We start from the raw sequence: 113,976 nt of genomic DNA, 5'->3' as shown, positions 1-113,976 counted from the left end.
AGCTCGCCGATTGCGGCGTCCGCCGCATCAACGTCTCTCTCGACACGCTCGACCCGCGAAAGTTTCGCGAGATCACCCGCTGGGGCGAGATCGACAAGGTGCTGGAAGGCATCGAGGCCGCGCGCGCCGCGGGCCTCGCCGTGAAGATCAACGCCGTGGCCCTGAAGAACCTCAACGAGGAAGAGCTGCCCGAACTGATGCGCTGGGCCCACGGCAAGGGCATGGGCCTGACGCTCATCGAGGTCATGCCGATGGGCGAGATCGGCTCGGGCCGCATCGACCAGTATCTGCCGCTGTCGCTGGTGCGCGCGCGCCTCGCCCAGCAATTCACGTTGACGGACTTAAGCGAGACCACCGGCGGGCCGGCGCGCTATGTCAGCGTCGCCGAGACCGGCGGCAAGCTCGGCTTCATCACGCCGATGACCCACAATTTCTGCGAATCCTGCAACCGGGTGCGGATCACCTGCACGGGCACGCTGCACACCTGCCTCGGCCACGAGGACGCGTCCGATCTGCGCAAACCTCTGCGTGCATCCGATGACAATACGCTGCTTGCGGATGCGATCGACCGCGCCATTGGGCTGAAGCCGAAGGGCCACGATTTCATCATCGACCGCCGCCACGACCGCCCCAGCGTCTCCAGGCACATGAGCGTCACCGGCGGCTAGCGTCAACTTGTCTCTTCCGGGCGATTTCCCTTAACAATCAACAAACTTCCAATTGACGGACGGCACGCCCGCTGGTTTTGTGCGGCGGCCTCATGCCTGCGCGGCGAGACAAGCCGACGCGCCCAAGTCGGCGCAGACAAGACGGCCGGGGCATAAGCGGGGAGGACCTATCTTGACAGCGCTCCTGAAACTGAGCGGCGGCATCGACGCGTTTACACGCTGGACGGGCAAGCGCCTGGCCTGGTTGATTTTGGTCGCCGTGATCATCTCGGCGGTCAATGCGATCGTGCGCAAGACCTTCGACACGTCTTCGAATTCATGGCTCGAGTTGCAATGGGTGCTGTTCAGCATCGTCTTCCTGCTGTGCTCGTCCTGGACGCTGCTGGACAACGAGCACATCCGGATCGACATCGTCAACGCCATGCTGCCGAAGCAGATGCGCAACGTCATCGACCTGGTCGGGCACCTGTTCTTCCTGATACCGCTGACCGTCGTCATGATCATCACCGGCGTACCGTTCTTCCTGCGTTCGTTCCAGATCAACGAGCAATCAGGCAATGCCGGCGGCTTGCCGCAATGGCCGGCCAAGTCACTCATCATGATCGGCTTCGCGATGCTGCTCGTTCAGGCCATCTCCGAGTTGATCAAGCGGATCGCCATCATGCGCGGCATGATTCCGGATCCTCACGAGTCGCAGGTTTCGGCGCTGGAGGCCGAGGTCGAGCATCTCGTTGAAGCGATCGAAAAGAAGTAATCGGCGAGCGGCCTTCGTAGGGGGATTCAATGACCGCGTTTATTATCGCCAATATGGCGCCGATCATGTTTGCGTCGCTGGTGGTCGTGCTGCTGCTCGGCTACCCGGCGGCATTTTCGCTCGGCGCCGTGGGGCTGTTCTTCGCCGTGATCGGCATCCAGCTCGGCGAATTCCATCCGGATTTCCTGCAGGCCCTGCCTGAGCGCGTCTACGGCGTGATGAACAACGACACGCTGCTTGCCATTCCATTCTTCACTTTCATGGGACTGGTGCTCGAGCGCTCCGGCATGGCCGAGGATTTGCTCGACACCATCGGCCAGTTGTTCGGCACCATCCGCGGCGGCCTTGCCTATGCCGTCGTCTTCGTCGGCGCGCTGCTCGCGGCAACCACCGGCGTGGTCGCGGCATCGGTGATCTCCATGGGGCTGATCTCCCTCCCGATCATGCTGCGCTACGGCTACGACCGCCGCGTGGCGACCGGCATCATCGCCGCGTCCGGCACGCTGGCCCAGATCATTCCGCCCTCGCTCGTTCTCATCGTGATGGCCGATCAGCTCGGCAAGTCGGTCGGAGACATGTACGAGGGCGCGTTCATACCGGGCCTCGTGCTCGCCGGCCTGTACGCGGGATATGCCTTTCTGGTCAGCCTGATCTTCCCGAAAGCGGTGCCGGGCCTGCCGAAGGAAGCGATCGGCTTCCGCGAGGAAAACGGCAGCCGTGGCCTGCCTTCGCTCGGCGTGCTGTTTCTCGCAAGCTGCGTGTTCGGATGGCTCATGATGCGAAATTCGGACACGCATGGCGCCGATTTCGTGGTGCTGAGCATGTTCTTCGGCATCCTGTTCGCGTTCGCCGTCGCAGTCGTGAACTGGATCGTCGACAAGCTCACCGGCTTCCGCTTCCTCTCGAAGATGGCGCAGCAGACGACATTCGTGATGGTGCCGCCGCTGTTCCTGATCTTCCTGGTGCTGGGGACGATCTTCATCGGCGTCGCCACTCCGACGGAAGGCGGCGCGATGGGCGCAGCCGGCGCCCTCATACTCGGCGCCATGAAGCGGCGGCTGACCTGGGACCTGGTTCGCCAGGCCACCGAATCGACGGCAAAGCTTTCGGCCTTCGTCGTTTTCATCCTGGTCGGCGCCCGCGTGTTCTCGCTGACTTTCTACGGTGTCAACGGCCATGTCTGGGTCGAGCATCTCCTGACCTCGCTGCCCGGCGGCCAGATCGGCTTCCTCATCTTCGTCAACGCCTTCGTCTTCGTGCTGGCCTTCTTCCTCGATTTCTTCGAGCTCGCCTTCATCGTGATTCCGCTGCTCGGGCCGGCTGCCGAGCATCTCGGCATCGACCTGATCTGGTTCGGCGTCATCCTCGGCGTCAACATGCAGACCTCGTTCATGCATCCGCCATTCGGCTTTGCGTTGTTCTACCTGCGCTCGGTCGCGCCGAAGGAGCGCTACACCGACCGCGTCACCGGCAAGAGGATGGAGCCGGTCACGACGGGACAGATCTACTGGGGCGCGGTACCGTTCGTCGTCATCCAGGTCGTCATGGTACTGCTCGTGATCATGTTCCCGTCGATGGTGATGCACTACAAGGGCGTGCAGTCCACCGTCGATCCCAACACCATCAAGATCGAAATTCCGCAGATCGACCTGCCGCCGCTCGATTTCGGCCAGCCGAAGCAGTAGCTGGCGCGGTTCCCGCCTAGCCCTCCCCCACAAGGCAGGGCTATCGCATATGATAGCGGGAGGTTTCCGAAAGAGCTCGGCCTGCATGGTTCGAGACGCCCGCTTTGGCGGGCTCCTCACCATTAGGGTCTGATATCTCACCGCAAAACGCGACCTCATCCTGAGGGCCCGCCGTAGGCGGGCGTCTCGAAGGATGGGCCGCAGGCAAGCTGCCCGCCACGCTTTTCTTCATATGCGATAGCCCTACCCCACAAGGGGAGAGGGTGCAGCGTCAGTGCTGCGCCAGTCCTTTCCAGCGACCTTTGCTGCCTCCGCCAGCCTGAACCGCAGCGTGAACTCCGCGCCGCCGCCGGGAAGATTCTCCACCACAACCGTCGCCGCATGATCGTCCGCCACGCCGCGCACGATCGAGAGCCCGAGGCCGGCGCCGTCGCTGCGCTGACGGTCGGCGCGCCAGAAACGCTGGAAGATCAGATCGCGCTCGGCCTCCGCGATGCCGGGGCCGCAATCGCGCACGCGCACCGCACCGTCCTCGCACACCTCGACGTCGACGGAAGTGTCCTTTGCCGTGAACTTGATGGCGTTTTCCGCGAGGTTGAAGATCGCGCGCTGCAGCATCACGGAATTGCCGTGGATCAGCACCGGCGCGTCGGTGCCCCTCAGTGCGATGTCCTTGTGCTGCGCGATCGCAAACGGCGCGATCGAACCGACCACCTCGGTGCAGACCGCGCGCAGGTCGGCGGTCTCGCCGGGATCGAGCACCAGCGTGTCGAGCTCGGCGATCTCCAGCAGTTGGGCGACGATGCGGCTCATGGCTTCGATGTCGGCATGCAGCGCCTCTCTTGCCGCGCCGTCGCCGAGCGTCTCGATCCGCGTGCGCAGGATCGCGAGCGGCGTGCGCAACTGATGCGCGGCGTCCGCCGTGAACTGCCGCTGAACCCGAAAGCCGTCCTCGAGGCGGTCGAGCGCCTGGTTGACGGCAGTGACCAGCGGCATGATCTCGCGCGGGATCTGCTCGGTCGGCAGGCGAACGTGGGTTCGCGACGGGCCGATATTGCTGGCCTCCTCGGAGGCCTTCCACAGCGGGGCGACCGCGCGGCGGAAGATGATGATGTCGGTGGCGAGCAGGATCAGCAGGATCGGAATGGTGGTCCACCCGACGCGCCTGAAGAAATTCGAGACGATGTCGTCGATGATGACGTCGCGATGCGCGAGATCCTCGGCAACCCGGATGCGCACGGTCTTGCCGTCGATGGTCCGGGTGACGCCGGCGCCGGAGATCGTATCCGACAGACGCGGCGGCGCGGCGCCGGCCTTGCGGCGCGAGGAGAACAGCAAATGACCCTCGGCATCGCGAATGTCGTACTGGTAGCGGCCATAGGCTTCGGAATAGAGCCCCCTGAGGCTGTCCGGGAGATTGAACGTCAGCAGGCCGTCCGGCTGGGCGACGATGCGCTCGGCCAGCACCTCGGCCTGCGCGCGCATGGCATCGCGGTGCAGCTGGTCGATCTCCGAATTGAGCAGCCAGAACAGCAGCAGCGGCAGGAAGATCGCGACCACCGCAACCGCCACGATGTGCAGGAACACGATGCGCCAGATCAGCGATTTGAACGTCGGCGATCTGGCAGAGATCATGGCGCGGAATCCGGCGAGGGATCCGATCTGGACCACGCTATTTCTCCTCGGCCATGAGATAGCCGACGCCGCGGATGGTGTGGATCACGACCTTGGCGCCGTGCTCGGTGAGCTGCTTGCGCAGCCGCGAGACGTAGACCTCGACCGCGTTGGAGGCGACCTCGCCTTCGAGCCCGAAGATGTGGTCCTCGACGTTCTTCTTCGGCACCACCCGCCCCTGCCGGCGCAGCAGGATCTCGAGCACCGATGTCTCGCGCGCGGAGATGATCCGCGGCTGGTCGTCGACGAAGATCTGGCGGCTTTCGGTGTCGTAGACGAGGTTGGCGAGACTGAGCGAGCGGCCGAGCAGCTGGCCCGGCCGGCGCAGGATCGCCTCCAGCCGCGCCACCAGTTCCTCCATCGCAAACGGCTTTGCGAGATAGTCGTCGGCACCGCTGCGCAGGCCGTTGACGCGGTCCTGCAGGCCGCCGCGCGCAGTCAGCACCAGCACCGGCAGCGGCTCCATCTGCCGGCGCAGCTCGCGCAGCACCGACAGGCCGTCGCCGTCGGGAAGGCCCAGGTCGAGGATCATCGCCGCATAGCTGACGCTGCTCACCGCCTCGCGCGCTTCGGCCGCGCTGCCGACGATGTCGCTCTCGTAGCCGGCCGCCGCCAGCCCGCCGGCAACGAGCCGTGACAGCTCGGCATTGTCTTCGACGATCAGAAGCCGCATCGCATGTCCGCCGGATTTTGCGGGTCTCGCCGCGCGGCTCGCGCCGCTTGTCCGATCTCTTCCACCATTCCGGCCGCCTCGGCCAGCGAAAAAGCACCAGTCGGCCCGGTCGACCTGTTCCTGTCAGCTTTGTGTAAGAACCGCGCTCGAGGAATGGAGGGTCTTGCTTCGTCGGTCGAAGCTCATCGCCCCCCCTCGGGGTCGATGCAAAGGTCGAAAATTTCGGATTATACGATTATCACCGTTTGCCACTGTTTTGCCCGACGAGTCAAACGGCTTCGTTGCTGGCAAGATGGAATAGCGGCATGCCGCCGACGGCGACGGCGGAAGCGAAACCCTTCGCTCGGCCGGTTTCCGACCACGACGGTCTTCGTGCGCTTGATCCGGCCCCCGAATGCGGAGTTGCCCCCGATTGCGCGTCGATCATGCCTTTCCGCCGACCATCCCCGACGCATCAAGCCGTTAGCCGCCCTCACGGCGTTCGATGCCCTCGCCTCCGTCTACTGTGCATGGGGTTGTTTTCCAGATTTCTTGTGAGCCCCCGAGCGCGGTCGCAAAACCAAAGGCCCCGGGCTTTCGCTCCGGGGCCTTGCATGCGCGATGGGACGCGATCAGCTCTGCGAGTTGCGCGCCATGAAATTGTCGTAGCCGACCTCGGCGACCTGGAACCACTGGTAGCCGTTGTTCGAGAAGGACGTCAGCGAATCGTACACCTTCTTGAAGTCCGCGTTGGTCGACGAGACCTCGGTGTGCAACTCCTTTGCCGCCTTGAAGCAGGCCTGCATGATCTCGGGCGAGAACGGATGCAGCTTGGCGCCGGCGGCGAGCAAGCGGCGCAGCGCGGGCGGGTTGGACTGATCGTACTTCGCCATCATCCAGTTGTTGGCAAAGTGCCCCGCCTGCTCGAGGACGCTCTGATAGTGCTTTGGCAGCGCATTCCATTTGTCCTGGTTGACGAACGCGAGCAGCATCGGCCCGCCTTCCCACCAGCCCGGGAAGTAGTACTGCGGCGCCACCTTGACGAAACCGAGCTTCTCGTCGTCGTACGGTCCGACCCATTCGGCAGCGTCGATGGTGCCCTTCTCGAGCGCCGGGTAGATGTCGCCGCCGGCGATCTGCTGCGGCACCGCGCCGAGCTTCTGCAGCACGCGCCCCGCAAAGCCGCCGATGCGAAACTTCAGGCCGTTGAAGTCCTGAGGTACTTTGACTTCCTTGCGAAACCAGCCGCCCATCTGACAGCCGGTGTTGCCGGCGAGCAGCGAGACGACGTTGTACTTCTTGTAGAACTCGTTGAGGATTTCCCTGCCGCCTCCCAACATGTACCAGGCCTGATTGATGCGCATGTTCGGTCCGAACGGCACGGCCGAGCCGAAAGTAAAAGTCGGATCCTTGCCGAAATAATAATAGGACGCGGTGTGACCGATTTCGCAGGTGCCGTTCTGCACGGCATCGAGCACCTGGAGGCCCGGCACGATTTCACCGCCGGCGAAGGTCTGAATTTGAAATTTGTTGTCGGTCGCTTCCGCCACCATCTTGGCCATCATCTCGGCACCGCCATAGAGCGTGTCGAGCGATTTCGGCCAGCTCGTCGGCATGCGCCATTTGATCTCCGGCATCGACTGCGCGATTGCCGGCGCGGCAAACGTCGCGGCGCCAGCCGCACCAAGTCCCGTGACTTTAATGAAGTCTCTTCTTTTCATGATGTCCTACCCTGATGGATTGCGATTTGGGCCTTCTTGTCGAGGCCTGGGGTCCAGCATGGAACATTGCGTTGCCGATTTCCATCGTGATCGCACTGCGGCAAAGAAAAAGCCCGGCCTCCTGAGGAGGTCGGGCTTTGCCATTCTCGACTTTGGTCTAAGGGCGATCAGCCGCGGGTGCGCGAGCGGATCATGAAGCTGTCGTAGGTGTATTCGGCGACCTGCCACCACAGATACTCGTCGGAGCGGTAGGCCTGCATGGCGTCGATCGACTTCTTGAAGTCGGGGTTCTTGGCCGAGATCTCGCCCCACAATTCGTTGGTCGCCTTGAGGCAGGCTTCGAGCACTTCGTTGGTGAAGGGACGAAGCTGGGTGCCGCCGGCCACCAGACGCTTGAGCGCCGCGGGGTTCACCATGTCGTAGCGCGCGGCCATCCAGGTGTTGGTGTTGACGGTCGCGTTGGTGAGAATCGCCTGGTAGCTCTTCGGCAGCTCGTTCCACTTGTCGATGTTGGCGAAGGCGTGGACGGTCGGACCGCCCTCCCAGAAACCGGGATAATAGTAGTACTTGGCGACCTTGGCGAAGCCGAGCTTCTCGTCATCGTAGGGGCCGACCCATTCGGCGGCGTCGATGGTGCCCTTCTCGAGCGAGGGATAGATGTCGCCGCCCGCGAGCTGCTGCGGCACCACGCCGACCTTCTGGAGGACCTGGCCGGCAATGCCGCCGATGCGCATCTTCAGGCCGGAGAGATCGGCAACGGTCTTGATCTCCTTGCGAAACCAGCCGCCCATCTGGGTGCCGGTGTTGCCGCAGGGGAACCCGACGACGTTCGATTTCTTGAAGAACTCGTTGGCGAGCTCGTTGCCGCCGCCCTGATAAAGCCAGGAATTCTGCTGACGCGCGTTGAGGCCGAAGGGCACCGACGCGAAGATCGCGAACGTCGGGTCCTTGCCGACGTAGTAGTATGACACGGTGTGGCACATCTCGACCGTGCCCTTCTGCGTCGCATCCAGCGCCTGCAAACCGGGAACGATTTCACCCGCCTGGAAGACCTGGATCTGGAACTTGTTGTCGGTCATCTCGGCGACGTACTTCGCCAATTGCTCGGCGCCGCCATAGATCGTGTCGAGCGACTTCGGGAAGCTCGACGTCAGGCGCCACTTCACCTCGGGCGAGGACTGCGCGATCGCCGGCGAGGCCACCGCGGCGGTCGCCGCCGCGCCTGCTGCCGACACTTTCAGGAAATCACGACGCTTCATCTTCAGGTCTCTCCTTGTTGGGGCGTTCCCCTAACTTCCTCTTTGCCGCCGCTCATTCCGGCGACGCGTTTGGGCCGCGTCGAACCGAAGGGGCTTGACTGCGGTGGGCCTTTAACACGGACGCCCCGCTTTCGAAACGCGACATTGGCATGACGGGGCTCTACGAAAGTCGCATGTCTCCAACGGATGGCCGGAGCCGCCGGCTCAGGCCGCGGCGATGACGCCCTTGAGCTGGTCCCGGACCTGTCCCGCAATGGCGCGATAGATCGCCGCATGGGGACCGTCCGGCTCGCTGTCGACGACGGGGGTGCCGGCATCCGAGGTGGCGCGAATCGCCATATGCAGGGGGATCTCGCCGAGGAAAGGTACCCCAAGCTTTTCGGCCTCGTGGTGCGCGCCGCCATGGCCGAAAATATCCGATTTCGTGCCGCAATGCGGGCACTGGAAGTAGCTCATGTTCTCGACGATGCCGAGCACGGGGACGTTGACCTTCTTGAACATGGCAAGCCCCCGCCTTGCATCGATCAGGGACAGGTCCTGCGGGGTCGAGACGATCACGGCGCCCTTCAGGGGCACGTTCTGCGCCAGCGTGAGCTGGGCATCGCCGGTGCCCGGCGGCATGTCCACCACCAGCACATCGAGCTGGCCCCATTCGACGTCGCGCAGCATCTGCGTCACCGCCGACATCACCATCGGACCGCGCCAGATCATCGCGGTCTCTTCCTCCACCAGGAAGCCGATCGACATGATGGCGAGGCCGAAACGGCGGAGCGGAATCATCTTGCGCTCGGCGTTCAGCTCCGGCTTGGCGTGCAGGCCGGTCAGCCGCGGCACCGACGGGCCGTAGATGTCGGCATCGAGCAGCCCGACCTTGAGGCCGAGGTCGCGCAGGCCCAGCGCCAGATTGAGCGCGGTGGTCGACTTGCCGACGCCACCCTTGCCCGAGGCGACCGCGATGACCGCGGCGACGCCCGGAATCTCGGACTGGCGCGCCATCGGCGACCCGCCGCCCTGCGGCGGTTTGTGGGCATGGACCGGCTGCACGCCCGGCGTGCCCCGGCTTGGCGTTGGCGGCGGTAGTGGCGCGGCGCCGACCTTACGCTCGGCGGTCAGCGCCACCATCACGGTGGTGACGCCGGGAATGGCGCGCACCGCGGCCTCGGCTTCGGCCCGGACCGATTCCCAGGCCCGCGCCTCGGCGGCATCGACATTGATCGAGAAGAACACCTTGCCGTCGGCGGCGCTGATCGCGCTCAGCACATTGGCGTTGGCGAGCGCGACCCCGCGGGGCGACTTGATCCTGGCGAGGCTGTCGAGAACCTGTTGCTGCGTCACGCTCAAAGCGCATCTCCTGAACAGAGCATGATCCGGAAAAGTGTGGAGCGGTTTTCCGACCAGATCATGCTCAAGGCTTTAGGATGCCCCATTAGAGCGGAAACGGCCAAAAGGCTACTGCCTGCCGATATCGTCAGCCATCTCGGCGGGCGCCCCGCCCTGCTCCCGGGCTGCCTCATAGTTGAGCTCGATCATGACCCCGTTGGGGTCGTGGACGAAGATCTGCCAGAGGTCGCCGCCGGGCACCTGGCGCGAGTCGAACTTCATGCCCTTGGAGGCCAGACGCTGCTTCATCCCGTCGAAGCCGCGGCTGACGAAGGCGACATGGTGGACAACGCCGGAATCCGGCTTTTGTGGCTCGGCGGTCGGCGAAATATCGACGAGGTGCACCACCGGCTTGCCCTCGCTGTACATCCAGGCGCCCGGGAAGGCGAAATTCGGCCGGGCGCCTTTTTCCAGCCCCAGCACGTCCTCGTAGAAGCGGACGGTCTCGGCCAGATTCCGGGTCCGGATGTTGAAATGATCGAGCACGCCGACGCTCACGCCGCCCAAACCCTTGCCCATGCTTTCGCTCCCTTTTTTGAAGTCCTTGGGTCCGTCATCCTAGCACAGGGGGCCCTTCAACGAAGCCGTTGCCCTCCGGGCTCAAGCGTTTATGGTGCGCCCGATCCGCCCCGTGGCGGAACCCCAAAAGATACCGCCTGGCGCCTCTCGCCCGGCCAAAACCGTAAAACCCAAACTACGGACAAGGTACCACACATGGCTAAAGTCGCTTTCCTCGGTCTCGGCGTGATGGGCTTCCCCATGGCCGGACACCTCGTGAAAAAAGGGGGCCATGAGGTCACCGTCTACAACCGCACCGCGGCCAAGGCGAAGGAATGGGCGGACAAGTTCGGCGGCAAGACCGCGGCGACCCCGAAGGCCGCCGCCGAGGGCCAGGATTTCGTGATGTGCTGCGTCGGCAACGACAACGATCTGCGCGCCGTCACGATCGGCGCCGACGGTGCGTTCGCCGGCATGAAGAAGGGTGCGACCTTCGTCGACCACACCACCGCGTCCGCCGAGGTCGCTCGCGAACTCGATGCAGCCGCGGCCAAGGCCGGCTTCAAGTTCATAGACGCCCCGGTCTCCGGCGGCCAGGCCGGCGCCGAGAACGGCGTGCTGACGGTGATGTGCGGCGGTGCGCAGGACGCCTATGCCGGCGCCGAGCCGATCATCACAGGCGCCTATGCGCGGATGTGCAAATTGCTCGGACCCGCGGGCTCCGGCCAGCTGACCAAGATGGTCAACCAGATCTGCATCGCCGGCCTCGTGCAGGGCCTGTCCGAGGGTATTCACTTCGCCAAGAGGAGTGGCCTCGACGTCGCGGCCGTGATCGAAACCATCTCAAAGGGCGCCGCGCAGTCCTGGCAGATGGAGAACCGCTACAAGACCATGAACGAGGACAAGTACGATTTCGGCTTCGCCGTCGAATGGATGCGCAAGGATCTCTCGATCTCGCTGGCCGAAGCCCGTCGCAACGGCGCCAATCTGCCGGTGACCGCGCTGGTCGACCAGTTCTACGCCGAGGTCGAAAAGATGGGCGGCAAGCGCTGGGATACGTCGAGCCTGCTCGCGCGCCTTAATCGCTGACCCCTGACGATTTGGCCCTGCCTTGTTGATCGCGATCGCCGCCATTTTCGTCCTCGCCTATGCGGCGATCGCGCTCGAGCACCCGATCGGGGTCAACAAGAGCGCGTCCGCACTGCTCGGTGCGGGCCTGCTCTGGAGTGTCTACGCGATCGCGACCGGCGACCACGCCCTGGTCGGCCGCCAACTCGACGAGTCCGTCGGCTCCACCGCGCAGATCGTGTTCTTCCTGATCGGCGCCATGACCATCGTCGAGGTGATCGACGCCCATGACGGTTTCGAGGTCATCACCTCGCTGATTCGCACCACCAGCCAGGTGGCGCTGATCTGGCTGATCGGCTTCGTGACGTTCTTCCTGAGCGCGATCCTGGACAATCTGACGACCACCATCGTCATGATCTCGCTGATCCAGAAGCTGATCGCCCGCCGCGACGACCGCCTGCTGTTCGCCTCCCTCATCGTCATCGCCGCCAATGCGGGCGGCGCGTGGACCGTGATCGGCGACGTCACCACGACCATGCTGTGGATCGGCGGGCAGATCTCGCCGGTGAAGATCATGGGCGCGGTATTCCTGCCCTCGCTTCTCAACCTGCTCGTGCCGCTCGTGTTCGTCAGTTTTTCGCTCAGGGGCAAGACCATCGCGCCGCCGACGAAGGACACCGGACTGCTCGCCGTCGATCGGTTCGAGCGCAATTTGATGTTCTATCTCGGGCTCGGCACGCTGATCGCGGTGCCGGCGTTCAAGGCGGTCACGCATCTGGCGCCGTTCATGGGTATCCTGTTCGGGCTCGGCGTGCTCTGGCTGGTCGGCGAGATCGTGCACCGGCACAAGGAGGAGCATGTGCGCCAGCCCCTCACGCTCGTGCACGCGCTGGCACGGATCGACATGAGCTCGGTCGTGTTCTTCGTCGGCATCCTGCTCGCGGTCGCCTGCCTCGAGCATGCCGGCCTGCTGTCCATGCTGGCCAAATGGCTCGACGCCACGCTCGGCCGCCAGGACATCATCGTCATCGTGCTCGGCCTGCTCAGCGCTATCATCGACAACGTGCCACTGGTCGCCGCGACCATGGGCATGTACGACCTCGCGCATTATCCGCCCGACAGCTTCATCTGGGAGTTCATCGCCTATTGCGCCGGCACCGGTGGTTCGATCCTGATCATCGGCTCGGCCGCCGGCGTCGCCGCCATGGGACTCGAGCGCATCGAGTTCCTCTGGTACGCCCGCCGCATCGCCGTTCCCGCGCTCGCCGGCTATCTGGCGGGAGCCGTGGTGTACATCGCGCAGCACGCGGCGCTGCATTGAACGGCGCTGGCCGGCCCCAAATTAACGCCGGGTTAACGTAATTCTTTAGCTCCTTAAGTCACCTCTTAAGGATTTCTTGCCAGAGATAGACAATGCAGAAGGCCCGCGTCCGGCGTGGGCAGGAATCGTGTTGCTTGATGAGTAACCCCGCTGAAAAGCCTGAGGTAGTGCAGCTTCCGGCCGAGCCGATAAGCGCTCCATCGGCGAGCAGCCGAAGGGCTGCGGCGCAACGGGTGCGCGAGGCCCGCGACAAGTTAACGTCGACCAGCGGAACCCGGCCGGCCTTCGACGCCGATATGCTGCGCCAATACGCCCAGACGCGGCTGTCGGCCTCCTACGTCGTGATGCTGCTGGTGGTTGCCACCGGCGTGCTGTTCGGGCTGTGGATGCAGCCGATCCCGGCCGCGGCCTGGACCGCCGGCATGCTCTGCATCCACGCCGCGATGATCCGCAGCTGCCACCGCTTTCTGGCCGAGCCCGCCTCGCCCGCGGCAACGCGCGCATGGCGGACGCGCTTCGTCGTGCTCGACCTGCTCTATGGCCTGTGCTGGATGGCCATCCTGATCCATCCCGTGCTCGACATGGTCACGGAAACGCTGATGATGTTCCTGATGCTGCTGGTGATCGCGGTATCGAGCATGCTGGCCGCCAATCTTCCGATCGCGGCCCTCGCCGCCACTGCGCCGGTGGCGGTCGCGATGGCCCTCAGCTTCCTGATGACCGGTTCGCTGGACAATTACATCCTGGCGGCGCTCGCGCTCGCGGCTGAAGGCTATTTCGTGCTGCTGGCGCACCGCCTGCATTCCTCGACCTTCGCCACGCTCGAGGCGCGCGCCGAGAAGGACGCATTGATCGGCGAACTCGAACAGGCCAAGGCGATCTCGGACGAAGCGCGTCACCGTGCCGAATCCGCCAACGTCGCCAAATCGCGCTTCCTCGCGCAGATGAGCCACGAGTTGCGCACGCCGCTGAACGCGATCCTCGGTTTCTCCGAGGTGATGAAAAGCGAGATTTTTGGCGCACATGCAGTGCCGGTCTACAAGGAGTACTCGGCGGACATCCACAATTCCGGCGTGCACCTGCTCAACCTCATCAACGAGATCCTCGATCTTTCAAGGATCGAGGCCGGCCGTTACGAACTCAACGAGGAAGCGGTGTCGCTGGTCGGCATCGTCGCTGACTGCCATCATTTGATGAAGCTGCGCGCATCGAGCCGCGGCATCACCATCCACGAGGTGTTCGAGCAGGCCATGCCGCGGCTCTGGGCCGACGAGCGCGCGATCCGACAGGTCGTGCTCAACCTCCTCTCCAACTCGATCAAGTTCACCCCGCAGGGCGGCGAGATCTGGCTCAAGGCCGGCTGGACCGCCTCAGGCGGACAATATCTGTCGGTGAAGGATTCCGGCTCCGGCATCCCCGAGGATGAAATCCCGGTCGTGCTCGCCTCGTTCGGCCAGGGCTCCAACTCGATCAAATCGGCCGAACAGGGCGCAGGCCTGGGTCTGCCGATCGCAAAGAACCTGATCGACCTGCATGGCGGCACGTTCACGCTGAAATCGAAGCTGCGCATCGGCACCGAAGTGATCGTCACCTTCCCGCCGGAGCGCGTGATGAGCGCGCTGGCGCCGATGTCGGATGATTCTCCACCGCTCCAGCCGGAGAGTTCCGCGGTAGCCGACGAGAAGCGACGGCCGCGCCATCGGCCGATCATGAGCGCAGGTACGGGCTCTTAAACACATGCTTGCAGACATGCCCGACGATCCTTCACTATGTCCAAATGAGCAAAGAAACGCCGTGCGTCGCCGTCTGCATGATCGATCCCAAGACCAGGCTGTGCTTCGGTTGCGGCCGGACCTTGCCGGAGATCGCGCGCTGGCACGCCATGGAAAGCGCGGAACGGCTGGCGCTCATGGCGCTGTTGCCGGCGCGCATGACGGACGCCGGACTTGCGCCGATCGTGGGATTGCCGAAGCGCGCCTGACCGACCTGCGTGACTTCGGAGGCGTTCGATGATCCGCTTCCTGCTCGTTCTCATCATGCTCGCCTGCACGGCAGGTGCCGTCGTCGCCTATGGCGATCCCGATCAGATCGCGCGCGCGAGCAACAAGGTCTCGCACCTGTTTCGCGCGCAAATCGCTTCCCCGGCCCCAGCCGTGCAGATCCAGCGCGGCCAAGGCGGCGAGTTCGCGCTGCGTGCGAAAATCAACGGCGTCGCCGCACCGATGGTGATCGACACCGGTGCGACCTCCGTGGTGCTGACCTGGGAGACCGCGAAAGCGATCGGACTGCCGCTCGAGATGCTCGAATACGACGTCGATCTCGAAACGGCGGGCGGCCACACCAAGGCGGCCCGCCTGACGCTCGACCGTCTCTCCGTCGGCCATCTCGTCGAGAAATCCGTGCCGGCCCTTGTCGTGCAGCGCGGGCAGATGAAGACCAATCTGCTCGGCATGAGCTTTCTCGACCGCCTCGAGAGCTGGGGCGTGCGCGCCGACAAGCTGATGCTCACAGGCTATCCGGAACTCCAAGGCAGCCGCCGCCGCTCGCGCATCGCGGTCGACTAATCCGTCACGAGGACTCGATCCTGCCTCCAGGCATCGGGCAGTGCGCTGCGAAAGCAAGCAAGTGTGGCATTCGCGCTATTTACAAACCGTCTAGTCGGTTTATAACGGGCGTATTCCCGGATCAGGGTTGGATGAGTGCTGCTCCCTTGAGGATGCGGCCGAGTGGGAGATCGAGAAATATGATTGCGAGAGCCGCCTTACGCCGCACGATCTGCGCCCTGCCGTTTGCGACGGCGTTCGCCGCAGGCAGCGCCTGCGCTGCGGACCTGTCACCGCGCTATGCAGCGCCATCCGCCTCCTACACTGCGCCGCAGCCGGTCTATTCCTGGACAGGTCTCTATGCGGGCCTCAACGCCGGCTATGCCGAGAGCGGCGACGACGCCTTCAACAATCTCGTCGGCACCAGCGGCGGCAAGGTCAAGGGCGCCGTGGGCGGCGTGCAGATCGGCTACAACTACCAGTTCTCGCCGATGTTTGTGGTCGGCATCGAGAACGACTTCGAGGGCGGAGACATCAAGAACCACGACGCGCTCAACAGCGCCGCGGTCAGCCTGCCCTGGTACATGACCGGCCGCGCCCGCGCCGGCATTGCGACGATGGATTCACGCCTGTTGTTGTTCGGGACCGCGGGTCTTGCCACCGGTGAATTGAAGGACGGCCCGATCAACAAGATGAAGATGGGCTGGACCGCGGGCGGCGGCGTCGAATGGGCGTTCCTGCCGAAATGGTCGGCCAAGGCCGAGTATCTCTACACCGCGTTCAAGCACGACGATTTGCCGGACTGGAACGCCGCCAAATTCCACAGCTTCCGCGTCGGAGTGAACTATCACTTCGACCTGTTCCGCTGAGACGGATCGCGAAGAGCCGGATTTCTATCCGACTCTTCACGTGATTGCGGCTAGGCCGCGGCCTCAGCCGGCGCACGCGCACCGACACGCGAGATCGCATCGCGAAGCACCTCGAGGCCGGCGCCCGGCTTCACCCCCTGCTCGGCAAGATGGCGGCGAAAGGCGCGCGCGCCCGGCACGGCGTGGAATGCGCCGACGAAATGGCGCGTCACGGAGTGCAGCCGCGTGCCGCGGGCGAGCTGTTGCTCGATATAGGGCATCATCGCCTCGAGCGCGTCTTGCATGCTCGCATGCGGTGCCGCCTCGCCGAAGATGTCTTGATCCACGGAGAGAAGACGCCATGGCTCCTGATAGGCGGCGCGGCCGAGCATCACGCCGTCGACATGCTCGAGATGCGCTTTGGCCTCGTCGATGCCCGGGATACCACCGTTGATGATGACAGGAACCCCGGGCATCGTGCGCTTGAGGCGATACACGCGATCGTAGTCCAGCGGCGGGATGTCGCGGTTCTCCTTCGGCGACAGGCCGTTGAGCCACGCTTTCCGTGCATGGACGATCAGCGCGTCGCAGCCGGAGGCGACCACCGCGCGCGCAAGCGTATCGAGCGCGACTTCCGGATCCTGGTCGTCGATGCCAATGCGGCACTTCACGGTGACGGGCACGGCAACCGTACGTTTCATCGCCTCGACGCACCTCGCCACGAGATCAGGCTCCGCCATGAGACAAGCGCCGAAGCGGCCATCCTTCACACGATCGGAGGGGCAGCCGACATTGAGATTGATCTCGTCATAGCCACAGGCCTCGCCGATCCGCGAGGCCTCAGCGAGATCGCGTGGATCCGAGCCGCCGAGCTGCAGCGCGACCGGATGCTCCGTCGCGTCGAAGCCAAGCAGCCGCTCCCGGTCGCCGTGGAGAATGGCGCCCGTCGTCAGCATCTCCGTATAGAGCAGCGCCCGCCGCGTCAGATGACGATGGAACACCCGACAATGCCGGTCGGTCCAATCCATCATGGGCGCCACGGAAAAGAGATAGTCTTTTGATTTCAATTATTTAACCTTATATCCTCAATAGGATCAACCCGAAACATGTGCACTCCAAACTAGCCGAAATTGCACACGTTTAGTACTTCGTGTTTCAGAACAAGTTCGTCAGCCTCGCCAGCCTTTGTGCGGACCTGCATGCCGAGATCGTGGACGCCCCTCCCTACGAACGCCTAGCTTTTTCTGCTGACGGCGAAGACGTCGGGCCGCTCGAAGCCGCCTGGGGATGGGACGTGGTGAGAAGCCAACAGTTCCTCCGCAAGCCTAGATGCTGCGATAATACTCGATACATGAAAGATCAGGCATTATTCCGAGCTCCCGTGTCTGGTCCAATTCAACCGTGCCTCCGCTCACATTGGTGATCGGGCCACAAAACAGATCGCGCAACGGTTCATTATTCGCATCACCTTCCAGCCAGCCCTCTCCTCCCACGCCGGCCAGCAGATGCGCAGTCGGTTCCGCGATCGGTGGTGAGGCGGAACCGCTTGCGACCGACGTCGGACGGGCACGAACAGCAATTCGATCCCGCCACGATGCTCGATGTGGTGGAGACGGCGCGCCTAGTCCGCGTCGTTGTAACTGCCGATGATGCCGTGAAGCCGTAACGTTCACGATGTTCGCCCGCAATTGACCTGGCGCTCGCCTACCGGACCGTCGCCGACACCTCCTTCGACGTCACAAGTATGACCTCGCCATCCAGGATGGGCTTGGCGATCCCGAAGAAGGTCGCGACGACGGCCGAGCCGTTGTGGCGATCCATCGCGGCCTTGTCGGCGAAGCGTTCATAGGTCGTGAAAACGCACGGGTCTTCCTCGCTCTGCGAGATAAAGAAACCGATCGTCTCCGGCTCGTTGGCGGCGACATGCGTCGCGACGGCGACAAGCGCATCGCGCATCACGACGTCATGTCCGGACTTTGCCCTGATGACGGCAGTGATCGTGATCATCAGAATTTCTTCCAGTCGCCATCGGCTTCAAACGCGCTCGCCGCCTGATAGATGGTTGCCTCGTCGTAATCCTTCGCAATCAGCATCAAGCCGACCGGCAGGCCATCCGAAAGGCCGCAGGGGATGCTCATCGCCGGATGGCCGGTGACATCGAACGGACTGGTCGTGGCCGTCATCTCGAAGGCGCGCTGGACGATCTCGGCGAGCGGCGCGCCCTTGGCCGGAATCGGTGTCGCAACACACGGCAGGGTCGGCATCAGCAACAGATCGTAGGATCCGAACACGGCGTCATAGGCAGCCTTGGCGGCGATCGCGATGTTGCGCGACTTGGCGTAATAGCGGCCGCGATAATGGCTGACGCCCCACTGCCCGACCAGCATGGTGAGCTTGAGCGTCTCCGACAGATCGTCGGCGCGGTTGCGCCAGCTGGAATGGGCGTCGAGCAGACCGACGTCATAGAGCCCCTTCCAATTGAAGCCCATGCCGTTGCCGATCATCATCTGGACCAGGAAACCTTCCAGCGTGATCGGGTTCCAGGCGGCGAGCGCGTGCAAATGCTCCGGTATCGAAACCTCCGACACGCTCGCGCCGAGCTTGGCGAATCGTTCTGCGCCCGCCTTGACCTTCTCGACGACGCCCTCCTGCATGTTCGACACGGCGAAGCCCTCCTTGAGGATACCGATCTTCATGCCCTTGACGCCCTTGCGGAGCATTTCCGTGTAGCTCGTGACTTTCGGCGCATACTGGCGCGGGTCAAATCCGTCGGGCCCGGCGAGCACCTCCAGCAGCAGCGCATTGTCGGCGACGTTGGCCGTCATCGGACCAGTGTGGTCGATGGTGGACTCGATCGGCATCACGCCCGTATAGGGCACGAGTCCGTGCGTCGCCTTCATACCGTAAATGCCGCAATAGGACGCGGGGATGCGGATCGAGCCGCCCTGGTCGCCGCCGATCGACATGTCGACCTCGCCGGCCGCGACCAGTGCAGCGCTTCCCGAGGACGAACCGCCCGCCGAATAACCCATCTTGAGTGGGTTGTGGACCGGTGCAGGATGGGAGGTATGGCTGCCGCCCGACAGGCAGAAATGCTCACATACGGCCTTGCCGACGATGGTGCCGCCGGCGTCGAGAATGCGGGTGACGATGGTCGCGTCGGCGACGGGAATGAAGCCTTCCAATGTCGTCGAACCGTTCATCATGGGGACGCCGGCCAGCGCGACGTTGTCCTTCAGCACGACGGTTCGGCCAGCGAGCTTGCCGCTCGACGCGCCCTTGACCTCGGTCTTGATCGCCCAGGCGTTGTACTTGTTGTCCTTCGGCATCGGCTTGGCGCCCGGCGTGCGCGGATATTTGACCGGCGGCAGCGGGTTAGGCAGCTCGTCGACGACGTCATAGGCGTCGAACATTCCACCCATCAGTGACAGATATTCTCCGGCCTCCTCGACCGACATGTTCATGTGCAGGCTCGCAGCGAGCTCGGCGACGTCTTCGGCATTCGGGCGTTTGATGGACATGAGTCATCCTTTCTTGTGAGGACAAGCTGGTGGCAACAGAAATCAGCGATCGCGACGGCGCGGCGTAACCGCGTCGGAATTTGAACCTAGGTTGGATGCATGGCGGCGTCCCGTGCCAAAAGGCTTTCCCGGTCGAGCTCTTCTGTGATGCGTCCCTTCTGGATATTGAGGACACGGTCAGACAGCGACGTGATGAATTCGAGATTCTGCTCGACCACGATCAGCGACATGTTCCAGCGCTTCTTCAGCGCGAGCAGGGTCTCGATAATCTCTTCGATGATCGATGGCTGGATGCCCTCGGTCGGTTCGTCCAGAAGGATCAGCCGGGGCTTCGTGCACAGGCAGCGTGCCAACGCCAGCAATTGCTGCTCACCGCCCGACAGGGCGCCGCCGCGCCGGTCGAGCAGCCGCACCAGGCGCGGAAAGTCTTGCAGCACGGTATCGATCACCGAGCGGTCCTCCTTCGGAGCCGCCGCGAGGCCCATCCGAAGGTTCTCGTGGACGCTCAGGTCTGGAAAGATCTCCCTGCCCTGTGGCACAAGTCCGATTCCAAGCCGGGAACGCTCGTGCGGCTTGAGATGGGTGATTGTCTTGCCGGCGAAGACGACCGAGCCGCCGGTCGTCGGCAGATGCCCCATCAGCGCACGCAAGGTCGTGGTCTTGCCCATGCCATTGTGGCCGAGAATACCGAGATACTCGCCGTCCCGCACCGTCATGTCGATGCCGAACAGGATCGGAATACGGCCGTACCCGGATCGCAAGTCCTTGACCTCGAGGAGCGGGCTCATGCCGCCACCTTCTTGCCGAGATAGACGTCGCGCACGCGCTGATCCGCCATAACCTTGTCCACGGTGTCTTCGACCAGCACACGCCCTTGATGAAACACCGTCACCTTCTTGGCGATCTGCCTGATGAACTCCATGTCGTGCTCGACAACGATGATTGCCCGCGTCTGATTGATCTCGCGAATGATTGCGGCAGTGTGGCCGGTCTCTTCGTCGGTCATGCCGGCGGCAGGTTCATCGAGCAGGATCAATTCCGGCTCGGCCGCAAGCACCATGCCGATCTCCACCCACTGACGCTGGCCATGCGACAGCGTCGCAGCGATGCGGTCGGCATGATCGGTCAGTCGTATCATCTCCAGTACGGCATCGACCGCGGGCCCTTGGGCGCGCGGCGTCGCCTTGCGACGGACGGCAAGCCAGATGTTCTCTCGAACCGAGAGACCGTTAAAGACATTGGGCACCTGTGTCTTGATACCGATCCCCATGCGGGCGATCTCGTGCGGCAGCTTGCCGGCGATCGGATGCCCACGGAACGCAATCGCGCCCGAAGTCGGAACGAGCTGTCCGGTCAGAGTCTTGAAGAAGGTGCTCTTGCCGGCGCCGTTCGGGCCAATCAGGCAACGCAGCTCCATCTCCTCCAACGTGAAGGTGATGTCATCATTGGCGACCACGCCACCAAAACGCATGGTGAGGTGCTCGGCCTTGAGCAGAGGGACAAGGTCCGCCATGGTCATTCCGCTCCTGCCATGTGCGACGCCGCCGCCGATGGCGGCACACGCTCCTCTGCAAGCTGCGCCTTCGGTCCTGGCGCGGGCACAAGCCGCATCAGAAGATCGCGCGCCGTCGGCACCAGGCCCTTGGGCAGCAGCAGCACGAACACGATCAACACGGCGCCGAGCACGAGGTTCGAATTCATGGCTTGCTGCGAACCGATATAAGCGACGATGTATTCGATCAGAACACAGCCGACGACAGGCCCGAGCAAGGTGCCGAGCCCGCCTACCGTGATCCAGATGATGATCTCGGCCGACAGCGACAGGCTGAAGATGGTCGGTCCGACAAACGCGCCCCAGTTGACGTAGAGCGCGCCGGCGAGTCCGGCAATCGCACCGCTCAGAATGAAGGTGAGCAGCTTGACCTTGCGCGGGTCATAGCCGAGCAACGATGCACGAACCTCGTTCTCGCGCACGGCCACCACGATGCGGCCGGCCGGGAGAGACAGCAGAAGGCGCAGCAGCAGGAAGACCCCAAGCAATGCCCCGCCCGTCACCCACCAGGATTGTTCCGGCGACAGCACCTGGTCCGGATAGAACGGCACGTTGAAAGTCGGCACCGCCGGCATGCCGTTGAAGCCGCCGAGCAGCGCCTTGCCGATCCTGTACTCGTCGCCGGAGGTCGAGTTGACGCAATTGAACAGGATCAGCGTCACGGTCAGTGTGATCACGCCGAGATAGACGTCGGAGATGCGGCCGAAGAAGATGAAATAGCCGAGGATCGCGGCGAACACCGACGGAACGACGATGGCGAGCAGGATCGACGGCGTCGAGTCCTGGAAATTGACCGCGGCGATCGCGTAGGCATAGCCGCCGAGGCCGAAGAAAGCGGTCTGGCCGAACGATAGAATTCCGCCAAAGCCCCAGATAAAAGCAAGGCTGAGCGCCAGCACCGCCATCGCGGCAAACAGCGTCAGCTGCATCATCGCGAACAGCTCGATCGTGCTGGGAATCAGCGCGATCGCAACGATCGCGAGAACGACGGCAACCGCCTGAGCCGCGAGGCGAAAGCGGATCGGCATTACAAATTCCCCTTGAAGAAGCGGCCCGAGATGCCTTGCGGAAGGAGCCGGATCAAGACGATCGCCGCCGTGAACACGAGAACCTCGCCGTAGACCGGCGTCGTGAAATAAGCGCCGACCTGATTGACGGCGCCGAACAGGCTCGCTGCCGACATCGTGCCCGACAGGATGGCGGCGCCGCCGCCGACGACAGTCATGAAGGCTTTCGCGACGTAGGCACCGCCCATGCCGGGCGTGATGCCGGAAACCGGCGCCAGCAGGCCACCGGCGAGACCGGTGACCGCGGCGCCCACCGCGAACGTGCTCATATAGACTCGCGCCGGATTTACGCCGAGCGTGGCAGCCATCGCCGGATTCTGCATCGTGGCGCGGGCGATCAGGCCGAGGCGCGTGTAGCTCATAACGCCGTAGACCAGCGCCATCGTCACGATGGCCATGCCGGCCAGGAACAGCGTATAGTAGCTCGACTGATAGGAGCCGATCGAGAAGCCGCCGAGTGGCGTCGGAACGCCTTGTTGGGTATTGCCGTAGATCGTTGTGACGATGCCGATGATCAGGAGGCTCAACCCCCAGGTCGCCAGCATCGAATCCACCAGACGCCCGTAGAGAAAGCGGATGAGGCAGCGCTCGATGACCAGCCCGACGATACCGACGAAAAGCGGCGCGACGACCAGCATCGCGATCCAGATATTGACGCCGGCATTGGCCGATATGACAGTCGCGTAGGCGCCGAGCATGATGAACTCGCCATGGGCGAGATTGATGATCTTCATCATGCCGAAGATGATCGCAAGTCCGAGGCACAACAGAAACAGCGACGCTATTCCGTTCAGGACGTCCAGCGCGACGATTAGGTAGATCGCCATTCTTCAGATTCTCTCAGGCCGTCGATGCAGTGGGCCCCGCCCGTAGGCGGAGCCCGGTCTACGTCAGAGATTGATGATGTACTGCTTGGTATCGGCCGGATTCTTGACGAGATCGCACACACTGGCCGTATCGGCCGGCTTGACGTCGGAGTAGCTCTCCAGCACCGACCATTTGCGGTCCTTCACTTCCGCAAGGAACGCGTTGCGGGTCGTGTGATGCGTCGCCTTGTCGAGCGAGACCTTGCCGCTCGGCCCGTCGAACGCGATGGAGTCTTCCAGCGCTGCAACCACTTTCATGCGGTCAATGCTGGCAGCTTTCTTGACGCCCGCGGCCCAGAGCATGACGCCCTCGTAGGTGCAGGCGGCGAGCTCACTGATGTAGGGCGAGTCCGGATGCGCCTTCTTGATCTTCTCGACAAAGCTCTTCGAAGCCGGCGTGGTCAGCTCCTCGAAATAGCCGTATGCGCCGAGAATGGCGTCGCTCTCCGCGGCATCCAGCGTGCTCGGTTCGTTGACGAGGCCGAAGGTCGTCGACGCGATCGGAATCTTTCCCTTCATGCCGGCCGCGGTCCACTGACGGTAGAAGGCGGTATGATTGCCGCCAACGAGCGCCGAAAGAATAAGGTCGGGCTTCGCCGCCTGGATCTTCGAGATGGTCGTGCCAAAATTGGTGACGTCGAGCGGGAAGAAGTCGGTCGACAGCACCTCGCCGCCATTGTCCTTGACGTATTTCGTCATCCACTTCGCGGTGATCTGACCGTAATTGTAATCGGCGGCGATGATGTAGGCCTTCTTGCCTGCCTTCTTCATCGCGCTCGGCACCAGCTTCTCCACGGTCTGCGCGGGCGTGGTGCCGGTGCAGAAAGTATTGCGATCGCAGACGCCGCCTTCGTAAAGCACGTTGTAGAAGTACAGCACCTTGAAGCGATCGAAGGTTGGACGCACCGCCTCGCGCGAGGCCGAGGTGATGCCGCCGTGAACGACGTCGACCTTGTCCTTCACCGCGAGCTGCTGAGCGAACTGCGAATACATCTGGATGTTGGACTGGGTGTCATAGTGGATGACCTTCAGCGGACGGCCGAGAAGTCCGCCGCCGGCGTTGATCTCATCCACGGCAAGTTGCAGCGCGTAGACCATGGGCGTGCCGGAGGCCGCGATCGGACCGGACTGGTCGTGCAGGCTGCCGACGACAATCGGATTTTCAGCGCCGAACGCACCGGAGCGGAAGACAGCCGGCGCTGCGATCAGCGTCGTCGTAGCTAGGGCCGAGTGCCGCAGGAAGCGGCGACGGGAGAAAGACATAGACGTCCCCATAGGTTTATTGATACGGAAAATATTAAGAATACAATATTTGAAAAAGCAAGCTATTTATCGACGCTCGATGATCGAGAAGTCGTAGCCGTCGACTTGGGCGAGATAGATGGGGTGCCGGCCTCCCACCACGGATTGGGCTTGATCGCCTCGCGCGGTACGCCGCTGGAATGTTCGGCCGTAAAGGCGCGTCAACTTGCGCGCATCGAGGCTCGCGGCTTCCTCAATAAGGGCTGCGAGCGAATAGATGCCCTCGTAGCAGGATTGACCAAAGGCATTCACGGGCGGCGGACTATCGCCGAACGCCGTATGGTAACGCTCCAGGAAGGCGCCATTGTTGCGCGAGCGGATCGACGCATAATAGCTTGAGGCGGCGTAGAGGTTTTCGGTCTCGTTCACATCAAGTCCGTACGCGACGGTCTCGTCGATCGCCGAGGAAAAACGCAGCACGCGCGAACTCAATCCCGCAGCGCAGAAGGCCCGACTGAATGCGATGCAGTCGCCCCCGAGGAAATAGGGAAGGACGACGTCCGAACGCGAGACTTTGATCCGGTCCAGCATCTCGTCGAAGTCATGCTGGCCGACAGGTAGATAGCTCTCGCCAGTCACGGTTCCGCCAAAGCGGGTGATCAATGCTCGTGCAATCTGAAGGGATGAGCGCGGCCATATGTAGTCATTGCCGCAGAGGAAATAGCGGCGCGCCCGCCTTGATTCCGAAAGCCATTGGATCGCCGGAACCAGAAGCTCTTCGGCGGTTTCGCCAGTCGCGATGACGTCGGGGGTCGAGCGGCCCTCGAACTGCGGGGTGTATATGAATGGAACGCGGCCGCGGGCGGCGCGCGCCACGAAGTCGCGCGCAAAACTGGGTAACATCCCGACGATGCCGTCGACGCCGTCAATTTCGATCGCGTCACGCGCCGCCCGGTCGGCGGTCGCGCCTGTTTCTCCGGCGTTCACGATGCACAGTTCAACCGGACGGCGCAGGATGCCGTAAATCCGATTGATTTCCTCGACAGCCAAGCGGCCGCAGGCCTCAGCTGAGGGGGCCCATAGTCCCGCCGCGCCACTCTGCGGGATGAGCAGGCATATTCGAATACTACGCAACGGTGGTGTCTCCGCACTTCCAGACGGACCACTCACGAATCGTGCCAACGGCGATCCCGGTCCCGGCAAGGTCCGTTTGCGGCAAAACCGCTCAGTCCGGCCGGCAGGTTGCCGTTTTTTCTGGCGCCGGTCGCCCGATCAGCCCCTTCATTGGGCAATTTGGAACGAATTCGTTTTCTCCTTGCTCCATTTTATATTCCAAGGCAAAGGTTGAAATATCAAGTAATCTCGCCGGGGGGCCAACAAGGTGCATCTGCCCGACCTCATCCGAGGCGTGAACCGCCGACTCGAGCAGACGCTCGACGCGCAGCTCAAGCCCAGGGGCATGTCTCTTCACCAGTATCGTGTGCTCGAGGCCCTGACTGAACGGAACGGATTGCCGATGGGCGAACTGGCCATTCGCCTCTTTGTCGACGGCCCAACACTCACAAAGATTATCGACAGGATGGTTGAATCGGCCGAGGTCTATCGTGGCCCTGATCCGAATGACCGACGCAGGGTTCTGATCTTCGTCTCGCGCAGAGGAGCAGCACATTTCGATGACATTGCTCCCCTGATCTCGTCCATCGAGCGGGACATCCTGGACAGGCTGGGCGCATCAGATGCTGCAGCTTTGACAACCCTGCTCTCGGAATTGCTCGGTGACCCCACCTCTTCGCATCCACTTTCGTCTCACCGTCGGGAAACCCTGAATTGCAAATGACAGCGGCGGCTTTGGAATGAGCGGTACGACACCGCAAGGCCGCAACTACATCAATCTTGCGCCGTGACCATGCGCCACAACGTCTCCGCCAGCACGGCATAGCCCTTGTCGAGCGCATCTGGTGCCGTGAATTCACGCGGATTGTGGCTGAGACCTCCCTGGCTCGGCACAAATATAAGCGAAGCCGGAATACGCTTTTGGATCGCCAGTGCGTCGTGGCCGGTGATGGTTTTGAAGGTCGTGACTTTGAGGCCGAGATCCCTCGCCGCGGAACGGACCAATTCGGCTCCGTGCGGATCCAGCGAAGGCGCGGATCTCTTCTCGTCGGCGGCGATCGAGATGCCGACTCCGATCTCGCGAGCCTCGCGGTCGATCCGCTTCAGAAAGCGGTCGGTGATGGCGACAACCATGGCTTCGTCTTCATGTCGGATCTCGAACCAGACTCTGACACGGCCTGCCACCACATTCGGTGAATTCGGGTAAACACTGATGCGCGCCGCGGACGCGTGCGCGCCGGCGTTTTCGCGCGCGACTTCGACGTAGAGGGCTTCGATCGCGCGAGCCGCCGCGCGCAACGCGTCGCGGCGCAGAGGCATCGGCATCGGTCCCGTATGCGAGTAATCTCCCTCGAAGACGACCGATATCTTGCGAGTCATCCAGGCACCGGAAACTGCGGCAATGTCCCCTGCGACCTGCTCGAGCCGATCGCCCTGCTCGACGTGCAGTTCCACATAACGTGCTGGGCGGTATTCCAGCGGCGTCACACCGCAATAGCCGATCGCGGCCAGCGCCGCGCCGAGCGTAACGCCGTCGCCGTCCGCGCAGGCATAGGCATCCTGCAAGCTCAAGCTACCGGCGAAAACGGAGCTGCCGCTCAGGCTGGGCTGAAAACGGGCTCCTTCCTCGTTGGTCCAGTTCGCGACCGCCAGGTTGCGTCGTGCAGTACCGGGGTTGGCAAGACAGCGCTCGCGAACCGCTTCAACCGCAAGGAGTCCCGCCAACACCCCATAGGCCCCATCGTATCGGCCGCCCGTCGGCTGAGAATCGAGGTGCGAGCCGGTGATCACAACGTCGTCCGACGCAGGTGCAAGAATTGCGACGCCGAACATGTTACCGATCGCATCGATCCTCGGGACGAGGGCGCGGTTACCTATCTCGCGCAAAAAGAGGTCTCGCGCCTCCTTGTCGAGCACCGTTGCCGCAAGCCTGCAAACGCCGCCGTCGTCAGTGGCGCCAATCGCCGCGAAACTTGCGATGAGATCGTGCAAGACGGTCATGTTCCGAGATCGCCGCGAATGGCTGCAAGTGTCAGTCGCTCGAAGTCCGCTTCGGTCAACTGCCGGGGATTGGCGCCCGCGGTCGGATCCTTCACCGCATCGGAGGCAATTGTCCGGGCGTCGCTCTCCTTCACACCGAGCTCGGCCAAGGTATGCGGCACGCCAAGCTTCTTTCGCAAGCCCAGGATCCAGGACAGCACCGCGTCGAAATCATGGCTTGGCAGATTTAGCGCGCGAGCAATTTGCGGAATCTTGTCGGCGATCGCATCCTTGTTGCAAACGACGACGTAGGGAAAGACCACGCCATTCGTCAGCCCATGATGAGTGTCGTAGCGCGCACCGACCGGATGGGACACGGAATGGATCGCGCCCAGTCCCTTCTGGAACGCGGTAGCTCCCATCGACGCCGCCGCGAACATGTAGGATCGGGCTTCGAGATCCCGACCATTCTCGACCGCGCGCGGCAGGTAGACGTCGACGATCTTCATCCCCTCAAGGGCAATGCCGTCGGCGAGCGGATGAAATGCCCTGACACAATAGGCCTCGAAGCAGTGGGACAGCGCATCCATGCCGGTCGCCATCGTGAGAAATGGCGGGAGGCCAACCGCAAGCTCGGGATCCTCGATCGCCATCTTCGGCATCATCATGGGATGGAAGATGATCTTCTTCTCATGGGTGTCTTCGCGCGTGATCACGCCGGCGCGGCCAACTTCGGACCCCGTGCCGGCGGTCGTCGGCACCGCGATGATCGGCGCAATGCCGTCCGTGTTGGCGCGGGTCCACCAATCGCCGACATCCTCGAAATCCCACACCGGCCGAGTTTGCGCAACCATGAGCGCCACACATTTTCCGACGTCCAGCGCCGAGCCTCCTCCGACCGCAATCACGCTGTCGTGGCCGCCGGCCTTGAACGCGCTCACCCCTGCGGTGAGGTTCGCTTCGGTCGGATTTGTCTTCACGTCGGAAAATACGCCGAGTGGTATGCCCGCCTCGCGAACGCGATTGATGATGCCGGCGATGAGATCGGTCTTGGCGAGACCGTGGTCAGTGACCAGCAAAGGCCGGACAAGACCGTAGGTTCGGCAGGCCTCGGGAAGTTCGGCGATGCGGCCCGGACCGGTGATGACGCGCGTCGGAAAGTTCCAGGCTCCGGTGATTTTAACGTCCATGTGCAGCTTTCAATGCTCGATGCGAAGGTGGAATGATTTCGGCCGGGTCAGCGCCTCGAAGCCGAAGCGCGACATGCCGGCGCCGCGTCCGGTGTCCTTGACGCCGGTCCAAGCGAGCGAGGGATCGACATAGTCGCAGCGGTTCATGAACACGGTGCCCGTGGCGATGGCATCGCCGATGAGTTCGGTTGCGACGGCATCTTCGGTCCAAATCGACGCTGTCAGCCCGTAGGGGCTGTCGTTCATGAGCGAGACGGCCTCCTGGTCGGACGAAACCCTCATGATGCCGACCACAGGCCCGAAGCTCTCTTCCATCATCACCCGCATGGAATGATCGACATCGATGAGAACTTGGGGCATCAGATACGCCGTCCCTGTCCTGTCGGCGGAGAATTGCTTCGGATCGATCAGCGGGCGGGCATTCCTGGAGATGGCCTCGTCGATGTGCGCGCGAACTGTGTCGGCGAAACGTATTGCCGCCATGGGACCGAGTGTCGTCTCCTGCGACAGCGGATTGCCGAGCTGATAGCGGGAGGTCAGATCCGCAAAGGCGTCGACGAAGCGACCGTAGATCTGTTCGTGCACATAAACGCGCTCGATGCCGCAACAGCATTGGCCGGAATTGTAAAAGGCGCCGTCCACGAGTTGCTCGACCGAAAAATCAAAGTCGGCGTCGGGGCGCACATAGGCGGGGTCCTTCCCGCCCAATTCCAGCCCGAGACTGACAAAGGTCCCCGCCGCCGCCCGTTCGACCGCCCGCCCGCCGCCAACCGATCCCGTGAAGTTCACATGATTGACCGAACGGGATGAAATCAGCCTTTCGGTCGCAGCATGGTCGAGAGTCAATGTCCTGAACAGTCCGGTCGGCAAGCCGATCCGATCCATGGCCGACTGGAAGCGTTCGCCGACGAGCAAGGTCTGCGCGGCATGCTTCAAGATCACAGCGTTGCCGGCCAGCAGCGCCGGGACGATCGCGTTGACAGCCGTCAGGTAAGGATAGTTCCAGGGTGCGATCACCAGCACAATGCCCGCGGGCACCCGCTTGACCATGCGACGAAAGCCGGAGCGCTCGGTCGGCACGACCGGCGCTAGCGCGTCGTCGCTGAGTTCTACCAGCCCGCGAACGCGCTCCTCAAGGCTGCGCAGCTCGCCGCCGTAGCGTACAGGGCGCCCCATCTGCATGGCGAGTTCCGGGACGACCTCGCCGTTCTGCAGTCGCATCACGTCAAGGAAGGCAAGCATCTTGGCCTTACGCTCCGCGAGCGGGACCGTCGACCATTCCTGCTGGGCCTGTCGCGCCTGTTCGAGGACCGTCACAATCTCCGCGTCAGTTGCGATGGGGCGCCGGGCAACCTCGCTGCCGTCAACCGGTGAAATGCACACAATGTCGTTCACGGGATGTCACTCATTTGAGAGAAGGAACAACGGGATCAGATGATCTCGAAATAGCGAGCAAGTTCCCAATCGGTGATGGCCTTGCGGAACTCGCGCTCCTCCCACTGCCGCGTCATGGCGTAGTGATCGACGAAGGCGTCGCCAAACAGGTTGCGGGCCGCCTGCGAAGCAATCAACCGCTCGGCAGCTTCCGATAGCGTGCGCGGAAACGCACGCTCGGGTGCGTGCGTTCGCTCATAGGCATTTCCGGTGATCGGTTCGCTCGGTTCGATCTTGTTCTCGATTCCCCACAGCCCCGATCCCAGTGCTGCCGCGATCGCAAGGTACGGATTGATATCGGCGGCAGCGACCCGGTATTCCACACGCTGGCTCGCTGGCTTGCCGGGGATGACCCGCAGCGCACAGGTGCGATTCTCGATTCCCCAAGTCGCATCGGTCGGCGCCCAGAAGCCCGGCACCAGACGCGAATAGCTGTTCACGGTTGACGCGACCATCGCGAGCAGCTCCGGCAGCAATGCCTGCTGGCCGCCGACAAACCAGCGCATGGTGTCGGACATGTCGCCAGGACGCCCGGCCTCGTAAAATACCGGCTTGCCGTCCTCGTCTCGCAGCGAAAGATGCAGATGCCCGGATTGGCCGGGATACGCGTTCGACCATTTGGCCATGAAGGTGAGCATCTTGCCCTGACGCTCGGCCCAGACCTTTGAAAACGTCTTGAACAGCACCGCGCGATCGGCAGCTGCGAGCGCATCGGTGTACTGGATCGCCGCCTCCAGGACGCCGGGGCCCGTCTCGGTATGCAGGCCCTCGATCGGCATATCCATCTCGCTGCACAGCTTGAGGAGCGAGCGATGGAAGTCCGATTCCACGGAGGCGCGCAGCATGGAATAGCCGAACCAGCCCGGCGTGAGATTCTTCAGCTCGCGATAACCCTTTTCCCGCACGCTGTGAGGGGTTTCGTCGAACACGAAGAATTCGAACTCGGCAGCGACTGATGGGGCAAAGCCCATATTTTCAGCGCGATCGATCACCCTGCGAAGTAACCGCCGCGGGCACAGCTTTTCCGCCTCGCCCTCGAACTCGCCGAGGAAGAACAGCATGTTCCCTTCCATCGGGATATCGCGACAGGTCGCAGGATCGATGCGAGCAATGGCGTCCGGAAAGGCCGTGTGCCACCCGGTAAACTTGCCGGCATCGTACATCTGGTCGTTGGAGTCCCAACCGAAGACGATGTCGCAGAAGCTGAGGCCGCTCTCCAGTGCGCCAAAGAACTTGTCACGCGCGAGATATTTTCCACGAATGACACCATCGAGATCGACGACCCCGAGCTTGATGTGGGACAGACCCCGTTCTTCGACCAGAGCTTTGGCATCGGCGGCGGTTTTTACGTTTCTTGCATCCATGAACTTTGAACGAGCCCCTCAGGCCAGCGAGATCGCGCGCAACTCTTCGTCGCAGGCGGTGATGAACATATCCGCGTGATCCGTGCCGAAACACAGCGGTGGACGAATCTTGAGCGTGCTGCCGAATGGCCCGGCAGCACCGATCAGGAAGCCGCGCTGGCGCAGGCGGTTGATCAGCATGATTGCGTGCTCCGGTGCCGGCTCCTTGCTGTCGCGATCAAGCACAAGCTCGAGGCCGATGAACAGACCGGCGCCGCGAACGTCCCCGATCTGGATGTGGCGATTGCCGATCTCGCGCAATCCGTCCATCAGATGACGTCCGACCTCGCGCGCATTCTGCAACAGGCCCTCATCCTTGATCACGTCAAGCACCGCAAGCCCAGCTGCGGCCGCGACTGGATTGCCGCCGAACGTGTTGAAGTACTTCACTTCCGCCGCAAAACTGTCGAGCAGCGGCGCACGCAGAGCGACGCCTCCCATAGGAAACCCATTGCCCATGGGCTTGCCCATGGTCACGATGTCAGGGACAACACCATGGCGCGCGAAGCCCCACATGGCTGCACCGGTGCGTCCGAAACCGGGCTGCACCTCGTCGGCGATGAACAACCCCCGGCGTTCGCGGACGAGCCTTATGGTCGGTGCCAGAAAGCCGGCCGGTTCGGCAAAGACGCCGTCGCTCGAAAAGATCGTGTCCACCAGCAGCCCTGCAAACCCGACACCACTTCGCTCGAGATCGGCAATTGCCGCAGCAACACCGTCGGCGAAACGCCGACCGGGATCGCCGACAGGATTGCGGAACATCTCGGGTGCCGGCACCACCCGCACATGGGATGGCAATGGTTGACCGGGACGTGACGACGGCGATACGTCGGTCACGGCCGCAGTGTTGCCGTGATACGCCGCCTCCGTGACGATGAAGCCGGCCCGGCCGGTCGCGACCTTCGCGATCCGCAGCGCCAGATCGTTAGCCTCGCTACCGGTGCACGTCAGCACCAGATGATCGATCTCGGGCGGGAATGTCTCCAGAAGGCGCTCGGCATAGGCATCCACCACGTCGTTGAGGTAGCGCGTGTGGGTGTTGAGCACGCCGACCTGGCTACGGACGGCCTCGACGACGCGAGGGTGTGAATGCCCGATCGACGGGACGTTGTTATAGAGATCGAGATATCGGCGGCCCTCGACGTCGAACATGTAGACGCCTTCGGCCCGCTCCATTCGGATCGGCTCCTGGTAAAACAGGACCGAAGCCTTGCCGAAGGACCGCAGGCGTCGTTGCACCGACTCCCCGAGTTCGGCGTCCATCGCGGACGCACGGCTCTGGTCGAAGGCGTTCAACGCCAGAATTTCTCTTTCCCGCTGCACCACACGCCTCTCTGACCGCGCCTTGCACAAATCAAAGCGATCGCCGAGGCGATCGCGCCGCAGCCATTCCACGATCAGCTTGGAGAAATGTGCGAATTCCCACAACGACAAGCTGGCAGGAGGCAAAAGAGATCAGAGCCTGAGACACACAACGCCGCATTCCAGAAATTACTATACTAATATCAATGGTTTAGATAAATGAGGATCGTCACTTGCAGAGATACTGGGCACCAGGCTGCCCAAAATTTGAGGGACTTGCCACATAATTAGTGTATCTTTCCACGTCTCCGTGAGAAAGACTTCCTTGTCCCGACGGCTGACGCAGGTGAGGACACGTCAATGACGAGCAAGCCGCTACACACCAGCGACGCCTCCGTGGCCGACAAGCGGCCACGAAAGACCGATGGCGATCGCTTCTCGAAGCTGGCGCGGCACAAGCACATCATCGCACAACTCACCGCCGCTCCTACCCTGCGAGCCTCCGAGATTGCGGCAGCACTTGGTGTATCCGGTGAGACCATACGCCGAGACCTCGTCGAGCTTCAGGAACAGAAGCTCATCAACCGAACCTATGGGGGCGCTTCCCGCCCGTTTGCGCTCGAACCGGCTCTCACTGATCGCAAGGCGCTCATGATCGCCGAACGCGAGGCGATCGCCGCCGTGATCGCCGACCTCGTTCTACCAAACGAAGTTCTGATGCTGGCCGCCGGCGCCACGACGTTTCACATCGCGAGACGATTGGCTTCGCGCGCGCGCGACATCACTGTCATCACGCACGACTATGCGATTGCGGAGGCGCTCGCGGTCAACTCATCCATCAGGGTTCTGTGCTGCCCGGGCCGCTATCACCCGACCGAAGGCTACGTGTTCGGTACGCAGACAATCGCCAGCATCAACAGCTACGAGGCCAATCGCGCCATCGTGAGTGCGACAGGCATCAGCGCCCGGGGCGCGAACGATGCGGATGACGAAGCCGGCGCGATCTATGGCGCGATGGTGAAGCGCGCTGCGGAAGCGATCCTTGTCGCCGATCACAGCAAGTTCGACCAGCGCGCTCTGACCGTGTTTGCGCAATGGACCGATATCGACCGTCTGGTTACCGACCGGCAACCGGAAGGATCTCTCGCGACGGCACTCCGCGAAGCCGGTACGGAGTTGATTGTTGCCCAACCCTGAGAAAGACCCAACCATGGCAAGCCTCACATCTCTTGCGTCTCGCGAGGAGTTTACCGGCCTTGATGGTGATGGAGACAAGGGTCCTGCACTGCATCACCGAACCAGGATCGGACGCCTGGACCTCGAACTTGTCGAGCCGCATCGAGCGTTCAGCTGCAGTTGCAAACGTATCTCCAGCATCCACGACGCTTCCTACGTGCTTGTATTTCCTCTTGGGGGATGTGTGGCGTTCAGCCAGGACGGCCGCGTTGGTACTGCCCGAGCCGGCGAATATGTCCTGCTCAGCGAACTCGCCTTCTACGAATTGTCGTCCGACAAGACCGCGCGCTTTCTGGTGCTTCGGATCCCGGCCGCGGAGTTGCGTGGACGTCTCGTCTCGATCGAAGATCACGTCAGCCGACGTTTCAAGCCGAACGAGCAGATGACCCGCCTGCTGGCCGGAATGATCGGAAACGTGGCTGAGCTGTTCATTGAGTCCCCGCCGCCGAATCCAGAGGCGCTCGCGACCGAAGTCGTCAGCTTCGTGGTGCTCACGATCGGCTCGGAAGACCGGGGCGCCGCCACGGATGTCCGCAATTCGCGCTATCATCTGCGCCGCCGGATCGTTGATTTCATTGAAAGCCATCTCGGCGACCAGTCCCTGTCACCGAAGAAGATTGCGGCCAGCAGCAGGATCTCGCTGAGCTATCTCTACAGTCTCTTCACCGACAACGAGACGACGGTCAGCCAGTTCGTCCAGACGAAGCGGTTGCAGCGGGCCTACGAAATTCTGGTTGCCGACCCGAAAGGCCATCGTACCGTGTCCGAGGTTGCCTACGAAGTCGGTTTCAAGAACGTCTCGCATTTCTCGCGCTGCTTCAGCCGCCATTTCAAGGTGGCACCGCGCGACGTTCGTCAGGCCCGGGCAGCCGCAGCGCAACCAGGCACAGGCGTCCGCCCTACGCAGGTGAAGGGATCGCCCTCGCCCCGACTGGCCCCCTCGCGCAAAGCCTTTGGTTCGCCCTATTGGGACGTCCACAAGCAAGAGCTTCGCGAGACGGTTTAGAGCCGAATTCCCAAGGCCGGTCGTTGCGCCGTTCATGCACGACGTGCTTTCCCCTGGAGCAAGCATTGGACGACATTCAAGACAAGATTTCTGCGAACGAACTCGCTTCTTTCTTCCATGAGCTCGCCGACGTGGCCGGCCGGATCGCGTTGACGTACTTCCGTTCAAGCACCGATTTCGAACGCAAGCAGGATCTGACGCCGGTAACGATTGCTGATCGCACTATCGAGGTCGAATTGCGGCGCTTGATCAGCGCGCGTTTCCCCGATCACGGCATCCTCGGAGAGGAGATGGGATCAACCCTCGGCGATCGTTACACCTGGTATCTCGATCCGATCGACGGAACGAAGAGCTTCATTTCCGGAATGCCGTTGTTCGGCACGCTTGTCGCACTCACCGACGAGCGGAAAAATACGGTGGTCGCCGGCATGATCGACATGCCGGCCCTGGCTGAACGATGGTACGGGACGCCGCGCGGAGTCACGTTCAACGGAGAGCCCGCCAGGGTGAGCCGCACGGCAAAATTGGAAGACGCACAGATCTATACATCCTCGCCGGACTTCTTTACATCGCAGGATTGGGCTCGCTACGACGTGTTGAGCAGGAAGGCCATGTTCCGACGATTTGGAGGCGATTGCTATCAGTATGGGCTGCTGGCATCCGGCCACTGCGATCTCGTCGTAGAGACGTCGCTCAAGTCGTTCGACTTCATGGCATTGATTCCCGTGGTCGAGGGCGCCGGCGGAATTATTCGCGACTGGGACGGGCAGCCGCTCACACCGGACTCCGACGGACGCGTGATCGCCGCGGCGAACGAAAGCCTGCTCGAGCAGGCCCTGGCCATCCTGAAACAGTAGTCGCGAGAGGCAGCCGGCTCACACCAGCCGCAACCAGCTATCCCAGCGTGGGTCGTACATCACGTCGTGCGCACGCATGTACTTCCAGACACCATACTTCTGGTAGTCGAAATCCCAGCTATTGAGCTTGCGGTTGACGACCGCCCATGAGGCCCATTTCATATCCGCGAGCGCACGGTTGAGAATGACGCGTGCGGTCATCTGCGGACGAACCTCGCCCAGATATTGCTCGATGAGAGTTTCTGTCAGTTTTTCATCAAAGAACATCTCGGCAAACAGCACGCCGAGTTCGTAGCTGCGCTCATTGTTGGACGCAAATTCGTAGTCGATCAGCTTCATCGGCCTGGGGGCGCCGGTCTCGGCCGGAATGAGGAAATTTCCTGGCATGGGGTCGTTGAAACACGGCACGAGATCGAGGCCCGACGCCAGGAAGGCTGACTTGGCCTGATTGTAGCGGTGCATCAGCCAGGGCATGTCCTGCGGGAAATGCGCCCCCAGTTCCTTGCCCTGCGCGATATGTTCCTCGATCATGTCGAAGATCGTCTTGGTCTGGCCGAGCTTGGGGCCGCCATGCAGACGGCGATAGAGATCGAGAACGTCGGACTGGATGGCGGAATCGCCGAAATCCGCGTTGGTGCAGGCGCGATAGCCCTCCAGAAATTCACTGATCTCCAGCCCGTCCGCCGCGTCGAAGAAGATGACCTCCGGCCCGACACCCATGGCATGGGCATTGCGCGCGGCCTCGTTGGCGGTGACGCGGTTGATGAACATTTCCGAGCCCTCGCCCGGCACCTTGACGAAATAGCGGCGCCCGTCGCCGGAAATCTCGACCAGCCAGTTCTGGTTCGACAAGCCGCCGACCAACGGCGCATAGGCGCCCTCCTTGCCGCGCCATTGCGGGACGCGAGCGATCGCAGCTTCGACGTTGCGTTCGTGAAGCGTGGTCGCCTCACCAACTTTTCTGCGAACGGTCATGCGATCCTCCGAAGCATCTCGCCAAAGCGGGGCTCCCGGACCGCCATGCGGCAACGCACGAAGCGCCAACTGGCAAATTTGTAGAACTCCAGCGTATTGCGCGCCGATTTGGCGGCGAGCAGCGCGCCGATCAATCCCCAGCGCAGATCATCCGCCACGCCATAGATGCGCGCCCGGTTGAATGCACCCTCCTCGAACGTCCCCGTGCTGCGGGTGAAAGCGTCGCGCGCCTCAGGCTCCTGCGCAAAGGCCTCGACGAGGAAGCTGCCAATGTCCTCCAACGGGTCGGCCGTCGTCGCGCGATCCCAGTCGATCAGACGAACCTCGCCTGCGTCGCTGATCAGGATGTTCGAGACATTGCCGTCACCGTGGATCGGCACCGCTTTGATATCCAGCTGCCGAAAGGCGTCGGCTGCAAAGCGCAGCTCCTTGACCAGCCATTCGGCATCCTGCGGCAACTGGGCTTTCGCGGCCGCCGCCGCGGCATAGAAATGCTCGATCTCATCGAAGACACTTTTGCGGCGTGGCAACGGTGGTCCGGATTGAAACAGGCGCATCGCCGCAATGACGGCATCGACGATGTCGGGTTCGAGCATCCGCTCCAATGTGCCGACCCGCCAGCCCTGGTTGAGATCCTTCATCACCAGCAGGCCTGCCTGCGGGTCGGCCTTGAGCACCTTCGGGCCGATGCCGAGATCAGATGCACGCTGCGCCGCCTCGAAGGCACACGCCACGTCGATATAGAGCTCCGCATCGCGATCCATATTCTTGATGAAGATGCTCTCGCCACCGCCCTTCCTGGTGGCGCGCCAGGGAAAGCCGTCGACGCCGCGCCAGCTTGGCGACGCCAGGATCGGGATAGCAGGTTCGATCACGATGTCGCCGGACCCCCATCCGGGGAGCTCGGCAACGCAATTGCGGATGGTGGCCAGTTCCGTTCCAGATTGACGCGTTCCAGATTGACTCATGGCGACTTCTGATCTCTTGCGGTTGCCGTTCAGCCGACCTTCATGTCCGCCAAATTTGATCAAGACAGATTTTGATCAGGACAGATGCAAAAGGGATGCCTCGCGCTCCACCAAATCATGCCGTTGGAGCAGCGGCTCTACCCCAACGCTGGCTATTTTCGCTATCCGGACAGTGATCCGGGACGCCACCCATCGAGGCCCACCATGTCAGCTGCAGAATCGATCGGGATGAGCCTTGCCGAGTTGACGGAGGCCTACGCCTCGCGCGCGCTATCGCCGGTGGACGTGCTGCGAGCCACGCTCAGCCATTCCGAGAGCGTCAATGGCGCCATCAACGCCCTGTTCTGCTTCCGTCCGGAGCAGGCCATGGCTGGCGCGCAACGCTCGGAAGCGCGATGGAAGGCCGGAGCTGCGCTGGGTCCGCTCGACGGCGTGCCGATGACCGTCAAGGACAGCGTCGCCATGGTCGGCTGGCCTTACCTTCACGGCATCGGGGCCAACCGCGGCCTGCCGCCGTCAAATTACGACTCACCGCCGGCAATCGCGCTGCGGGAAGCCGGTGCGGTGATCTTTGCAAAAACCACGATGCCGGATTGCGGCCTGATGGCGTCAGGCATCAGCTCGCTGCACGGCATTACCCGCAACCCGTGGGGGCTCGCCTGGAACACCGGCGGCTCCTCGGCCGGCGCCGGCGCTTCCGTTGCGGCCGGCGCCGGATATGTCTCGGTCGGCACGGACATCGCGGGCTCCGTCCGCCTTCCGGCCGCACATTGCGGCCTCGCCGGACTGAAGCCCACCCACGGACGCGTGCCGCATCTGCCTGCCGATACCATGCGCATGGCCGGCCCCATGGGCCGCAGCGTCGATGACATCGCCCGCCTGCTGACCGTGCTGACGCGGCAGGACGAGCGCGACACCTGGAGCCTGCCCGCCGACGGCGTGCGCTATCACGAGCGCCTCCAGCGGGATATGAAGGGATTGAAGATCGGCGTCCTCACCGACATGGGCTTTGGCATGAAGCCCGAGGCGGTCGTGCGCGAGACCGTCGAGGCCGCCGGAAAGCTGCTCGCCGGAGCCGGCGCCATTGTCGAACCGTTCGTCTCGCCGCTCGACCACGACGCCTACGAAGCGATCGACCTGTTCCTGCAGGTCCGCGGCTATCTCGAATACACGTCCCTGCCGCAACACAGCGACGCTCCAAGCGACATCAATCCCTATGTTCGCGCGTGGAGCCTGGGGGGAGCCAGGCACTCAGGCGCCGACCTCTATCGGGCCCTGGGCCGGATCGCCAAGATGAAAGCGGCGCTGCTGGGAGCATTCGAAGGCTGGGACTATGTCATCTCACCGGTGTTGCCGGTGGTGAACTTTCCGGCGGAAGAACCGGGTGTCTCCCGTGAGATGCCACTCGAGCACACGCTGTTCACCGCCATGTTCAACCAGACCTGCCAGCCCGCCTCAACGGTCAACATGGCTTTCGATTCCCGGCGTCTGCCGATCGGCGTCCAGGTCATCGGCCATCGCTTCGACGATCTCGGCGTGCTGCAGGTGACCAAGGCGCTGGAAGATCTGCGGGCCGTCAAGATGGACTGGCCGTTCAAGCCAAGGCCCTGAGGCTTCCACGGCCGGACAACAAAAACATCGAAAACAACCCCATGCACAGTAGAAATCTCAACGCGCCCTACGGATTTTACGAAATCGATTTGACGCGTCGGGCAAAACACTAGTAGAGTACCATCATCACAGTTTTAAATTTCGTTTGGTGGGAATGTTCACCCATGCTCCTTGCTGGCGAGCAAGTAGTGCGGTGACCATAGGCTGCCGGGAGGTCACGCCATGGCGCATCGACCGGAGCGCCCGAACGATGCCATTCACACGCGGCGATCATTGACCCGCCGACGCCACGAGGCTTGTTCGGCAGCATCGGCCGTATGGCCGTCGCGCACGATTTGAGGCTGCTGTTTCAGAGATTGAATCACGGCTTCTGCAGCATCTACAAACTTTTGGTGGTGCGCGGCGGCGTCTCTAGCGCTCTGAATTCATATCCGCTTTCCGTGCAATAACGGACATGGCCAGACTTGCCTCCGGTTCGCCCCGGTCGCGAATGACCCACAACGGACATCGTTATCGATTCTTGTCTGTTGAATAACGCTCCGAATTCACGGCAAAATGTGACCGTGGGGCAGTTGCCCGGGCGCATGTTAAAAGCATTGCAGTGAGTGGAGGCATGACAGAGGCTTACCAGTGTGCGCCCAGTATGACCGACGTTGCCGCATTCGTCGACGAGCAGCCGATTGGCAGCTTTCAAATTCGGCTGTTGCTCGCCTGCGCCGCCGTGCTTCTACTCGACGGCTTCGACACACAGGGGATCGGCTATGTCGCACCGGAGCTTGCCCACGACTGGAACCTCGCGCGCGGCGGACTAGGCCCAGTCTTCAGCGCTGGCCTCGTGGGGAATATGGTCGGCGCACTTCTCTTTGGTCCACTCGCCGACCGCATCGGGCGCAAGCGCATCATCGTCCTCAGCACCGCCGTCTTCGGCCTAGGCACGCTTGCCACAGTCTTCGCTCAGGACATCGCCGGCCTTCTCCTCATCCGCTTTCTCACCGGTCTTGGCCTTGGCGCCGCCCTACCAAACGCGATCGCGCTCGTTTCGGAATTCAGCCCAGATCGCCGGCGCGCGACTATGGTCATGGCAATGTTCGTCGGATTTTCTGTTGGTTCTGCGCTCAGCGGGCTAATCGCAGCGGCGCTGATCCCGATCTTCGGCTGGCGATCCGTCTTTTTGATCGGCGGTATTGCGCCGCTTCTCATGGTTCCGTTCCTTGCCGCCCGCCTGCCCGAGTCCGTCCGTTTCCTCGCGCTCTCCGGCCGAGCAGACGTGCGCGTTGCCGAGCTCCTAACGCAGGTCGCGCCATCCGTGCGCTTCCCGTCCGCGATGCGCTTTAGAGTCCGTGAGGCGACGCTCGTGGGCCTGCCCATCGCCTATCTCTTCAACGGGGGGCGCGCCTTGGCGACGCTCGTGTTGTGGGCAGTTTTCTTTATGAGCCTGCTTGACCTCTATCTATTGTTGAACTGGCTTCCCACTGTGCTGAACGATCTCGGGGCCTCAGTCTCGGTGGCCGCGGTCGTCGGCGCCATGCTGCAAGTGGGCGGCATAGTTGGTACTTTGACGCTCGGGCGATTCATCGACCGCTTCTCGTTCCGCGCGCTCTCGCTTGCGTTTCTTATCGCGGCCATCGCGATAGCGATAGTGGGCTTTTGCGGTCAATCGATAGCGTTCGCAATCTTCGCGATCTCATGTGCAGGGTTCTTTTTAGTCGGCGGCCATATCGCTGCGATTGCGCTGGCTGCGACCTATTATCCGACCATGGCGCGCTCAACCGGAGTCGGCTGGGCAATCGGCTTTGGCCGGATCGGATCGATCGTGGGGCCGTTAATCGGTGGTATCATGCTCGCCCGCGGCGTGGACGCGCAATCGCTGTTCATCGCGGCGGCGGTGCCGGCGTTGGTGGCGAGCGTCGCCGCGCTCGTGCTCGCTCGTATGGCGCGGAGCACATCCGCAACGGTTTCAAGCACGCAGCCGGTGGCTGCAGCGCCGCCAGCAGACGCCGGGGCAATCTTCAACAAAAGAAGCGGCCTACGCTTTTGACCACCTTTGGTGATCCGAGACTACGGCTCAACTTCAACGATGTACCGCCGTATCGTTTTCGCAGTCTTCTCCCCCTCGGGCGCAAGGTCCTTCCAGGCTTTGGATTGGAAAAATGCCCTGGCGGCGTCTGCACTGTCCCACTCAGTCATGGCTACGCTAACGGGGGGCGGCTCGCCCTCTGCGTGGAAGATCCTCCCTTTCAAGGTGCCCATGGAGCGTCCACCGGCGTCGGCCAGCGCCTTCCTGGCAGCAGCGAGGTAGCTCGGCGACACTGTCGCACCGCCAATCGGGACGATCTCACCAATACTATAGGCTTTCAGCCTGGCTTGCGCCTGCAGCCCTTGGACCGACAAGCCACCGATTGCGACACCGGCGAGCAGCGCCAGTACGACCGTATATCGAGTTCTCATATTGTCCTCCCGCCAGCGCCTGCCTCGATCACCGCCGTGTGCGGAGCGTCGAATGACACGAGCCTAGTAGCGCCCCGGCAGGCTCGCTTCACATCCGGCTCACATTTTCCTCACCAACGGCTGGTTTTTGCTAGACTGGACAAGGGCAACCGTAAGCCAATCCGGGGAGCGCCACTATGCGCTATCTCTTTGAGAACTACAGCCTGGATACGGACGGCCGCGAGCTACGGCGCGGGGCTGACGTTCTGCCCACTGCGCCGCAGGCGTTCGACCTTCTCGTCTACTTGATCCGCAACCGAGATCGCGTCGTCAGCAGCGATGATCTGATCGCCGCCATTTGGGGCGGCCGCATCGTCTCCGAAAACGCGGTGACCACCCGTCTGAACGTGGTCCGGGATGCAATCGGCGACAACGGAAGGGAGCAGCGTCTCCTGAAGACGTTCCCGCGCAAGGGTTTCCGGTTCGTAGGTTCGGTGCGGGAGGAGCGTGGACATTCCGGCGCGCCGACCCCCGACATCTCTCACGAGGCGCCGGCATTGGCGGGAGACTTTTCCGGTCGACCCTCAATCATCGTCTTGCCCTTCGACAACCTGTCCGGCGACCCCAGCCTTAAAATTTTCGGCGAAGGCTTCACCGAGGATGTGCTGACCGAACTGTCGAAGTTTCGTGAGCTCGTCCTGATTGCAAGCGAGCCCCGGTCGGCTGCCTCCGAAACACGCGATGCGCGGGAGATCGGCCGCGCGCTTGGCGCGCGCTACGTGCTGGATGGTAGCGTGCGCGCGGCGGGATTTCGCGTGCGTGTCACCGGGCGGCTGATTGACACAACGACGGCCGCGCAAATCTGGGGCCAGCATTACGACCTCGATCGCGGCCGTGATCCGGCTTTCCATGACGAGCTTGCGGAGGCCGTCGTCTCAGCGATTTTGCCGGCAATCCGCCACGCCGACCTGAAGCGCTCCCAACACAAGTCATCCGAACAGCTTGAGGTTTGGGAGGCTTACCAGCGTGGCCTCTGGCATATGTCAAAATCCGATGCTGCCAACAACGCGTTGGCCCGGTCGCTCTTTCAGCGTGCCGTCGATCTCGACCCAAATTTTGGCAGGGGCTATGGCGCCATCGCCTTCACATACACGGCCGCCTCATCGGCCTTCAGCGAAATGTCCATTGCCGAGAGTTGCGAGTTGGCCGCCCCCCTGGTCCGCAAGGCCATCGGGCTCGACGAGAACGATACGGATGCGCGCTCGCGCCTGGCGCTACTCGCCCTGCTAAAGGGCGATCTGGAAGGTGCTATCCGGGAGGCGGATATGATACTCTCCGTACGCGAGAGTTGCCCAGACGCCTGGGGAGTCAAGGGTGCAGCTCTGGGATATGCCGGGCGTCGGCAGCAAGGCCGCGACGCGATCAAGCGGTATTTCAGCCTGAACCCCTTTGATATCGCGCGTCCGATCCGGCTTACGCAGATCGCATCATCGCTTTATATCGACGGCGGCTACGAGGAAGCGGCGCTTACCGCGCGACAAGTCATACGGCACTATCCGAGCCACCCATTTGCCTATCGCTGGCTGGCGGCATCTTTGGGCCAGCTCGGCAGTGCAGGCGAAGCGCAGAAGGTACTGCAAACCTTGCAGGCGATATCGCCGTCCTCGTTCGAAATGTATGTTAGGCAGCGACCGCCACAATTCTGCAGCGCAGAATACTCGCCTTTGCTGGAGGGGCTGCGTAAGGCCGGCTGGAAGGAGTAGATCCTTCCTGATCAACTCATTGCAGCTTACTTTCAAGATGCTCCAGGTCGGATAATCAATCTCCGCCTTTTTGTTTCGGGACTCCCCAAGAGGGCCGTGCGCCGTTACTCATACGCGCTGACAAGGTCATCGAATAACACTTCATGTCCGCTCATGGGCCCCTCTGAGACATGCGCGACTATCCTGAGAATGTCCGTTCACTCGGGCAGACCGGAAGTCGCCCAAGGTCCGGCCAACCAACGCGAATGACCCTAAGCGGCCATCCTTGATTTAGGTCAACCCGGACGAACTGCTGCTCTGTTTCTGTAAGTACTCAGTATCCGTCTAAGGACCAAACGGCCTCGATGCCGCGCGAACTCAGCACGCTGCCGGACCGGGGGACCAACGCCGTAAGGAGTGCACCCTTGTTTACGAAACGCGAAATCTTACGCAGCGCGGCATTTACCGGCGTCTCAATTGCGACGACGTCGCTCCCGGTATGGGCGCAGACAACTGCCGACCGCCCCGGCTTCCTGAAAGCAAAGGAGGTTGCCGAGGCGGGCTTCATATATGGCCTGCCTATCGTGATGAACTACGCCGTCATGTACGAGTACGCAGTTGATCGCAATTCCGGGCAGTTCAAGGCGCCCTTCAATCAGCTCAAGAACGAACCCAACGTGTTCACCTACAAGGACACGGCCATTCCTACGCCGAACAGCGACACGCCCTATTCGTTCGTCTGGATGGACTTGCGGGCGGAGCCGATCATCCTTTCCGTCCCTGCGGTGGACCCTAAGCGCTACTACTCGGTCATGCTCTGCGACGGTAACACCTACAACTATGGCTATATCGGTACTCGGGCAACGGGCAGCGAGGCCGGCGATTACATGGTCGTCGGCCCCGACTGGAAAGGCGCTACCCCGCACGGGATCAAGAAAGTCTTCCGATCGGGCACGCAGTTTTCGGTGGCGGGATATCGTACCCAACTTTTCAGCCCCGACGACCTCGATAACGTCAAGAAGGTTCAGGCCGGCTACACCGTGCAGACACTCTCCGGCTATCTGAAGCAGGCGCCGCCGCCCGCCGCGCCGGCCATCGATTTCCCAAAAATCGACAAGGAACTCGTGAAGACGAATTTCTTCGATTTCCTCGACTTTGCTCTGCAGTTCGCACCCGCGGAAGCAAACGAGAAAGAGATGCGCGCCCAGCTCGCGCGTATCGGCATCGGGCCAGGCAAATCGCTCAACTTCAAGGACCTCTCGATCGAGGACAAGCTGGAGATCGGCTTGGGCATGAAAGAAGGCGAACGAAAAGTCGATGAGGCGGTGGCCAATGCCGGCAAGGCGATCAATGGCTGGAGGGTGAGTGGGCTTCCGGGTGACAGCGCCCATTACAACGGCGATTGGTTGAAGCGCGCCGCCGCCGCCAAGGCTGGCATATACGGCAACGACCCGGTGGAGGCGATGTATCCTTTGACCCGCTCCGACAGCGAGGGTCAAACGCTCGATGGCAGCAAACACAATTACACGCTGACATTCCCGCCGGGTCAGCAGCCGCCGGTAAATGCCTTCTGGTCTCTTACGATGTATGACGGCAAGACGCAGTTACTGATCGAAAATCCGATCAACCGGTATTTGGTCAACTCACCGATGCTGCCGGCCATGAAAGCAAACCCGGATGGGTCGCTGACGCTATTCGTCCAGAACAAATCACCGGGGGCCGACAAGGAAGCCAATTGGCTGCCGGCTCCGAACGGTCCGATCTATCTGGTGATGCGACTCTACTGGCCGAAAACAACGCCGCCTTCTATCCTTCCGGCAGGCGAAGGCACTTGGCAGCCGCCGGGTGTGAAGCGAGTTTGATACAATACCGGACGCTCGGATCTCTGCAGGATGGCGACTTCTGCTGCGATTGGCCCATAGCGTCGTTTCGCTGCCACGCAACAATAAGTCAGCTATCGGAGCATAGCCGGCACTGACAAGCTGCCATCCAGTGGGTTTATGCAGCTCACGGCCTCATCTCTACGCCGCCGCCTGCGCCTGATCGCCATCGAGAAGATGGCAGGCGGCGAAACGTCCGGGCGAATGCTCGACGAGCGCCGGCGTCTCCATCCGGCAACGGCCGAACGCCTTCGGACAGCGCGACGCAAAGCTGCAACCGGCCGGGATGTCGATCGGACTGGGCGGCTCGCCCTCCAGCAGGAAATCGGAGGGATCGAACGGCTTCTGCTCCAGCGTCGGGGCCGCCGACAGCAACGCCTTGGTATAGGGATGCTGCGGATCGAAGAAGAGATCGTGGTTGTCGGCAATCTCCACCATCTCGCCGAGATACATCACGGCGATCCGCGTGCAGACCTTCCGCACCATCGCCAGATCATGCGAGATGAAGACGTAGGTGAGATCGTTCTTTTCCTGCAATTTCGAGAACAGCTCGATCAGCCTGCCCTGCTCGCGCTGGTCCAGCGCCGACAAGGTCTCGTCGAGGATCAGGAGCTTGGGATCGAGAATCAGCGCTCGCGCGATCGAAATGCGCTGCCGCTCGCCGGTCGAAAGCGCGTTGGGCAGCTGGTCGTAAAGCTCGGCGGCGAGACCGACTTCGGCCATCTCCGCGATCACCCGCGTTCGCAAATCGGCGCGCTTGATACTCCCGCGGATCAGGAGGCTCTCCTCGATCATGCGGCCGACCGTGGTACGCGGCGGCAAGGCATTGTAGGGATCCTGCAAGAGAAGCTGGAACTCGTTGCGTTTGCGGATCAGCTCCCGCGATGACAGCGCGCCCAGCGAAGTCCCGTTCAAGACGATGCTGCCGCTGTCGGGGGTCTCCAGCCAGGCCAGCAGCCGGGTCAGGGTCGACTTGCCGCAGCCGGATTCACCGACAATGCCGAAATTCTCGCGCGGCATGATGTCGAGCGTGACGCCGCGCACCGCTTGTATGTTGCTGTGGCTGTTGAACGTCCCGCGCTTGCGGGCGCGGTAGGTGCGATGGACGTTCTCCACCTTCATCAAAGGGGCCTCGCCTTGAGCCTGACGGCGGGCAAGCGGCCCCTCCGCCGTCTCCCACATTCGCGGCACGCTCGCGATCGCCTTGCGCGTGTAATCGGATTGCGGCGAAGCCAATAGCTCGTCGAATGGCTGTTGCTCGACGAAGCGGCCCTGGTACAGCACGGCCGTTCGATCTCCGAACTGGCCAAGTGTCGGTAAGGAGGAGGACAGGTAGATCGTCGCCATCTTGTGGCGCGTACAGAGGTCATGGAGCAAAGCCACGATCTGCGCGGCAATGGTCACATCGAGCGGCTGGGTCACATTGTCTGCGATCAGCACGGCGGGCTCGGCGCAAATGGCATCCACGATCATCGCGCGCTGCATCATGCCGCCGGAAAATTTCGACGGGTAGTCCCAGTAGCGCTCCTTTGGCGAGGGAATTCGGACCTCGCCGAGGAGCTGCATGACTCGGTCGCGGCATTCGCGGCCATTCCATTCAGGCCTGACGCTGTGCAGCTTCTCCGCGATCTGGACGCCAACCGGCACGGTCGGATCAAGCGCGCTCTGCGGCTTGGAGCCGATATAGGCGATATCGCGTCCGACCCGGACCTCCCGCGCTCCGGCGCCGAGGATGTCATGACCGGCGAAGGCGACCCGTCCGGCCCGATACTGCAGGCTTTCCGGCAACCAGTTCGCCAGCGCGCGGCTGAGCACCGTCTTGCCCGCACCGCTCTCGCCGTAGATACCGAAGATCTCCGACGTGCTGAGGCGGAAGCTGATGTGATCGAGAATCGGAGCCGCCCCCGGTGTCGTGGCACCGACCGTCAGATCGTCGATTTCGAGAATGAGCGAGAGATCCATCTCAGAGACCTCCATAGATGCGGTTGCGCGCCTTTTCCAGCGCCGAGCCCATGAGATTGATCGAGGTGAGCGCGACGGCAAGGAAGATTCCCGGGACGGTTCCGATCCACCAGGCGTTGAGCAGATATTTGCGGGAATCGGCGATGATGCTGCCAAAGCTTGGGGTCGGCGGCTGAATGCCGAGCCCAAGGAAACCCAGGATCGCTTCGAAGATCATCATGCGGGCGACATCGAGCACCGCGACGAACGCGATCGGGGGCAGGATGTTGGGCGCCGCGAACAGCAACAGGATCCGCCAGTCCCCGGCCCCAAGCACGCGCAGACCGCGCACATATTCCTTGCCGCGCTCAGCGACTGCGGCACTACGGGCCACTCGCGCGTAGAGCGGCCAGCCGGACAGCGCCAGCACGATGATGATCGTCGGGACGGTCGGCCGCGACACGCCGAGAATGGTGATCGCCAGGATGATCATTGGAATCGACAGCTGAGCGTCGGTAATCCGCATGATGATGGTGTCCCACCACTTGCCCTTGAAGCCTGCGAACAGGCCGAGACCGCAACCGATGACGAAGATCAGGAGCACCGTGACGATGCCGACCAGCAGCGAATACCGCAGCCCGATCAGGCTGCGCATCAGGATGTCGCGGCCGAGCTGATCCGTGCCCAGCACGTGATCCCAGGTCCACTTGTCGCCCAGATAGACCGGCGCCAGGAACTTGTCCTTCACCACCATCTTGGTCGCGCTGACCGAGGACACTTCGGGATAGATCGCGGACGCGAGCAGCAGCGCGATGAAGACGAAGAAGCCGATCTTGAAGCTCGACATGCCCCAGGCCGCGGCCAGGATTCGCCGGTTGACCGACCGGATACGGGCCAATCGAGGTTCAAGCTCAGCAGCGATGACCGTGGTCGCCGTCATGGTCAGATCTCCACGCGAGGATCGATGAGATAGGCGACCAGATCCACGATGATATTGATGAAGACAAACACCGCGCTGGTCGTGATGGCGATGCCTTGGATGACCGGGAAATCACGCCCGACCACGGAGACGACGGTCAGATTGCCGAGGCCCGGATAATCGAAGATGTATTCGATCACCAGCACGCCGCCGATCAGGGTCGAAAGCTGGATGCCGAGCAAATTGACCAGCGGCACCGCGGCATTGCGCAGCGCATGGGAATAGACGATGCGGCGGCGCGACAGGCCGCGAACCCGGGCTTCGTCGATGAACGGCGCCTGCATCACCTCGCCGAGCGACGTCGTCAGCGTCCTGATGATGAAGGGCGCGATCTCCACCGCCAGCACCAGGGCCGGCAGAATGACATAGGAGAAGCCCTGGTAGCCGAGCGCCGGAAGCAGCTTCAGCTTGATCGACAGAAACAGGATCAGAACGATCGCAAGCCAGAAATTCGGGATCGACACGAACAGCGACTGCATGCCGAACGCCAGGGCGTTCTGCCATCGATGCTGATGCAGACCGCCGGCAATTCCGACCGGAAACGAGATCAGCAGCGCGAACAACAAGGCCATACCGCCCAATTGCAGCGTGAACGGCAAGCGTTCGAGAATGAGGTCGGTCACCAGCGCCATGTCCGACTTGGTCGGATCGACATATTGCCCACCGGCCGCAATCATGCCGCTACGCGGCCGAAGATAGGATTGTCCGAGATCGCCCTGGAGCAGACCGCTCATATAGCGGCCATATTGAACGATGATGGGGTCGCGCAGCCCCATCTTGGTCGCCACTTTTTCGACCACATCGGGCGGCGCCATTCCGCCGACGATCAGACGGACAGGATCGCCTGGAACCACGCGCAGCAGCGTAAAGATGATCAACGAGGTGATGAAGACGATCAGGAGACCCTGCGCGATCCGCTTGACCAGGAATTCCAGAATCAACATCGGGAAGAGCTACCCTTGCATTCGTCGGGAGTTCCGGCAGGCCGGGTTGTCTGGCCTGCCGCCGACCCGAGAAGACCGGCAGGCCGGACAAGTCCGACCTGCACCTGACCTCAGAAAACAGGCAGATCGGACAAGTCCGACCTGCTTGAGCAATCATCATGCCAGCGTGGCTTTGGTCATGTCCTGCATGCCGTTCGGATAGATGTAGAGGCCGTCCAGCTTCTTGCTGTAGGCGTGGATGAAGACCGACGTGAACAACGCGAGTGCCGGCGCCTTCTTGGCGATGGTCGGCAGTGTCTCGGTCTGGATGATCTTCTTGCGCTCTTCGATGGAGGTGGCATTGCGCTCCTTGTCGAGCACCGCGTCGATGTCCTTGTCGACGATGCCGGTAATGCGCTTCGACGACGAGTGGAAGTGGGTGCGCAGCACCAGATCCGGCTCGGGCGACCCCGTGCACCAGCCGCAGTCAATCATGTTGCCTTCGCCGCCGCCGGGCTTGTCATAGAGCAAGTTGCCCCAGGCCGCGACTTCGAGGGTCTGGAGATTGACCTTGAAGCCCTGCTCCTGGAGCATGCCGGTGATCAGTTCGGCATATTCCTTGGTCTTCGGATAGAACCCGACCGAGGTGTAATAGGTGAGTTCGGGAAGGCCCTGGCCCTTCGGGAAGCCGGCTTCCGCCAGCAGCTTCTGGGCCCTGGCCGGATCGAACTCCGGATATTCGGCGACCTCCGCATAGCCGAACTTCACCGGCGAAATATGCGCCTTGGAATAGGTCCCCGAGACGCCAAGCACCTCCAGCACCTGCTTGCGGTCGATGGAGTGGCAGGCCGCCAGCCGGATGCGCGGATCGTCGAACGGCTTCTTGGAGCAGCGAAAGAACAGATATTTGTTCTCGACCGAGACCGCCTTGTGGATGTTGAAGCGAGCATCCTTGGAGATCGTCTCGACCTGCTCCTGCTCCAGCCGCTCGATGATGTCCGCCGAACCATTCAGCAACGACAGCGTGCGGGTCGTGGTGTCGCCGACGAAATGATACTCGACGCCGGGAATCTTCGGCGCGCCGAGGAAGAAGTCGGCATTGGCGGTGAGAACGGTCGTGTCGCCCTTCTGCTCGACGTATTTGTACGGCCCGGTGCCGTTCATGCGAGCCGACAACTGCGCCTTGTTGGCGACGTCCTTGGCAGACATGATCGGCAGGAACGAGGAGAGATAATAGTAGAGCGCCGCCGGATAGCCGTGCGCCTTGGTATTGATGCGGCAGGTGAAATCGTCGACGACGTCGATGGTGACGAGACCCGGATACCACTGCGCCGGCCGGTCGGGCTGACAGCCATACTCGTAGGTCGCCTTGACGTCGGCTGCCGTAAACGGCGTGCCGTCATGAAACTTGACGCCCTTCCGAAGCTTGACCTCCATCGTGGAAGCATCGATCGGCGTCATGGACTCGGCCAGCTCGAAGATCAGCTCGTCCGGCTTGTCCGGCCGCATCGGCGCCCGCGTCAGATAGCCGAAGACGAATCCCTCGACGATCAACTGACCCAGATTGGTGTGCGTGGTCGGATCCCAATTGCCGGACAGTGCTTCGGCGCCGAGAAAACGCAGCGCCTTGCCCTCGGCCGCAAAAGCGGAATTTACCAGGAAGTCCGGATTGACCCGTCCGAAGCCGAACGCTGCGGCACCGGCAAGCCCCCCTAACATCACGTCTCTACGGTTGATCATGTCCTATCCCTCGATGATTTTGGCAACGCTGAAACTGCTGCCGAGGGCGCGGGGCACTCAGCCGTTTCGATCGTCTCGCGTAACTTGCAAAGCGTAGACCAAAGGCCACGCTTGCCCGATTCCTGCTGCTCCACGATTCCGTTGCTGACACTCCCGGATGCGCCGATTGCGCGCTCGACTCCAGACCGCCAGAGCATGCCGCCCAACTCCGAGGCAGCCGCGCCTCTCCGCTGTGCAGGACAGGAATGATGGACGCTCGGAACAACGTTTCGGAGACGATGGGCCTATATTTCCCGTGTTTCGAAACGAGCGGAATCGCGGCCTTGAAGATACAGGAGCCTCCGACCAGTCACATCATTCGCGGCATCATCTCGGACCTCGACGGCGTGGCCTATCGAGGAGATTCAGCGATCCCGAGTTCGGTAAGAGCGTTTCGCGCCTGGCATGAGCAGGGCCTGCCGTATGCGTTCGTCACCAATAACTCGACGAAATCTGCCGCGCAATTTGCGGCGAAGCTGACCAGCATCGGCATTCCGGCGGAAGCACGGCAGGTCTTCAACACCATCTCGGCGACGACGTCCCTGCTCGCAAGACGCTGGCCGCAAGGCACGCCGGTCTTTGCGATCGGCGAGCAGCCGCTGCGCACAGCCATTGAGGCAGCCGGATACGATCTGACCTCCGAGGACCCGGAGGTCGTGGTGCTCGGATTCGATTCGACACTCGACTACGCCAAGCTGCGGACGGCGATACGAGCCGCCCTCGCGGGAGCGGCGATCGTTGCGACCAATCCCGATGTCCTCACGCCGGGGCACGATGGATATGACCCTTGCGTCGGCGTGATGACTGCGGCGGTGGTCGCCGCGGTACCGAGTGCGAAGCCGGTCGTCGTCGGCAAGCCGCAGCCCTTCCTGATCGAACGGGCGCTCGAGCATCTCGGCACCGCAAAGCACGAAACGATCATGATCGGCGACCAGCTCGCGACCGATATCGCGGCCGGCAACGCCGCCGGCCTGCGCTCCGTCCTGCTCGCCAGCGACGTCCCGTTCAATGCGGCCACGGGGGTCGTCCCCGATCGTGTCGTGTCGAGCCTTCTCGATCTCCTCGACGCCACTTCCGAGAGGGCCGGCCCGCTCTCATGATGACTCCGAGCTCGATCGAGAGCATGCAGACCGAGCTCGGCGCGGCCTTGCCGCTCTGGGGTCTGTCGTCACGATCGACGGTCTCCTTCCTCAGCCATTCCGAGAACACGACGTTTCTGGCGCGGGACCCGGCGTCTGGACGGAGGCTGGTGCTGCGCGTGCAGCGGACCGGCTACCATGCGTCCGTCGAGATCAGGTCCGAGCTCGCCTGGATCGCACCGATGGAACCGCCGCGATGGGGGAACGATTTCTGCAAGCGCTTTGATGGTCGCCCGTGGCGAGACAGAGTCGCTTGTCTTCATTTCGTTCCAGTCTCTCCGACGGTCCGGTCCTGACCTTCGAAGGCTTGACGATGCCGACCGCGGCGTCGGGACCTGCCGTCGCGTTGCGATAGGCCTCCCGAAAAATCTCCGTCATCCCTTCTCATGACCGCCTGCAGCAAAGGACTGCGTCTCGAATGCGGCCTCTCGCAGCACCGTAGCCAGGACGGACGCGCCGGCGGCAACATGATCAGGCTCGGCCCACTCATGTTCGACATGGCTTGCACCATCCCGGCAAGGAATGAAGATCATTGCCGCTGGACAAATCTTGGCGAGATGGCGGGCGTCGTGGCCGGCGGCCGAGAGGATGGCCATGCTGGTATGCCCCTGCTGACGCGACGCTTCCGCGATGCTCGCCCGCAGGCGCGGATCGAAGGCGTTCGACGGCGCATCGACGAGCGGCGTTAACGTAACGGCGCAAGGTGGGGCGTATTCGCGGCAAAGGACCGAAATCCGAGCGCCGGCCGCATCGAGTACCGCATTGTCGGGATGGCGCAGATCGATGCTGAAGACGACGCGCGACGGCACCACTGACGGCGCGTTCGGCACGGCAGCAACCCGGCCGATCGTGAACTTGATGTCGGCATCGATTCCGCCGATCTCGGCGTGAAGCGCCGCTGCCATGCGCGCAAAGGCCGCGAGCGCATCCCGCCTCTCCTGCTGCGCGAGCGTACCTGCGTGTCCTTCCTCTCCCTCGATCGCCACCTGAAAGGTCTTCTTGCCCTGGATGCCGGTGACGACGCCGATCGTGCAGGCGGCCGCCTCCAGCAGCGGTCCCTGCTCGATATGCAATTCGAGATAGGATCCGACGGCAAAGCCGAGCATTCTGTGCGGCACATCAGGGAAAGCCTGATGGAGGCGGTCTAGCGCTTCGCCGACGCTGACGCCGTCAGCATCACGCGCGGTGCGGATCGCCGCCATGTCACGCTCGCCCGTAAAGGCCTCCGACCCCATCATGCCCGGCGCGAAGCGCGAGCCCTCCTCGTTCATCCAGGCGACGACGATGACGTCGCGCACCGGCCGGTCGCCTCGCTCAGCCAGCGAGATCGCCGCCTCGAGTGCCGCCATCACGCCAGCGGCGCCGTCGAATTTGCCGCCGGTCGGCTGACTATCGAGATGACTGCCGAGCAGGAACGGCGGTGCGGCACCATCGCGCCCGGCGAGTGTCAGAAACAGGTTTCCCGCCGCATCCGTCGACGGCGTCAAGCCCGCCTCGCGCGCCCAGCCGATGACGCGGCGCCATGCGGCGATCTCGCCGTCGCTCAGCGCCTGACGGTTGACCCCGCCGGCGGGCGTCGCGCCGATCTCGGCGAGTGCCATCAAGCGGGTCCAGAGCCGATCGGCGTTGATCAGGGGCTGGCTGGTCATCGATCCACTACTTCGTGCGCATGATCTGGCCCGGCAGCGCGCGCGGATCACGTGGCAGCCAGCGGCCGGCCTCGACCTGGGCGATGAACTCTGCAAGCAGCGCGTTGAACGCCGCCGGTTCTTCCAGATTGAGGGTGTGACCGGTCTTGGGGACGACCGAGAGCCCGCAGGCCGGAATCGTCTTCTTCAGGAAGATGCCGGGCTGGAGGCAGTGATCATCCTCATCGCCCACGACCACCAGCGTTGGCACAATCATCGACTTCAGTCCGTCCTCGAGGTCGTAGAACGACGGCCGCCGCGCCTGAACGCCGCGCATGGTGTTGGCGGCGCCGCGATCCGAATGGGTGGCGAGGCGATCGGCAAATTCCTGCCAGCCGCGCGGGTCCTTGTTCTGGAACTGCACGCGGCTCGCGCCGAGCGCATAGACTTTGGAGAACTCCTTCGCGCCCTGCGTCTCGAAATTGTCTGCGACTTCCAGCGAGACGCCGCGAAAATACTCTTCGAACTCCTTCTCGCAGCCATAGCCGGCGCCGGCCACCGTGAGCGACAAGGCACGCTCCGGCGTGCGCAGGCCGAAATGCACCGTGCAGAAGCCGCCCATCGAGAGGCCGACGATGTGCGCCTTCTCGATTCGGAGCGCATCGAGCACGGCGACCGCATCGTCCGCGGCGATCGCCTGGGAATAGGCCTCCACGCTATCAGGCACATCCGACGGCGGATAGCCACGGGCGGCGTAAGTGATGCAGCGGTGGCGCCTGCTGAAATAGCGGAGCTGCGGCTCCCAGCTAGCGTGATTGCCGCCGAATTCATGGATGAAGAGGATCGGCGTGCCCTCGCCGGCCTCCTCCACATGAAGCTTCACGCCGTCCTTCGCTGTAATCATCGTCATCGGCATCGTTCCTAGAATTGCGGCGGCAGGTCGTTGAGCGTGCGCGCCTGCGCGACCATCTCCGGCAGCAGCGTGCAGAGCTTTTCGACCCACGCTTGCGGCACGGAGGTGCTGATCTTGACGAAGCGGTCGCCGAAACGCTGGGTGTGATAGGTGCCCTGGCGGATCATGATGCCCTGGCGGCGATAGCATTCGACCAGCGCCTCGGGGCGGATGCCCGCCGCAACGGTCTCCAGCACCAGGAAGTTTCCGTGCGAAGGCATGATCGGCAGCGCCAGCCCTTCGATCGCGGCCGCCGCCTGCTGGATCATCGCCTTGTTGGCCCGGTCGGTGCTGCGGACCTTCTTCATCCATTCTGCCTTGACGGAAAGCCCCGCCTGCGCCGCGCGCTGGGCGATGACGCTCGCGCCGAGCACGCTCGTGGACGTCTGCGCGAACTCCTCGAACAGATCAGGCGCGGCAACGAGAGCGCCGATCCGCAATCCGGCAAGGCCCAGCCATTTCGAAAAGCTGGTCGAGACGACCGAGCCTTGCGGAGCCACGTGAAGCGCCGGGGTGTGGCCGTCGGCGAAATCACGATAGGTGCAATCATGCACCAGCAGCGCGCCGCAATCGCGCGCGATCGCCGCAAAGCTCTCGATCTCCTCGCGGGTGTAGCGGATGCCGAGCGGATTGTTGGGATCGACCAGATAAATGATCGCCGTGCGCTCGTCGACATTCGCCTTCAACGCCTCGGGCGTCAGGCGGTAGTTGCAGGCCGGATCGTAGATCGGAATCTCGATCACCTCGGCGCCCTGCTGGCGCGCGAACAGGCACGGCCATTTCCAGGTCGGATCGGTCGTCACCAGCGTGGTGCCGGGCTTGCAGCGCGCACGGCATATCATGGCCAGCGCGTTGACGCCGCCCTCGGTCACCAGCGCCTCCGCACCGGGTGCGCCGAGATCCGCAACGATCGCGGCGCGCAGCGCCTCGAAGCCGAGCGGGGGAGCATAGGCATTGAACTCGCCGGCCTCGATCGAGCGCAGCATCGCCTCGCGCACGGCGGGATGGCTCTCGACGTGGTTGGTATTCTGGCCGAGCCAATAGAGTCCCGGCGTCGCCGAGAGCTCGTCGAAATAGCGGTTGCGGACCAGCGCCGCGGATTGAGTCCCTGACATCGACGCCTCAGATCACCGAGCCGCGTGCGGCGATGCCGCCGTCGATCGTCACCACGGTGCCGGTGATGTAGCCGGACCGCGGCGAGGACAGGAAGGCGACAAGATCGGCGACCTCCTCCGACGTTGCCGGCCGCTTGCCCGGATATTTGTCGAACAGTTCCTCCCAGCGGCTTTCGTCGCCGAGCATGTCGATCGCCTTGCGCTTCATGATCTTGAGCATGCGGTCGGTGGCAACCGGTCCCGGATTGACCGCGACGACGCGCACGCCGTGATCGAGGCTGCGGCCACCGAGCGCCTTGGTGAAGGACATCAGCGCCGCGTTGCCGGTCGAGCCCGCGATGTAGCTCGCGTCCCAGTTCTCGCCGGAATTGCCGATGATGTTGATGATGACGCCGTCCTTGCCCTTCATGCGCGGATAATAGAGACGCGACAGCGTGATGTAGCCGAACACCTTGAGATCGAAGCCGCGCCGCCAGGCCGCGTCATCGAGAATTTCCAGTGAACCGGCCGGGATGTCGCCGGCATTGTTGATGAGAATGTCGATGTCGCCGACCTCGGCCGCGAGCTTCTCCATCGCAGCCGTGCTCGACAGGTCGAGCGCGTGGATGGTGATCTTCACGCCATGGCGGGCTTCGAGCTGTTTCTTGGCCTCGAGCATCGCCTCGCCGTTGCGGGCGGCGAGATGCAAATGACATCCTTCCGCGGCGAAGAGCTCGGCCACCGCAAGTCCAATTCCTTTCGACGCGCCGGTGATCAGGGCGGTCTTGTTCGTCAGCTTCAGGTCCACTCCGGGTCTCCAGGATGCAAGCTAGATATACAATGTCTAGCAATTTGCATACCAAGCGACCCCAAGGTCATTCGAAGGCGGCGAGGAAGTCCAGCAGGTTGTCGCCGAGCAGGTTGACGTGATCGCGCATGGCACTGTGCGCCCGCTCCGGATCGTGGGCTAGGATCGCCTGCATGATCGCCTCATGCTCGCGAATGGTGTCGGCGATCCGGTTCGGCATGCGCGTCACCCGGCGGCGATACGCCGCCACCTGGTTGCGCAACTTGCGGGTCTGGTCGGCCAGGAAGGTATTGCGCGAGGCCTCGTAGATCGCCTCGTGGAATTCCTGGTTGATGTCGTAGAAGACGTCGATGTCGCCGGTTTCGCCCGCCGCTACAAGCCGCTGGTGAATTTCGCCAATTTCGGCCCTCCAGGCCTGTGAGACACGCCGCGCGGCAAGCCTTGCGCAAAGCCCTTCGAGCTCGGCCATGACCTGGAACATCTCAATCAGCGCCTGCGCCTTGATGCTGCGAACCGTTGCCCCCTGCCGCCCGCGCAGCTCGACCAGATGGTTGGCAGCCATCAGGCGGAACGCCTCCCGCACCGGTGTGCGCGAGACCCCAAAGCGCTGCGCGATCTCCTGCTCGTCGAGCCGGCTGCCCGGCTCGAGATGACCCGCCGCGATCGCGCCTTCGAGCTTCTGGCGCAGACTCTCGGCGAGCGTCATGCCGGAGCCTGCCGTGAGGGTCTCCTGCCCATTTTTCACGCGCCTGGCGCCGCCTTGTGCACCAATATCCGCCATCATGTTTCTCCAATGCCAATACAAGTATACATATTGACACTCACTCTCCAGCGAAACGCCCCGTTTTCCCTAAGGGATGCGCGCGGCGCCCACCTATTCGCTGTCGATCTCGCAAGTCTTATGCCTGATTTGCCTGAAAATCGCACTGGCACACGAGTTGCTACGAGATTTCGACGCGGCCCGCTTTCGTATGCGAATGGCCGCCGCCATTATACAAGGACATCCCGGTGCAGGCTGCCCGCCTCCCCAATCCCGGACCGACCACCGAAGCCCCACAGGCTCGGCCGGAGCCGCTGCTTTATCTTGGCGCGCTCAACAAAACCTTCGGTCCCGTCGCGGCCCTGTCGGGACTTCAGGCGAGCGTGGGCCCCGGAGAGTTCGTCACCGTCGTCGGTCCCAGCGGCTGCGGCAAGAGCACTCTTTTCAATATCGTCGCAGGGCTCGAGGAGCCGGACGCCGGCGGCATCCTGCGCTTCGAAGGCAAGAGCTGTCATGCCGCCGATCTGCTCGGCCGCGTCTCCTTCATGCCGCAGCGCGACCTGCTGTTTCCCTGGCGCAACGTCGTGGATAACGCCATCCTCGCGCTCGAGGTCGAGGGCATGCCGCGCGACCAGGCGCGCGCCAAAGCCCTGAAGATGCTGCCCGAGTTCGGGCTGGCCGGCTTCGAGAAGCAATATCCCAATCAATTGTCCGGCGGCATGCGCCAGCGCGTCGCCTTGATGCGGACCTTCCTGTTCGAGCGCGACCTGATGCTGCTGGACGAGCCGTTCGGCGCGCTCGATGCGCTGACGCGGGCCATGATGCAGCGCTGGCTGCTCGATGTCTGGCAGAAATACCGCCGCACCATTCTCTTCATCACCCATGACGTCGACGAGGCGATCTTCCTCGGCGACCGCGTGCTGGTCATGACGGCGCGCCCCGGCTCCGTGAAGCTCGAACAGGTCGTCGATCTTCCTCGCCCGCGCCGGCCCGAGATCGTCACCTCCCCCGAATTCGTGCGCCTCAAGCGCACGCTGCTCGACGCAATCGAGGAGGAAAGCATGAAATCGTTCCAATCCTCCATCGCGCAGGAGAAGCCGCAATGAACGCGATGTCAGCGAGAGAGCCCGCGCCGCGCGGGATCGAACCGGCGGAATGGGACGCGCGCATCAAGCTTGCAGCCTGCTATCGCATGGTCGCCAGGCTCGGAATGGACGACCTGATCTACAATCACATCTCCCTGCGCGTGCCCGGCCACGACGACCAGTTCCTGATCAATCCCTACGGCCTGCTGTTCGACGAGATCACGGCATCGAGCCTGGTGAAGATCGACACCAAGGGTAACAAGCTCGACGACACGCCACAGGCCGTCAACGTCGCGGCCTTCGTGATCCATGCCGCGATCCACACCTCGAACCACGACGCGGCCTGCGTGCTGCACACCCATTCCGACGCGAGCGTTGCGGTCTCCGGCCAGGAGAAAGGCCTGTTGCCGCTCAGCCAGTTCGCGATGCGGTTCTACGACAGGCAGGCCTTCCACGACTATGAAGGCGTCGCCATCGACCTGGACGAGCAGGTTCGCCTGGTGCGCGATCTCGGCCCGCACAAGGTGATGCTGATGCGCAACCACGGCATCCTCACCGTCGGCCGGACCCCGGGCGAGGCTTTCATGCTGCTCTACTATTTCGAGCGCGCCGCGCGGATCCAGCTCCAGATGCAGGCCGCCGCCGCGGCCGGCGCCACGCTGGTGACGCCGCCGCCCGAGGTCTGCGAGAAGGCCGCGCGCCAGTTCTGGGAATTGCAGGGCGACATCCTCGTGCCCGGCGAACGCGAATGGCCGGCGCTGATGCGTCAGCTCGACCGCACCGATCCGTCCTACCGCAATTGATTTTCACCGCCGGGAGCATCACCATGTTGAGCCGACGCCACGCCTTCTCCGTCCTTTCCGCCATCGCACTGGCAACGGGCTCGCTCGTCACGGCTGCGCCCGCCGCCGAGTTGCAGAAGGCGAGCCTGCGCCTGAAATGGCTGCCACAGGCGCAGTTCGCCGGTTTCTACGTCGCAGCCGCCAAGGGCTACTACAAGGCCGAGGGCATCGACCTCACCATCAATCCCGGCGGGCCCAACCTGCTGACCGAAAACCTGGTCGCGACCGGTGCCGACACGTTCGGCCTCTCCGGCGGCACCGACAGCGTGTTCGCAGCCCGCGACAAGGGGCTGCCGATCGTCTGCATCGGCGTGTCCCACCAGATCACGCCCTTCATCTTCGTCGCCCGCAAAGACGGGCCGGTGAAGACGATCCAGGATTTCAAGGGCAAGACCGTCACCACCTGGTTCACCGGCGCCAATCACGTGCTGACCGGCATGCTGGCCAAGGAAGGCATCAAGCCGGATGAGCTGAAGATCCAGCCGCAGCAGGTTTCGGTGACGCCCTTCGTCGACGGCAGCGTCGATGTGGTCACGGCGACCTATTACAACGAGTTCTACACTATCCAGTCGCGCATGCCGAAGGACAGCTTGAAGACCTTCGTCGCCGAGGACTACGGCATCACCTTCCCGCGCGACACGCTCATCGTGGCCGAGGCGACCGCCAAGGAAAAGCCGGAGCTCGTCAAGGCGTTCCTGCGGGCTTCGCTCAAGGGTTGGAAAGACGCCTTCTCCGATCCCAAGGGCGCCGTCGACACTGTGATGGCTGTAGCCCCGACGCTCGATCGTGCGCAGCAGGAATTCATGCTCACCGAGGTGAAGCGCCTGATGACGGCCGGCGCGGCCGGCAAGAACGGCCTGTTCTGGATCGACGCCGACGCGGTCAAGACCGCGCACGACTTCTTCCTGAAATATGGCGTGATCTCCAAGCCGGTTGATCTCGCTGCCGCCTATGACGCCAGCTTCATCCAGAGCATCCCGGCGGCGGACCGGCTGCCGTGAGCAGCACTGCGGCGACATCGCTTGGTTCCGGCCGCGCGGCTGCGCGGTCGATGGCAATGCCGGTTTCGCTGCGCAAGCTGATCCGGCTCCTGCTCGGCCTCGCCATTGCCGCGGTGGTCTGGGAAGGCGCGGTGCTGCTGTTCGGTATCCGGCCCTATTACCTGCCGCGCCTCAGCACGATTCTGCTGGCGATGGCGGCGACGCCCCGCGCCTATGTCGACGGCTTCCTGCGCACCCTGGCCGAGACGCTGATCGGATTTGCTTCCGGCGGCGCGTTCGGCGTGCTCATGGGTGTCGCGTTTTTCCGCCTCCGTGCGCTGCGCGAGATGGTGTTTCCGATCTTCGTGGTGTCGCAGACCATCCCGGTCATCGCCTTCGGCGCGCTGGTGGTGCTGTGGTTCGGCAATACGCTGCTCGCCAAGGCGATCATCGCATTCTACCTGACCTTCTTTCCGGTGACGGTGAACACGCTTCTGGGCCTCGAGACGGTCGATCCCAAGCAGGTCGACCTGATGCGCAGCTTCGGCGCCTCCAACCGCCAGCTCCTGTTGCGCTTGCAGCTTCCAACCGCGCTGCCGCAGATCTTCGTGGCGCTGCGGCTCGCTGCATCATTGAGCCTGGTCGGCGCCATCGTCGGCGAATGGTTCGGCGACACCACCGGGCTCGGCGTGCTGCTGCTCCAGGCCATGTTCACCGAGAACGTCGTCGCGATCTGGGCCGCCCTGCTTGCCGCGGCTCTGCTCGGCACCGGCTTCTATGCGGTCGTCGCCGCGGTCGAACGACGGCTGGTGTTCTGGAGCGCGGAGCAATGAGCCGCGCGCTTGCTTCACCCTCGCTCGCCGTCCAGCGCGGCATTCTCGGCGCCTTCATCCTGGTCGCGTGCTGGGAAGGCGCGGCGCGCGGACTGCATCTGCCGGCCTATGTTCTGCCCGCCGTCAGCGACATCCTCGCGGGCCTCTGGTCCAAGCGCGCAACGTTGACCGACGCCGCCGGCTACACCCTGCTCGAAGCGCTGGTGGGCTATGGCCTCGGCTGCCTGATCGGCATCGGCCTCGCCGTCGCCATCGCATTGGTGCCGGCGCTGCGCACCGCGATCCTGCCGCTCGCGACCGCGATCAATTCGGTGCCCGTGGTCGGCTATTCGCCGCTGATCCTGCTCTGGTTCGGCATCGGCGTCAGCTCGAAGATCGTGATGGTGGCGATGGCGGTGAGTTTCACCATTCTGCTCTCGATGCTGGCCGGGCTCGATCGTGTCGATCGCCGCGCCATCGACCTGATGCGCAGCTTCGGGGCAAGCCGCTTCGGGGTGCTGTGGCGCCTGCGCCTGCCGACCGCGCTGCCGCTGCTGCTGGCCGGCATGCGCGTCTCGACGGTGCGCAGCGTGATCGTGGCGATCGTCACCGAGATGCTCGGCGCGCATGGCGGGCTCGGCTGGGTGATCTACCAGGCGGTGCTCCAGATCGACTTCGTCCAGGTCTGGGCGGCGATCTTCGTCGCCTCCGCCGCGAGCCTCGCCTTCTTCGGCCTGATCGGTTTCCTCGAACGCAAGATCCTGTTCTGGACATGACGCCATGAAACGACAGATGCATCTCGGCCTGTTCATCCTGGGAACCGGCAGCCACGTCGCCGGCTGGCGCTATCCCGGCGCGGTCGACAGCTTCCAGGATTTTGCGGCGATCCAGCAGATCGGCCGCACCGCCGAGCGCGGCAAGTTCGACCTGATCTTCATGGGCGACAATCTCTATGCCGATGCCGCAGCCCATCCCTCCTACACCCTGCGGCTGGAGCCGCTGACGATGCTCGCCGCGCTCGCGACCTCGACCAGCCACATCGGCCTCGGCGCGACCGTCTCCACCACCTACAGCGATCCGTTCTCGGTGGCGCGCGTGTTCGCCTCGCTCGATCACATCTCCAAGGGCCGCGCGGCCTGGAATGCGGTGACGACGGCCAATCCGGCGACCGCAGCGAATTTCGGCACCACCCACCCCGACCACGCCCGCCGCTACGAGATGGCCGGCGAATTCCTCGACGTCGTCAAGGGACTGTGGGACGGCTGGGCGGATGACGCCATCGTCGCCGACCGCGCCAGCGGCCTCTATATAGATCCGGCGAAGCTCCGCCCGATCGACCATGACGGTGCATTCTTCAAGGTCAAGGGCCCGCTGAACATCGGCCGCAGCCCGCAGGGGCGCCCGGTCGTCCTCCAGGCCGGCGGCTCCGAGGCCGGCCAGGCGCTGGCCGCGCGCACCGCCGATATCGTGTTCTCGGTGGTGCAGGACATCGAGGAGGCCAAGACCGGTTACACGTCGTTGAAGACGCGACTGCCGTCGTTCGGCCGCAAGGCCGCCGATGTCACGGTGCTGCCGGGCGTGATGCCCGTCGTCGGCCGCACCGACAAGGAGGCGTTCGAGAAGCTCAACGTGCTCCAGAGCTTTGTCAGCGGCAGTAATGCGCTTGCCATCCTGTCCGACCGCTTCGGCCGGGACATGTCGACTTACGATCTCGACGGACCTATCCCGGACATCGCACCGTCAGACAGCTATCACAGCTTCGCCAGCGTCATGCTCGCGAAGGGCCGCCGCGAGAACATGACGCTGCGCGATCTCTACAATCTCACCGCCGCCGCACGCGGCCATTGGGTGCTGTGCGGCTCGGCCGAGCGCATCGCCGATACGCTCCAGCTCTGGTTCGACGAGCACGCCGCCGACGGCTTCAACGTCATGCCGCCCTATTTCCACGAAGGGTTCGAGGATTTCGTCCAGTTGGTCGTGCCGATCCTGCAGGAGCGCGGGCTGTTCCGCGCGGAGTATGAGGGCGCGACGTTGCGCGATCATCTCGGCCTTCCGCGCCCGGCCAATCCGTTCTTCGAGGCTTAGAGCGCGCCGGCGGTCCGCAAGGCCTGTTCGAGCGCCTGCAACTCGCTTGGTATCGCCGGCGGCTGCGGCGGCCGTACCGCGTCGCAGGAGAGACGTCCGAGCAGCTTCAGGCAGGCCTTGAGCCGGACTGTCGCCCGTCCTCCGGGCGCATCGCGATAGATTGCCACCGCCAGCGGATAAAGCTTGTCATGCGCGGCACGCGCACGATCCCAATCGCCGGCCTCGGCCGCATTCCAGAGGCTGATCACGAGATCCGGCACGACGCAGGCAAGGCTGACCTGGCTACCGGCCGAACCGACGAGGTAGCTTGTCAGCAGATGTTCGTCGCCGGAGCCGAGCACGACGAACTCGGGACGCAGCTTGTGAATCAGCCTCAGATTCTGCTCGTAAGTCGCGACCTCCCAGCTGCCTTCCTTGATCGCGACGAAGCGACGATCCGCGATGAGCCGCGTCAGCAGCGGCGGCGGGTAGGCCATGGCGCCCGCACCGACCGGTGCGGCATAGAGCATCAAGGGTGCGGTTGTCGCATCGCGGATGCGTCGATGATGCTCGATGACGCAGTCATCGGCGTGACCGAGCGCCCAGCTGTTCGGAGGGAATACCAGGAGGCCGTCCGCACCAGCCTGCTCCAGCGTGGCCGCCTCGCGCGCAGCCTCCAGGCTCGATTCATGGTTGACACCGGAGACGATCAGGCAGCCCCCCGGAACATGTGCACGCGCCAGCTCCACCACGCGCCGCTTCTCGGCCAGCGACAGCACGAAGTTTTCGCCGGCATGGCCGTTGACAAGCAGCCCATTGATCCCCGGCGTGGACGCGACCGAGGCCAGATGATCTGCCAGTCCTGGCTCATCGATCTCGAAGTGGGGCGTCATCGGCACGATCGTGGCGGCATGGATGCCGCGCAGGCGATCTCTGAATGTCTGCATCACAGCCGCCGCGCCGGCTAGTGAATGATCTGGTCGAGGAACGTCCGCGCCCGCTCGGACTTCGGATGCTTGAAGAATTCCTCCGGCGCGGCCTGCTCGACGACTGTTCCTTCATTCATGAACACGATGCGGTCCGCGACCTCGCGGGCGAAGCCCATCTCGTGGGTCACGCACAGCATGGTCATGCCCTCTTCCGCGAGCTTCTTCATGGTCTCGAGCACCTCCTTGACCATCTCGGGGTCGAGCGCGGAGGTCGGCTCGTCGAACAGCATGATCTTCGGCCGCATGCACAGCGCGCGTGCGATCGCGACGCGCTGCTGCTGGCCACCCGAGAGCTGCCCCGGAAATTTTTCGGCCTGATCCGGAATCCGGACCTTGGTGAGGAAATGCATGGCGAGGTCCTTTGCCTCCGCCACCGTCATGCCGTTCACGGTCATCGGCGCCAGGATGCAGTTCTCCAGCACCGTCATGTGCGGAAACAGGTTGAAGCTCTGGAAAACCATGCCGGTGTCACGCCTGACCGCATCGATGTTCTTGCGCTGGCGATCGAGCTCGACACCGTTGACGTAGATCAGACCCTCATCATGCTTCTCGATGTGGTTGATGCAGCGAATGAGCGTCGACTTGCCCGAGCCCGAGGGACCGCAGACCACGATCTTCTCGCCCTTTGCGACCTTGAGATCGACCTCATTCAAGGCGGTGAAGTCGCCATAATGCTTGTAGACGGCCTCCATGCGAACCGCCTGTACCTCACGGAGCTGCGGCTGCGCACCTTCGACGCCCCTCACGCTGACCGTATTCCTCGGTATCTCGCTCATGCACGGGCCTCCACGCTCGCCTGCGCAACCGGCGCCCTCGCCGCGACCCGCCTGGACTTCGCAGCGCTCGACCGACCAAAATGCTTCTCCAGCCGGCGCTGAATCGCATCCCAGACAGAGGTGAGGATCAGGTAATAGGCCGTGGCCGCCGCATAGACTTCAAGGATCTGGAAATGCTCCTGCATCAGCATGTCGCTGCGGCGCATCAGCTCCTCGACCGAGATCACCGAGGCGAGCGAGGTCGCCTTCAGCAGCGAATTGATGGAGTTGCCGAGCGGCGGGATCATCAGCCGGAATGCCTGCGGCAGGGTCACGCGGCGAAACGTCGTCCATGGCGACAGGCTGAGCGCCCAGGCGGCTTCGCGCTGCCCCGCCGAAACGGCCATGAAGCCGCTGCGGACGATCTCGGCCAGATAAGCCGCCTCGTTGAGAATGAGGCCGACCAGCGCGCAAGTGATCACGGAGAACTTGATCCCGAGTTGCGGCAAGCCGCTGTAGATCACCACCAGCTGGATCAACAGCGGCGTGCCGCGGAAGAACCAGATATAGAAGCGCGAGAAGCCTGACAGAACCGGGTTGGACGACATGCGCATCAACGCGATGCCCATGCCGAGGATCAATCCGCCGATGACGGCCGCCACCGTCAGGCCGATGGTGACGAGCACACCCTTCATCAGGAAGTAGTTGAAGAAGTAGTTGACGGCGGCCGTCGGACTGAAATGGCTCATCGGCTTGTCTCCGTGGTTAGGCCGGACCGGGGCCGGCGATCGCAAGCGGCTGATCGGCCGGCATGCTGGTCAGGCCGAACTTGTCGAACAATGCCTGATAGAAGCCGTCGGCGCGCATCGCGTTCAGCGCCTTGACGACGGCATCGACCACCATCTTGTTGCGGAAGCCGAGCGTGGTGCGCGCCGTGCCGAGCCCGCTCAGCACTTCCTTGACGCGGCCGCGGCCGACGAGATCGCGTGCCACGCTGTCCACGAGCAGCGCATTGTCCACCTGCCCTGCGAGCAGCGCGCTCACGACGTTGGTCGCCGTCGGAAACGTGCGCATCTCGATCGCCCCGCCGCCCTTTGCCACGCTGGTATCGCTGAGCTTCTTGAGCCAATTCATCTGGTAGGTGCTGACCTCGACCGCGGATGTTTTTCCGGTCAGGTCGGATTCATTAGCAATTGTTATGCCGCTGTCAGGCGCAACCACGACCGAGATGGCTTGAATGGCGTACGGCACCATGTACATCAGCTTCGAGCGTTCCTCGGTCCAGAACATGCCGGTGTCGATGCCGTCGATGCGGCCCGCGCCCATCGCCGGAATCATCGCCGGAAAATCCATCCGGACGAGTTCGACCGGAAGACACAACCGCTTGCCGAGCTCGGCGGCGAGTTCCACGTTGAGGCCCTGCAATTGGCCGTCCTTGTCGACGAATTGCTGCGGCGGATTGGTCGGGTTGATGGAGAGCTGCAATTTCCCCGGTGCGATCAGATTGTCGTCGCTGATCGCGGGCGTGCAGGCGGCACGCGCCGCAGCGGGCGCGAGAACGAGTGCGGCAACGGCACTCAAGCGAAGCAGTGTCGAGAGCATATAATACCTCCGGTAAGACGCCAATGAGCGATGCAGTCCCTCGCCCGGGATTCCCCCTCAATGTTTCTTGGATGCGGCGGGCCGGATCTTGCGACACGACAGGCAGCATCGTCTTCGTCCCTCTCAGGCCGGTCCCGACATCGGCTTGAGCTGGATTCGCATGAAGTTCTTCACCAGGGATTCGAACGGACCGAAGCCCTTCACCTTGTGGAATTCCGGCGTCTCGAACGCCCATCGTCCCGCGACTTCGTACATGGCCGCGTATTTTGGTCCGTCGCCGATCGAGACGAATCTCTTTGCCGACAGCCAGCCGGGACAGGCGAGCAGATCGGGAAAATGCCTCTGCTCGTACCAGGCGTTGAACGCAGCTTCGTGCTCCGGATCGATATCGACCCGCACGATGTGGATGAAGGCCTCGTCCGGCATCAGCGCCTCCGTCACGCCAAACGGATGTCGCCGGCCGCGCGCGCCGCTCCGACGGTCGTCGCGATGGCGTCGCACAACGCAGGCAGGACCGGCAGCAACGGCGGCCGCGGATCCGCATTGCGGATCAGGCCGAGCACCCTCAGCCCGACCTTCATGCGCGTGTGCATGTCCATGATCGGCGCTGGTCCATAGATCGCCCGGACGATCGGATAGAGCCGCTCGTTGACGGCGCGCATCGCCTTGAGATCGTCGGCGAGCGAAGCCTGCCAGAGCGCGACGAACAGATCCGGCGCGAGGCTGACGAGACCCGAGAGAATGCCGTCGCCGCCGACGGCAAGCTGCGGCAGGAACCAGTTGAAATTCGACGGCAGGATCGCGACGGACGGGTCGGCCCGCTTCACCGCGCGCCGGTTCTCGTCATAGGCGAAGATGGTGTCGCTGCCCTCCTTGATAGCGATGACGCTGTCGAGGCCTGCGATCTTCGCCAGCGTCTCCGGCGAATAGCCAAGTCCGGACGCCAGCGGATACTGGAAGATCGACACCGGAATGCCGATGGCGGAACTGATAGCCAGCACGTAAGCCACCGGCGCGCGCGAGGTCGCCGATGCACCGCCGCCGAGCGGTGCCGGCGGGAATAACACGGCGCAATCGGCGCCGGCGGCTTCCGCGAGCTGCGCCTGATGGATCGCCTCCGCGGTCGAATGAGCGATGATACCCGAAAGCAGCGGCTTGCCACCGATATGCCGGCGCGTCCGCTCGATCACCGCCTGTCGCTCGTCGTCCGAGAGCGACCCGCCCTCGCCGGCATGTCCGTTGACGAACACCGCCGCGATTCCGTCCGGACAGGCGCAATAGTCGAGCACGCGGGCGTAGCCGTCCCAGTCGATCGAGCTGTCGTCCTTGAAGGGCAGCACGGTTGCGACCGTGACGCCGCGCAAGTCAGGTTTCTTCATCGGCTTGCTCATGACGGTTTCCGGCGCGGGAATTTCAGGCTCGCGCGTGCCTTCAGCACCTCGAGGCCGCCCTCGTTGCGGGCGCTTGCCTCCCAGATGATGGTGCGGGTCTCGTCGTGCTGCTCGGCGATCCAGACGTCGAATGTGAGCGTATCGCCGTAGAACACCGGGCCGGTGAACCAGAACCGATCCTCGACAGAGACGCCGATGGTGCCAACGAGCTCGCTGGTGAGTACACTGGTGCAGAGGCCGGCGACCATGATCCCCGGCGCCAGCCGGCGACCGAAGCGCGTTGCGCCCGCATAGACCTCGTCGACATGGACAGGTCCGAAATCGCCGGTGGCGGCAATGTAGAGCGCGCCGTCCGCCTCGGTGATGGTCTTGCTGAGGCTGACCCTGTCGTTCACCTTGAGATCGTCGAAGGATTTCGGCTCGTACATGGCTCAGCCCTTCGCGAACGGAACCAGCGTCGCGGTGCCGTCCACCACGGTCACCCCCGAGGGCGACAGCGTGCAGGTGACCCGGCAGACCGCGTCGTCGCCGGCAACCGAGACGATTTCGGCCTTGGCCTCGACGGACTCGCCGACGATCACGGGGGCGGCGAAAGTCAGCGCGATGCTGCCGATCCGCCGCGTCGGTCCGCCGAGCTGGCTGAGGCAGGTGGTGGCGAGACCGCCGACTGCGAGCTCGAAGGCGACCATGTTTGAGGCGCCGGCCTTTTTGGCGCGGACGGCATCGACATAGAGACCACCGAGATTGCCGCTGATGCCGGTGAACATCGCCTGCTCTGCGACCGTCATGGTCTTGCGGAAGGCAAAGGCGGCGCCGGGCTTGAGAGGTGCGTGAGACATCGGTCTTCCCTAGAGCTGCAAGCCGTTCTTGATCGTGCTGCGCGCGACCAGCATGCGGTGGATTTCGGAGGTGCCGTCATAGATGCGGGTGACGCGGGCATCGCGATACATGCGCTCCAGCGGCAGGTCCTTGCTGAAACCCATGCCGCCGAACACCTGGATAGCGCGATCCACGACGCGGCCCTGCATCTCGGAGGCCGCAACCTTGATCATCGAGACCTTGTCGCGCGCATCCCGCCCCTGATCGATGTCCCAGGCGGCATTCATCACCATCATCTTGACGCCGAATATCTCCGTGGCGGAATCGGCGATCAGCTTCTGCACCATCTGGAAATCCCCGATGGCCTGGCCGAACTGGCGCCGCTCGCCGGCATGCTTGCGCATCATCTCGAGCGCACGCTGCGCCATGCCGACGGCGCGGGCGCCGATATGGGCAAGGCGGATCTGCAGTACGCTCTGCATGATCAGCTTGAAGCCGCCGCCGACCTCGCCGAGCACGGCCGCTTTCGGGATACGGCAGTCCTCGAAGGTCAACTCGGCATGGCCGTAGCCGCGATGGCCCATCATCGGCTGGGTCCGCGCAACCTTGAAGCCGGACGTGCCGCGGTCGACCAGGAACAGCGTGATGCCGCCCCGCGCACGCTTCTCCTTGTCGGTCAGCGCCATCAGGATCACGTAGTCGGCGATGTCGCCGTCACTGATGAAATGCTTGGTGCCATTGAGCACCCACTCGTCGCCATCGAGATGAGCGGTCGTGTTGATCGATGCCGCGTCGGAGCCGGCCCCCGGCTCGGTGATCGCCATGGCGCAGATCTTGTCGCCCTTGACCGTCGGCAGAAGGTAACGTTCCACCTGGTCGCCCTTGCACGCCATCAGCATCGGATAGACCTGGCCGAACACACGGCGGATCAACGCATCGGAGGTCTTGCCGAATTCTTCCTCGACGAGACAATGCTCGACACAGGACAGCCCGCCACCGCCGACATCCGCCGGCATGTTCATTGCGTAAAGGCCGAGCTTCTGCGCCTTGGCCTTGGTGACCGCCAGCACATCGGCCGGCACCGTTGCCGTCCGCTCCACCTCGTCCTCGAGCGGCTGCACCTCCGTCTCGACGAACCGGCGGACGGTATCGACCAGGAGGCGGGTATCCTCAGGGACTGAAAAGTCGATCATCCCGCCGCTCCCACCGCCTTGCCAGCAATCATCGCGTCAATGTCGGCAGCGCCGTAGCCGATCTCGCCGAGCACTTCGCGGGTCTGCGCACCTAGCCGCTGCGGCACCAGCCGCACCTCCGGCGTCCGGCCGTCATAGCGCGCGGGATGCGCGACCATGCGGATTGGCGCGCCCCCTGCACTTTCGGCGGTCTTGAACACACCGAGATGGTTGAGCTGGGGATCGGTCTCGAGGTCGCGATAGTCCTGCACGGGCGCGTGCCAGATCCGCGCGGCTTCGAGCACCGGCAGCCATTCCGCGGTCGGCTTCTGCTTCAGCCGCGCCGCGACGATGCCCGTAATCTCCTCGCGCTTCGAAAAGCTGTCGGCGTCGCCAAACTGCTGCAAGGCATCGCTGGCAAGCGCTATTGCCAATGCCTTGGGCGAAGCCATGGAGATCGCGAGATGACCGTCGGCGGTCGCGTGAATGCCGTACGGCCCGGGGCTGAACCAGGCCGCAATACCGGCCGGACCGCGCGAGGTCGGCGACGGCGCGCCGTTGAGCCAGGCGGTCAGCGGTTCGACCTGGAGATCGAGGGCGGCCTGATAGAGGTTGACCTCGACGAGCTGCCCCTTCCCGGTCCTGGTCCTGGCGAACAGCGCCGCCAGAATGCTCATGGCATAGAGCGAGGCGGCATGCTGGTCGACGATCACCGCGCCAACCGCCGTCGGCTCGCCGTCGGCGCGTCCGGTTCGCATCGCAAGACCCGACATCGCCTGAAGCAGGAGATCCTGGCCCGGGCGCTCCTTGTAGGGCCCATCCGATCCGAACCCGGTCGCGACGGCGTAGATTAGGCCAGGGTTGATTGCTTTCAACGTGTCGTAGCCGAGGCCAAGCTTGGCCATGGTGCCCGGCCGGAAATTCTCCATCACCACATCGGAGGTGGCGACCAGCTTCTTCACCGCGGCAATGCCATCGGGATGCTTGAGATCGACGGCCAGGCTGCGCTTGTTGCGCCCGGTGGCAAGGTGATTGACGCTGTCGCCGGCGACAAAATGGTTCGCAACCGCCCAGTTGCGCTGAAACGCGCCCTCGATCGGCTCGACCGCGATGACGTCGGCGCCGAGGTCGGCAAGCGTCTGCGCGGCCAACGGGCCCGCGAGGTAATGATTGAAACTCAGTACTTTGACGCCGTCGAGCAGGTTCATCCGTTCACACCCAATTTAAGCAGCCGCGATTGGCGTGCCGCGCCACGCCAGATCGAACGTCTTGACCAGGGCGCGGGCGGCGGCGTCCTGCGCAGCCGGCAGCGGCAGCCGTGGCGGACGCGGATTGCCGACCGCATGACCCATATGACCGAGCAACGCCTTGCTGCCGGCGACATAGGCCTGGCCGCCCACGAATTCGATCAGCGGCAGGTATTTCAGATAGAGCTCCCGCGCCTGCTTGATCGCGCCATCATCGGCAACGAGGCTGAAGATGCGCGCCATTGCGGCGGGCGCCACGTTGGAGGCGACCGCCACCCACCCCTGTGCGCCTTCGACGAACGACTCGAAGCCGAGGATGCCGCCGAACACCGTCATCCGGTCGCCGCAGAGCCGGATGATGTCGCGCACGCGCGTCACCTCAAGCGTCGACTCCTTGATGTAGAGACAATTGTCGATCTCGGAGATGCGCGCCACGAGCGGTGGCTTCAGGTCGACATTGGCGGTTGCCGGGTTGTTGTAGACCATGATCGGTAGCGAGATCGCATCCGCAACCGTCTTGTAGTGATGGACGAGCTCGTCGTCGGTCGGGGTCGAGTAGAACGGCGGGATGATCATCACGCCGTCCGCGCCCAGTTTTTCGGCATGGCGACTGAGCCGCACCACCTCGCGCGTATCTTCCGCGCCGGTGCCGATCAGAACGGGCACGCGGCCTGCAGCCTGAGCAATGACGACCTCGGCGACCAGCGCCTTCTCATCGTCGTCGAGAGACAGGAACTCACCGGTCGAGCCGAGCGGGATCAACCCATGAATTCCTTCGGCGATCTGCCAATCGACGAAGGCGCGCAGTGCCGCGACATCGATCTCGCCGGCCGGCGTAAACGGGGTGATCATGACGGTGTAGGTGCCGCGAAACTTCTTCATCAGGGAACTGCCGGGCGATCTGGTGAACTGGAAGAAAGACGGCGCCCTGCGGAATATCCGCAGCCGTTATGCAATCGATTGCGTAACTGGCTCTGCATTGAGCAACACCATCCATATTTTGGGCTTGATCCTTGCGGGAATAGCCCATAGCGTTTCTGCAATCGTTTGCAGTCTATCGGCAGGTTTGATGAGCGTCACGCTCAAAGATGTGGCACAGGCGGCCCGCGTTTCAGTCAGCACCGCATCGCGCGCACTGACTGGAACCGGCCTGACCAGCGAGCGCACGCAGCAGCGCCTGACGCGCATCGCGCGCGAGCTCGGCTATCGGCCGAATCCGATCGCGCGCGGATTGAAGACCGGTCAGTCGCGGCTCGTCGCGCTCCTGGTCCACAATCTCACCAACGCCTCGTTCCAGGTGATGGCCGAAGTGATGCAGGCGCGCCTGAAGGCAGTGGGTTACCAGATGCTGCTGTGCATCGGCGGCGACGACGCCCAGCAGGAGAGCGACACGCTCACCGCGCTGGTCGATCACCGTATCGACGGACTGATCGTCGTCCCCACCGGCAAGAACGGCGCGCAGCTCAAGGCCTTGGCAAAGGATGTCCCGATCGTCTGCCTGGTGCGGCGCGATGACGCGACCGACCTCGAGACCGTGCTCGCCGACGACCCGCAAGGCGCCTATCTCGGCACGCGCCATCTGATCGAGCTCGGGCACAAGCGCGTCGGGCTGATCGTCGGCCGCCAAGACACCACGTCGGGCCGCGAGCGGTTATCCGGCTATGTCCGCGCGCTGCGCGAGGCCGGCATCCCCGTCGACGACACATTGATTCATGCCGGCCATTTCGTGCCCGAGACCGGCGCGACGTCCTGCCGCAAGCTGCTCGACCTCCCTCGTCCGCCCAGCGCGATCTTCGTGGCCAATCACGAGGCCACGCTTGGCGTGCTGCGCGTCATCGCGGAGCGAAACATCGCGGTCCCCGACGATCTCTCGCTGCTCTGCTACGAGGACATGCCGTGGTTCGAATGGCACCGCCCCGCGATCAGCATCGTCGACAATGGCGCACGCGATCTCGCCAACCTCGCTGTCGACCGGCTGCTGCAGCGCATGGATGCGAAGGGCACCGGCAATGATGGCGTTCGCGAATACCGCGTCGGCGCTCGCCTCGTGCAGCGCGACTCCTGTCGTCGGATCGAAGTCGCCAGCACCAGGGCCGGCAAGCCCAAGCCGTCAATCGCCAAGCCGTCAGCCGCCAAGTCCCCGTCCAAATCGTCTGCGGCCAAATCCGCGAAGGTCTGACCGATGCCCTATGTCGAAGTGCTCGCCCCGCAAGTTCCGCCGCAACGCAAGGCCGCTCTGGCGAGGTCCGTGACCGACGGCCTGATGTCGGCGTTCGGCGTCGGCGCGGACACGGTCACGCTCTACTTCCTCCCGATCTCGCCTGATGACTACGCGCATGCCGGCACGATGGCGGCTCAGGACGGCGGCCAGCGCATCCTGCTCAAGGTGCACGCATTCCGCCGCAGCGAAGCCGAGCGCCGCGCCGCCGCCATCGCCCTGACCCGCGGCGTGTGCAACGCCTATGGCGTGCCGGGCGACGATGTCGCGGTCTACTTCATCGATCGCGACAAGAGCGAAGTCGCGCACGATTCCAAGCTTGCCAGCGACTGATGGGACCGCACGCCATGGATCGCTTCTATAACCAAGCCCAGAAAGCGCTGCGCGAGACCGCCCGCCGTTTCGCGGAGGCCGAGATCCTGCCGCGCGCGGCCGCGATCGACCGCGAGGACCGCTTCGACCGCGCGCTATACAAGGGCATGGCCGATCTCGGCCTGTTCGGCATTTGCCTGCGCGAAGGCGCGGGCGGCGCCGGCCTCGACGCGGTCGCGGCCTGCATCGCGATGGAGGAGCTGGCGCGCTGCTCCGGCGCGGTCGCCAATGCGTTTGCCATTCCCGTCGAAGCGGCATTGTTCTTCGACCATCACGGCACCGACGCGCACAAGGCGCTGATCCCACAAATCCTGAGCGGCGACATCATCCCCGCCACCGCCGTCTCCGAGCCGGATCACGGCTCCGACGTCGCGGGCATCCGCACCCATGCGGTGCGTGATGGCAATGGGTGGCGGCTGAACGGCACCAAGGCCTGGGTGACGCTCGGCGGCGTCGCCGACCGCATCATGGTGTTCGCGCGCACCGGCGCGGACGCAGGCCATCGCGCCATCTCCTGCCTCCTCGTCGACGGTGCCCTGCCCGGCATCACACGCGGCAGGAACGAGGAGCTTCTCGGCATGCACGGCCTCGACGACTGCCAGATCACGTTTTCCGACGTGCAGCTGCCGGCCGACAGCGTGATGGGCCCCGAGAACCAGGCCTTCAAGATGGCGATGAGCAATTTCAACTTCAGCCGGCTGATGATGGCTTCGATGGCGCTGGGCATGGCCCAGGCCGCCTTCGAGGACGCCACGGCGTACGCCCGCGACCGCAAGCAGTTCGGCCAGGCCATCATCGGCTTCCAGGCGGTGCAGTTCATGCTCGCGGACATGTCGACCGACATCGCCGCCGCGCGGCTTCTGATCCACCACGCCGCACGCCTGCATGATGCCGGCGACCCGATCGCCAAGGAAGCCGCGCAGGCAAAACTGTTCACGACCGATATGGCGATGAAGCACGTCTCCAACGCGCTCCAGATCCACGGCGGTAACGGCTATTCGCGCGAATACCGCATCGAGCGCATCTTCCGCGATGTGCGCCTTGCCCAGATCTACGAGGGCACCAACCAGATCCAGCGGCTCATCATCGCCCGCCAGATCGAGAAGGACGCCGCATGATGCGGAGCAAGCGCACATGCTGAGTATCATCACCGCTGCAGAGGCCGCGGGTCTCATCCGTGACACCGACACGCTGATCGTCGGCGGCAATGGCGGTACCGGCGTCGCCGAATCCATCCTCGGCGCGCTGGAGCAGCGCTTCCTCGACGGCCAGGGTCCGCACAATCTGACGCTGATCAACATCACCGGCGTCGGTGCGGTGACCGAGAAGGGACTGTGCCATCTTGCCCATGAAGGCATGATCGCACGCGTGATCGGCGGCAATTTCGGCCTCCAGGTGCCGTTCATGAGGCTGGTCCGCGACGAGTTGATCGACGCCTACAATTTTCCGCAAGGCGTCATGAGCCAGCTCTGCCGCGCCATGGCAGCGAAACATCCTGGCGTGCTCACCCATGTCGGCCTCGACACCTACATGGACCCGCGTCAGGACGGCGGCCGCATGAACAAGCGCACCAGAGCGCCGCTGGTCGATCTGCTCGAGCTGAACGGCCAGTCGTATTTGCTCTACCGCGTCCCCGCCCCGCCTGATGTCGCCGTCATCCGCGGCACCTCCGCCGACGAGGACGGCTATATCAGCATGGAGCACGAGGGCACGACGCGCGAGGATCTCTCGATCGCGCAAGCCGTGCACAATGCCGGCGGCACCGTGATTTGCCAGGTGAAGCGGATCGTGAAGCGCGGCTCGATCCATCCGCAGATGGTCAAGATCCCCGGATTCCTGATCGACCACGTCGTACTCGACCCCGAGCAGATGCAGACCTACGGCACCGTCTACGACCCGGCGCGCTGCGGCGATAGCCGCGTGCCGGAGGTGATGATCACGCCCGATCCACTTACCGAGCGCCGGGTGATCGCCCGCCGGGCCGCCTTCGAGCTGCGCCCGCGCGACGTCGTCAATCTCGGCGTCGGCATCTCCGCGATGATCCCAAACGTCGCGGCGGAAGAAGGCATTTCCGACCTGATCACGCTGACGGTGGAATCCGGCGTGGTCGGCGGCGTGCCCGGCCATGCGCGCGAATTCGGCACTGCCATCAATCCGCGCGTCATTCTCGACCAGGCCTATCAGTTCGACTTCTACGACGGCGGCGGGCTGTCCTGCGCCTTCCTCTCCTTCGCCGAGGTCGACGAGGTTGGCAACGTCAACGTCACCCGCTTCGGCGAACGCCGCGACGGCTCCGGCGGCTTCATCGACATTACCCAGAACGCACGGCGGCTGATCTTCAGCGGCACCATGACAGGCGGCAAGTTCGATGTCGGCGTCGAGAACGGCCGCCTCGCGATCCGGCGCGACGGCGCTTTCCGCAAATTCGTCCCGCACGTCGGCCAGATCAGCTTCAGCGCCTCGTTCGCTGCACAACGCGGCCAGCACGTCAGCTATGTGACCGAGCGCGCCGTGTTCGAGCTCGAGAACGGCAGCGTGACCCTGACCGAGATCGCACCGGGCGTTCGGCTGGAGGAGGACATCCTTGCGCATATGGGCTTTCGTCCGCGCATCAGCCCGCAACTGAAGGATATGGACCCGCGCATCTTCCGCTCGGGACCGATGGGGATCGCACAGAGTTTCAAGGCCCTGCCAGCGCGGCCGCGCAAGGTCGCCTGAGGGGACACGCATGGACGCCAGCGCCTCCATCAATCTCCGTTATGAGGACATTTCGCTCGGCGCCGAGTTCGAGACCGCCGTGCACATCGTGACGGAGGCTGATATCGCAACCTTTGCCGACGTCACCCGCGATCACCATCCGCTCCATGTCGATTCTGCTTATGCGCGCTCGCGCGGCTTTCCCGCCGTGATCGGCCATGGCCTGTTCGGCCTGTCGCTGATGGAGGGGTTGAAGTCGGAGCTGAAACTCTACGAGGAGACCTCGGTCGCCTCGCTCGGCTGGGACGAGGTGCGGTTCAAGGCGCCGATCGTCGCCGGCGACGCCTTGCGCGTGCGCTTCCGCTTCGTCGAGAAGCGGCCGACCCGGAATCCCGAGCGCGGGATCGTCATCGAGACGCTCTACCTTCTCAATCAGCGCGACGAGGTGGTGACCGCGGCCCGCCACATCTCGCTGATCCTGACCCGGCAGGCCGATCGCGGCGCGACGGCCGCCAAATGACAACGAGGAAGACGTCGGACCGGAGACGGCTCAACTGCCACCATGATTTGACAGGAGTGTTCTGATGCGATTTCCAAAAACCTTCTCCGCCCTCACCCTTCTGATCGGCCTGTCCCAGGCGGCTGGCGCCCAGACCTGCACGCCAAAGGTGCCGGCATCGAGCCTGATCGAGGCGCCGAAATGGCAGATGTCGATCAACCCGACGCTGCCGCCGCAGCAATTCGTCGACGACAAGGGCGAGCTGCAGGGCCTCAATGTCGAGCTCGCCCGCGAGATCGCCAAGCGCATCTGCGTCGAGGCAGTGTTCCTGCGCATGGACTTCCCGCCGATGATCCCGGCGTTGCGCTCGGGCCGCTTCGATGCCATCAACACCGGCCTGTTCTGGACCGAGGAGCGCTCCAAGATGTTCTACCTCGTTCCTTACGCGCAGCAGGCGATCAGCATCTATACCGATCCATCCTCCAGCCTGAAGCTGGAAAAGTTCGAGGATCTGGCCGGACGCGTGGTGGGAGTGGAATCGGCGACCTACACGGAACGCAAGGCACGCGAATTCAACACCGAGATGGTCGCCAAGGGCCTCAAGCCGATCGAGCTCCGCACCTTCACCACCGTCACCGCGACTTCTGCGGCGTTACGCGCCGGTCAGCTCGAGGCCGCGCTAAACATCAACGAAACCGCCAACGCGCTCGAGCAGAAGGGCATCGCCAAGATCTGGGTCCGCGACATCGCCGGCACCGACATCACCTTCGCCTTCCGTGACAAGCTGCTCGCGCAGGCTTTCGCGGACGCGCTGACGGCGACCCGCGCCGACGGCACCTATGACAAGCTGTTCGATAAATTCGGCATGACCAAGCTCAAGGCCACCACTTTTGCCATCCGTGGCGAGGGGCCCACCAATTGATCCCCGCGCTTCGTGCGCATAGGCAACGAGGACGAACCGATCGTCTGTGCGGCGAATGGACTTGCGAAGACCTATCGTGGCAACGACTGTTCAGCTCGGAGGCCGAGGTCGCAGCCGCGAAGAATGTGGGCTTCGAAATCCGGCGCGGCGAGACGCTCGGCCTGGTTGGAGAGTCCGGCTCAGGCTAGAGCACGATCGGCCGGCTGGTGATACGTCTCACCGACGCCGATGCGGCTATGCCTTCGGGACGCCGCCCCCACGGCCTCGGAGAAATCCAGTACGCCGATGCGGACCACGCCCGTTCAAACTCCACGTTCCTCGCGTGGTTCGCTGACGGCGTGAAGCTGCGTGCCCCAACGCGAAGGGCCGGAAACGGCTGTTAGCGAGGGCCAACACGAGGCAAACGCCGCCGCGTTTTCCTACAACTGCACCCCACGCGTGAGTGCGCCATCGACAACGAGGTTCGTCCCGGTGATGAAGCTGGCCGCGCGGCTGGCGAGAAACACTACGGCGTTGGCCATTTCCTGTGGCGTACCCATCCGCCCCGTTGGGTTGAGTGCCAGCGCCGTCTTGTAGAGCTCGGGATTGTTGTCCTTGATCATGTTCCAGACCCCGCCGTCGAAATAGGTATTGCCTGGGGAGACCGAGTTGGCGCGGATATTCTTCCCCGCGAGCTGATTGGCGAGTCCCTGGGTGTAGTGGATGATCGCTGCCTTGAAGGTGCCGTAGGGACCGGCGGCGAAATCGACCTCGCGCCCTGAGACGCTCGATATGGTGACGATCGCGCCAGCCGCGCTCTTCTCAAGATAGGGCATGGACGCATTCACCAGCCGGACCGTGCCCATCATGTCGGTCGAGAATTCCTTCTCCCAGCTTTCGTCGTCCTGCCCGATCGCAAGCGCGCTGACATTGGCGACGACGACGTCGATGCCGCCGAGCTTTGCCGCCATATCCCCGACCCAGGCCTTCAGTACGGCCGCGTCGGCGACGTCGACGGCGCCGCCATAGGCCGCGACGCCCCTGGTCTTGAGTGCGGCGACCGTGCTCTCGACCTCGGCCAGATTGCGGGAGCACACCCCGACATCAGCGCCTTCGGCGGCGAATGTCTCGGCGATCGCGCGGCCGATTCCCTTGGTGCTTCCCGTGACGAGTACCTTGGCTCCCTTGAGTCCCAGATCCATGGCCAAATTCCTTTTCTTGGTTCAGTAGTTGGTCACAGCCGCCTTGACCAGTCCACGATAGCTGTGCGGCATGCGCATCGACACCAGATCCTTTCGCCGCACCACGTTGGTGGGATAGACGCTGTCAAGATTGGTGGTGTCGACCAGCGCGGTTGCAAGGCCCGTACCGCCGGCCGCGATTGCCTCCCGGCGCGGAAAGGAAAACGTGTCAGGACCGAAGACGCCGCTCAGCCCGGGATAGCCGCGTTCAGGATCGACAATATTGGCGAAGGCGAAGAACAGGTTGTTTTCGCCGGCGCGAACGCGGAAATGATGCCAGTGATGCGGATCGGGGCCGGTCGGAACCGGCTTTGGCTGTAGCACCTCCGTGCCGGTATGCGACGAACTGAAGCGTCCCTTGATCGCGGCGGGGCATGCGATGAGATCGCAGCCGCGCAGCGCCAGCACCCGGCCCGCTTCCGGGAAAGACGCATCGTGACCGATCAACAGTCCGATACGGCCAATCGGCGTGTCGACGACGGTCCAGCCATCGCCGGCGGTGGCCCAGCTTCGCTCGTCGGCCGCCAGATGCGTCTTGCGATAGACCGAGACGTCCCCATCCGGCGACACCAGGCAGGCGCTGTTGTAGAGGATATCGGCTGCACGTTCGGCCAGGCCGCAGACGAGATAGAGACCCAGTTCCTCTGCGAGTTCCTCAAGGCGATTCGTCACGGGGCCCGGTATCGGCTGCGCCGATCTCGCGGGATCGCCGAGCCCTGTCACCGCGAGCTCCGGGAAGACGACGAGCTCAGCGCCGTCGGCGCGGGCCTTGCGCGCGAGTGCCGCGATCTCCTCGAGGTTCTGGTTGAAATCGTCGCCGGGTGCAAATTGCGCAACGCTGACCCGCGACGTTTTCCCGGCCGGCCACGGCTCGTGGCCGTAGAGACCGAAGAAGTCGCGCGGATTCCAGCTGAAGGTATCGGTGAGCAGCTCCGGATAGAGCTCCGGCCGCCGCTGCGCGAACACGGTCTCGCCGAGCACGCGGCGCGCGCGTGCGACGTCGAGATCGATCTCCGACAGCAGCACCCCATCGCCCTTATCGAGCACGGCCGCGACCTGCCCGTCCGGTGTGATCACGCAGCTGCCGCCGCTGAACTGCACCGTGCGTTCCAGTCCCCATCGATTGCTTTCGATGACGTAGCAGCCGTTCTCGAATGCCCGGCTGAGCCAGTACGGCGCCGGCGTACGCTCCGCCAGCCAGTTCGAGATGTGGCAGATGACGTCCGCACCGCCGAGCGCCATCAGCCGCGCGGTCTCCACGAAATGGATGTCCATGCAGATCAGCAGCGCGATCCGCCCGATCGGCGTCTCGAACACCTGATTGTGCAGGTCGCCTGCCGCCGCCCATTTCGGCTCGGAAATGTAGGGATGCGTCTTGCGGTGGCGACCGACAACGCCGTCCGGCCCGATCAGGACGGCCGTGTTGAAGTAGATGCCGTCCTCGTCGACCTCGGGCATGCCGACCACGATGTAGCAGTCGTGCTTGCGCGCCAGCGCGGCAAAACGATTTGTGGTCGGCCCGGGGATCGTCTCGACGAACGACGCGACCTCGGCGCGGTCGAACCAGCAATAGCCGGTCGTTCCCATTTCCGGCGTGACGATGAGCCTTGCACCGGCCGCCGCCGCCTGCTCGCAGAGTTCGAGCAGGCGCGCAATGTTGCGCTCCTTCTCGAACATGGTCGGCTCGAACTGGACGGCGGCGACCTTATGGGTTCCTGACATGAGCTGACCGGCCCTCAAACCAGAAATGACTTCTTGATGGAGGCGCCGAGCGTGTACTTTGGATCCACCATGTTGCCGACACGGACGCGTCCAGCCTGGGTCAGGAGCATGTAGGCGTCGATCTCGTCGAAGCCGTAGTCGGCCGCCATCCAGCGGCAGAGCTCGCGATAGGCGATGCGGGCTGCATCCTCCATCGGCCTCGCCGAGCCGATGGTCATGATGAAATCCTTGGTCTCGAGCCGCGGCCAGGCAATGGTCCACCCCTTGATCAGGTCGATCTGCACCGTCGTCACCGTCGGATGCTCGATGGCGACGCCGCAGAGCTCGCCGTCGCCTTGTGCCGCATGACAGTCGCCGAGATAGAGCAGTGCGCCCTTGGTGTTGACCGGCAGGTAGATGACGGCGCCTACGCCGACGTCGGGCAGGTCCATGTTGCCGCCGTAATAGTCCGGGACCAGCGACGAGATCGCCTCGATCTCCGGCGAGGTGCCTATGGTACCGATGAAGGGTTCATAGGGCAGCGTGATCTTGTCGTTCCACTTCGTGCCTGTCTTGGCGTCGATCACGAGCTTCTTGACGCGCTCGGGCAGCGCCGGATTGAGCAGCGCGGTCTGGCCGGTCGAGACCAGGCCGCCGAAATCCGGCATGACCACGGTGGTGCCGCACGGCTGCGGCCCACGCGGCACGATGCTCTCGATGTAGACCGCGAGCACGTCGCCCTTCTCGGCGCCGTTGACGTGGATCGGTCCGTTCTGCGGATTGAGGAAAGGGAAATTGAGGATATTCGACGGGCTGTCGGTCTCGTGCTTGATCGCGCCTTCGAACGCATCATGCGTCTCGGCGGAAACGACCGCGCCGGGATCGACGGTCAGCACAGGATTCACATAGGGGCCGTAGACGTAGTGGTACTTGCCCTGCTCGCTTTCGGTGATGGTGTACTGCTTGCCACGCTCGCCCCTGGCGACGCCTTTGCGTGCCATGATGGAATCGTTTTGCCAGGCCATTGCCGTTTCTCCTTGGTTGGGCGTCGTTTTTTTCAAACTGCCAGATGGCGGCGCATCTCCGCCTCGTCGTCGAGCGCGGACCGGTCGAGACTTGCGACGATGCGCCCCTTGTCCATGACGTAGCAGCGCTGCGCCATGGCGCGGATCATGTCGAGATTCTGCTCGACCAGGATGATGGTCACGCCGGTCCTGCGGTTGAGCTCGACCATGTTGCGCGCGATGTCCTGGACGATGTTCGGCTGAATGCCCTCGGAGGGTTCGTCGAGCAGGATCAGATTGGGATCGGCGATCAGGACGCGTCCGATCGCGAGCTGCTGCTGCTGTCCTCCGGACATCGTACCGGCGCGCTGACTCCAGCGCTCTTCGAGGATCGGGAAAGCCTCGACGATCTTGCGCCGGCCCGCCTCGGGAATGCCGCCGCCCTTGATGGCGGCACCCACCGCGACATTCTCGCCGACGGTCAGACGCGGAAACACATCGCGCCCCTGCGGTACATACCCCATGCCGAGGCGCGCCCGCTTGTGCGGCGGCAGCGATTCCACGGCTTCGCCGCGATAGACGATCGAGCCGCTCATCGACGGCACGAGCCCGATCAGGCTCTTCATCAGCGTCGACTTGCCGACGCCGTTGCGTCCGATGACGGCGACGATCTCGCCTTCCCGCACCTCGATCTCGAGGCCCTGGAGCACCGGCTTGCCGCCATAGCCGGCACGTAAGGCCAGCGTCGAGAGGATGACTTCCTTGCGCGGCATATCAAGCATGAGCCTGCCCCAGATAGATCGCCGCCACGCGCTCGTCGGCCACGATCTCGTCGATCGAGCCTTGCGCGAAGACCTGGCCGAGATGCAGCACGGTGACACGCTGGGCAACCTGGCGAACGAACGCCATGTCATGCTCGATCGCCAGCACGGTCATGCCGTCTGCATTGAGCCGCTGCACCATCTCGCCGGTCATGTGGGTCTCTTCCGGCGACATGCCGGCGGTCGGCTCGTCCAGCAGCAGCAGGCGCGGCTTCAGGCTGATCGCCATGCCGATCTCCAGCCATTGCTTCTGGCCGTGGCTGAGATTCCCCGCCCTCTGCGCCTGCTCGGATTCGAGGCCGAGGAAGCCAAGCAGCCTCACGATCTCGGCTTCGAGCTCGGCGCCGCGATGGTGGCTCTGGAGTGCAATCTCGAGGTTCTGGCGGACGGACAGGCCCTTGAAGACGCCCGGCACCTGGAACTTGACCGACAGGCCGCGGTGAATCCGCGCGAACGACTTCAGCGCCGTGATGTTCTCTCCGGCGAAGAGAATCTCGCCGCTGCCGGGATGGTGCTCGCCGAGAATGAGACGGAACAGCGTGCTCTTGCCGGCGCCGTTCGGCCCGATCAGGCAATGAATCTCGCCGGGCTCGAGCGAGAGATCTACCGCGTTGGTGACGTGCAGGCCGCCGAAGTGCTTGTTCAATTTGCGCAGCTCGAGCAGCGACATCAGCCAGCCCTCCGCGTCAGGCGCGCGGCAAGCCGTCCGAGCCAGTTCATTGCGCCGAGCACCAAGCCGTTCGGGGCGATCAGGACAGTCAGCACCAGCAGCACGCCCATGAACACGAGCGCATATTGGCTGCCGTAGATCGTGAGCGCCTGGAATGCGGCAAGCACCACCAGCGTGCCGACCACGGTCGAGGTCAGATCGCTGCGGCCGCCAACGGCGACCCAGATCAGCGGCAGCGCCGCCGCCGTCATGCCCATGCTCGACGGCGTGATGTACTGCCCCCACGCCGTATAGAGTACGCCCGATATCCCCGCGAGCGCGGCGCCGATGACGAAAGTGATGAGCTGATATTTGCGGATGTCATAGCCCAGCATCTCCGCCCTTTCAGGGTTCTCGCGGATCGCGACGATGACATTGCCGAACGACGAGTTCATCAGGATACGCAACGCGAGATAGACGAAGACAAGAAGGCCGAGCACGAAATAGTAGAGCCCGACATCGGCGAACAGCACGATCGGTTGGCCCGGCCAGGGGATGGTCAGAGGCGGCATCGCGCTCATGCCGTTGAAGCCGTTGAGCCGCGCGCTGCCGATATGCCATTCCGGCCCGGCGGTCTGCGCCATGAAGCGCTCGAGCATCAATGTCACGGCGAGCGTGACGATGCCGAGGAAGACGCCGGCGATGCGGCCGAAGAACATGAAATAGCCGAGCAGGACAGCGAACAGCGCTGCAATCGCAATCGCGGCAACAAAGGCGACCAGCGTAAAGCCATAGGCCGCGCCGAAGTTAAGGGTCAGAACGCCGTATCCGTAGCCCGCAATGCCGAAGAACGCAGTCTGCCCGAAGGACAGCGAGCCGCCATAACCCCAAATCAGGCAAAGGCTGAGCGCGATGAACACCCAGACGAAGAAGTAGACGGTGTTGCCGACCGTATAGCCGTCGCTGAACAGCGGATAGGCAAGCCCAATCGCGAGCACGATTGCAAACAGGCTCCAGAAGGCCGGACCGCGACCGACGGTCTGCGGCCCTTCAAGACGGCGAAACAAGGAAACGAAACCGGTCACGGCGCCATTACTCCGTCAGGTGCGTTCGCGCAGCACGAAGCCGGAGATGCCTTTCGGCAAAACCCGGACGACGATGATGACGGCAACCAGAAGGCCGATCTGGCCGAACAACTGTCCTTGCCAGGACGTCATCCCCGACTTCACGATCGCAAGCAGGCCGCCGGCGGGGGCCGTGCCGAGGAAGACGTCGGCACCGCCGATCACGACCGTGACGAAGGCCTCCATGATGAAGGTTGCGCCCATGGTCGGCACCAGCGTCATGGTCGGCGCATAGAGCCCGCCGGCAAGGCCCGCCAGCCCTGCGCCGCAGGCGAAGGTGAGGCTGTAGATCAGGCGCGTATCGACGCCGAGGGCGGCCGCCATGTGCGGCACCTGGATGGTCGCCCGCGCCAGCACGCCGAAGCGCGTCCAGTTGAACAACGCATAGAGCGCGGCGAGTACGCCGAGTGCGGCACAGAACAGCACGATGCGGTAGATCGAATAGGAGTAGTCACCGACCTGGAAACTGCCGAACGGCGTACCGACACCCGCCATGGTCGAGCCGACCATGATCAGCGTGCCCTGCGTGGCGATCAGGCTGAGCCCCCAGGTGGCGACGATGGTGTCGAGCGGCCGGTCATAGAGATGGCGGATGACCGCGAGCTCGACCAGCACGCCGACCAGCGCGGACACGACCGTTCCCGCCAGAATCCCCAGCGGCAACGGCAGGCCGGCATGCACGGTCGCGGCGGTAACGTAGGCCCCGCACATGATGAACTCGCCATGGGCGAGATTGATCACGCCCATCATGCCGAAGATCACCGCGAGCCCGCAAGCTGACAGCACCAGGAACGCGAAGGCGTCACCAAATTGATAGAGCGCCGAAAAGACGTGGGTCGCGATGTCCATGAACCAACCAGTCTGAGGGAAGACGCAAAATTGCCGTCGCAGATGTCCGTGATCGCCCCGGCCCGCCGGCAACACCGGAGGCGTGCCGGGAGGGCCGGAGCGATCAGCCGCCGGGTCAGGGTTTCGGCGGCGGATTCGACGGCGTGTACTGCGCCATCGGATCTTTCTTGGTGAGATCACAGCCGGCCTCACCCAGCCAGTACGGCTTGATGTCCTCCCAGGTCTTCGGGAAGGAGATCGAGTGATCGGCGCCGACCTTGGCGAGATAGATCGTGTGCGACATGTGCTGGCTCTTCGGGTCGATGCAGACCTTGCCTTCCGGCGCATCCATGCAGACGTCACCCATCGCGATCACCTTGCGGATGTCCTCGCGCTTGGTCGACTTCGCCCGCTCCACCATCTGCTTGTAGAGATAGACGGCGAGATAGGAATTCTCCGCCTCCTGGTTCACATAAGGCTCGCTCGGGAACTTGGCCTTGAACTTGGCGTAGAACTCCTTGCTCTTGGGCGAGTCGATCTCCTCGATGTAGTTGGTGGTGACGTACATGTCCTTCAGGCTCGGCGGCTTGAAGCGCTTGTGCTCGTAGCCCTGGCCGACGTTGACCGAGGACGCCATCGGCAGGTTGACGTTGGCGGAGGCCGCCTGTTCGTAATAGGAGGCCTGCGCGGTGCCGACCAGCAGCGTGACCACGAAGTCCGGCTTGGCCTTCTGGATGTTCTGGATGCTCTGCGAGAACTGCGACACGCCGAGCGGGATGAACTCCTCGCCGGCCATCTTGCCGCCGTTCTCCTTGACGATCTTGCGTACCCATTCCGCCGAGATCTGGCCGAAATTGTAGTCGGCGGCGAGCGTGTAGACGTTCTTGCCGTACTTCTCCATCATGTAGGGAATGAGCGTGGAGAACTGCTGCTCCGGCACGGCGCCGGTTACGATCATGTGGCCGTCGCAAACGCCGCCTTCGTACTGGTTGTTGTAGAAGGCGAAGCCGTTGAACTGATCGACGATCGGCCGATACGCTTCGCGCGAGGCCGAGGAAAATCCGGCGAACACGACGTCGACCTTGTCGCGCTGGAGCACGCGCCGCATGAACTCCTGGTAGCGGGTGTTGTCGGATTGCGTGTCGTAAGGAACGAGCTCGAGCGGCCGACCCATGATGCCGCCGGCCTTGTTGATCTCATCGGCGGCGAGCTGGATGGCGTGGACCTTGCCGATCGTGGCTGCGGCGAAGTCGCCGGACTGATCCTCCAGCACGCCCATCTTGATCGGGTTTTCCGCCGCGAGCGCCAGGCTTGACGCGAGGACAAGCGTCCCCGTGAGGGCTGCGGCGCGCAGCCCCCGCAATACAGACTTGCTCATTTTGCTTCTCCTAGATGGCTTGCTTGTTGCCGCCTTGCAGCGTGATGCCGGTCGTGCGGCCGGACGTGTCGGGCGGCTTCGCCCGCTTGCTCAGGAACTCCTCGCAGTAGAGTTCCATGTTCTGCCGCGCGCGCATGCTTTCGCGACGGAGCTGGGAATAGGCACCTTCCTCGTCGAGGCCGCCCCGCTGCATCAGCAGGATCACGGCCCGGATCACCGCGCGGCGGCCGCGGCGGCGCTCTTCGAGGTCCTGCAGGCGATCGTTCATTTCGGCGCGCAGCAGGAATTGGTTGATGCCCATAAACAGGGATGTGTAGACCGCGCCGCCATGCACCGGCTTGCGCAGGAACGAGGTCGCACCAATATTGACGAGCGCCTTCAGACGACTTGGCGCCTCGACGCCGACGAGGCCGATCACCGGCACCGGCGGCAGCCGCGAGGCCGGGTTGACCTCGATGGCGACAGCGCCTTCGAGATCGCCGTCGACGAACAGGATGTCGCGGTCGGCCTGGAGGCTCGCAACGTCGATCTGCGCACGGCCGTCGATGATTTCAGGATATTCAGTGGAAACACCGAGCTTGGCGAGCGTCGTTTCGAGCGTGCTTTCCCATCCGCCTCGCCGTGTCACGACGATGGCGCGGCCGCCCTTGAAGTTCTGCAGCAATCGGGAGCTCATGATTACACCACCTTCAACAGCGGAGTGCGCATCGCGCTGGCAAAGCGCGGCGACGACTGGACGAGATAGGGATCGGGCGCGATCGGCTCGCGGGATTCCAGCAGCACCTCGAATTGCCCGTTGGCGGCCGAACGGCCGATCCGCGGCGTGAGCCAGGCGTGAAAGGTCTGCCGGTCGATGCGGACCTCGCCTTGCGGCGCACGCAGCCGTTGATCCGCCACGGCGGCGCGCACCGTGCGCGCGTCGTCGGTGCCGGCCTGCAGCAATGCCGCCGCGAGCAGCTTGACGGCGATGTAGGACGACTCCGCATCGGCCGACGAGACCGGTCCGGCCGGAAAGGACTTCGTGTAGGCATCGATGAAGGCGGCATTCTCAGGTGAATTCAGCGACGAGAAATAGACGCTCGACGAGAGGTGTCCGTCGACTGCATCGGGTCCGATCTCCGGCAATTCCGGTTCCGACAGCGTGCAGCTCGCAACGGGAATTTCGGCGGCCTGATCGATACCGCGCACGCGGCAAGCGGCCCGGAATGCGCGGAAGAAGGCATAGGCGCTGGTGCCGATCAGATTGTTGAAGACGAAGTCCGGGCGCTGGTCGATGATCGCGGCAATGACCTGGTCGACCTCGGTATCGCCGACCGAAAGATAGCGCTCGGCGAGCACGGTGCCGCCGCGTGCAATCAGCGCCTCGCGGAAAATGCGGTTGTTCTCCCAGGCCCAGATGTAGTTGGAGCCGATGCAGAAGGCGCGCGAGCCGACCCGGGAGGCTAGATAATCGACCAGCGGCAACACGTGCTGGTTAGGGGCGGCACCGGTGTAGATGACGTTATCGGAGCTCTCGAAGCCCTCGTAGTGGGAGGGATACCACAACAGCCCGTCGAACTTCTCGAAGCACGGGATCACCTCCTTGCGGCTCGACGAGGTGTAGCAGCCGACCACCTGACGGATGCCGGAACCGAGCAGCTCGAGGCTGAGCGAACGATAGCGCGCGAGGTCGCCGGACGGATTGACCACGACCGGCTCCAGCTCGATGTCGCCACCACTCGCATTGACCTCCTGGAAGGCCAGCAACGCGCCATTGAGGATCGAGCGCGCGACGACGCTGTAGGAGCCCGTCGTCGAGAACATCACGCCAATTCGATACCGCTTCTGCGTCATCACTCGATCCAAAACAAAAAAAGCGCCCGCCGGCTGTGAAGCCGAGGGCGCCCTCGCCGCCAACCGAACACGCGATAAAAGCGTGGCGTTGGAAATGGTTGAACTCACCGCGTTGATGGGCCGTCTTGCCCTACGCTCGCAGCATACGGTCGTTGAGATCGGATATTATGTCAAGCGCGTTGTTGCAGCGGAGATTGCCGCAATTCGTGCCGGCCTGTAGCAAAACTGTGCAAGGTGGTTCATGTCCGCAGAAAGGGCCTACCAAGGCGGCCGGCATGGCTCTTCCCTGACCTGATGACGCATTGACGCACACGTCGTTGTTGCCAGTCACGCAGGTCCGCCGAGGCGTGGAAGCGAAGATCTGGACTCATGCTCATCCCGCGAAAGCTCGGCGCTCGCGCGGTGACTAGACTAGCTTCCATTCCTTGCAGGAATTGCAGGACGACCTTACACGAAGGGAACCCAATTACACGAAGGGAACCCAATGCCCTGTTGCGTGTCCTGAGCCTCCGGCAGCGACGCCGAGCGATTGCGGCACCGGCGTTAGCAGCAATCGCACTGTAATCGCAGCAATCGCTCTGGAGTCACGAGGCGGCAGGTCCGCTAGATCGTTGCGGTGTCATCCCCAGATCTCCCAAGGTCCCAACTTCCGACCGCCACGCTCGTGGCGATCGTCGATGCCCTGAAAGCGGTCGCCGGTGATCCGCCCAGGGGGCGCGCAAGCTTTGCCAAGGGCAGATGCGTGCGCGGCACCTATGTTCCGTCGGATCGGGCGGAGGAAATTACGAGATCCCGGAGCTTCACGAGACCATCGCGCGTGCTGGCGCGCTTCTCGGTCGGCCGCGGCGATCCCAATGTCGCGGATACCGACAACCTCGTGCTGCGCGGCTTGAGCCTCAGGCTCGGAGACATTCACCACCGCTCCGACATGCTTGCGCAAAGTGCTCCCGTGCATTTTGCGAAGACGCTCGACCAGATGCTGGCTTTCCTCGAGGCGCGCATTCCCGGACCAGACGGCAGTCCGGATATGGAGAGGGTCAAGGCATTCTCCGCCGCCAATCCCGAAACGCTGCATCAGGCCAGTTACATCGCCGCGCATCCGCTACCCCGGAGTTTTGCCGGCACGACCTACTGGGGCGTGCACTCATTTCCGGTGACGAATTCGTCGGGCGAAACGAGGTTCATCAAGTTCAAGGTCGCACCCGTCGGCGTAGAGGTTGCGCCGGCGAAGAGCGAAGTCACGGCGAAGTCTGCCAATTTCCTGCACGACGACCTGGAGCGCCGGGTCACCAGCGGCGACGTCCGCTTCAGCGTGATGGCGCTGCTCGATCGTCCCGGCGATCCCACCATGGACGTGACCATCCGATGGCCCGACGAGGACAATCGCGAAGAGGTTCGGCTGGGGACGATCGTGATCACTGGCCTCGAGCCAGACGAAACGTGCGACGGCTCCGTCTTCAATCCGGCAAATCTCGCCGAAGGCGTTGCCCATCCGCCCGATGAGATCTTCGCGGCGCGCAGCGCCGCCTATGCAATCTCGCTGGCGAAGCGTCGTTGACCAGAGGACGGGTCTGGCATCCTCTGAATCACTTCTCGCTTTCCTTGATGTCCAGTGATTCGCGACGCCATGTTGCCGGACTAACGCCGACCTGCGCCGAAAACACTTTCGTAAAGTGGCTTTGGTTGGCAAATCCGACGGCGATCGCAATTTCGGACAGCGGCAGGTCCCGCACGCTCATCAACTGCATGGCCGCCTTCACGCGCTGGCGCAGCAGCCATTGGTGCGGCGGCAGGCCGGTGGAGATACGAAACGCGCGCGAAAAATAACTGACCGAGAGACCGAACTCGGCTGCAACCTGCTGCAGCGAAACTGTCCCGCCGAGATCGGAGTCGAGCTTTTCGCAGGCTCGCTTCAACTGCCATGGGGCAAGACCGCCGCGAACCGATCCGGTCACGCTCTGCAGCCCGCCATAGGACTGGGCAATGTGCGCAGTGAATGCGAGCATCATGTGATCGATGAAGAGCTGGTTCGCCTCGGTCGGCCGATTGAGCCCTTCCAACAGCGCTGCTCCGATATGACGCATGATCTTGTCGTCATGGCCGAAGCCGAACTGACAGGCAAGATCGCCAACAGGCCGTGTACGGGATTCCTTGACGACGCCGTCGAGCACTGAACGCGGAAGATAAAACTGGAGGGAATGGAACGGCTTGTCGATAACGAACCCCGGATCACTCCTGAGGTCGTACAGATACGTCGTACCGGCCCTGACATCCGCCTTCATCACGCACTTGCCGTGATCCCAGAGCTCGCAGTCCGGGTAATTGTGAAGCTTCAGGCTGACGATATAGGCCTCATCGGCCACGGAGCCGGAACGGCCCGGCATGGGGTTATCATCCCGCGTCTCGGTGACCGCGAGTTCGATACCGCGCCGCGAACGCGTGATCAGCGAGGGCGGCGCATCCCTCAAGTGCAACTGCTGCCTGACCCTCTGTCCGAAGGTACCCGCCTGTGCCATATGGGTCGGCCTTGTCTGGAGTTGGAGCCGCCGGGGTCACCGAGCCCATGAAGTCGAGTTCATTATTGGAGATCGACAAGCAGCGGTCCAGCCTTGCTCACGGAATCGGCATCTGCGCCGATCGAGTTCGATCAGCTTTCGACCGAACGATTTTCTAAGCAATTCCAATGAGATTTGGCCCCTTCTGGCCTCGCCACAACCGGGCTGGGGGCCGGTTCCATCGTGCGTTTGTGAAATCCCGGCAGGGCTTTGTCCGGCGCATGCTCAGGCGGACTTGGCATCGAAACCCGCATCCACGAGGATTCTCGCAAGCTGCTTGCGCGCGTAAAAGATCCTGCTCTTCACGGTCGCCCGCGGAATGCCGATTATTCCGCTGACCTCGGCGACCGAATTTTCGCGATAGTAGAACAGGTCGATGATTTCCCGATGGACGGGGGAGAGCTTGTCGATGCATGCGCGCAGGATGCCCTCCGTATCCTTGCGGTCCAGGGCAACGTCCGGCGTATCCCGGACGTCGACGATTCCACACGCATCGACTTGATCGATATCATCATGCGTTCGCTCTCGCCACGAGCTGATGGCCTTGAACCGGGCGATCGAGAGCAGCCATGTAGAAACGCGCGCGCGACTTTCGAAGCGATTCGCGGAGCGCCACACATCGAGGAACACCTGACTCACGAGATCGTCGACGATCGCCGGATTGCGAACCCGGCGTCTAATGAATCGGGACACTCTTTCGCGGTGGCGAGCAAAAATGATGTGCATGGCCGCTTTGTCGCCCTCCGCAACGTTTTTGAGCAGCATTTCGTCGCAGGCATCTTCCTGCACAAAGCGGAGATCGATTGCCCGATTGCGTGACTCCCGTCCCGGAGCCGGTTCCGACTCCCCGGTTCGGCAAACGGCAAAAACAAGCTCGTCATGTATCACCGCGCTGGAGGGTCCTTGCAGCGATTTGGGCCCGTTGCCGGCCTTGCACGGGCTCACGCCCAGGCGGGTCGGCGCGTGGCCGGATGAGGAGGTTCTCGACCGAGGTCGACGTAACCTTGCAGTTTCCCCTGGTTGCCGCCCCTCGGTGATGGACATCGCTCCCTCCGCTTGTTTTTGACGCGATAGCGGTGAGGATGCGTCGCGTGAAGCCGTTCGGGCTATCCTACGAGGGGCTCATCTTTCTAGTCCCCTGGTCTAGGATGTTCGGCCGGTCGGCAGACAAAGTGGGCTTGAGCCGCGAGCCCCGGTCCCGGTCAGGCGTCGCCTTCCGAGGCGCCGTGCAGCGCGTTCATCACATCCAGGTGCGCAGAGGCGCCTTGGAGCAGAATCTGACAAAACACGCCTGTTTCGGGAAAGACGGTGGTACGACGCAACCTTAAGACCCGTAAAATCCCGTGTAGCCGTTCCTTGAGCCGAGGCTTCAAGACCCTCTGTGAAAGGCACGGCGACAAACCGGGGGCGGGAAGCGATCAAGGGACCACGCCATGCTCGAGACTATCGCCGGCTCTCGTACCTTACATCCCCTACCTCGCTATCCCATGACCGTTGATGAAAAATCCACAAACCGTCCGCTTGTCGTGATCGTGGATGATGACGAAGAGGTCCGCTTCGCGCTTCGCGAACTGCTCCTGTCGGTTGGACTCGATGCGTGCTGCTTTGGATCAACGCAGGAGCTGCTGCATGCCGATCTTCCGGAGCGGCCTGGCTGTCTCATCCTCGACGTTCGCATGCCCGGAGCGAGTGGTCTCGATCTCCAGCAGCATCTCGTCGCGAACGGCCACACGCGGCCGATCGTTTTCCTGACAGGTCATGGCGATATCGCAATGACGGTGCAGGCGATGAAGGCGGGAGCCATCGACTTCCTGACCAAGCCTGTCAGGGATCAGGCGCTGCTCGATGCGGTCGCCGCGGCGATCGAGAAAGACATCGCGCAACGGGCGGCGGCCCATCACGTCAGGCAACACGTCGACCGCTACGCGACACTGACCCCTCGCGAACGCGAGGTGCTGCGCGAAGTGGTCAGGGGTCGCCTCAACAAGCAGATTGCATTCGATCTGGGCATCACCGAGATCACGGTCAAGCTGCATCGCGGCAACGCGATGCGGAAACTGCAGGCCGGATCGGTCGGCCAATTGATCCGGATCTGGGAATCGCTGCCTGCGGCACTTCAAGGGACGCAATCGGCCTACACCAAAGGATAGGTACAACCCGGCCGGCAATGGGCGGATGGTCGTCGGGCCATGCCAGCGAAAACGATCCGTTCGCCCAGACTGCCTGCCGTCGCGGTCGTAGATGACGACGAAGCTGTGCGCGAGGCGCTTTCCGATCTCCTCGTCGTGCTGGGATTCGCGTGCCAGACATTCGATCGGGCGGAAGCTTTCATGGCCGCGTACGCGCCACATCACTTCGACTGCCTGATTACCGATGTGAGCATGCCAGGCCGGAGCGGCCTCGAACTCCAGGAACGATTGCGGGAATTGGGCTCGTCAATGCCGGTCATCATCATCACCGCGGATGCAAGTCCGGCCACACGGGCACGCGCGCTCAGCGGCGGCGCTCTCGCCTGTTTGACGAAGCCGGTCAACGATGACGTCCTCTTGCACCATCTGCAGTCCACGCTGGACCGCGCAGGCCGTTCGCAAGGCGATGATCGCCAGGATACGCCGTCAGATGAGTAATCTGTTCCAACGTGCCGCAGGAAGTGACCACACTTTCCCCCATGCCATGGAGTTGGCCGATCTTGCCTCCGAAAGCGTCATCGTCAGTGACGTACACGGCGTCATCAAATACTGGAATGCTGCCTCCGAAGCTCTCTACGGCTGGCCTGCCATGGCGATGGTGGGGCAGCGCGTCCAGACGATCGGCTCCCTCGCCCACAGCGGTACCGATCATTTCAGCGCACTCCTGCGCGAAGGCCGGTGGGAGGGAGTGGCCCTCCGGCGCGGCCTGACCGGAGCGGACATCGTGGCTGCGGTGAGGCAAATCGTCCGCCGGGACACAGCGGGCGGTCTTCTCGATATTGTCGAGTTCGGCCGGAACGCAGGCTCGCTCTCTCAAGCGGCGTACCTGCGCATGGATGCCGAGCTGCAATCTTCTCTCGCCGCGTCCTGGGAGCTCGATACGTCGGCCGCGCACCATTTGCTCGATGCGATCGCCGAACATCGGCGCGGCGGCATCCCCGTCGATCTCGACCAGCACCCGGATTGGGTCGACGAGATGCTCAGCGCAACCCGCATCCTGGCCGTCAACAATCGGGCGGTCCGCATGTTCGGCGCGCATGCCGGCTACGAGCAGATGATAGGCAAATCCATCGGCGACTTCTGGCCGGCCGAGAGCCGCGCGTTGCTGGCCACTCTGATCGAGAGTGTCACGAGCGATCGCACGCGTCTCGAGATACGCAAGATGATCTTGAGCGGAAGCTTGCGCAATCCCGTCGTAAAGGCCTGGCATTCGGCGGAGCCAAAGCCGCCCGACACCGTCTTCGTGACGATCAACGGCGTGACGAATGATGACCGAACGACCTGGGAATTGCAGGCCAGCGAAGAGAGATACCGTCAGCTCGTTCAATATCTGCCGACCGCGCTCTGGCAGGTGGATTCCCGCCGCGCGGGCGAGGCCTTCGACCAATTGAAGTCAAACGGCGTCCGCGATATCGCCGGCCATCTCGAGCGCAATCCGGACCTCGTCGAACATGCCAAGGACGTCGTTCGCGTCACCGACGTCAATCGCGACGCCGTATCGCTGTTCCACGCCCGCAACCCCGCCGATCTCATCAAACCGGTCCGGTACATTTTCGCCGCTGCCCCCGGGCTCGCCGAACGGGTCATGGTCGCGCATTTCGAAGGCCGCCGGAACCTGATCGAGGAAACCAGGATTCGCGCTTTCGACGGCTCGATCATCGACGTCCTGTTCACGGTGACCTATCCGGTGCCGCCCGAGCAGCTCGACAACACCTTCATCACCATGCAGGACATCAGCGAGCGATTAAACGCCGAAAAGCAGCTGCGGAAACTGCAAGCCGACTTCTCGCATGCCGGGCGGATCGCAACGCTCGGCGAGCTCGCGACGTCGATTGCGCACGAGATCAACCAGCCGCTTGCGGCCATCGTGACCAATGGCGAGACCAGCCTGAGATGGCTCGCGCGCGCCGATCAAAACACGGAGAAGGTCACACAGCTCACCTCCCGAATCGTCTCGAATGCGCGGCGTGCCAGCGACATCATACATCGCATCCGCGGCATGGCGGCGAAGCACGAACCGGAGATGCGCCTCATCGACTTGAACGAGGTGGCCGAAGAAGCGCTGTTGTTCATCCGCCACGACACCGATTCAAAGTCGATCGTCCTGTCGGCGGCCTTTGGCGCCGACCTCCCCAAGGTCCTTGGCGACCGGATTCAGTTGCAGCAGGTCATCATCAACCTGCTGGTCAACAGCGTCCAGGCGATCGTGCAGTCGGGCCAGCCGAAGCGCCGGATCGAGATTAAGACGTCGTTCGATGACGACGACTCGGTCGTGCTCTCCGTTGCCGACAATGGGCCGGGCATTCCCGCCGCGGGCTTGGCGCATGTCTTCGACAGTTTCTTCAGCACCAAGGACGCGGGGCTCGGCATCGGCCTTGCCATCTGTCAGTCGATCATCACCGCGCATGGCGGCCGCATCGCGGGCGCCAACCGTCCGAATGGCGGCGCGCATTTCCACTTCACTGTCCCGGTACCGAGGGTGCCCAGCCCAGAACCGGGGTAGGACATGTCGGCACGAGGCGCGTCCCGCGCTTCGGTGAGTTGCGGCTTCACTGCGAATGATCACGCCAAGCCCCGGCCGCCCTATCCCAAGGTACAGGTGACTCTAACCGCCGAACCAGCGAGACCACACCCGCCGCACGATACCACCGAGCGCTGTTTCCCATCATCGTTACGAACATGGTCGAGGTAACCGCTCTGTCCACCGACCAACGAATCGGCCGGCGGGAATTGAACGCAAGACTTCCCCAACACGAGCACAATTCATGAGCACGCCGATGGTCGATACCCTGGACGCTCTGCCGGTCGAACCCAGGACGCGAGAGAGGGACTTTCAGGCTACCGACCGCCGCTCCGCCGATGTGGAGATGACGCGCGTCCTCCACACCGCACCACTTCACATGGCGTTGGACGCCTCCGGCGCCGGGATCGCCCACTGGCAACATGAACCATTGCACGACGTCGTCGAGCCGATGAGCCACCACGTCATCATGGCCTACAACGGCGCGGTGCAGCGCATGGAGCGGCGGTCGGGAAGCTCGGTCGTCAAAGGAACGTTTCGTCCCGGGGTCGTGATCATCATCCCGGAAGGCTCAAGCTCCCGGTGGGACATTCCGAAACCTGTCGACGTCGTCCAGCTTTATCTTCCTCACGCCACATTGAGGCGCGTTGCCGACCAAGCCGAGACCCACAACCCGACCGACCTTCTGGAGCGAACTGCGCATCCCGATCCCATTACATCCCGCTTGCTCCTGAGCGCGGCCGGTGTGGTGGAGGGCAATCGGGCGCTGGATGTGCTGTTCAGGCATCAGCTGACCGACCTCCTGGCCACACGCCTCCTGGCCGCACATACCGGCTCGCCGACGGCGTTCCAGTCGACCGTGGGTGGACTTTCACCGAAGGTCCTGCTCCGCGCCATCGAACGCTTGCGCTCGGACAGCGATGCGGATGTCTCCCTCGATGCCCTGGCTTCGGACGCAGGCCTGTCGCGCTTCCACTTCTGCCGCGCTTTCAAGGAGAGCACTGGGCTTTCACCTCTTGCCTGGTTGCGGCAACACCGGCTCGAGCAGGCGATGAATATGCTGCGCAACACCGACGCATCGGTCGTGGCGGTGGCGGTGGAGCTTGGCTATGCCTCCCAGACGGCCTTCGCTGCGGCATTCAAGCGATCGACCGGGGAAACGCCGAGCGATTGGCGGCGGCGCGTGCGTTAGCAACTGTCCCCCTGCAGTCAACGAAGTGCCTTCGAACGCGAGAACAGCCCGATGAACCAGCCGATCCTGCACGATCCTTTGGAGGCTCTGCTCGTCGACCCCGGCGCGCGACATCGCGACACCGCGGTCACCGAGCGGCGCCGTGCCGACGTGGAAATGGCGCGCGTCCTCAAGACCGCACCGCTCCAGATGGCTTCGGACCCTTCCAGCGGCGTCATCGCGCATTGGAAGCATGGGGCTCTCCATGACGCGGTCGAACCCATGACCGACCACGTCATCATGACTTACCCCACAGGCGTTCAGCGCCTGGAGCGTCGCTCCGGGAGATCGGTTGCGATTGGAACGGCCCGCTCCGGGGTCGTGACCATCATTCCGGCCGGTTCAAGCGCAAGATGGGACATTCCCGGGTTCGTCGACGTCATCCAGCTCTACCTTCCGCACACGGCGCTCGAACGCGTCGTTCGCGAAGCCAACGCGCCCACCCTCGGCGATCTTCTGGAACGAACGGGTCATCCCGACCCTGTCGTATCCGGGTTGTTGACGAGTGCAGCGGATGTGCTGGAAGGCAATACGGCCCTGGATCTACTGTTCAGGCAGCAGCTGACGGAGGTCCTGGCCACACGTATCCTGGCCGATCACACTGGCGTGCCCACGACGTTCGAGCCGATCATGGGCGGCCTGTCCTCCCATGTTCTGCGACGCTCGATCGAACGTCTGCGCTCGGACAACAATACCGACGTGTCGCTCGCGGCGCTCGCTTCGGATGCCGGCCTGTCGCGCTTCCACTTCTGTCGTGCCTTCAAGGAAAGCACCGGGCTTTCACCTCATGCGTGGCTGCGCCAGCAGCGGCTGGAGCAGGCGATGAACATGCTGCGCGAGACCGATAAGCCGATCGTGTCGGTGGCCGCGAAGCTCGGCTATGCCTCACAAACTGCGTTCACCGCCGCATTCAAGAAGCTGACCGGCGAAACCCCCAGCGATTGGCGACGGCGCATACGGTAACAGCAATCGCGATGCAGGTGCCGCAATCGCACTGGCGCAGACGCAGCGTCGATCCGGTAAACGATCAGGGTCCCCCACGCTCCCCATAGACGGAGACGAAGATGACCTCGAAGACTTTCGTCAGCCTCTCTGCAATCGCGCCGCGACGCAGACTAGTCGCAGGCACAATCGTCTACGGACTGTCATTGGCGGTACGCTTCGCCTCTGCAACGGGCGAGGACGTGGAAACTCCAACCCAGTTCATGCACAGGACGATTCCGGCGATGTCCGTCATGCTCAGCGACGACACACGGCTTCCCTACGCCGACTGGAGCGGCCCGATCGCCGTCGGAGCGGCTTTCCTCCGCCGCTGGCCGCCGCGGGCATCGTCGATGCCGAGCTGTTTCTCCCCTTAAAACCAGCGCGTTCGTTTCACGTCTTCGCGTCGTCGTCGAGTTCGAGAGGCCGCACCCAGGCAGCGGCGGCGGCAACGCGCGTATCCCCGAAGAGCAACCACAGGAGAAAGTCACATGCGAATAGTCATCATTGGCGCCGGTTTTGCCGGCATGTACGCTGCACTTTCGGCTGCCCGTCTGCGCGATATCCAGGGCGTCTCGCCCGAAGAGCTGGAGATCGCGCTGGTGGCTCCCGAGCCGACATTGGTGGTTCGTCCGCGGCTTTACGAAGCGAAGCCCGAAACGCTGACGGCGCCGCTGCAGGATGTCCTCAAGGCGATTGACGTCGTCTACGTACAAGGCAGCACCGAAACGGTCGACACTACGGCTCGCACGGTGGAGATCGCCCGTATCAAAGGTGCGAAGAAGCACCTCTCCTACGATCGGCTGGTGGTGGCGACCGGCAGCCGGCTGTTTCGTCCGAATATCCCCGGCCTTGCCGAGCACGGTTTCAGCGTCGACCAGCTCGACGATGCAATTGCGCTCGACCGGCATCTTCACGGTCTGGCCGGTCGGCCGGCAAGGAACGGACGCGACACCGTCGTCGTTGCCGGCGGCGGCTTCACGGGAATCGAGACCGCCACGGAAATGCCCGCCCGGCTTCGTGCGATCTTCGGCAAGGATGCCAGGCCGCGCATCGTCATCGTCGATCGGAACAGTGCGATTGCACCCGACATGGGTGCGGGTCCCCGCCCCGTCATCGAGGATGCGCTGCGCACGCTCGGTGTCGAGACCCGGCTCGGTGCGAGCGTCGCATCGCTCGACGACTCCGGGGTGACGTTGACCTCCGGCGAACACATCGAAAGTGAAACCGTGATCTGGGCGGCGGGCATGCGCGCCGCTCCTCTGACTGCGCAAATTCCCGCCGAGCGCGACAATTTTGGGCGGCTGCTGGTGGACCGCGACTTGCGCGTGCTGAACGTCGCCGGCGTCTTTGCCACCGGCGACGCCGCAAGAGCCGCCAGCGACAACATCGGCAATTACGCGCTGATGTCGTGCCAGCACGCCACGCGGATGGGCGCCTTTGCCGGCAACAATGCCGCGGCCGAGCTGCTGGGAGTCCCCACGAAGCCGTATCACCAGGAGGCATATGCGACCTGTCTCGACCTGGGCGAGGCTGGCGCGATCTTCACGCGTGGCTGGGATCGGACGCTCGAGCTCGTCGGGACCGAGGCCAAGAAGACCAAGCAACAGATCAACACCGTGTGGATCTATCCGCCACCGGCCGAGCGTGCAGCCGCGCTGGCCGCAGCCGATCCCGAGCGTGTCGGCGAGGTGTAGACCGACCAAACCAGGGCCGCGCTTCTCGCAAAAGAGTGCAGTCTGCTCAAAATCGACCAACGTGGAGATCACCGCAATGAAACCCGAGGCCGTCCGCACGACAGCGTTTGCGATGCCGATGACCAACCCGGCTTTTCCGCCGGGCCCCTATCGCTTCGTCAACCGCGAGTACTTCATCATCCAGTACCGGACCGACCCCGAGGCGCTGCGCCGGATCGTGCCCGAGCCGCTCGCGCTCACGGAGCCGGTCGTGAACTACGAGTTCATCCGCATGCCGGACTCGACCGGATTCGGCGATTACACCGAAAGCGGTCAAGTCATCCCTGTGTCCTATCAGGGCCAGGCGGGCAGCTTCACCCACCAGATGTTTCTCAACGACCATCCGCCAATCGCAGGCGGGCGTGAGCTGTGGGGATTTCCCAAGAAGCTGGCACAGCCGAAGCTTGCAGTCGAGATCGATACGCTGGTCGGCACCCTGAACTATGGCTCGGTACGCATCGCAACCGGCACCATGGGCTACAAGCACCGCGCCCTCGATTGCGCAGCCGAGGCGAGCAAGCTCGCCGCGCCCAATTTCCTGCTCAAGATCATCCCGCATGTCGACGGCTCGGCCCGCATCTGCGAGCTGGTCCGCTACCACCTCGAAGACATCACCGTGAGGGGCGCATGGACCGGCCCCGCTGCGCTCGACCTTTATTCGCACGCGCTCGCCCCCGTCGCCGAACTGCCGGTCCTCGAGGTGCTGTCGGCCAAGCACCTCGTGGCCGACCTGACGCTCGGGCTCGGCACCGTGGTCCACGACTATCTTTCGCCGGGCGCGACTGCGCAGCGACGCGGATCCAGATCCGAAATCCTTATCGAGGCAAACGCCGGCTGATCGGATCAGCCGCAATACCGGGAGGTTCGAAATGCTTAAGGTCACGCGCGAGCAAACCAGTCCTGCGCCGCAGCAATCGAGGCCGCTGCCATATGACGCGGTCGCTCTGGTCCTGCAGGGCGGCGGAGCACTCGGCGCCTATCAGGCTGGCGTCTACGAGGGCCTGCACGAAGCCGGCATCCGGCCGAACTGGCTGGCCGGAATCTCGATCGGGGCCCTCAACGCCGCCATCATTGCCGGCTCGCCCGAAGGCGAGCGCGTGCAAAGGCTGCGCGAATTCTGGGAAACCATCTGCGCCTTCTCGATCGAGTGGCCCGCCGGCGAAGGGTTAGCCAATGCCTTGCCATTTGCGTTCGACATCAACTCGTTGCGCAACGCGATGGCGGCCGCGAGAGCCTTGGTCCAGGGCCAGCCCGGCTTCTTCAAGCCGCGCTTCCCCTCACCGCTGTGGTCGCCGTTCTCGGGCGATGCCGCGACGAGCTTCTACGACACCGCACCGCTGCTCAAAACGCTGGAGCGGCTCGTCGACTTCGACCGGCTGAACTCGGGCGACGTGCGCGTCAGCGTCGGCGCGGTCAACGTCCGCACCGGCAATTTGACCTATTTCGACACCGCCGAACGCCGGCTGGGACCGAAACATTTCATGGCGTCCGGCGCGCTGCCGCCGGGATTCCCCGCCGTCGAAATCGAAGGCGAACATTACTGGGATGGCGGCGTGGTGTCGAACACGCCACTCTCCCGTGTCCTGTCCGGCGAGCCGCGCGACACCTTGACGTTCCAGATCGATCTCTGGTCGGCCAGAGGCCGCGTTCCCTACGACCTGATGGAAGTGTCGAGCCGGCAGAAGGACATCCAGTATTCGAGCCGCACACGCTCTGTCACCGACCAGGTGTTGCGGATGCAGAAGATGCGTCAGGCATTGCAACGGACCATGCAGGAACTGCCGGAAAGCGCGAAAGCGAAGCCGGAAATCCGCGCCATTGCCGATATGGCCTGCCACCGCGCCTACAACATCGTCCACCTGATCTACCAGTCCAAGACCTACGAGGGTCATTCCAGGGACTACGAGTTTGGGCTGAGTGCGATGCGCAGGCACTGGCAGAACGGGCTCGACGACATCCGCCGTACTCTCGCCGACCCGGGCCGCCTGGACCCGCCGTCACCAGAGCTCGGCATCGTCACCCACGATATTCATCGCCGCGATTGAGCTCTAGCGCCGTCTGCAGCCTCAGGAGAATGCCATGTCGACCATTTCTTTTGTCCCCGAACGAAAGGCCCAAGCCAGGCTTCGCCCGTCCCGGCAGGCGATCAGGCGGGCAGCGCTGATATTTGTCGCGGCGCTCGGCGTCGCCGGGGCGGCCGAGTTCACCCGCTACTACCTCACGATCGGCCGCTACCTGGAAACGACCGACGACGCCTATGTCAAAGCCGATTCCACCATCATCGCGCCGAAGGTTTCCGGCTACATCGCCGAAGTCCTTGTTTCCGACAACGAGCCGGTCAAGACCGGTCAGATCCTGGCCCGGATCGACGACCGCGATTTCAGGGCGGCGCTCGATCAGGCCCATGCCGATGTCGCCGCGGCCAATGCCGCGGTGCGTAACCTCAACGCGCAGATCGAATTGCAGGAGTCCGTGATCCAGCAGCAAGCCGCACTGGTGGACGCCAGCGAAGCGGCGCTGAAGTTCGTACGCGAGGAACAGGCCCGTTACGACGGCTTGATGAAGACCGGTTCCGGCACCATCCAGCGCGCACAGCAGACCGACGCGGCGCTGCGCGAGAAGTCCGCCCAGTTGCTCGCAGAGAAGTCGGCGTTGATCGCCGCCAGCAAGAAGATCGAGGTGCTCGCGACCGACCGTGCCAAGGCGGTTGCCCAGCTCGACCGCGCCCATGCGGTGGAGCAGCAGGCGGCGCTGAACCTGTCCTACACGCAAATCACGGCGCCCGTCGAAGGCACGGTCGGCGCGCGCTCGTTGCGGGTCGGCCAGTTCGTGCAAGCCGGCACCCAGCTGATGGCGGTCGTGCCGCTCGATGCGGTCTATGTGGTCGCCAATTTCAAGGAGACGCAGCTCACCCATGTGCGCGACGGACAGCCGGTCGAGCTTCGGATCGACAGCTTCCATTCGACCAGACTGACAGGCCATGTCGAGAGCCTGTCGCCGGCGAGCGGCCTGGAATTCGCGCTGCTGCCGCCCGACAACGCAACGGGCAACTTCACCAAGATCGTGCAGCGCGTGCCGGTGAAGATCGTGCTCGACGGCCAGAGACTGAAGGGCCTGTTGCGCCCCGGCATGTCGGCGCTGCCGACCATCAACACCAAGAGCGCCGTTCTCGCCGACCGCGAAGCCGAAAAGCGCGTTGCATCGCGCCGCACCCAGCCCCGTAGCTGAACCACATCGCTCCTCCCGCGCACGCGAAGAGACCGCCATGACCACGGATCGAACCATCGTCGACGTCATTCCCACCGGCGATGCTGGGTCGCCCGCCGCGGCCCCAGCCGCTCCCGTCGTCTCCGCAAAAACCTGGCTTGCGGTGATCGGCTCCACGCTCGGCGCCTTCATGGCGGTCCTCAACATCCAGATCGTCAATGCTTCGCTTGCCGACATCCAGGGCGGGATCGGCGCGGGCATCGACGATGGCGGCTGGATCTCGACCTCGTATCTGATCGCCGAGATCGTGGTGATCCCGCTCAGCGGCTGGCTCGCCCAGGTATTCTCGGTTCGCATCTACCTGCTGACCAACGCCCTCCTCTTCCTGCTGTTCTCGGCAGCCTGCGCACTCGCGCAAGACCTCTCGCAGATGATCGTGCTGCGCGCCGTGCAGGGATTTACCGGTGGCGTGCTGATCCCCATGGCATTCACGCTGATCATTACGCTGCTGCCGAAGGCGAAGCAGCCGATCGGCCTGGCGCTGTTCGCGATCTCGGCGACGTTTGCGCCCGCAATCGGACCGACGATCGGCGGCTATCTCACCGAGAATTTCGGCTGGGAATACATCTTCTATGTCAACGTCGTGCCCGGCGCGGCCATGATCGCCATGCTGTATGTCTCGCTGGAATCGAAGCCCATGAGGCTCTCGCTGCTGCGCGAAGGTGACTGGGCGGGCATCATCACCATGGCGATCGGGCTCGCCGCGCTGCAGACCGTTCTGGAGGAAGGCAACAAGGACGACTGGTTCGGCTCGCCGTTCATCGTTCGTCTCGCCGTGATCGCTGCGATCGCACTGGCGCTGTTCGTCGCGATCGAACTCACCGCCGACAAACCATTGCTGAACCTGCGTCTGCTGGTTCGCCGCAATTTCGGCTTCGGCGTTCTCGCAAATCTTCTGCTTGGAGTCGCTCTCTACGGCTCGGTCTACGTCCTGCCGGTCTATCTCTCGCGCATCCAGGGCTACAATTCCGAGCAGATCGGCATGGTGCTGGCATGGACCGGGTTGCCGCAGCTCCTGCTGATCCCAATGGTGCCGCAGCTCATGAAGCGCGTCGACCCGCGTATCGTAATCGGCGCCGGCTTTGCGCTGTTCTCTGCCTCCAACTTCATGAACATCTACATGACCAATGACTATGCGGCCGATCAACTGTTCTGGCCCAACGTGATCCGTGCCTTTGGCCAGGCCCTTTGCTTCGCACCGCTTTCGGCGGTCGCCACGGCCGGCATCGAGTCCGAGAATGCCGGGTCTGCATCCGCGCTATTCAACATGACACGGAATCTCGGCGGCGCCATCGGCATTGCCGCGCTGCAGACGCTGCTCACCAAGCGCGAGCAATATCACTCCAACGTGCTGACGCAATCGGTGTCGATGTTCGAACAGGCGACCCGCACCCGGATCGAGCAGCTTACGCAGTATTTCATGAACCACGGCATCATCGATCGCGTCGACTCCACGCACCGCGCCTATGTGGCGATCGGCAAGGTCGTGCAGAAGCAAGCCTTCATCCTGGCCTTCAGCGACACCTTCTACGTGCTCGGTGCAGCCCTGATCATTGCGCTGCTGGCCGCGCTCCTGCTGAAGAAGTCCGGCCCGCTCGAGGCCGGCGGTGCCCACTGATCATCGTTCAACGCGCATCCCCAACGGAAAGGAAACTCCCATGTTGAAGAACAAGGTTGCCATCGTGACCGGATCGACCAGCGGCATCGGGCTCGGCATCGCCAGAGAGTTGGCCGGGCTCGGAGCGGACCTCGTCTTGAACGGCTTCGGCGATGCCGGCGAAATCGAGACAATCCGCAGCGGAATTGCGCGCGAGCTTGGGGTGCGTGTCGTCTACGACGGCGCGGACATGTCGAAGGCAGACGCCGTGCGCGGCCTGATTGCCGCGACGATCGACAAGTTCGGGCGCCTCGACATTCTCGTGAACAATGCAGGCATCCAGTTCACCGCGCCGGTCGAAGATTTTCCGGCCGCCAAGTGGGACGCGATTCTGGGCATCAACCTGTCGGCGGCGTTCCACGGCATCGCGGCGGCCGTGCCGCAGATGAAGACGCAGCGCTGGGGGCGGATCGTCAACATCGCTTCAGCCCACGGCCTCGTCGCGTCGACACACAAGGCGGCCTACGTCGCTGCCAAGCACGGGCTGGTCGGCTTGACCAAAGTGGTGGGCCTGGAGACCGCCGGAAGCGGCGTGACCTGCAATGCGGTTTGTCCTGGATGGGTACGAACGCCGTTGGTGGACAAGCAGATCGACGACATCGCGGCGCAAAGAGGCATCGGCCAAAAGGAAGCCGCCAGGGACCTGCTGGCCGAGAAGCAGCCATCCCTCGAATTCGTCTCTCCGGCACAGCTTGGGGCCACCGTGGCTTTCCTGTGCTCGGCCGCCGCCGATCAGATCACGGGCACAGCGATCTCGGTCGACGGTGGCTGGACCGCGCAATAGAGGCTCTCTCATGTTGCAAAGGTCGGCTGATTCATCTGACGACGCAGTGGAGCTGTCGCGCCTCGAGGCGCGGTTGCCACCGTTGCTCAGCGTCATCGCCGGAATGGTCGACTTCACCGGCTTCTCCACCCTCGGCCATATCTTCACGGCCCATGTGACCGGCAATATCGTGCTGGCCACCGTCGTTGCCGTCGACGGCGGCTCGTTTCATTGCGCCCAGTTGTTGGCGATTCCGGTCTTCGTGCTGGCCCTGGCCACCGTCGGGCTGATCGCCCGCGCTTCCCAGAGGCACGGGCCGAGTCTGGCGCGGCTGTTGCTTCTGGTTCAATTCCTTGTGCTTGCCGCGCTATTGATCTTCAGCGTCATTGCGAAGCCATCCATCGATCCGATTGGTGTGCGGGCCGGCTGGGCGGCGATGATGGCTGTGTCCGCCATGGCCTGCCAGTACGCGCTCCTTCGCCTCGCCGTGCCTGGCGCGATTTCGACGGCGGTGATGACCGGTAATCTCGCCAATGCCGTCTTGTCAGCGATGGACTTGCTCTCGGTGCGCCATCCCCTACTGCCGCACGATTCAACGCCGCTGCACCGCTCGCTGGATCGCTTGCTCGGATTTCTCCTGGGATGTGTCGTTGCCGCGGCCGCGGTTTCGTTGACGGGAGATTGGGCCTGGTCTCTCCCGACGGCGCTGGCTGCCGTTGCAATTGGGGTGCGTTAACGGCAGATGGCGGAGTACCAATCGTGACGCCAAGATGAGCCCTTTCATCGCAGCGAGCGCCGGTATCGACCGACTGCCTCATGGCCGACGCGTCAGAGGTTAGGTCATCCGAACCCAGGCACCTTTGCGTGTGGCGGACTTCACGGCAGCGTCGATGAACTTCACCCCTGCCAGGCCCTCCTCAACGGTTGGAAAGATCACCTCAGGATCCGGCTTTTGGCCGGCCTCTGCCGCGCGGATGGCGCGCGCCGCCTCGGCATAGATAGTCGCAAAACCTTCAAGGTAACCCTCGGGGTGGCCGGAGGGGACGCGGGTGACCCTACTCGCCTCACCCAAGGCGCCGGTGCCGCCCCGGGTCAGGAGCTGCTTCGGCCGGCCGTAGGGCGTGAACCAGAGATGGTTCGGTTTCTCCTGCGCCCATTCGAGGCCACCTTTGCTGCCGTAGACGCGCAAGGTGAGGCCGTTCTCATTGCCGACGGCGACCTGACTCGCCCAGAGCATGCCCTTGGCTCCGCCTTTCCACCTGAGCAGGATCTGGACATCGTCATCGAGGCGCCGTCCCTCAACGAAGGTCGAAAGTTGTGCGAGCAATTCGTCGAGCTCCAGCCCGGTGACGAAGCAGGCGAGATTGTAGGCGTGGGTACCGATGTCACCGATGCATCCACCGGCGCCGGACCGGGCGGGGTCCGTGCGCCATGCCGCCTGCTTGTGGCCGCTTGCCTCCAACCGCTCGGTCAGCCAGTCCTGGAGATATTCGGCATGGACCAGCCGAATCTCGCCGAGGTCGCCATTCGCGACCATGGCGCGGGCCTGCCGGACCATCGGATAGCCCGTGTAGTTGTGCGTCACCACGAACACCTTGCCGCTCTTCCCGACGAGCGCCACCAGCTCCTCGGCTTCCGCGACGGTCGTCGTCAGCGGCTTGTCGCAGATGACGTGGATGCCGGCTTCAAGGAAGGACTTGGCGACCGGGCCGTGCGTGTGATTTGGAGTTACGATCGAGACGGCCTCGATGCCGTCCGCTCGCGCGGCTTCGAGCTTCGCCATCTCTTCGAAGGAGCCATAGGCGCGATGGTCGGCAATGCCGAGCTCCTTCGCCGAGGCCTTGGCCCGAACCGGATCAGACGCGAGCGCGCCGGCAACGAGCTCGAACTGGTCGTCGATACGGGCCGCAATACGGTGTACGGCACCGATAAAGGCTCCCTGGCCGCCACCGACCATGCCGAGCCGGATACGACGATGACCGCCAGCTTCATTGCTTGCTTCGATAGCCATATTTTTCCCCTCGCTCAGGAGATGCCCAGCATCTTGCGGTTCGCCTGCTGGTTCGTACCGGAACCTGCGAAATCGTCGAACGCCTTTTCGGTGACGCTGATGATATGGTTTTCGATGAACTCCGCGCCCTCGCGTGCACCTTGCTCGGGATGCTTCAGCGCGCATTCCCATTCGAGCACCGCCCAGCTCCCGTAGTCGTACTGCGTCAATTTCGAGAAGATGGCGCCGAAATCGACTTGGCCGTCGCCCAGCGAGCGGAAGCGGCCGGCACGGTCGACCCAGCTTTGGAACCCGCCATAGACACCCTGGCGACCGGTCGGGTTGAACTCGGCGTCCTTGACATGAAAAGCCTTGATGCGGTCGTGGTAGATGTCGATGTAGTCGAGGTAGTCGAGCTGCTGCAGCACGAAGTGCGATGGGTCGTAGAGCAGGTTCGCGCGCTTGTGGTTATTCACCCGCTCGAGGAACATCTCGTAGGAGACACCGTCGTGCAAATCCTCGCCAGGGTGGATCTCGTAGGCGAGATCGACGCCCTGCTCGTCCGCATGGTCAAGGATCGGCCGCCAGCGCTTCGCGAGCTCGTCGAAGGCGGCCTCGACGAGGCCGGCCGGACGCTGCGGCCATGGATAGATGTAGGGCCAGGCAAGTGCCCCTGAGAAGGTTGCGTGCGCCGTGAGACCGAGACGCCTGGAGGCCAGGATCGCGCGCTTGACCTGGTCGACGGCCCACTCTTGGCGCGCCTTCGGGTTGCCGCGAACCTCAGGTGCAGCGAAGCCGTCGAACGCCGTGTCATAGGCCGGATGAACGGCGACGAGCTGCCCCTGGAGATGGGTCGAGAGCTCGGTGATACAAAGGCCGTGACGGGCTGCGATACCCTTCACCTCGTCGGCGTAGTCCTGCGATTCCGAAGCCTTCTTCAGGTCGAAGAGCCGCACATCCCAGCTCGGAATCTGGACCCCCTTGTAGCCAAGCGCGGCGGCCCATCCGCAGATCGAATCGAAGGAGTTGAACGGCGCCGCGTCGGCAGCGAACTGAGCGAGGAATATCGCCGGTCCTTTGATCATCTTCATCGAATGCTTCCTTCTACCCTGAACGCTCCAGCAGCACGCGCCCGCTGAGTTCGATACACCACCAAAAACTCGTCTCCCCTTGCTGGTTCCCGTAGACCGGGCGGGCATTTCACCTCAATGCTGAGATCGGGCAATCGCAGCCGGGCACAATCCCGGCTTCAGACCGTCTCCCCGCCACACAACGCCATCGCCTCGAGGTCGGACAGCGGAGCCGGTCGCTCGACGCGCACACCTTTGCCGACTTGATAGCTTTGCATCCAGCTGATCCTGCGCACGCTTGTAAGCTCGTTCGACGATCGACGTTCACGGTGCTCAAACCGCTGAAGACCCGCGCATCAACGACGGGTTCGAAATTACGGCAGATTGTCTCGCAGAAAAATGTCGATACGAATGCGCTCCTGGTCGGGGCTGATGGGCTCGCCCGAGCAATGCGCGAGCAGGACTCGCGCCGCAGACCGCGCCTCGTGGCCGGGATCCTGGTTGATGATTGCGTCGAGCGTGCCGTGGACCAGGAAACGCCGCGTATACCGGGTCAGCTCATGAGTGATCCAGACCACTTCGCGCGCGCGTCCCGAGCTCTCAAGCGCATCGGCGATGCCACGATTGCCGGCGCCGCAGCAGTAGATGCCACGAAGATCGACATGGCTCGCGAGCAGCGCGGCAGTGAGCTCCCTCGTGCGCGCGGCGTCGTCGCGGCCCTCGATGGCCGGTAACGCGAGCAGGTTCGGATACTCGCTGGACAGGATCTGGTGGAAGCCGAAATGCCGCTCGGTGTGATCGCGCAGCGACAACGATCCGGCGATCACGGCAACCGTTCCCTCGCGGCCCGCGAGGAAGCGTCCCATCAGCGTTGCCGCAGTTCGCCCCGCGGCCGGGTTGTCGATTCCGACATAATGGAGCCGGCGCGAGCTCGGCGCGTCCGACACGAGGGTCACCACGGCGACCCCGCGGGCGACGAGTTCGTCGATCGCCGCGCGCACCCTGGGATGGTCGAGCGCGATGACGGCGACCCCCTGATAGGCCGGCGACAGGTCTTCCAGCGCACTGGCGAGTACATCCGGATCGAACACGTCGACGTGGAGAATATCGATAAAGCCACGATGGCCGGCGAGCCAGTCCGCGGTGCGCCGGACCTGCTCGGCCAGATTGGTCATGAAGCTGTTGCTGCCGCTCGGCAGCACGAAGGCGAAGCGGAACGTCTGTCCGCGCGCGAGCCGCGCGGCCGCGACATCACCCCGATAGCCGAGTTTTGCCACCGCGGCCTCGACACGCGCGACGGTCTTGGCGCGCACGCCCTCGCGCCGGTTGACGACGCGGTCGACGGTGGCGAGCGAAACGCCCGCCGCACGCGCGACGTCCTCCAGCGTGGCGCGAACCGCCGGCTGCGTCGCACCGGCTGTCATTCCCGCGCCGCCCACAACATGCCGCGCGTCATCAACGTTCGGATCTCCGGTACGTCGAGCTCGTAGGCGCGGTGGCCGAGCGAGGAATAGAACACCCTGCCCGTCCCGTAGAGCTTCTTCCAGACCACCGGCATGACCACGCCCTCGATCCAGGGCGCGTGCTCGCCGGTGAAGGTCGTCGTCGCCAGCACCTCATTGGCGGGGTCAACATGCATGTAATACTGCTCTGAACGATGCTCGAAACTCTTCAGACCCTTCATGATGGGATCATCCGGCTTCGTCAAGTCGACCTTGTAGTCGATGATGTTGCCGGGATGCGCAACCCACTGTCCGCCGCACAGGAATTGGTAATCGACGGAATCGCGGAACGCGTCGCACATGCCGCCATGATGGCCGGCGAGACCGACACCGCTGCGCACCGCCGCGCAGAGATTGAGCGCTTCCGCCTTTTCGATCTTCGACATGGTGTAGATCGGGATGATCAGCGACAGATCGTGAATCGCGGGGTCGGCGAACGCCGCGGTCGTGGTTTCGATCCGCACCTCGAAGCCTTCCGCCTTGAGCCAGCCGCGGATCATCGAGGCACACAGGTCCGGATCGTGTCCCGGCCAACCGCCCCAAACAATCATTGCCTTGCGCATGTTCATGTCCTCAGTCGATCTGTCCGGTTTCGCGTCCGGCCGGCAGCATCGCCGGCCGCTCGACGCGGCTCTCGATCTCGACGCGCCGCCCTTCGTCGGCGGAGGTCTGGAACGCCTCCATCACCTCCAGCACGTGGAAAGCCAACGCACCGCTGGCGCGGTGCGGCCGGTTGTTCAGGATCCCGGCAGCCATGTCGGCGACACCGATCGAGCGAAACTCGCCGTCGACGTGGCCGTGCGTCAGCGGCGCCGTCTCCCATTCACCGCCGGTCCTCGCCACCTGCACCTCGCCGCCGAACCGGTTCGGGTCCGGCACCAGCATGCTGCCTTTGTCGCCATAGATCTCGATCGGCGCGTGCCGGTGCTTCGGCACGTCGAAGCTCATGGCGATCGAGACGACCGCCCCGCTCTCGAATTCGAGCGTGCCCGCCACATGGGTCGATACCTCGACGGGAATCAGTGTGCCGTTCATCGGCTGGCTGGTGACCAGACGCTCGGATTTCGGGCGCGAGGTCGAGCCCATCACGCTCACGACCGGGCCGAGCAACTGCACGAGATCGGTGACGTAATACGGTCCCATGTCCAGCATCGGCCCGCCGCCGCGCAAATAGTAGAAGCCCGGCGCCGGATGCCAGCGCTCGTGACCGGGACAGCCGAAGAAGGCGCTGCCCGCAACGGGCGTGCCGATCGCACCGTCGTCGATCAGCTTGCGCGCGGTCTGGTGTCCGCCACCGAGGAAAGTGTCGGGCGCGCAACCGACGCGAAGGCCTTTCTGCGCGGCGAGGTCCATCACCTTGCGGGCTTCCGCGACGTTGATGCCGAGCGGCTTCTCGGAGTGGACGTGCTTGCCGGCATTGAGCACCGCGAGACTGACGTCGGTGTGGGCGAGCGGCACCGTTAGATTGATGACGATCTCGACGTCGTCACGCTTCAGCAACTGATCGACCCGCACCCCCGGCAGGCCGAAGGCTGCGCCCTGGCGTTCCGCGGCATCGCTGCGCATATCGGCGAGCGCTTTGATTTCCATGACCGGGAAGCGCTGGGCCGCCTTCAGATAGGCGGTGCTGATATTGCCGCAGCCGATAATTCCAACACCTACTTTTCTCATTGTGATCTCCGTGAGATGCCGTTCATCCCTTGACCGCGCCCGCGGTGAGGCCGGCGACAATGTGCTTCTGCGCCAGCAGGAAGAGAATGACCGTCGGCAGGATGGTCAGCGTGATGAAGGCCAGGATCAGGTGCCACTCGGACGAATACTCGCCTTGATAGACCATGATACCGAGCGGCCAGGGATAGAGCGCGTCGGTATTGAGCATCACCAGCGGCAGCAGATAGGCGTTCCAGCTATTGACGAAGGTGATGGTGCCGACGGTCGCCAGGATCGGCCTTGATAAGGGCAACGTCACATAACGGAAGAACTTGATATAGCTGCAGCCATCGACCAGCGCAGCCTCCAGCAGTTCATAAGGGATGTCCTTGAAGAAACGTCGCAGCAGCAGCACGCTCATCGCGAGGCTGAAGGCCACCTGCGGCAGCGCAACGCCAAAATAGGTATCGAGCAAGCCGAGATCTCGCACCTTGATGAAGAGCGGCAGCACCGCGGTCGCGGCGGGAAACAGCAGGCCGAGCGTCAGGTAGCTCAGCAGCATCGAGCTGCCGTAGAACTTGACGTGGGCGAAGGTGAACGCCGCCATCGAGGCCACGATCAGGGTCAGGATCACCGCAAGCGTCGAGATGACCAGGGAGTTGCGGAGCAGTTGCCAGTAGCGCGCCGAGAACAGGATGTCGGCATAGTTCTGCCATTCCCAGTGCCTGGGCAGGCCGAACGGATTGACGCGCAGCTCACCGAGCGACTTGAAACCGCCGAGCAGGGTCGCAAGCAGCGGCACCAGCACGAGGACGGCGATCACGGCGAGAAACAGCGCCTTGAACAGGATGGCGGGATCGAACGGCGTACGGGTGGTCTCGGCATCATTCATCGCGCATGAACCAACGCTTGTAGGTGAAGGCAAAGGTCACGCAGATCACGAACAGGATGACGCCGATGGCGCTGCCGTAGCCGACGCGCATGCGGGAGATGCCGTTGTTGTAGAGGAAGCTCACCATCGTGTTGGAGGAATCCGCGGGTCCCCCGCGCGTCAACGGCATGACGAGATCGAAAAGCTGCAGCGAGCCGATGATGGCGAAGAACACCGAGAGCCGGATCGTCGGATAGAGCAGTGGAACGACGACGTGGCGGAGCGTCTGAGACCGCGTCGCGCCGTCGATGGTGGCGGCCTCGACCAGGCTCTTGTCGAGCCCCTGGAGTGCGGCGATGAACAGCATCATGTGGAAGCCGAAATACTTCCATACGACGACGATCAGCACCGCCAGCATCGCCGTATCGGTCGAGGCCAGCAGATGCGGCGGCTCGGCGCCGAAGGTGCGCCAGATCGAGGCGACCAAGCCATAATCGCCGTCATAGACGAATGAGAAGATCAGCCCGGTTGCGATCTCGGCCAGGATATAGGGCATGAAGAACAGCATGCGCAGCGCCACTGCGCCGCGAAAGCGCTCGGCGAGCATCAGCGCGAGCGTGAGCGCCAGCGGCAGCTGGATCAGCACCGAGACCGCGATGATCAGCCCGTTGTTGCGCAGCGCGAGCCAGAAGGCGCGTGTCTCCAGCACGAAGCGGTAATTGTCGAAGCCGATCCAGTTGGTCGGCCGGCCAAACCCGTTCCAGCTGAAGGCCGAATACCAGGCGGCCTCGCCGATCGGCAGGACCACGAACAGCGTAAACAACAGCAGCGCCGGCGGCAGGAACAGGATCAGCACCGTGAAACGGCCGTCCCACCCTGGACCGCGGACCGCCGTCGGCGAGAACGATGTCTGCGCAACGCTCATCGCCGGCGCGCTCGCGATCCGTCGCGCCACCGTCAGTTGCCCTGCTTCCAGGCCGCCTCGATCGCCTTGGCGGCGTCCTGCGGGCTCATGCTGCCGCCGGCGATTTCGGCAGTAACATCGTTGACGACGCGACCGACCGAGGGGCCGAGGCTCTGGTCATAGAAGTTCTGGTGGTAGTTCGACTTCGTCAGGTTGGCCGCGATCAGCTTCATGAAGGAATTGTTGAGGCCCGCATCCGCGCCCTGCACCACCGGAATGATGAAATTGCCCGCCGCAAGCCGCGTCTGCACGTCCTTCGAGACGAAATACTTCAGGAAATCGACCGCCTCCTTCGGCGAGTCCTTGGTAATCAGCCAGCCGGTGATGCCGCCGAGCGTATCCGTCGGCGCACCCTTGCCGCCCGATACGACCGGAAAGTCGAACCAGCAGATCTTGTCCTCGCTCAAGCCGACCTTGTCGGCGGCAAGCGCGCGCTGCAAGTGATAGACGGTGCTGATGGCGAGCGTCATTGCCGCCTTGCCGTCGCCCAAATAGCCGACCGCCTGCGGATTCTTGAAGCCCAGGAAACCGTTCTGGAACGGCTGCAGATCGACGAGCT

108 protein-coding genes and 1 pseudogene (2 of these 109 running past the window's edge) are annotated in these 113,976 nt (G+C 63.4%); 45 read left to right on the top strand and 64 right to left on the bottom strand.

The genetic code is table 11. From position 1 onward, the window contains the following. From moaA to JQ572_RS12415, 3 genes are all read left to right on the top strand, one after another. Nucleotides 1-668, top strand: partial view of a GTP 3',8-cyclase MoaA gene (gene moaA, locus JQ572_RS12425; RefSeq protein WP_211383289.1) — the 3' portion only. Its footprint begins 367 nt before the window's first position; 668 of the gene's 1,035 nt are visible here — the last part of the coding sequence; its start codon lies beyond the left edge, outside the window; the stop codon is at nt 666-668. A gap of 172 nt (nt 669-840) precedes the next feature. After that, nucleotides 841-1,422, top strand: coding sequence for a TRAP transporter small permease subunit (locus JQ572_RS12420; RefSeq protein WP_211383288.1), 582 nt, complete (start codon nt 841-843; stop codon nt 1,420-1,422). A gap of 29 nt (nt 1,423-1,451) precedes the next feature. Beyond that, nucleotides 1,452-3,107, top strand: a complete 1,656-nt coding sequence (locus JQ572_RS12415; RefSeq protein WP_211383287.1) for a TRAP transporter large permease — start codon at nt 1,452-1,454, stop codon at nt 3,105-3,107. Nucleotides 3,108-3,350: 243 nt separating this feature from the next. Here JQ572_RS12415 and JQ572_RS12410 read toward each other — a convergent pair whose 3' ends face one another. The 6 genes from JQ572_RS12410 to JQ572_RS12385 all read right to left on the bottom strand — a co-directional run bounded on the left by JQ572_RS12410 (nt 3,351) and on the right by JQ572_RS12385 (nt 10,312). Next, nucleotides 3,351-4,742 carry a sensor histidine kinase gene (locus JQ572_RS12410; protein WP_249128963.1) on the bottom strand — a complete coding sequence of 464 codons (1,392 nt, stop codon included), beginning with the start codon at nt 4,740-4,742 and terminating at the stop codon, nt 3,351-3,353. A gap of 37 nt (nt 4,743-4,779) precedes the next feature. Next, entirely contained in the window at nt 4,780-5,454 is a 675-nt protein-coding gene (locus JQ572_RS12405) for a response regulator transcription factor (protein WP_211383285.1), read from the bottom strand. Between the two features lie 611 nt (nt 5,455-6,065). Next, nucleotides 6,066-7,154 (bottom strand): TRAP transporter substrate-binding protein, encoded by a 1,089-nt coding sequence (locus JQ572_RS12400; protein ID WP_211383284.1) that lies wholly within the window; start codon nt 7,152-7,154, stop codon nt 6,066-6,068. Between the two features lie 167 nt (nt 7,155-7,321). Beyond that, entirely contained in the window at nt 7,322-8,413 is a 1,092-nt protein-coding gene (locus JQ572_RS12395) for a TRAP transporter substrate-binding protein (RefSeq protein ID WP_211383283.1), read from the bottom strand. A 204-nt stretch (nt 8,414-8,617) separates the two neighbouring features. Continuing rightward, a complete protein-coding gene (locus JQ572_RS12390; RefSeq protein WP_211383282.1) occupies nt 8,618-9,754 on the bottom strand; it encodes an Mrp/NBP35 family ATP-binding protein in 1,137 nt (378 codons plus the stop codon). 108 nt (nt 9,755-9,862) lie between these two features. Continuing rightward, nucleotides 9,863-10,312 (bottom strand): VOC family protein, encoded by a 450-nt coding sequence (locus tag JQ572_RS12385; protein WP_249128962.1) that lies wholly within the window; start codon nt 10,310-10,312, stop codon nt 9,863-9,865. 195 nt (nt 10,313-10,507) lie between these two features. Here JQ572_RS12385 and JQ572_RS12380 point away from each other — a divergent pair, with 195 nt between their 5' ends. The 6 genes from JQ572_RS12380 to JQ572_RS12355 all read left to right on the top strand — a co-directional run bounded on the left by JQ572_RS12380 (nt 10,508) and on the right by JQ572_RS12355 (nt 16,092). Further along, nucleotides 10,508-11,380, top strand: coding sequence for an NAD(P)-dependent oxidoreductase (locus JQ572_RS12380; RefSeq protein WP_211383281.1), 873 nt, complete (start codon nt 10,508-10,510; stop codon nt 11,378-11,380). A 22-nt stretch (nt 11,381-11,402) separates the two neighbouring features. After that, nucleotides 11,403-12,680, top strand: a complete 1,278-nt coding sequence (gene nhaD, locus JQ572_RS12375) for a sodium:proton antiporter NhaD (protein ID WP_211383280.1) — start codon at nt 11,403-11,405, stop codon at nt 12,678-12,680. Nucleotides 12,681-12,817: 137 nt separating this feature from the next. After that, complete coding sequence (locus JQ572_RS12370) at nt 12,818-14,413, top strand: sensor histidine kinase (RefSeq protein WP_211383279.1); 1,596 nt, start codon at nt 12,818-12,820, stop codon at nt 14,411-14,413. A 44-nt stretch (nt 14,414-14,457) separates the two neighbouring features. After that, nucleotides 14,458-14,661 (top strand): DUF1289 domain-containing protein, encoded by a 204-nt coding sequence (locus tag JQ572_RS12365; protein WP_211383278.1) that lies wholly within the window; start codon nt 14,458-14,460, stop codon nt 14,659-14,661. A gap of 28 nt (nt 14,662-14,689) precedes the next feature. Next, nucleotides 14,690-15,244: a TIGR02281 family clan AA aspartic protease gene (locus tag JQ572_RS12360; RefSeq protein ID WP_211383277.1), complete on the top strand. Its 555-nt coding sequence runs from the start codon at nt 14,690-14,692 to the stop codon at nt 15,242-15,244. Nucleotides 15,245-15,423: 179 nt separating this feature from the next. Further along, nucleotides 15,424-16,092, top strand: coding sequence for an outer membrane protein (locus JQ572_RS12355; protein WP_211383276.1), 669 nt, complete (start codon nt 15,424-15,426; stop codon nt 16,090-16,092). A gap of 50 nt (nt 16,093-16,142) precedes the next feature. Here the strand turns inward: JQ572_RS12355 and dusA are convergent, their stop codons facing one another. The 9 genes from dusA to JQ572_RS12310 all read right to left on the bottom strand — a co-directional run bounded on the left by dusA (nt 16,143) and on the right by JQ572_RS12310 (nt 25,453). Then, nucleotides 16,143-17,138 (bottom strand): tRNA dihydrouridine(20/20a) synthase DusA, encoded by a 996-nt coding sequence (dusA, locus tag JQ572_RS12350; RefSeq protein ID WP_211383275.1) that lies wholly within the window; start codon nt 17,136-17,138, stop codon nt 16,143-16,145. A 637-nt stretch (nt 17,139-17,775) separates the two neighbouring features. Then, a complete protein-coding gene (locus JQ572_RS12345; RefSeq protein ID WP_211383274.1) occupies nt 17,776-18,078 on the bottom strand; it encodes a putative quinol monooxygenase in 303 nt (100 codons plus the stop codon). Beyond that, on the bottom strand, nt 18,078-19,592 hold the full coding sequence (locus tag JQ572_RS12340) for an amidase (protein ID WP_211383273.1): 1,515 nt from the start codon (nt 19,590-19,592) through the stop codon (nt 18,078-18,080). The genes JQ572_RS12345 and JQ572_RS12340 overlap by 1 nt, the downstream gene beginning before the upstream one ends. Before the next feature lie 86 nt (nt 19,593-19,678). Further along, entirely contained in the window at nt 19,679-20,380 is a 702-nt protein-coding gene (locus tag JQ572_RS12335; protein ID WP_211383272.1) for an ABC transporter ATP-binding protein, read from the bottom strand. After that, nucleotides 20,377-21,105, bottom strand: a complete 729-nt coding sequence (locus tag JQ572_RS12330; protein WP_211383271.1) for an ATP-binding cassette domain-containing protein — start codon at nt 21,103-21,105, stop codon at nt 20,377-20,379. Before JQ572_RS12330 ends, JQ572_RS12335 begins: the two co-directional genes overlap by 4 nt. 2 nt (nt 21,106-21,107) lie before the next feature. Beyond that, nucleotides 21,108-22,172, bottom strand: coding sequence for a branched-chain amino acid ABC transporter permease (locus tag JQ572_RS12325; protein WP_211383270.1), 1,065 nt, complete (start codon nt 22,170-22,172; stop codon nt 21,108-21,110). Next, nucleotides 22,172-23,038: a branched-chain amino acid ABC transporter permease gene (locus tag JQ572_RS12320; protein ID WP_211383269.1), complete on the bottom strand. Its 867-nt coding sequence runs from the start codon at nt 23,036-23,038 to the stop codon at nt 22,172-22,174. Before JQ572_RS12320 ends, JQ572_RS12325 begins: the two co-directional genes overlap by 1 nt. 63 nt (nt 23,039-23,101) lie before the next feature. After that, entirely contained in the window at nt 23,102-24,340 is a 1,239-nt protein-coding gene (locus JQ572_RS12315) for an urea ABC transporter substrate-binding protein (protein ID WP_211383268.1), read from the bottom strand. Nucleotides 24,341-24,406: 66 nt separating this feature from the next. After that, entirely contained in the window at nt 24,407-25,453 is a 1,047-nt protein-coding gene (locus tag JQ572_RS12310; RefSeq protein WP_211383267.1) for a substrate-binding domain-containing protein, read from the bottom strand. A 247-nt stretch (nt 25,454-25,700) separates the two neighbouring features. On the opposite strand from JQ572_RS12310, the gene JQ572_RS12305 reads away from it, so the two are divergent. Next, nucleotides 25,701-26,156 carry a MarR family winged helix-turn-helix transcriptional regulator gene (locus JQ572_RS12305; protein WP_211383266.1) on the top strand — a complete coding sequence of 152 codons (456 nt, stop codon included), beginning with the start codon at nt 25,701-25,703 and terminating at the stop codon, nt 26,154-26,156. Nucleotides 26,157-26,206: 50 nt separating this feature from the next. Here the strand turns inward: JQ572_RS12305 and JQ572_RS12300 are convergent, their stop codons facing one another. Genes JQ572_RS12300 through JQ572_RS12280 form a run of 5 tightly spaced genes read right to left on the bottom strand, consistent with a single transcriptional unit; the run spans nt 26,207 to nt 32,702 of the window. Next, nucleotides 26,207-27,433: an allantoate amidohydrolase gene (locus tag JQ572_RS12300; protein WP_211383265.1), complete on the bottom strand. Its 1,227-nt coding sequence runs from the start codon at nt 27,431-27,433 to the stop codon at nt 26,207-26,209. After that, a complete protein-coding gene (locus tag JQ572_RS12295; RefSeq protein WP_211383264.1) occupies nt 27,430-28,602 on the bottom strand; it encodes an iron-containing alcohol dehydrogenase in 1,173 nt (390 codons plus the stop codon). The genes JQ572_RS12300 and JQ572_RS12295 overlap by 4 nt, the downstream gene beginning before the upstream one ends. Nucleotides 28,603-28,611: 9 nt before the next feature. Next, nucleotides 28,612-29,997, bottom strand: coding sequence for an aldehyde dehydrogenase family protein (locus tag JQ572_RS12290; protein ID WP_211383263.1), 1,386 nt, complete (start codon nt 29,995-29,997; stop codon nt 28,612-28,614). A gap of 35 nt (nt 29,998-30,032) precedes the next feature. Further along, the gene (locus JQ572_RS12285; protein ID WP_211383262.1) at nt 30,033-31,400 is read right to left on the bottom strand and encodes a glutamine synthetase family protein; all 1,368 of its coding nucleotides are present in this window, start codon (nt 31,398-31,400) and stop codon (nt 30,033-30,035) included. An 18-nt stretch (nt 31,401-31,418) separates the two neighbouring features. Next, a complete protein-coding gene (locus JQ572_RS12280; RefSeq protein WP_249129048.1) occupies nt 31,419-32,702 on the bottom strand; it encodes an aspartate aminotransferase family protein in 1,284 nt (427 codons plus the stop codon). A 399-nt stretch (nt 32,703-33,101) separates the two neighbouring features. Between JQ572_RS12280 and JQ572_RS12275 the strand changes: the two genes are divergently transcribed. The 3 genes from JQ572_RS12275 to hisN all read left to right on the top strand — a co-directional run bounded on the left by JQ572_RS12275 (nt 33,102) and on the right by hisN (nt 35,840). Beyond that, complete coding sequence (locus JQ572_RS12275) at nt 33,102-33,938, top strand: DeoR/GlpR family DNA-binding transcription regulator (RefSeq protein WP_211383261.1); 837 nt, start codon at nt 33,102-33,104, stop codon at nt 33,936-33,938. Between the two features lie 13 nt (nt 33,939-33,951). After that, nucleotides 33,952-34,983 carry a helix-turn-helix domain-containing protein gene (locus JQ572_RS12270; protein WP_211383260.1) on the top strand — a complete coding sequence of 344 codons (1,032 nt, stop codon included), beginning with the start codon at nt 33,952-33,954 and terminating at the stop codon, nt 34,981-34,983. Between the two features lie 65 nt (nt 34,984-35,048). Further along, complete coding sequence (gene hisN / locus JQ572_RS12265) at nt 35,049-35,840, top strand: histidinol-phosphatase (protein ID WP_211383259.1); 792 nt, start codon at nt 35,049-35,051, stop codon at nt 35,838-35,840. 18 nt (nt 35,841-35,858) lie between these two features. Here hisN and JQ572_RS12260 read toward each other — a convergent pair whose 3' ends face one another. Beyond that, the gene (locus JQ572_RS12260; protein WP_211383258.1) at nt 35,859-36,815 is read right to left on the bottom strand and encodes a choline/ethanolamine kinase family protein; all 957 of its coding nucleotides are present in this window, start codon (nt 36,813-36,815) and stop codon (nt 35,859-35,861) included. Then, nucleotides 36,812-37,846 (bottom strand): aminoglycoside phosphotransferase family protein, encoded by a 1,035-nt coding sequence (locus JQ572_RS12255; RefSeq protein WP_249128961.1) that lies wholly within the window; start codon nt 37,844-37,846, stop codon nt 36,812-36,814. Before JQ572_RS12255 ends, JQ572_RS12260 begins: the two co-directional genes overlap by 4 nt. A 141-nt stretch (nt 37,847-37,987) precedes the next feature. Between JQ572_RS12255 and JQ572_RS12250 the strand changes: the two genes are divergently transcribed. Then, a complete protein-coding gene (locus JQ572_RS12250) occupies nt 37,988-39,394 on the top strand; it encodes an amidase (protein WP_211383257.1) in 1,407 nt (468 codons plus the stop codon). A 181-nt stretch (nt 39,395-39,575) separates the two neighbouring features. Here JQ572_RS12250 and JQ572_RS35515 read toward each other — a convergent pair. Further along, nucleotides 39,576-39,704, bottom strand: a pseudogene (locus JQ572_RS35515) (transposase); the annotation flags it as partial. A gap of 333 nt (nt 39,705-40,037) precedes the next feature. On the opposite strand from JQ572_RS35515, the gene JQ572_RS12245 reads away from it, so the two are divergent. Next, entirely contained in the window at nt 40,038-41,432 is a 1,395-nt protein-coding gene (locus tag JQ572_RS12245; RefSeq protein ID WP_249128960.1) for an MFS transporter, read from the top strand. Nucleotides 41,433-41,452: 20 nt separating this feature from the next. Here JQ572_RS12245 and JQ572_RS12240 read toward each other — a convergent pair whose 3' ends face one another. Further along, a complete protein-coding gene (locus JQ572_RS12240; RefSeq protein WP_211383255.1) occupies nt 41,453-41,842 on the bottom strand; it encodes a DUF1330 domain-containing protein in 390 nt (129 codons plus the stop codon). Nucleotides 41,843-42,018: 176 nt separating this feature from the next. On the opposite strand from JQ572_RS12240, the gene JQ572_RS12235 reads away from it, so the two are divergent. Both JQ572_RS12235 and JQ572_RS12230 read left to right on the top strand, forming a co-directional pair. Then, on the top strand, nt 42,019-43,584 hold the full coding sequence (locus JQ572_RS12235) for a winged helix-turn-helix domain-containing protein (protein ID WP_211383254.1): 1,566 nt from the start codon (nt 42,019-42,021) through the stop codon (nt 43,582-43,584). Between the two features lie 404 nt (nt 43,585-43,988). Further along, nucleotides 43,989-45,425: a DUF1254 domain-containing protein gene (locus tag JQ572_RS12230; RefSeq protein WP_211383549.1), complete on the top strand. Its 1,437-nt coding sequence runs from the start codon at nt 43,989-43,991 to the stop codon at nt 45,423-45,425. A 159-nt stretch (nt 45,426-45,584) separates the two neighbouring features. Here JQ572_RS12230 and JQ572_RS12225 read toward each other — a convergent pair whose 3' ends face one another. The 4 genes from JQ572_RS12225 to JQ572_RS12210 all read right to left on the bottom strand — a co-directional run bounded on the left by JQ572_RS12225 (nt 45,585) and on the right by JQ572_RS12210 (nt 51,026). Next, nucleotides 45,585-47,405, bottom strand: coding sequence for an ABC transporter ATP-binding protein (locus JQ572_RS12225; protein ID WP_211383253.1), 1,821 nt, complete (start codon nt 47,403-47,405; stop codon nt 45,585-45,587). 1 nt (nt 47,406) lies between these two features. After that, nucleotides 47,407-48,324, bottom strand: a complete 918-nt coding sequence (locus JQ572_RS12220) for an ABC transporter permease (protein WP_211383252.1) — start codon at nt 48,322-48,324, stop codon at nt 47,407-47,409. A 2-nt stretch (nt 48,325-48,326) separates the two neighbouring features. Then, nucleotides 48,327-49,307 carry an ABC transporter permease gene (locus tag JQ572_RS12215; RefSeq protein ID WP_211383251.1) on the bottom strand — a complete coding sequence of 327 codons (981 nt, stop codon included), beginning with the start codon at nt 49,305-49,307 and terminating at the stop codon, nt 48,327-48,329. Nucleotides 49,308-49,463: 156 nt separating this feature from the next. Further along, complete coding sequence (locus JQ572_RS12210; protein WP_211383250.1) at nt 49,464-51,026, bottom strand: ABC transporter substrate-binding protein; 1,563 nt, start codon at nt 51,024-51,026, stop codon at nt 49,464-49,466. Nucleotides 51,027-51,349: 323 nt separating this feature from the next. Between JQ572_RS12210 and JQ572_RS12205 the strand changes: the two genes are divergently transcribed. Continuing rightward, a complete protein-coding gene (locus tag JQ572_RS12205; RefSeq protein ID WP_249128959.1) occupies nt 51,350-52,165 on the top strand; it encodes an HAD-IIA family hydrolase in 816 nt (271 codons plus the stop codon). Between the two features lie 413 nt (nt 52,166-52,578). Here the strand turns inward: JQ572_RS12205 and JQ572_RS12200 are convergent, their stop codons facing one another. From JQ572_RS12200 to JQ572_RS12180, 5 genes are all read right to left on the bottom strand, one after another. Beyond that, nucleotides 52,579-53,853 (bottom strand): Zn-dependent hydrolase, encoded by a 1,275-nt coding sequence (locus JQ572_RS12200; protein WP_211383249.1) that lies wholly within the window; start codon nt 53,851-53,853, stop codon nt 52,579-52,581. Between the two features lie 7 nt (nt 53,854-53,860). After that, complete coding sequence (locus JQ572_RS12195; protein WP_211383248.1) at nt 53,861-54,742, bottom strand: alpha/beta fold hydrolase; 882 nt, start codon at nt 54,740-54,742, stop codon at nt 53,861-53,863. A gap of 11 nt (nt 54,743-54,753) precedes the next feature. Next, on the bottom strand, nt 54,754-55,899 hold the full coding sequence (locus tag JQ572_RS12190) for a pyridoxal phosphate-dependent aminotransferase (RefSeq protein ID WP_211383247.1): 1,146 nt from the start codon (nt 55,897-55,899) through the stop codon (nt 54,754-54,756). Between the two features lie 7 nt (nt 55,900-55,906). After that, nucleotides 55,907-56,686, bottom strand: a complete 780-nt coding sequence (locus tag JQ572_RS12185; RefSeq protein WP_063708464.1) for an SDR family oxidoreductase — start codon at nt 56,684-56,686, stop codon at nt 55,907-55,909. A 67-nt stretch (nt 56,687-56,753) separates the two neighbouring features. Further along, on the bottom strand, nt 56,754-57,392 hold the full coding sequence (locus tag JQ572_RS12180) for a GntR family transcriptional regulator (protein ID WP_211383246.1): 639 nt from the start codon (nt 57,390-57,392) through the stop codon (nt 56,754-56,756). A 302-nt stretch (nt 57,393-57,694) separates the two neighbouring features. Here JQ572_RS12180 and JQ572_RS12175 point away from each other — a divergent pair, with 302 nt between their 5' ends. From JQ572_RS12175 to JQ572_RS12150, 6 genes are read left to right on the top strand one after another with little or no spacing between them, the layout of a single operon-like run. Further along, on the top strand, nt 57,695-58,552 hold the full coding sequence (locus tag JQ572_RS12175; RefSeq protein ID WP_211383245.1) for an ABC transporter ATP-binding protein: 858 nt from the start codon (nt 57,695-57,697) through the stop codon (nt 58,550-58,552). Next, on the top strand, nt 58,549-59,334 hold the full coding sequence (locus JQ572_RS12170) for a class II aldolase/adducin family protein (protein ID WP_211383244.1): 786 nt from the start codon (nt 58,549-58,551) through the stop codon (nt 59,332-59,334). Before JQ572_RS12175 ends, JQ572_RS12170 begins: the two co-directional genes overlap by 4 nt. Before the next feature lie 23 nt (nt 59,335-59,357). Continuing rightward, nucleotides 59,358-60,374 carry an ABC transporter substrate-binding protein gene (locus JQ572_RS12165; protein ID WP_211383243.1) on the top strand — a complete coding sequence of 339 codons (1,017 nt, stop codon included), beginning with the start codon at nt 59,358-59,360 and terminating at the stop codon, nt 60,372-60,374. Beyond that, nucleotides 60,371-61,186, top strand: coding sequence for an ABC transporter permease (locus JQ572_RS12160; protein WP_211383242.1), 816 nt, complete (start codon nt 60,371-60,373; stop codon nt 61,184-61,186). Before JQ572_RS12165 ends, JQ572_RS12160 begins: the two co-directional genes overlap by 4 nt. Beyond that, nucleotides 61,183-61,941 carry an ABC transporter permease gene (locus JQ572_RS12155; RefSeq protein ID WP_211383241.1) on the top strand — a complete coding sequence of 253 codons (759 nt, stop codon included), beginning with the start codon at nt 61,183-61,185 and terminating at the stop codon, nt 61,939-61,941. The genes JQ572_RS12160 and JQ572_RS12155 overlap by 4 nt, the downstream gene beginning before the upstream one ends. 4 nt (nt 61,942-61,945) lie before the next feature. Then, on the top strand, nt 61,946-63,250 hold the full coding sequence (locus JQ572_RS12150; RefSeq protein WP_211383240.1) for an LLM class flavin-dependent oxidoreductase: 1,305 nt from the start codon (nt 61,946-61,948) through the stop codon (nt 63,248-63,250). Here JQ572_RS12150 and JQ572_RS12145 read toward each other — a convergent pair. The 11 genes from JQ572_RS12145 to dapA form a co-directional block, all read right to left on the bottom strand. After that, nucleotides 63,247-64,176 (bottom strand): dihydrodipicolinate synthase family protein, encoded by a 930-nt coding sequence (locus tag JQ572_RS12145; RefSeq protein ID WP_211383239.1) that lies wholly within the window; start codon nt 64,174-64,176, stop codon nt 63,247-63,249. The two genes, JQ572_RS12150 and JQ572_RS12145, sit on opposite strands and share 4 nt — an antisense overlap. A gap of 17 nt (nt 64,177-64,193) precedes the next feature. After that, nucleotides 64,194-64,994: an amino acid ABC transporter ATP-binding protein gene (locus JQ572_RS12140; protein ID WP_211383238.1), complete on the bottom strand. Its 801-nt coding sequence runs from the start codon at nt 64,992-64,994 to the stop codon at nt 64,194-64,196. Next, nucleotides 64,991-65,722 carry an amino acid ABC transporter permease gene (locus tag JQ572_RS12135; RefSeq protein WP_211383237.1) on the bottom strand — a complete coding sequence of 244 codons (732 nt, stop codon included), beginning with the start codon at nt 65,720-65,722 and terminating at the stop codon, nt 64,991-64,993. Before JQ572_RS12135 ends, JQ572_RS12140 begins: the two co-directional genes overlap by 4 nt. Nucleotides 65,723-65,738: 16 nt before the next feature. Then, the gene (locus JQ572_RS12130) at nt 65,739-66,575 is read right to left on the bottom strand and encodes an ABC transporter substrate-binding protein (protein ID WP_211383236.1); all 837 of its coding nucleotides are present in this window, start codon (nt 66,573-66,575) and stop codon (nt 65,739-65,741) included. 123 nt (nt 66,576-66,698) lie between these two features. Beyond that, nucleotides 66,699-67,001 carry a DUF4286 family protein gene (locus JQ572_RS12125; RefSeq protein ID WP_211383235.1) on the bottom strand — a complete coding sequence of 101 codons (303 nt, stop codon included), beginning with the start codon at nt 66,999-67,001 and terminating at the stop codon, nt 66,699-66,701. 11 nt (nt 67,002-67,012) lie between these two features. After that, nucleotides 67,013-67,966 (bottom strand): dihydrodipicolinate synthase family protein, encoded by a 954-nt coding sequence (locus JQ572_RS12120; protein WP_211383234.1) that lies wholly within the window; start codon nt 67,964-67,966, stop codon nt 67,013-67,015. Continuing rightward, entirely contained in the window at nt 67,963-68,394 is a 432-nt protein-coding gene (locus JQ572_RS12115) for a MaoC family dehydratase (protein WP_211383233.1), read from the bottom strand. The genes JQ572_RS12120 and JQ572_RS12115 overlap by 4 nt, the downstream gene beginning before the upstream one ends. 3 nt (nt 68,395-68,397) lie before the next feature. Then, entirely contained in the window at nt 68,398-68,805 is a 408-nt protein-coding gene (locus tag JQ572_RS12110; RefSeq protein ID WP_211383232.1) for a MaoC/PaaZ C-terminal domain-containing protein, read from the bottom strand. Between the two features lie 9 nt (nt 68,806-68,814). After that, nucleotides 68,815-69,978 (bottom strand): acyl-CoA dehydrogenase family protein, encoded by a 1,164-nt coding sequence (locus tag JQ572_RS12105; protein WP_211383231.1) that lies wholly within the window; start codon nt 69,976-69,978, stop codon nt 68,815-68,817. After that, on the bottom strand, nt 69,975-71,165 hold the full coding sequence (locus JQ572_RS12100) for a CaiB/BaiF CoA transferase family protein (protein ID WP_211383230.1): 1,191 nt from the start codon (nt 71,163-71,165) through the stop codon (nt 69,975-69,977). Before JQ572_RS12100 ends, JQ572_RS12105 begins: the two co-directional genes overlap by 4 nt. A gap of 15 nt (nt 71,166-71,180) precedes the next feature. Continuing rightward, a complete protein-coding gene (gene dapA, locus JQ572_RS12095) occupies nt 71,181-72,089 on the bottom strand; it encodes a 4-hydroxy-tetrahydrodipicolinate synthase (RefSeq protein WP_211383547.1) in 909 nt (302 codons plus the stop codon). Nucleotides 72,090-72,273: 184 nt separating this feature from the next. Between dapA and JQ572_RS12090 the strand changes: the two genes are divergently transcribed. From JQ572_RS12090 to JQ572_RS12065, 6 genes are all read left to right on the top strand, one after another. Next, nucleotides 72,274-73,383, top strand: a complete 1,110-nt coding sequence (locus tag JQ572_RS12090) for a LacI family DNA-binding transcriptional regulator (RefSeq protein WP_211383229.1) — start codon at nt 72,274-72,276, stop codon at nt 73,381-73,383. A gap of 3 nt (nt 73,384-73,386) precedes the next feature. After that, on the top strand, nt 73,387-73,755 hold the full coding sequence (locus JQ572_RS12085; protein ID WP_211383228.1) for a tautomerase family protein: 369 nt from the start codon (nt 73,387-73,389) through the stop codon (nt 73,753-73,755). A gap of 14 nt (nt 73,756-73,769) precedes the next feature. Further along, nucleotides 73,770-74,912, top strand: a complete 1,143-nt coding sequence (locus tag JQ572_RS12080) for an acyl-CoA dehydrogenase family protein (RefSeq protein WP_211383227.1) — start codon at nt 73,770-73,772, stop codon at nt 74,910-74,912. Nucleotides 74,913-74,928: 16 nt separating this feature from the next. Continuing rightward, complete coding sequence (locus tag JQ572_RS12075; protein WP_211383226.1) at nt 74,929-76,512, top strand: acyl CoA:acetate/3-ketoacid CoA transferase; 1,584 nt, start codon at nt 74,929-74,931, stop codon at nt 76,510-76,512. 10 nt (nt 76,513-76,522) lie between these two features. Continuing rightward, the gene (locus JQ572_RS12070; RefSeq protein WP_211383225.1) at nt 76,523-77,011 is read left to right on the top strand and encodes a MaoC family dehydratase; all 489 of its coding nucleotides are present in this window, start codon (nt 76,523-76,525) and stop codon (nt 77,009-77,011) included. 64 nt (nt 77,012-77,075) lie between these two features. Further along, on the top strand, nt 77,076-77,912 hold the full coding sequence (locus JQ572_RS12065; protein ID WP_211383224.1) for an ABC transporter substrate-binding protein: 837 nt from the start codon (nt 77,076-77,078) through the stop codon (nt 77,910-77,912). A gap of 419 nt (nt 77,913-78,331) precedes the next feature. Here JQ572_RS12065 and JQ572_RS12060 read toward each other — a convergent pair whose 3' ends face one another. The 10 genes from JQ572_RS12060 to JQ572_RS12015 all read right to left on the bottom strand — a co-directional run bounded on the left by JQ572_RS12060 (nt 78,332) and on the right by JQ572_RS12015 (nt 88,470). Continuing rightward, on the bottom strand, nt 78,332-79,093 hold the full coding sequence (locus JQ572_RS12060; RefSeq protein WP_211383223.1) for an SDR family NAD(P)-dependent oxidoreductase: 762 nt from the start codon (nt 79,091-79,093) through the stop codon (nt 78,332-78,334). A 21-nt stretch (nt 79,094-79,114) separates the two neighbouring features. Continuing rightward, entirely contained in the window at nt 79,115-80,854 is a 1,740-nt protein-coding gene (locus tag JQ572_RS12055; protein WP_211383222.1) for a nitrilase-related carbon-nitrogen hydrolase, read from the bottom strand. Nucleotides 80,855-80,868: 14 nt separating this feature from the next. Next, nucleotides 80,869-81,858, bottom strand: a complete 990-nt coding sequence (locus tag JQ572_RS12050; protein WP_211383221.1) for an acetamidase/formamidase family protein — start codon at nt 81,856-81,858, stop codon at nt 80,869-80,871. A 32-nt stretch (nt 81,859-81,890) separates the two neighbouring features. After that, complete coding sequence (locus tag JQ572_RS12045; protein WP_211383546.1) at nt 81,891-82,610, bottom strand: ABC transporter ATP-binding protein; 720 nt, start codon at nt 82,608-82,610, stop codon at nt 81,891-81,893. 1 nt (nt 82,611) lies between these two features. Continuing rightward, nucleotides 82,612-83,328, bottom strand: a complete 717-nt coding sequence (locus JQ572_RS12040) for an ABC transporter ATP-binding protein (protein WP_211383220.1) — start codon at nt 83,326-83,328, stop codon at nt 82,612-82,614. Continuing rightward, a complete protein-coding gene (locus JQ572_RS12035; protein WP_211383219.1) occupies nt 83,328-84,392 on the bottom strand; it encodes a branched-chain amino acid ABC transporter permease in 1,065 nt (354 codons plus the stop codon). The genes JQ572_RS12040 and JQ572_RS12035 overlap by 1 nt, the downstream gene beginning before the upstream one ends. 15 nt (nt 84,393-84,407) lie before the next feature. Further along, on the bottom strand, nt 84,408-85,280 hold the full coding sequence (locus JQ572_RS12030; protein ID WP_148741855.1) for an ABC transporter permease subunit: 873 nt from the start codon (nt 85,278-85,280) through the stop codon (nt 84,408-84,410). A gap of 115 nt (nt 85,281-85,395) precedes the next feature. After that, nucleotides 85,396-86,637 (bottom strand): urea ABC transporter substrate-binding protein, encoded by a 1,242-nt coding sequence (locus JQ572_RS12025; RefSeq protein WP_211383218.1) that lies wholly within the window; start codon nt 86,635-86,637, stop codon nt 85,396-85,398. 10 nt (nt 86,638-86,647) lie between these two features. Continuing rightward, nucleotides 86,648-87,313 (bottom strand): ANTAR domain-containing response regulator, encoded by a 666-nt coding sequence (locus JQ572_RS12020; protein WP_211383217.1) that lies wholly within the window; start codon nt 87,311-87,313, stop codon nt 86,648-86,650. A gap of 2 nt (nt 87,314-87,315) precedes the next feature. Beyond that, on the bottom strand, nt 87,316-88,470 hold the full coding sequence (locus tag JQ572_RS12015; RefSeq protein ID WP_211383216.1) for a transporter substrate-binding domain-containing protein: 1,155 nt from the start codon (nt 88,468-88,470) through the stop codon (nt 87,316-87,318). A gap of 94 nt (nt 88,471-88,564) precedes the next feature. On the opposite strand from JQ572_RS12015, the gene JQ572_RS35345 reads away from it, so the two are divergent. Continuing rightward, the gene (locus tag JQ572_RS35345) at nt 88,565-88,690 is read left to right on the top strand and encodes a hypothetical protein (RefSeq protein WP_283814075.1); all 126 of its coding nucleotides are present in this window, start codon (nt 88,565-88,567) and stop codon (nt 88,688-88,690) included. Between the two features lie 396 nt (nt 88,691-89,086). Next, the gene (locus JQ572_RS12010; RefSeq protein WP_211383215.1) at nt 89,087-90,028 is read left to right on the top strand and encodes a catalase family peroxidase; all 942 of its coding nucleotides are present in this window, start codon (nt 89,087-89,089) and stop codon (nt 90,026-90,028) included. A 28-nt stretch (nt 90,029-90,056) separates the two neighbouring features. Here JQ572_RS12010 and JQ572_RS12005 read toward each other — a convergent pair whose 3' ends face one another. Together JQ572_RS12005 and JQ572_RS12000 are read right to left on the bottom strand one after the other, a co-directional pair. Then, entirely contained in the window at nt 90,057-90,986 is a 930-nt protein-coding gene (locus tag JQ572_RS12005; RefSeq protein WP_211383214.1) for a helix-turn-helix domain-containing protein, read from the bottom strand. A gap of 264 nt (nt 90,987-91,250) precedes the next feature. Further along, entirely contained in the window at nt 91,251-92,069 is an 819-nt protein-coding gene (locus tag JQ572_RS12000; RefSeq protein WP_211383213.1) for a sigma-70 family RNA polymerase sigma factor, read from the bottom strand. A gap of 443 nt (nt 92,070-92,512) precedes the next feature. Here JQ572_RS12000 and JQ572_RS11995 point away from each other — a divergent pair, with 443 nt between their 5' ends. The 13 genes from JQ572_RS11995 (at nt 92,513) to JQ572_RS11935 (ending at nt 106,106) form a co-directional block, all read left to right on the top strand. After that, complete coding sequence (locus JQ572_RS11995) at nt 92,513-93,175, top strand: response regulator transcription factor (RefSeq protein ID WP_211383212.1); 663 nt, start codon at nt 92,513-92,515, stop codon at nt 93,173-93,175. Nucleotides 93,176-93,214: 39 nt separating this feature from the next. Next, nucleotides 93,215-93,652, top strand: a complete 438-nt coding sequence (locus JQ572_RS11990) for a response regulator transcription factor (RefSeq protein WP_211383211.1) — start codon at nt 93,215-93,217, stop codon at nt 93,650-93,652. Next, on the top strand, nt 93,645-95,717 hold the full coding sequence (locus JQ572_RS11985) for a PAS domain-containing sensor histidine kinase (protein ID WP_211383210.1): 2,073 nt from the start codon (nt 93,645-93,647) through the stop codon (nt 95,715-95,717). Before JQ572_RS11990 ends, JQ572_RS11985 begins: the two co-directional genes overlap by 8 nt. Nucleotides 95,718-95,979: 262 nt before the next feature. Next, nucleotides 95,980-96,927, top strand: coding sequence for a helix-turn-helix transcriptional regulator (locus JQ572_RS11980; protein WP_211383209.1), 948 nt, complete (start codon nt 95,980-95,982; stop codon nt 96,925-96,927). Nucleotides 96,928-96,978: 51 nt separating this feature from the next. Continuing rightward, nucleotides 96,979-97,929, top strand: a complete 951-nt coding sequence (locus JQ572_RS11975) for a helix-turn-helix transcriptional regulator (RefSeq protein ID WP_211383208.1) — start codon at nt 96,979-96,981, stop codon at nt 97,927-97,929. Nucleotides 97,930-98,030: 101 nt separating this feature from the next. Continuing rightward, nucleotides 98,031-98,324, top strand: a complete 294-nt coding sequence (locus JQ572_RS11970; protein WP_211383207.1) for a hypothetical protein — start codon at nt 98,031-98,033, stop codon at nt 98,322-98,324. A 114-nt stretch (nt 98,325-98,438) separates the two neighbouring features. Further along, nucleotides 98,439-99,644: an NAD(P)/FAD-dependent oxidoreductase gene (locus JQ572_RS11965; protein WP_211383206.1), complete on the top strand. Its 1,206-nt coding sequence runs from the start codon at nt 98,439-98,441 to the stop codon at nt 99,642-99,644. Between the two features lie 76 nt (nt 99,645-99,720). Further along, entirely contained in the window at nt 99,721-100,521 is an 801-nt protein-coding gene (locus JQ572_RS11960) for an acetoacetate decarboxylase (RefSeq protein ID WP_211383205.1), read from the top strand. A 31-nt stretch (nt 100,522-100,552) separates the two neighbouring features. Next, nucleotides 100,553-101,728: a DUF3734 domain-containing protein gene (locus JQ572_RS11955; RefSeq protein WP_211383204.1), complete on the top strand. Its 1,176-nt coding sequence runs from the start codon at nt 100,553-100,555 to the stop codon at nt 101,726-101,728. Nucleotides 101,729-101,762: 34 nt separating this feature from the next. Next, nucleotides 101,763-102,911 (top strand): HlyD family secretion protein, encoded by a 1,149-nt coding sequence (locus JQ572_RS11950; protein WP_211383203.1) that lies wholly within the window; start codon nt 101,763-101,765, stop codon nt 102,909-102,911. A gap of 37 nt (nt 102,912-102,948) precedes the next feature. After that, complete coding sequence (locus tag JQ572_RS11945; protein ID WP_211383202.1) at nt 102,949-104,568, top strand: MDR family MFS transporter; 1,620 nt, start codon at nt 102,949-102,951, stop codon at nt 104,566-104,568. Nucleotides 104,569-104,608: 40 nt separating this feature from the next. Further along, the gene (locus JQ572_RS11940; protein ID WP_211383201.1) at nt 104,609-105,391 is read left to right on the top strand and encodes a 3-hydroxybutyrate dehydrogenase; all 783 of its coding nucleotides are present in this window, start codon (nt 104,609-104,611) and stop codon (nt 105,389-105,391) included. Between the two features lie 10 nt (nt 105,392-105,401). After that, nucleotides 105,402-106,106, top strand: a complete 705-nt coding sequence (locus tag JQ572_RS11935) for a DUF1275 family protein (protein ID WP_211383200.1) — start codon at nt 105,402-105,404, stop codon at nt 106,104-106,106. A gap of 99 nt (nt 106,107-106,205) precedes the next feature. On the opposite strand, the gene JQ572_RS11930 is transcribed toward JQ572_RS11935, so the two are convergent. The 8 genes from JQ572_RS11930 to JQ572_RS11895 form a co-directional block, all read right to left on the bottom strand. Beyond that, entirely contained in the window at nt 106,206-107,381 is a 1,176-nt protein-coding gene (locus JQ572_RS11930) for a Gfo/Idh/MocA family protein (RefSeq protein WP_211383199.1), read from the bottom strand. Nucleotides 107,382-107,395: 14 nt separating this feature from the next. Then, nucleotides 107,396-108,451, bottom strand: coding sequence for a sugar phosphate isomerase/epimerase family protein (locus tag JQ572_RS11925; RefSeq protein WP_211383198.1), 1,056 nt, complete (start codon nt 108,449-108,451; stop codon nt 107,396-107,398). A 353-nt stretch (nt 108,452-108,804) separates the two neighbouring features. After that, entirely contained in the window at nt 108,805-109,854 is a 1,050-nt protein-coding gene (locus tag JQ572_RS11920) for a LacI family DNA-binding transcriptional regulator (RefSeq protein ID WP_211383197.1), read from the bottom strand. Further along, on the bottom strand, nt 109,851-110,495 hold the full coding sequence (locus JQ572_RS11915) for a ThuA domain-containing protein (protein ID WP_211383196.1): 645 nt from the start codon (nt 110,493-110,495) through the stop codon (nt 109,851-109,853). The genes JQ572_RS11920 and JQ572_RS11915 overlap by 4 nt, the downstream gene beginning before the upstream one ends. Before the next feature lie 10 nt (nt 110,496-110,505). After that, nucleotides 110,506-111,603 carry a Gfo/Idh/MocA family protein gene (locus tag JQ572_RS11910; RefSeq protein ID WP_211383195.1) on the bottom strand — a complete coding sequence of 366 codons (1,098 nt, stop codon included), beginning with the start codon at nt 111,601-111,603 and terminating at the stop codon, nt 110,506-110,508. A 22-nt stretch (nt 111,604-111,625) separates the two neighbouring features. After that, complete coding sequence (locus JQ572_RS11905; protein ID WP_211383194.1) at nt 111,626-112,474, bottom strand: carbohydrate ABC transporter permease; 849 nt, start codon at nt 112,472-112,474, stop codon at nt 111,626-111,628. Continuing rightward, nucleotides 112,467-113,408, bottom strand: coding sequence for a carbohydrate ABC transporter permease (locus JQ572_RS11900; protein ID WP_211383193.1), 942 nt, complete (start codon nt 113,406-113,408; stop codon nt 112,467-112,469). The genes JQ572_RS11905 and JQ572_RS11900 overlap by 8 nt, the downstream gene beginning before the upstream one ends. Nucleotides 113,409-113,410: 2 nt before the next feature. Further along, on the bottom strand, nt 113,411-113,976 hold the 3' end of the coding sequence (locus tag JQ572_RS11895) for an extracellular solute-binding protein (protein WP_211383192.1). It continues 694 nt past the right edge of the window; the window shows 566 of its 1,260 coding nt (coding positions 695-1,260); its start codon lies beyond the right edge, outside the window; the stop codon is at nt 113,411-113,413.

Source organism: Bradyrhizobium sp. SZCCT0153 (assembly GCF_018129995.1).
Lineage (GTDB): Bacteria > Pseudomonadota > Alphaproteobacteria > Rhizobiales > Xanthobacteraceae > Bradyrhizobium > Bradyrhizobium japonicum_G.
Note: the sequence above shows the minus strand (reverse complement) of the source record. Positions and strands in the feature narration are given on the sequence as shown.

What these genes read in the sequence shown, in the direction of transcription:
- JQ572_RS12055 (WP_211383222.1), bottom strand. Translation starts at nt 80,854, where the DNA reads ATGTCAGGAACCCATAAGGTCGCCGCCGTCCAGTTCGAGCCGACCATG.
- JQ572_RS12380 (WP_211383281.1), top strand. Translation starts at nt 10,508, where the DNA reads ATGGCTAAAGTCGCTTTCCTCGGTCTCGGCGTGATGGGCTTCCCCATG.
- JQ572_RS12030 (WP_148741855.1), bottom strand. Translation starts at nt 85,280, where the DNA reads ATGGACATCGCGACCCACGTCTTTTCGGCGCTCTATCAATTTGGTGAC.
- JQ572_RS12170 (WP_211383244.1), top strand. Translation starts at nt 58,549, where the DNA reads ATGAACGCGATGTCAGCGAGAGAGCCCGCGCCGCGCGGGATCGAACCG.
- JQ572_RS11925 (WP_211383198.1), bottom strand. Translation starts at nt 108,451, where the DNA reads ATGAAGATGATCAAAGGACCGGCGATATTCCTCGCTCAGTTCGCTGCC.
- JQ572_RS12090 (WP_211383229.1), top strand. Translation starts at nt 72,274, where the DNA reads ATGAGCGTCACGCTCAAAGATGTGGCACAGGCGGCCCGCGTTTCAGTC.
- JQ572_RS11990 (WP_211383211.1), top strand. Translation starts at nt 93,215, where the DNA reads ATGCCAGCGAAAACGATCCGTTCGCCCAGACTGCCTGCCGTCGCGGTC.
- JQ572_RS12355 (WP_211383276.1), top strand. Translation starts at nt 15,424, where the DNA reads ATGATTGCGAGAGCCGCCTTACGCCGCACGATCTGCGCCCTGCCGTTT.
- JQ572_RS11930 (WP_211383199.1), bottom strand. Translation starts at nt 107,381, where the DNA reads ATGGCTATCGAAGCAAGCAATGAAGCTGGCGGTCATCGTCGTATCCGG.
- JQ572_RS12235 (WP_211383254.1), top strand. Translation starts at nt 42,019, where the DNA reads ATGCGCTATCTCTTTGAGAACTACAGCCTGGATACGGACGGCCGCGAG.
- JQ572_RS12400 (WP_211383284.1), bottom strand. Translation starts at nt 7,154, where the DNA reads ATGAAAAGAAGAGACTTCATTAAAGTCACGGGACTTGGTGCGGCTGGC.
- JQ572_RS11975 (WP_211383208.1), top strand. Translation starts at nt 96,979, where the DNA reads ATGAACCAGCCGATCCTGCACGATCCTTTGGAGGCTCTGCTCGTCGAC.
- JQ572_RS11945 (WP_211383202.1), top strand. Translation starts at nt 102,949, where the DNA reads ATGACCACGGATCGAACCATCGTCGACGTCATTCCCACCGGCGATGCT.
- JQ572_RS12330 (WP_211383271.1), bottom strand. Translation starts at nt 21,105, where the DNA reads ATGGCGGACCTTGTCCCTCTGCTCAAGGCCGAGCACCTCACCATGCGT.
- JQ572_RS11955 (WP_211383204.1), top strand. Translation starts at nt 100,553, where the DNA reads ATGCTTAAGGTCACGCGCGAGCAAACCAGTCCTGCGCCGCAGCAATCG.
- JQ572_RS12370 (WP_211383279.1), top strand. Translation starts at nt 12,818, where the DNA reads ATGAGTAACCCCGCTGAAAAGCCTGAGGTAGTGCAGCTTCCGGCCGAG.
- JQ572_RS12040 (WP_211383220.1), bottom strand. Translation starts at nt 83,328, where the DNA reads ATGTCGCTGCTCGAGCTGCGCAAATTGAACAAGCACTTCGGCGGCCTG.
- JQ572_RS12340 (WP_211383273.1), bottom strand. Translation starts at nt 19,592, where the DNA reads ATGTCCATCAAACGCCCGAATGCCGAAGACGTCGCCGAGCTCGCTGCG.
- JQ572_RS12225 (WP_211383253.1), bottom strand. Translation starts at nt 47,405, where the DNA reads ATGGATCTCTCGCTCATTCTCGAAATCGACGATCTGACGGTCGGTGCC.
- JQ572_RS12060 (WP_211383223.1), bottom strand. Translation starts at nt 79,093, where the DNA reads ATGGATCTGGGACTCAAGGGAGCCAAGGTACTCGTCACGGGAAGCACC.
- JQ572_RS35345 (WP_283814075.1), top strand. Translation starts at nt 88,565, where the DNA reads ATGGTTGAACTCACCGCGTTGATGGGCCGTCTTGCCCTACGCTCGCAG.
- JQ572_RS12085 (WP_211383228.1), top strand. Translation starts at nt 73,387, where the DNA reads ATGCCCTATGTCGAAGTGCTCGCCCCGCAAGTTCCGCCGCAACGCAAG.
- JQ572_RS12195 (WP_211383248.1), bottom strand. Translation starts at nt 54,742, where the DNA reads ATGACGATGATTACAGCGAAGGACGGCGTGAAGCTTCATGTGGAGGAG.
- JQ572_RS12130 (WP_211383236.1), bottom strand. Translation starts at nt 66,575, where the DNA reads ATGCTCTCGACACTGCTTCGCTTGAGTGCCGTTGCCGCACTCGTTCTC.
- JQ572_RS12140 (WP_211383238.1), bottom strand. Translation starts at nt 64,994, where the DNA reads ATGAGCGAGATACCGAGGAATACGGTCAGCGTGAGGGGCGTCGAAGGT.
- JQ572_RS12270 (WP_211383260.1), top strand. Translation starts at nt 33,952, where the DNA reads ATGGCAAGCCTCACATCTCTTGCGTCTCGCGAGGAGTTTACCGGCCTT.
- JQ572_RS11995 (WP_211383212.1), top strand. Translation starts at nt 92,513, where the DNA reads ATGACCGTTGATGAAAAATCCACAAACCGTCCGCTTGTCGTGATCGTG.
- JQ572_RS11980 (WP_211383209.1), top strand. Translation starts at nt 95,980, where the DNA reads ATGAGCACGCCGATGGTCGATACCCTGGACGCTCTGCCGGTCGAACCC.
- JQ572_RS12000 (WP_211383213.1), bottom strand. Translation starts at nt 92,069, where the DNA reads ATGTCCATCACCGAGGGGCGGCAACCAGGGGAAACTGCAAGGTTACGT.
- JQ572_RS12405 (WP_211383285.1), bottom strand. Translation starts at nt 5,454, where the DNA reads ATGCGGCTTCTGATCGTCGAAGACAATGCCGAGCTGTCACGGCTCGTT.
- JQ572_RS12190 (WP_211383247.1), bottom strand. Translation starts at nt 55,899, where the DNA reads ATGTCAGGGACTCAATCCGCGGCGCTGGTCCGCAACCGCTATTTCGAC.
- JQ572_RS12315 (WP_211383268.1), bottom strand. Translation starts at nt 24,340, where the DNA reads ATGTCTTTCTCCCGTCGCCGCTTCCTGCGGCACTCGGCCCTAGCTACG.
- JQ572_RS12285 (WP_211383262.1), bottom strand. Translation starts at nt 31,400, where the DNA reads ATGGATGCAAGAAACGTAAAAACCGCCGCCGATGCCAAAGCTCTGGTC.
- JQ572_RS12025 (WP_211383218.1), bottom strand. Translation starts at nt 86,637, where the DNA reads ATGAGCAAGTCTGTATTGCGGGGGCTGCGCGCCGCAGCCCTCACGGGG.
- JQ572_RS11910 (WP_211383195.1), bottom strand. Translation starts at nt 111,603, where the DNA reads ATGAGAAAAGTAGGTGTTGGAATTATCGGCTGCGGCAATATCAGCACC.
- JQ572_RS12145 (WP_211383239.1), bottom strand. Translation starts at nt 64,176, where the DNA reads ATGCAGACATTCAGAGATCGCCTGCGCGGCATCCATGCCGCCACGATC.
- JQ572_RS12240 (WP_211383255.1), bottom strand. Translation starts at nt 41,842, where the DNA reads ATGAGAACTCGATATACGGTCGTACTGGCGCTGCTCGCCGGTGTCGCA.
- JQ572_RS12365 (WP_211383278.1), top strand. Translation starts at nt 14,458, where the DNA reads ATGAGCAAAGAAACGCCGTGCGTCGCCGTCTGCATGATCGATCCCAAG.
- JQ572_RS12150 (WP_211383240.1), top strand. Translation starts at nt 61,946, where the DNA reads ATGAAACGACAGATGCATCTCGGCCTGTTCATCCTGGGAACCGGCAGC.
- JQ572_RS11970 (WP_211383207.1), top strand. Translation starts at nt 98,031, where the DNA reads ATGACCTCGAAGACTTTCGTCAGCCTCTCTGCAATCGCGCCGCGACGC.
- JQ572_RS12005 (WP_211383214.1), bottom strand. Translation starts at nt 90,986, where the DNA reads ATGGCACAGGCGGGTACCTTCGGACAGAGGGTCAGGCAGCAGTTGCAC.
- JQ572_RS11965 (WP_211383206.1), top strand. Translation starts at nt 98,439, where the DNA reads ATGCGAATAGTCATCATTGGCGCCGGTTTTGCCGGCATGTACGCTGCA.
- JQ572_RS12415 (WP_211383287.1), top strand. Translation starts at nt 1,452, where the DNA reads ATGACCGCGTTTATTATCGCCAATATGGCGCCGATCATGTTTGCGTCG.
- JQ572_RS11985 (WP_211383210.1), top strand. Translation starts at nt 93,645, where the DNA reads ATGAGTAATCTGTTCCAACGTGCCGCAGGAAGTGACCACACTTTCCCC.
- JQ572_RS12065 (WP_211383224.1), top strand. Translation starts at nt 77,076, where the DNA reads ATGCGATTTCCAAAAACCTTCTCCGCCCTCACCCTTCTGATCGGCCTG.
- JQ572_RS12180 (WP_211383246.1), bottom strand. Translation starts at nt 57,392, where the DNA reads ATGACGCTCGCCGAGAGTCTGCGCCAGAAGCTCGAAGGCGCGATCGCG.
- JQ572_RS12075 (WP_211383226.1), top strand. Translation starts at nt 74,929, where the DNA reads ATGCTGAGTATCATCACCGCTGCAGAGGCCGCGGGTCTCATCCGTGAC.
- JQ572_RS12320 (WP_211383269.1), bottom strand. Translation starts at nt 23,038, where the DNA reads ATGGCGATCTACCTAATCGTCGCGCTGGACGTCCTGAACGGAATAGCG.
- JQ572_RS12080 (WP_211383227.1), top strand. Translation starts at nt 73,770, where the DNA reads ATGGATCGCTTCTATAACCAAGCCCAGAAAGCGCTGCGCGAGACCGCC.
- JQ572_RS12345 (WP_211383274.1), bottom strand. Translation starts at nt 18,078, where the DNA reads ATGATCACGATCACTGCCGTCATCAGGGCAAAGTCCGGACATGACGTC.
- JQ572_RS12275 (WP_211383261.1), top strand. Translation starts at nt 33,102, where the DNA reads ATGACGAGCAAGCCGCTACACACCAGCGACGCCTCCGTGGCCGACAAG.
- JQ572_RS12135 (WP_211383237.1), bottom strand. Translation starts at nt 65,722, where the DNA reads ATGAGCCATTTCAGTCCGACGGCCGCCGTCAACTACTTCTTCAACTAC.
- JQ572_RS12295 (WP_211383264.1), bottom strand. Translation starts at nt 28,602, where the DNA reads ATGGACGTTAAAATCACCGGAGCCTGGAACTTTCCGACGCGCGTCATC.
- JQ572_RS12410 (WP_249128963.1), bottom strand. Translation starts at nt 4,742, where the DNA reads ATGATCTCTGCCAGATCGCCGACGTTCAAATCGCTGATCTGGCGCATC.
- JQ572_RS12200 (WP_211383249.1), bottom strand. Translation starts at nt 53,853, where the DNA reads ATGACCAGCCAGCCCCTGATCAACGCCGATCGGCTCTGGACCCGCTTG.
- JQ572_RS12155 (WP_211383241.1), top strand. Translation starts at nt 61,183, where the DNA reads ATGAGCCGCGCGCTTGCTTCACCCTCGCTCGCCGTCCAGCGCGGCATT.
- JQ572_RS12385 (WP_249128962.1), bottom strand. Translation starts at nt 10,312, where the DNA reads ATGGGCAAGGGTTTGGGCGGCGTGAGCGTCGGCGTGCTCGATCATTTC.
- JQ572_RS12110 (WP_211383232.1), bottom strand. Translation starts at nt 68,805, where the DNA reads ATGTCTCACGCACCTCTCAAGCCCGGCGCCGCCTTTGCCTTCCGCAAG.
- JQ572_RS12120 (WP_211383234.1), bottom strand. Translation starts at nt 67,966, where the DNA reads ATGAGCAAGCCGATGAAGAAACCTGACTTGCGCGGCGTCACGGTCGCA.
- JQ572_RS12335 (WP_211383272.1), bottom strand. Translation starts at nt 20,380, where the DNA reads ATGAGCCCGCTCCTCGAGGTCAAGGACTTGCGATCCGGGTACGGCCGT.
- JQ572_RS12360 (WP_211383277.1), top strand. Translation starts at nt 14,690, where the DNA reads ATGATCCGCTTCCTGCTCGTTCTCATCATGCTCGCCTGCACGGCAGGT.
- JQ572_RS12125 (WP_211383235.1), bottom strand. Translation starts at nt 67,001, where the DNA reads ATGCCGGACGAGGCCTTCATCCACATCGTGCGGGTCGATATCGATCCG.
- JQ572_RS12165 (WP_211383243.1), top strand. Translation starts at nt 59,358, where the DNA reads ATGTTGAGCCGACGCCACGCCTTCTCCGTCCTTTCCGCCATCGCACTG.
- JQ572_RS12395 (WP_211383283.1), bottom strand. Translation starts at nt 8,413, where the DNA reads ATGAAGCGTCGTGATTTCCTGAAAGTGTCGGCAGCAGGCGCGGCGGCG.
- JQ572_RS11940 (WP_211383201.1), top strand. Translation starts at nt 104,609, where the DNA reads ATGTTGAAGAACAAGGTTGCCATCGTGACCGGATCGACCAGCGGCATC.
- JQ572_RS12220 (WP_211383252.1), bottom strand. Translation starts at nt 48,324, where the DNA reads ATGACGGCGACCACGGTCATCGCTGCTGAGCTTGAACCTCGATTGGCC.
- JQ572_RS12070 (WP_211383225.1), top strand. Translation starts at nt 76,523, where the DNA reads ATGGACGCCAGCGCCTCCATCAATCTCCGTTATGAGGACATTTCGCTC.
- JQ572_RS12210 (WP_211383250.1), bottom strand. Translation starts at nt 51,026, where the DNA reads ATGATCAACCGTAGAGACGTGATGTTAGGGGGGCTTGCCGGTGCCGCA.
- JQ572_RS12250 (WP_211383257.1), top strand. Translation starts at nt 37,988, where the DNA reads ATGTCAGCTGCAGAATCGATCGGGATGAGCCTTGCCGAGTTGACGGAG.
- JQ572_RS12260 (WP_211383258.1), bottom strand. Translation starts at nt 36,815, where the DNA reads ATGACCGTTCGCAGAAAAGTTGGTGAGGCGACCACGCTTCACGAACGC.
- JQ572_RS11915 (WP_211383196.1), bottom strand. Translation starts at nt 110,495, where the DNA reads ATGCGCAAGGCAATGATTGTTTGGGGCGGTTGGCCGGGACACGATCCG.
- JQ572_RS12100 (WP_211383230.1), bottom strand. Translation starts at nt 71,165, where the DNA reads ATGAACCTGCTCGACGGCGTCAAAGTACTGAGTTTCAATCATTACCTC.
- JQ572_RS11960 (WP_211383205.1), top strand. Translation starts at nt 99,721, where the DNA reads ATGAAACCCGAGGCCGTCCGCACGACAGCGTTTGCGATGCCGATGACC.
- JQ572_RS12325 (WP_211383270.1), bottom strand. Translation starts at nt 22,172, where the DNA reads ATGCCGATCCGCTTTCGCCTCGCGGCTCAGGCGGTTGCCGTCGTTCTC.
- JQ572_RS12300 (WP_211383265.1), bottom strand. Translation starts at nt 27,433, where the DNA reads ATGACCGTCTTGCACGATCTCATCGCAAGTTTCGCGGCGATTGGCGCC.
- JQ572_RS12050 (WP_211383221.1), bottom strand. Translation starts at nt 81,858, where the DNA reads ATGGCCTGGCAAAACGATTCCATCATGGCACGCAAAGGCGTCGCCAGG.
- JQ572_RS12015 (WP_211383216.1), bottom strand. Translation starts at nt 88,470, where the DNA reads ATGACGCAGAAGCGGTATCGAATTGGCGTGATGTTCTCGACGACGGGC.
- JQ572_RS11905 (WP_211383194.1), bottom strand. Translation starts at nt 112,474, where the DNA reads ATGAATGATGCCGAGACCACCCGTACGCCGTTCGATCCCGCCATCCTG.
- JQ572_RS11950 (WP_211383203.1), top strand. Translation starts at nt 101,763, where the DNA reads ATGTCGACCATTTCTTTTGTCCCCGAACGAAAGGCCCAAGCCAGGCTT.
- JQ572_RS12245 (WP_249128960.1), top strand. Translation starts at nt 40,038, where the DNA reads ATGACCGACGTTGCCGCATTCGTCGACGAGCAGCCGATTGGCAGCTTT.
- JQ572_RS11920 (WP_211383197.1), bottom strand. Translation starts at nt 109,854, where the DNA reads ATGACAGCCGGTGCGACGCAGCCGGCGGTTCGCGCCACGCTGGAGGAC.
- JQ572_RS12115 (WP_211383233.1), bottom strand. Translation starts at nt 68,394, where the DNA reads ATGTACGAGCCGAAATCCTTCGACGATCTCAAGGTGAACGACAGGGTC.
- JQ572_RS12105 (WP_211383231.1), bottom strand. Translation starts at nt 69,978, where the DNA reads ATGATCGACTTTTCAGTCCCTGAGGATACCCGCCTCCTGGTCGATACC.
- JQ572_RS11935 (WP_211383200.1), top strand. Translation starts at nt 105,402, where the DNA reads ATGTTGCAAAGGTCGGCTGATTCATCTGACGACGCAGTGGAGCTGTCG.
- JQ572_RS12045 (WP_211383546.1), bottom strand. Translation starts at nt 82,610, where the DNA reads ATGCCGCGCAAGGAAGTCATCCTCTCGACGCTGGCCTTACGTGCCGGC.
- JQ572_RS12215 (WP_211383251.1), bottom strand. Translation starts at nt 49,307, where the DNA reads ATGTTGATTCTGGAATTCCTGGTCAAGCGGATCGCGCAGGGTCTCCTG.
- JQ572_RS12020 (WP_211383217.1), bottom strand. Translation starts at nt 87,313, where the DNA reads ATGAGCTCCCGATTGCTGCAGAACTTCAAGGGCGGCCGCGCCATCGTC.
- JQ572_RS12280 (WP_249129048.1), bottom strand. Translation starts at nt 32,702, where the DNA reads ATGGACGCCGAACTCGGGGAGTCGGTGCAACGACGCCTGCGGTCCTTC.